Consider the following 96,239-nt stretch of genomic DNA (forward strand, 5'->3'; position numbering starts at 1 on the left):
CGCGCCAGCCACTCGCGCACCTCGGTCATATCGTTTTGCAGCGTGGCGCGGCTGACGAACCACTCATCGGCCAGATCCTCCAGCTTGAGCGACCAGGCGGCGGTCAGAAAGCGCGTCAGCATATAGCGCACCCGTTCGGCAGAGGTGCGCGGCACGCGCAGCGGCGAACGGCTTTGCCGCTCCAGACGCTGGAAGCGCTGCGCGTCGTCGATTTTTAGCTGATAGCCTGCGCCGCGGTTGAGCACGAACTGCGCGCCGTGCTCTGCCAGCAGCGCGTTCAACGCGCTGATATCGGCGCGCACGGTGCGCGTTGAAACGGCGAAGCGCCGCGCCAGCTCATCCTGAGGCAGCGTTTCGTTTTGCAGGGCGTCAAACAGTTGCGCAAGGCGTTGATTTGGAAATCTCACGGCGGTCTACCTGTTACGGCGCTGGCATGCATTCAGCGGCATCATGTCGAAAAATAGCAGCCTAAAGCGAACGGCCCGTGACGTCCAGGCAAGCGCCGACGCCCGGTGAAGCGCGCCGGCTTGCCTGCCGTTACGGCAGCAGTTTTTTGCAAATGGCCAGCAGCTGGCGCACATCTTCGACGCGCGTGTCGCCGCTGGCGGGATCGATAATAGAGCTGTAGACGTGCGGGATGATTTTACTGACGCCCGCCTCCAGCGCGATGCGCAGGATCGCTTCAACGTTATCGAGATCGATGCCGCCGGTCGGCTCCAGCCAGAAGTCATGCGCCGCGCACGCCTGAGCGACGGCGCGGTACTCGTCCACCGCCTTTAGCCCGCCCATCGGGAAATATTTCACCGAGCTGCCGCCCATGTCCTTGAGCAGCGCGATGGCGCACTCAATCGGCACCAGCGCGTCTCTGCCCTGCGAGCTGAGCGGGCCGGTGGAAATTTTTACCACGCCCGGTATGCCGGACGGCGAAATCAAACCGTTGACCACGGTTTGCGACTGGCCCAGCAGCGCGCGGCTGGTGGCGACGCCGGTAAAGACCTGGTTTACATGCTGCGGCTGCAGCACGGCGGAAATCTCGCTCACCATTTTTGACTGATTCGGGTCGCCCGCGCCGAGTCCCACCGAGAGCGCATTGTCGATCAGCGCGGCATAGTCGCGCATATCGGCGATAGCCGCTTCGTTGCTGCTGTAGTTCTTTGACAGCACGCCCACCAGCACGTGCCCTTCCGCCGCTTCCCAGATGGCGCGCGCGTTGGCTTTCGATCCGGCCAGCACGTTAAGGCACAGACGATCCTGATAGAAATTGGGGGTCAGCTTCATGCGGTTGTTCCTCTGTTCAACAGCGTCTGAATCGAGGTGAAGATAGTGTGCAGCTGCGCCGCGCTGACGCTGCGCACATCCGCCTCGATAATGCCTTCATTGGCTTTGTAGCCGCGAAAATAGATAGCGGTCTCGCCGTTCTTCAGCGCCTGCACGATATCGCCGGTACGCTGGCCGATGGCCGCCTCATCAAACTTGATTTCAGCACGGGCGATATCGCGCCCCGCCGCATCCCATACCACGCGGGCGCTTACCCCCTGCAGCTGGTTAAGGTTGTTGATAAAGGGGGTCATCTTCTCCACCATCTGTGCGCCGCTGGTTTTTTCCTGGTGCAGATAGTTTTCAATCGCCTGAGTCAGGCCGAGAATGCCCTCTTTGCCTACCTTCATCGCCCGGCCGATGCCGTTGCTCTGTCGCTTCACCCACTCCACGGGCTGCGCTCTGCCGATCACCAGCCCGCTGGTCGGCCCCTCAATCGCCTTCGCGCCGCTGTAGATCACCAGATCGGCGCCGTACTGGTAGTAGCACTGCAAATCCTCTTCGGCGGCCGCGTCGACGATCAGCGGCACGCCGTGTTTGCGCGCCACAACCGCCGCCTGCTCGACGCTGAGGTGGCTTTTCTGCACGCAGTGATGGGATTTCACGTAGAGGATAGCGGCGGTCTGCGGCGTAATCGCCGCCGCCAGCTGCTCGGGCGAACACTCGTTGCTGTAGCCCGCCTCCACCAGACGCCCGCCCCCCAGCGCCACCATGCTGCCCACCGGCGCGCCGTAGTTAACGTTGTGGCCTTTCGGCACCACGATGTGGTGCGGCACCTCAAGCGGCGCGGCGTGCAGATTATCCAGCAGCCAGTCATTCTCTTTAACGATCACCGCCGCCACGCACTGGGCGATGCCCGCCGAGGCGCAGGAGACCACCACCGCGTTTTCCACATTCAGCAGCTGCGCGATATACGCGCCGGTCTTGTTGACCAGATCTTTCATTTCAAAATAGTGGCTGAGGCCGCTCTGCACGGCGTCGACCACCTCTGCCGATGGCGTAGAGACGCCGAGGATCGTCATGCGGCCAGAGGCATTAATAACCGGCTTCAGGCCATATTTTTCATAGATCGAAGACATTGGCTTTCCCTTCTTCTGTCAGGAACCACTCGCCCGCCACCACGGCGGCCAGCGGCGTAAGATGTTTCTCTCCGACAACCTGCTCGCCTTCCGAATCAACGAACAGGCGCGGCGCGTCGGTTACGCTGAAAAGGGTGAGATCGGCGTCGAAACCGACCGCCAGACGCCCCTTGCCCGCCAGGCGCAGCCCGTCCGCCGCTTTCCAGGTGACGCAGTCGATCACCTGCTGCAGCGTCATGCCGACGCTGAAAAATTTCGACATGACGTGCGCCAGGCTATGCACCGGGCCATTGAGACGGTTGCGGCAGTAGATATCCGAGCTGATGGTGTCGGGCAGAATGCCCTGCGCGATGGCGACGCGCGCCACCTCGAAGCTGAAGCTGGCGCTGCCGTGGCCGACATCCATCTTTACGCCGCGCGCGATGGCGTTCTGTACCGAGGCTTTGAGTTGGCCCTGCGGCGTCAGCACGCGGTTGGGCTTGCCGTTAAAACAGTGGGTGATGATATCGCCCGCGCTGAGGCGATCGGCGATCTCCGCCAGATCCGGCGGGTTATTGCCGATATGCACCATCAGCGGCAGATCCCCCGCCTGTTTCTGGATCGCTTTGGCTTTGATCAGCGGCTGAATGCCGTTTTCACCGACCACGCTGCTGCTCATACGCGCCTTCAGGCCGACGATAAAGTCGGGCAGCCGCTCAACGGCCTGCTGCACCGCGTCGCCGTCGATCTGCTGCATATCCGCCAGCTCGTTCTGCGTCACAATGCCGGTGCGTGCGATGTTAATCAGCGCGTAAACCTGGGTGCTGGCAGCGCGGGTAATGGCATAAAAATCATCGATATGGTCAGCGCCGGTGCTGCCCGCGTCGATCACCGTAGTCACGCCGGAGGCGACGCCGATCGCGTCCGGCTCATCGTGGTAGATGGGCGATTTGGGGTAGCAGTGGACGTGAGAATCGATCCAGCCCGCGCTGACGTAGCAGCGTCCGGCCAGATCGCGTTCGCTTTTCGCTTCGCCCTGCAGGCTGTCGCCGATGGCGGCGATTTTGCCCTTCTGCAGCGCAATATCCACCTGCCGCTCATCCGTCAGCCGCGCGCGGCGAAGAATCAGATCGAACATAGCAACTCCTTAACGCGGCGGCCCGCTGGCGAGCCGCCGCCAGCTTCAGATAGCGACCGGAAAAATCGCGCCGAGGATCATGGCGCCGAGGATAGCGCCGCCGGTGATCGGCTTGTTCCAGAGATAGAACAGCAGCGCGCCGAGCAGCGATCCCAGGCCGATCGGGATCGAGGCCGCCATAGCGGAAAGAATGATCAGCGGCCCTAAAAAGCGGCCGGAGGCGTTGCCCGCGCCCATCATTACGTCCGCACCGTAGGTCGAGTCGCTCTGGTTAATGGTGAACTTACGCGCCAGGATGATGACGTAGCCAATCGCCAGGCCAATCACCAGACCGGTCACTAGCGAGGCGGCGAAGTTAGCCACCGGAAAGACGATGCCCGCGCCCAGCAGCAGCGCCGGCACGCCGAGGCCGACGCCGGTCTGGATGGCGCCGCCGATGTCGAGGATGCCCACCAGCGAGCCTTCGATAATGCGCGCAAAAAGAAAGCTCGCGCCGAAGGCCGCCACGGCGCCATAGACGCCGGTTTCCATGCCGGCGCGCAGCATCGATACAAACGCCACTTCGTTAAACGCCCCGATGCCGTAGAGGTAATACATATGCGTACCGGCGAATACGCCCGACGAGAGCAGGCCAACAAAGATCGGGAAAGACCAGTCGGCGTACCAGAAGCCTTTATTTTCAGTCATATCGTTACCCTTACTTGCCGCTCAGAGAGTTGTGGATCGCGTCGAGCCAGCCGGGAATGCCTAACTGGAAGGACTGCAGCAGTTTCATATCGAAGCCGCGGAAGAAGCCGCTCAGCACGAACAGCAGCACGATCGCCACCATCATCACTTTGGTCACCTTGTTCCAGCCGCTCTCCTCGACGCCTTTGCCGATCAGGATGCCGAGCACCAGGCCTGGCACGGCGTTGCCCATAATCAGCTGCGCCAGACCGCCGAAAATCGTTGCCCAGAAGCCCGATTTTTTCCCGGCGTCGATGGCCGCCAGCCAGAAAATCACCGGCATCACGGTGTTAACCAGCAGGTTGGCCGCCGGCACCAGCACTTTTACCGCCGTCACCTGCAGCGCGGCCGGTACCGCCGAGGCGGTGGAGTTGAGAAAGGCGACGACGATCATGCCGATAATGCCGCAGGCGATGGCCATCTTTTTCGGGTCGTGCAGGGTTTCGGCCAGATTACGGTTTTTCACCATTAGCGCGGCCGCGCCCCAGTTAGGAATGATGCGGTGGTCGACATCCTGAGTGAAGGAGCCTGCCGCGACGGATGATGCCCAGGCATTGAAGAAAAAGCCGAGACCAAAGGAGAAGTGCGAGGCGGGATCGCCCTCGCAGGAGTTAAGCTCGCCCAGCGTACGGAACGCGCCCATCCCCTGCGACGTCGGCGCGTGGAACATGCGCGCCGCACCGGCGCCAACGCCCACACCTACCAGCCCCCCAATGATCAACGACTTAAACAAAATGATTAAAAACATGTTTTTTTACCTTTGTTGTCGTCTGTTTTTACGGTGCCGCCGTGAAGGTCACCTTCCCGGTATCAATCACGGTGACGCTGACGGATATCTCCAGCTCGACGCTGTAGTTCCGCCGCTGGCGCGCCAGAAAGAAGAACAGGAACTTCTCCGTTTTGACGCTCTCCTGCGCGCGCAGCACCCGAACATCCAGGGGTTCGATGCGCAGCAGAATCTTTTGCGTCGCGCGCAGAACCTGGCTCTGCACGCGACTCAGGGCATCGGCAAACGCTTTCTCTTTACTGTCGCCTTTGCCCTGCACCGTCACCTGAGTAACGTATTGTTCTTTCATCATTCGCTGCCGTGCTTCTTGTTCCAGGCCTGCACCAGCCGCTCGCCCAGCTCCTCTTTGTCCATAAAGCCGAAGCCGAGCACGCTGGCGCCTTCGTTAATGGCGGTGACGCCTTCGTCAACGGAGCGCATGCCGTGGCGCGCCTTGTAGCCATATTTGTTCTGCGCGGTGATGGCACCAGCGCCGCCGCTGCCGCAAAAGGAGATGCCAAAGTCGGCGTTCTCCGCCTTCATGACGTCACCCAGCTTCATATCCGCCGCGACGCCCGGCACCACCACGGCGCGACCGCCCGCCTTTTCCACGCCCGCCGCCACTTTCTGTCCCTTACCTAAACGATCGCCAATCACTACGGTTACCATGATGATTTCCTCTTTATACAGTCAGTTAGATCGAGCCACTTCGATATGGACGGAGAGAAGCCAGGCCTCTTCGCGCGGCAGGTTGCCGAACAGATCGACCACCTGCTGCGCCAGCTGCATGGTCTCCGGCGAAATATCTTCAAACAGCTCCGCTTCCACCTCGGGAAGGGGTTCGCCGGTTAACGAGCGCAGCGCCATGGCGCGTACGTGCGACGCCAGCATCTGCTGCTGCACCGCGTTGGGTGCGATATCGTGTTGGGCGTAGATCGCCGCGATTTGCGCCATCACCTTGTCGGTCAGGGCCTGAATCTCTTCCGGCGTTGCCTGCCGAACCGAAGCTCCGTTACTGCTCACCTTGCTACTCCTGTTCACGAAAATTCGCGTTACGAATAAATTACGGCGTCGCGCGCCGGAAGTGCAGACGCACTTTTTCCGCATGGAAGTGGAAATCGCAGGGCAGGCTGTGCGCCAGATCGCAGGATGCACAGATTGTGTGACAGCGACCGCTTTATGCACGGACTTAAAAGCAAATTGCCGGTAGCAAAAGAGAAATGTGCGTACCGAGGCGCGCGGCGCGGCGGGAAAGCGGCTGGAGATAAGAAAAGCTGATGACGCGGCTGAGCCGGTCGCGCGGACCGGCTTGAGAATCAGCGGAATTTTTTATGATTGGCGTTGCGGATATCCGCCAGCTTTTTCGCTTCGGCTCTGGCGCCGTCCAGATTGTTGGCCTGCGCCAGCTTGTCGACCACGTCGATCTGCGCAATCAGCGAGTTCAGCCCGGCGTGGTAATCCTTGATCGGCGCGCTGTCGGCCGGCTGACCTTCAAGCTTCTCCGGCGTCGATTTTTTCGCGTCCTGCGCCGCCTGACGCATGTCGCCCAGCGCTTTATGCATCTCCTGCGCGTCATCGGTTTTCATCACGGTATTTAGCCCGTCTTTTAGCGTATCCATATCATTTTCTAAATCCGCCGCGTACAGGCTGGCGCTTCCAGACAACAAGGAGAGAGATAACATTGCAATCACACGCTTACGCATCGGTATATCCTTTTTATTGTGGGTAAAAAAAAAGCAGCCAGAGCGGCTGCTTTCAGGAAGCGGGTTTTATTATTGGCCGGCGATTTTCATCTCCGGCAGCAGCACCGAACCACATTGTATGTTGCTGCGGGTTTCAATGTCGTTACCGACCGTGACGATATTGCGCCACATATCCTTGAGATTTCCTGCAATAGTGATCTCGCTCACAGGATACTGAATTTCGCCGTTCTCCACCCAGTAGCCGGCCGCACCGCGCGAGTAGTCGCCGGTAATGGCGCTGACGCCTTGTCCCATCAGTTCGGTAACCACCAGGCCGCGTCCCATCTGCTTCAGCAGATCCTCAAAGCTGCTGCCCTGTCCGGCGATGCGCCAGTTATGGATGCCGCCGGCGTGGCCGGTGCTTTTCAGGCCCAGCTTGCGCGCCGAGTAGCTGGTCATCAGCCAGGTTTGCAGCGCACCATCCTTCACGATATCGCGCGCCTGGGTACGGACGCCTTCGCTGTCGAACGGCGTTGACGCCAGGCCCTTCAGCAGATGCGGCTGCTCCTGAATGGTGAGCCATTCCGGCAGGATCGGCTGGCCGAGCGCGTCAAGCAGGAAGGTCGATTTACGGTAGACGCTGCCGCCGCTGATGGCGCCGACCAGATGGCCAAACAGGCCGGTGGCAACTTCCGGCGCGAAAATCACCGGCGCTTTCATCGTAGAGAGCTTGCGCGGTGCCAGACGCGACAGCACGCGACGGGCGCACTCGCCGCCAACCCAGTCGGGGCTTTGCAGATCCTCAAAGGCGCGGCCGATGGTATAGGCGTAGTCGCGCTCCATATTGCCGTCCTGCTCGGCGATAACGGAGCTGGAGAGGGAATGACGGCTGGAGCAGTAGCTCTGCAGCATGCCGTGGCTGTTGCCGAAAACTTTAATGCCGACGTGGCTGTTGAAGCTGCCGCCTTCGGTATTGGTAATGCGCGGATCCGCTTTTAGCGCCGCCTGCTCCGCCTGCGCAGCGAGTTCAATGGCGCGATCGGCGTCGATCTCCCACGGATGGTAGAGATCGAGATCCGGGGCGTCGAACGCCAGCAGATCGGCATCCGCCGGGCCAGCATAAGGATCCGTCGAGGTGTAGCGCGCGATATCGATCGCCGCCTGCACGGTGCGCCCGATCGCTTCCGGGCTGAGGTCGGTAGAGGAGGCGCTGCCCTTGCGTTTCTGATGATAAACGGTGATGCCGAGCGCGCCGTCGCTGTTGAACTCGACGTTCTCCACTTCGCCGTAACGGGTGCTGACGCCGATTCCGGTGGTTTTGGTCACTGCCACTTCCGCGCCGTCGGTGCTGGCCTTCGCCAGATCGAGCGCCTGCGCCACTGCCTGTTCCAACACTTTTCGCTGTTCTGCAACCTGAGTAGATACGTTCATCGGCCTGCCGTCTAATCTTATGTATGAAAGTTTTGAGTCTATCAGAGTCAGAGAACAATTTCGCAGTCACCCGATAAACTGATAGGATTAGCCTCTTTTTTTAGGGGAGCCCAGAAAATGACCAAACAGCCCGATGAGTGGCTCGACGATGTGCCGGATAATCAGGAAGAAGAAGACGAAGAGATTATCTGGGTCAGTAAAAGCGAAATTAAACGCGACGCTGAAGAGCTGAAACGCCTGGGTGCCGAACTGGTCGATCTGGGCAAGAACGCCCTGGAGAAGATCCCGCTGGATGAGGAGCTGCTGGCCGCTATCGAGCTGGCGCAGCGCATCAAGAAAGAGGGCCGCCGCCGCCAGCTGCAGCTGATCGGTAAAATGCTGCGCTCGCGCGATGTCGATCCGATCCGTCAGGCGCTGGACAAGCTGAAAAACCGCCACAACCAGCAGGTTGCGCTGTTCCACAAGCTGGAAGCGCTGCGCGATCGCCTGGTCGAGCAGGGTGACGACGCGATGAACGACGTTATCGCGCTCTATCCGCACGCCGATCGCCAGCAGCTGCGCAGCATGATCCGCAACGCGCAGAAAGAGAAAGCGGGCAACAAGCCGCCTAAATCCTCACGTCAGATTTTCCAGTACCTGCGCGAGCTGGCGGAGAGCTAAGCCACGCCGGGGCGGGCATCCCTGCCCGCCCGCAGTGCCAGCGCCCCGCAAAGGGCGCTCAGCAGATTACGCCAGTCGATCCAGCAGCTTCTGATGAATGCCGCCAAATCCGCCGTTGCTCATAACGAGAATCGAGTCGCCCGGCTGCGCAGCTTTTGCCACCATCTCTACCAGCGTATCGATATCAGCGCTCCAGTGTGCCGGCGGCATGCAGGCTTCGGCCACGTCAGAGACCTGCCAGGGAATATGGTGCGGCTGGAACAGGAACACCTCGTCCGCGCGCGCCAGCGACGGCGCCAGGTCGTTTTTGCTTACGCCCATCTTCATGGTATTGGAGCGCGGCTCCAGCACCGCCAGAATACGCGCCCGACCGCCGACCTTGCTGCGCAGCGCGGACAGGGTTGCCAGAATCGCCGTGGGGTGATGGGCGAAATCGTCATAGACCTTGATGCCGTTTACGTCGCCGCGCAGTTCCAGACGGCGGCGCGCGTTGATAAAGCTGTCCAGCGCCTGCGCTGCGTCTTCGGGTTTGACGCCAACGTGCCGCGCGGCGGCGATCGCCATCAGGCCATTATGCATGTTGTGCTCGCCCACCAGCGACCAGTTCACTTCCCCTACTCTTTCGCCGTCGAGCAGCACTTCCCAGCGCGAGGCGTCCGGCACCAGCTTCTTCGCCTGCCAGCGGCCGTTTTCGCCGACGCTCTCCTGCTCGCTCCAGCAGCCCATCGTCATCACCTGGCGGATGTTGTGATCGTGCTCCGGCAGCAGGATTTTGCCCTGGCCCGGCACGATGCGTACCAGATGGTGGAACTGCTTCTGGATGGCGCGCAAATCATCGAAGATGTCCGCATGATCGAACTCAAGGTTATTGAGGATCAGCGTGCGCGGGCAGTAGTGAACGAATTTAGAACGCTTGTCGAAGAAGGCGCAGTCGTACTCATCCGCCTCGATAACGAAGAATGGGCTTTTTCCTAATTTTGCCGAGACGTCGAAGTTGCCGGGCACCCCGCCAATGATAAAGCCCGGCTCCAGTCCGCACGACTCCAGTATCCAGGCTACCATACCAGAAGTGGTTGTTTTACCGTGGGTTCCTGCAACCGCCACGACCCAGCGGTCGCGCAGCACAAAGTCATGCAGCCACTGCGGCCCGGAAAGGTAGGGAATATTGCGCTCCAGCACCGCTTCCACGCAGGGATTGCCGCGCGTCATGGCGTTGCCGATGATAACGAGATCCGGCGCGGGATCGAGCTGCGAGGCGTCGTAACCCTCTGTTAATTCAATGCCTTGCTGCTCAAGCAGCGTGCTCATCGGCGGGTAAACGTTGGCGTCCGAACCGGTCACCTGATGGCCAAGGGAACGTGCCAGCATCGCCAGACCGCCCATAAACGTGCCGCAAATCCCAAGGATATGAATACGCATAACGAGATCCATTACTCAAAAGTTCGGCGCACAGTGTAACCCCGCCAGCAGACTTAAGAAACGGATTAGGACTATGGTTTTTGAAGTTCATTCGGCTAAACTGCGTACGCAAACGTTGGCGGTTTGCCAGGCAGGCTGCCACTCCATCGAAGATTCAGGGAATGTGTTATGAAAACGTTAGGCGAATTTATCGTCGAGAAACAGCACGACTTTCCTCACGCAACAGGTGAACTGACGGCGCTAATTTCCGCTATTAAGCTGGGCGCGAAAATCATTCATCGCGACATCAACAAAGCCGGCCTGGTAGATATTCTCGGCGCAAGCGGCGTTGAAAACGTTCAGGGCGAACAGCAGATGAAGCTCGATCTCTTCGCCAATGAGAAGCTGAAAGCAGCGCTGAAAGCGCGCGGCATCGTGGCGGGGATCGCCTCGGAAGAAGAGGATGAGTTTGTAATCTTCGAAGGAGTAGAGCACGGCAAATACGTGGTGTTGATGGATCCGCTCGACGGCTCTTCCAATATCGACGTTAACGTCTCTGTCGGCACCATCTTCTCTATCTACCATCGCGTTAGCGCCCCTGGCACGCCGGTCACCGAAGCTGACTTTATGCAGCCGGGCCACAAGCAGGTCGCGGCGGGCTACGTGGTGTATGGCTCCTCAACCATGATGGTCTACACCACCGGCTGCGGCGTCCACGCCTTTACCTACGATCCGTCGCTCGGCGTCTTCTGCCTGAGCCACGAGCGTATGACCTATCCGCCGACGGGCTACACCTACTCGATCAACGAAGGCAACTATATTCGTTTCCCGCAGGGCGTGAAGAAATACCTGAAGTTCTGTCAGGAAGAGGATCAGGCCACGCATCGTCCTTACACCTCGCGCTATATCGGCTCGCTGGTGGCGGACTTCCACCGCAATCTGCTGAAGGGCGGCATCTACCTCTATCCGAGTACCGCCAGCCACCCCAACGGCAAGCTGCGCCTGCTCTATGAGTGCAACCCGATGGCGTTCCTCGCTGAACAGGCGGGCGGCAAGGCGAGCGACGGCGCGAAGCGTATTCTCGATATCCAGCCGGAAACCCTGCATCAGCGCTGCCCGTTCTTCTGCGGCAATAACGCAATGGTCGACGACGTCGAGCGCTTCCTGCGCGAATACCCGGACGCGGCGCAGTAAACGCGAACGCCGCTGAGTGACGTAGACAAGGGCGCGACTATCGCGCCCTTGTCTTTTACGCCGTTTCCAGCCGGAACAGCGACACCGTGGATTGCAGATGCTGCGACTGCGCCTCCAGCGACTGCGTCGCCGCCATGGCCTGCTCGACCAGCGCCGCGTTCTGCTGCGCCGCCTCGTCCATCTGCGTGACCGCCTGATTCACCTGCTCAATGCCGCGGCTCTGCTCGTCAGAGGCCATTGAAATCTCCTTCATCAGCGTCGTGACGCGCATCACCTCGCTGGAGATCTCATCCATGGTCTCGCCCGCCCGCGTCGCCATATCGCTGCCCTCTTTCACGCGCGTCTGCGACTCCGAGATCAGCCCGCGGATCTCTTTCGCCGCGTTGGCGCTGCGCTGCGCCAGCGTGCGCACCTCGTTCGCCACCACGGCAAAGCCGCGTCCCTGCTCGCCCGCACGCGCCGCCTCTACCGAGGCGTTGAGCGCAAGAATATTGGTCTGGAACGCGATGCTGTCGATCACGCCGAGAATATCGCCGATGCGGTTGGCGCTGGCGGTAATCTCCTGCATTTTCTCCATCACGTAGCTGACCACCTCTGCGCCACGATCGGCGGTGTCGGAGACGCTGCTCGCCAGCTTATTCACCTGCTGCGCGTTGGCGGCGTTGAGGCGCACCGTGGCGGTCAGCTGCTCCATGCTGGCAGCGGTCTGCTCCAGCGACGCCGCCGACTCTTCGGTGCGCTGGGAAAGATGCACATTGCCCGCCGCCAGCTCGCGGCTGCCGACGTCGATCTGCTGGCTGGCGTCGAGCACCTGACTCACCTGAGCGCGCAGCGCCTGCTGCATCTCCCCGAGCGCGCGGTTCAGACGACCCAGCTCGTTGTTGCCCGCAGGCGGCAGATGCTGCGACAGATCGCCCGATGCCACCTGCTCCAGGTGCGTAATGGCGCGGTTAAGCGGCAGCAGCAGCAGACGACGCATCAGCACCCAGGCCAGCACAAACAGCAGCAGCGTTAACATCACCGCCGCGCCAATCAGCGCCTTCATCAGCGTTTCGTTCCAGGCCGCCTCGGCCAGCTGCCGCTCGGTAACCTCACCGGCGAAGCTGCTGAATGCCGTCACCGCATTGCTGTAGTTAAGGGCCAGGGTTGCCAGATTGCCCTCCAGCACGCCGTAATACTCATCGGTGTACTGTTTTTCCAGCGCATCCATCATGGGCTTGATCCCCTGCGCCAGATAGGCGTTCCAGGTCGTCACAATGTCATCAGCCAGCTTTTTGCCGTGCGCCGTAACGGTGCCCGCAGCAATAAACGCCTTCATATTGCGCTGCGAATCCTGTACGTCCGCTTGCGCCTGTTTGGCTGCCGCTGCCCCCTCTTCCAGCAGACCAATCTCTATTTTGCGTACCGCCAGCGCCGCCGTTGCGCGTGCGCGCATCAGGTCGCCATTGCTTTGATAAAGGGCATTAAGTTCAATGCCCTGAATGCGGTTGATAACATCCAGCGAGCGATTACCTTTATTAATGGCAATGATGCCCATCACGCTGACCGTCAGCAGCAGCAGCGTCATAAAGGCGAGTAAAGCTAATAATCCCGTGCGTAGAGAAAGCTTATTCATGATGTTGTTTTCCATTTGCTTAAAGAAAGGCAGAAAATCCGGCAGCCCTAAAACGTACAAGTTATCGGCAGTTGCGCAGGGGAACTTTACCGACGTTGATGGTCATTTCCCTGATGATCACCCACGCTTAATCTTTCTTAATCAGGATTTACAGGATGAAAAAAGGTATTGTCGCCGCCGGTCTGCTGTTCAGCACCTCCGCGCTGGCGCAGCAGAACCCGATCGATCATGCGCTGGCACAGTGTCTCGACGGCGCCTCCACCACCGTCGCGATGGTGTCGTGCTACGGTCGCGCCAGCCAGGCCTGGGATAGTGAGATGAACAGGCAATATGGCCAGTTAATGACGACCCTTAGCGGCGAGCCTAAAAATAAGGTGCGCAGCGCGCAGCGTCAGTGGCTGGCCTATCGCGACAGCTGGCAGGCAGCGAGCGTGGCTTTTTTCAGCCGCACGCAGGGAACCCTGGCACAGATCTCAATTGCCGCGCAGGGCGTCGATCTGGTGCGTAATCAGGCGCGAATGTTGCAGTCGTTAAATAAAGGCAGTTGCGCCAGCGATACGGAATGTTGATAAATAGGGGCTTCCGCGCTGGCGCTCTCCAGCGTTTTCACTTTTTTTCAGGGAGGACCCATGGCTGCGTACGCCTCTACCCTTATTCTTATCGGCCTCGCGGTCCTCAGCTATTTTGTTCACAACAGCGCGGTGACCATTTCGATTCTGATTCTGCTGGCGATCAAGCTCACCCCGCTGGCGCAGTTCTTTCCCTACGTAGAGAAGCAGGGCATCCAGCTCGGCATTATTATCCTGACGGTGGCGGTGATGGCGCCGCTCGCCAGCGGTTCGCTTCCCGCCTCGGCGCTGCTGAAATCTTTCGCTAACTGGCAGTCAATCGTGGCGATTCTGGTGGGCGTTTTCGTCGCCTGGCTGGGCGGTCGCGGCGTTAACTTTATGAGCGCGCAGCCGTCGGTGATTGGCGGCTTACTTATCGGCACGGTGCTGGGCGTCGCCTTCTTTCGCGGCGTGCCGGTCGGACCATTGATTGCTGCGGGGATCGTCTCGCTGTTTGTCTCCGCGAAATAGGACGAGGAGCATTCCGAAAGGTCAAAATTGGGGGCATACTTTCCCAGGCAGTTGGCTATAATAGCCGACACTCAACATGTGACTATTGAAGGAATGCCCGATGAGTTTGAACCAGGTGCCTGCCGGTAAAGAACTGCCAGAAGATATCTACGTTGTCATTGAGATCCCGGCCAACGCCGATCCGATCAAATATGAAGTCGACAAAGAGTCCGGCACCCTGTTCGTAGACCGCTTCATGTCTACGGCGATGTTCTATCCGTGCAACTATGGTTATATCAACCACACCCTGTCACTGGACGGCGATCCGGTTGACGTGCTGGTTCCGACCCCGTATCCGCTGCAGCCGGGCTCCGTGATCCGCTGCCGCCCGGTTGGCGTGCTGAAAATGACCGACGAGTCTGGCGAAGATGCCAAACTGGTTGCCGTGCCGCACACCAAGCTGACCAAAGAGTACGATCACATCAAAGATGTGAACGACCTGCCGGAACTGCTGCGCGCGCAGATCACCCACTTCTTCGAGCAGTACAAAGCGCTGGAAAAAGGCAAATGGGTGAAGGTAGAAGGCTGGGACAACGCTGAAGCGGCGAAAGCTGAAATCATCTCCTCTTTCGAGCGCGCCCAGAAGAAATAATCTGACGCCGCCCGATAAAAAACACCGTCCTCTGGACGGTGTTTTTGTTTATGCGCCGGGTGGTGCGTCGGGCGAGACAGGCAAAAAAACACCGTCCACTGGACGGTGTTTTCATTTATGCGTCTGACGGAGGGTCGTCGCGCCGTAGCCAGTCGCCGCTGGCGATGCGCTCACGTCCCTTAACCGGGCGCTGATAGACGTAAAGCCATGCGCTGCCGTAAGGCGTTTGCATCAGCTGGCGTTTGTATTCGCCAGCCTTTGTGCGCAATGCATCCAGCTCGCCCAGCGTCGTGGCATCGATGCGGTAAACTTCACAATAGACGGTTCCTTCGCCCGGGATCACGCCCGGATAATGGCCGAGACTGTAGAGCTCGTAGCCCTCAATCTGCATATCCCCCAGCCATTGCGCATTCGTCATCCAGTGACTGTTTCCCTGTTTGCGCCGTAAACTGCCGTAGACAATTATTCGCATTGCTAAAACTCAAACTGATAGAGCAAATCAAGAGCCTGATCCACACCGGATACGGCTTCCAAATAGAGTTTGGGCATCAGGCGATAACGCAAGGTTAAGGTCGCCAGTGAATCAAAAATGCCAACGCCATATTTTACTTGTAGACCCGGCAGCACATAGCCGCTGACCTGCACCTGCTGGCTGTCGCCAACGCCGGTGGTGTCAAGGGCAAGATTGCTGACGCCGAACGTCTCGCCGATTTTACCCACAACCTGCCCACTTTGTGCAACCCCCAGACCAATTAAGGCTGAAGTTAATGCGTTGCCGTCGCCGTCCGAGTTTAGTCCCTGACCGCGCAGCAGATAGGAGAGCGCTTCCTGCTGCGACATCGCCGGATCGGAGAAGACCTCAACCTTCGGCTCATCCGCCAGTCCGGTAACGCGCAGGCCAGCCGTCACGTCATCTTCTGTCGCTTCGGGGTTACGAATCGCCTCCAGGTTAATATAGGGCTGGTCCGGCGGGCCGGCGAACTGCAATTCGCCCTTGCGCACGATCAGATCCTGACCGTAAGCGTGGAAGCGGCCGGAGGGGATATTGATCTGGCCGTTAAGGCCCAGCCCCGTTTTGTCCTGCACCACTTTCAGATCGCCGTTCAGCTTCGCCTTGAGACCAAAGGCCGAGAGGCGCACATCGTTGCCGACGTGGATCACCAGATTGCTGTTAATCGGGATAGCGGCGGTTTTCGGCTGAATCGGCTGCAGGTTTTTATCCAGCAGCACCTCGTCCGAGGAGACGCCGGTAGCGCTCTCCGGCACCTCCTGCACGGTGATGCGCGCCCAGGGAATATCCACGCTGCCATCCAGGTTGAAGGCCGCTGGCGTCGCCTCGAACACTAAATCGGGCGAGATGTCCATGCGCACCATCGGCGGCACGGTAACGCGCACGCGGCTGCCCTGCGCGGCAATGCGGGCGCGCCAGTTGTCGAGCTGGCTCCAGTCTGCGTTGCCGTTGAGGTTGATATTGCCTTGCGCGGTCTGTACCAGGCCGTTGAGCGTCGAGCTCATGCCGTTGAACACCATGTTCAGGTTCGCCGCGGTAAGGTCGACCGGCATAAAGTTGCCGTCGACGTCGACGCCCTGCAAACCAAGCTGGCCGAAGATCTGCGGCTGCTTCACGCTGCCGCCGAGGCGCAGCGCGCTGTTAAGGTTGCCCTTGATCTTCTCGCCCTGCATCAGCGCCGGATTGAGAATCGCCAGCGAGATATTGCGGATATTGACGTTGCCGCCCAGCGTGCGGCGGTTCTGCGGGTCGCCGATCTGCACGTTGCCGTCGAGCTGGCCATTGTTGGCGATGCGGATCAGCCAGTCGAGATCGGCGCGGCCGTTACGCAGCGCCGCGTTGAGGTTAAGCGCGCTGAAGTCGACAGGCAGCGTATTGCCCTGCACATCCTGCCGGACCTTGACGCCGTTGCCCTTCAGGGAGAGCGTGCCGGTCGGCAGCGCGCCGTCCGCCGTCCAGTTGACGCGCGCGTCGCCGCTAAAGACGCCCGCCAGCTGGGTTTCATCCGGCAGGAACGGCTTGATCATCGCCAGATCGAAACGGTTAAGCTGCACATGGGCGTGGCCGCTCGGGCCAGCCTCAATCGGCTCAGGCACGCAGAGCCGGGCGTTGGGGTTCTGCCAGCAGTGTGCGCCAATGGTGGCGGTCTGCTTCGCGTTGAGGTAGTCGATCGCCATCGCGCGCGTCAGCCGCCATTCACCCACCGGCGTATCGAAGCGCGTATTGTTGAGCGTGCCCTGCCAGCGCTGCTGCTGGCGATCGAAGCTGCCGTTGAGCGCCAGCTGACCGGAAACCGGATCGCCCTGCAGGTTCAGCTTCAGCTGATGCGCTTTTTCATTGCCGTCGGCGTTGAGCGTCAGCAGGCTGATGTTCAGCGCGTCCTGCTTCAGCTGCTCGACGCGCAGCTGCAGCTTGCCGGACACCTGATCGCTGGAGCGCACGTCGCCGTCCAGCGTCACGCGCCTGATCTGCAGCTGCTGCCAGCGCAGGCCGGTGGCGTTGAGATCCGCCAGCAGCTGCGGTGCCTGCAGCGTGCCGCGCGCCTTGATGGTGCCTTTAGCGACGCCGCCCAGCCCCGGCAGGGCGTTGTCGAGATGGGGGGCGTCGATGGTGGCGTCAAGATTGAGCGCGTCGCCCAGCGAGCCTTTTACATCCAGGTTGTTGCGGCCCAGCACAATTTTTACGCCGGGAATATCCCACTGGTTATAGCTGTTGCCCTTCAGCGACCCTTCGGCGCTGACCGCGTTCTGTTTGACGTTGCCCTTCAGCTGCAGCTGCGGCACGCTCATCTGCCAGCTGCCGCCGTAGAGGCTGCCGCGCGTGGCGATTTTACCGTCCAGCTTCGCCGGCCAGTCGGGATACTGGCGCGCCGTGTTGATGCCGTCCAGCGTCAGCTCGCTGCGCCAGCTGATCGCTTTGCTCCAGTCCACCAGCGCGGTGAGATCGATATTGCCCTGCAGCGCGCCGATGCGCAGCTTATCGAGGTTAAACTGCTCGACGTTGCCTTTGCCGTCCAGCGCCACGGTGGCGGGCGGCACGCTGTCGCCCTTCACCGCCGTGCGCAGCGACATCGCGTAGTCGGTGGCTTTGCCTTTGAGCTGGTAGTCAATATTGTCCGCCTGGTACTGCACCGCGCCGGTCAGCGGCCAGCGCAGCTGCGGGCTGGTCAGGCGCAGCGACAGCGGCAGCCCCGCAACCGCCAGCTGGGTGGCGGCGTCGAGCTGGGCGCGTACCGGGCCGGAGAGGTTCAGCCCCAGCTTCAGCTCGTCACGCATGGCGCCGCTCAGATCCAGCTTGATCTTCTCGCCCTTCAGCGGATCGACGTTTGCCGTGCCGTTAAGGGTAACATTGACCGGCCAGTTGTCCGCCAGCGTCGCTTCGCCGCTGCCGTTGAGCTGGCCGAGGTTTGAATCAACGTCCAGCGTCTGCAGCTGCAGCCGCCGGTCGGCGGTTTTTGCCTTCAGCAGCAGGCGGTTCACCGCAATATCGGTATCGCCGGTAAGGCGCAGCTGTTCGCCGAGGATCTCCTGCACCTCAATATCGAGCGGCAGGCGGAAGTCGGGCAGCTCAGGCAGCAGCGGTTTGGCGAACATCGCCTGCAGGGTTTCGCCCAGCGGCTTCTCATCCGGCTGCGGCTGCTGCACTTTCGGCTGCACCACCTCTTCGTTAGCGACCTGCGCCGCTTTCGGCAGCGCCACCAGCAGGCTCTGGATATGGGTTGGATTGAGCGCCAGCGCGCGATCCTGCCACTGCAGGCCGGTGGTGAAGTCGAGCAGGGAGATAGCGGTGTCGTCAATTTTTACGTTGATATTATGCAGGCCGAGATGGCGCAGCGTAATCGGATAAGGCGTGCTGAGATCGCCGCCGCCGCTCTCCTCTTCCGGCGGCGCCTCCTGCGCTGGCGCCATCTTTTTGCTATCGACTACCACGCTGACATCTTTCAGCGCGATATCGTTAACGCACACCGAGGAGTGCAGCAGGCAGTTGAGATCCACCGCCAGATGAAAGCTGCCGGCATCGACGTTGACGCCGGGCATCTCATAGCGCAGCCCGCTGATGGTCAGGTTACGCCAGCCGCCCTCCACCTGCTTGATCGATAAGCCCGGCACCCAGCGCGCCGCGCCGTTCAGCACCAGATGTAAACCCGGCGTGGTGCCGATTAAAAACGCCACGCCGCCCAGCAGCACGACCAGAAAAATAACAATGCCGATCAGGACCTTTTTCCACAGCTTCATAGTTCAGGCCCCAGTCCAATATAGAATTGCAAACCATGCTCCTCGCTGTCGCCGATTGGCCGGGCGATATCCAGTTTGATCGGCCCGACCGGCGACGCCCAGCGCACGCCGAAGCCCGCGCCGGTTTTGAAATTGCTCTGTTTGATGTCGTTGACCGCCTCGCCCGAGTCGATAAAGGCCGCGCCCCACCATTTCCCGGTAACGTTGTACTGATATTCCAGCGAGCCGGTGGCGAGTTTTGAGGCGCCGGTCAGCTTGCCGTCTTCGTCGCGCGGAGAAATATCCTTATATTTGTAGCCGCGAATGCTGCGATCGCCGCCGGCGAAGAAGCGCAGATCCGGCGGCACTTTTTCAAAATTGTTGGTTTCAATCCAGCCGAGGTTGCCGCGCGCAACAAAGCGGTGCTTATCCGCCAGCGTGCGGATCCAGACGTTCTGCGCCTGCAGAATCAGGAAGTCGACGTCCGAACCCCAGGTGGTGTCGGAGACGTCCACAGAGTAGCGCTGCGAATCGCCCCAGGTCGGCATCAGGCCGCCGCGCGAGCGGGTGCGGTTCAGGCTGACGCCGGGATAGAGCAGCATGGTGGTATTGGTCACGCTGCCCTGGGTAAAGTGATCGAGGCTCCACTTCAGGTTGACCGCTTTCTGCCAGCCAGTGCTGTTTTCCCAGTAGCGCGACAGGCCGAGCGTGGTGGTGTCGGCTTTGGTGTCGTTCAGATCGGTGCGCTTCAGGCCGCCGGAAAAGATGTAATACTGCTCCAGCGGGCTTTTCAGCAGCGGCACTTTGTAGCTCAGGTCGAGCTGCTGCTCCGGCGCGGAGAGATAGGCGCTGGCCGCCATGCTGTGGCCGCTGTCGTTAACCCAGGGCTTTTTCCACGTCGCCTTCAGGCGCGGCCCAACGTCGGTGGAGTAGCCGACCCCGGTTTCGATGGTGTTTTCGGTGCGCGGCGTGACGGCGGCGTTAAGCGGCAGCACTTTGGTTTTCCGCCCCTGCGCGAATTCCGGCGCGACCACCACGGAGTTAAACCAGCCGGTGGCCGAAAGACGCCGGTTCAGCTCGGCAAGCTCGCGCGAGCTGTAGTAGTCGCCTTTTTTAAAGGGAACGAGGTTTTCCAGATACTCTTCGCGGATCTGCGATCCAGAAAAGCTGACGTCGCCGAAGCGGTAGCGCTGGCCGCTGTCGTAGTCGATATCCCAGAAGGCCTCGCGCCGCTCGACGGAGACGCCGAGCTGGCTCTTTTTAAAGTCGCCGTCAAAATAGCCGTTGCGCAGCGCCAGGTTCGAGAAGCCGCTTTTAAATTTTTCATACTCGCCGTGATTGAGCTGCCGCCCTTTTTTCGGCGTGCCCTCTTTCACCCAGGCCTGATAGTCGGGATCGCGCAGCGCGTCACCTTCAAGCACGATGGTGCTGCCCGCGATTTTAACCGGCTCGCCGGGTTTAACGTGGGCGATAAGCACCGGCCGTCCGCCCTGGGGCGGCGCGGGACGCGCTTCAAAATCGATATCGGGCTCGTAGTAGCCGAGCGCTTTAAGGCCCTGCTCGATAGCCTCTGAAACGCGCGCGCGAAAGCGACCATCGTTCGACACCTCATCGGCGCTGATGGTCGAGAGGCGAGCACGCACGTTCTTGTTGAGATCCCCGGTTAAGCCTTGTACTTCAAGGCGCACTTTCGCTGCCTCAGCGACCGGCGCGGCGGCCAGCAGGCAGGTCATAAAACAGACATGAATTCGTGGCACGCGTACTCCTGTTAATCATGCCGACCCCAATTCCGCGGGGCGTGATATATCCCTGGATAAGAAAATCGCAGCGGTGCAGTCATCATCATAGCCGCATAAAGCGGCCTGCGGCGGCGAAAAAAACGGTAACTAAGCCAAATAGCGCCCTATTGTCAGCAAATGGCCAGGTTGATACAACCGCTGTGCAGCAAATGCGCACACCACTCGGATAAATCTGAAGCAACGGCGTTGCGGTGAACTCTGGCGGCGTTGAGGGCGCTGCTGCTATAATCAGCGGCGCAGGCCTCGCCTGCTCTATTTCTGCCCCGGCGCTGCTTCGCAGCGTCGATAAGGCGCAGACATTTTTGGCACGGACAGCCCAGACTACGAGGTGAGTACAATCGGTACGCCCTTTACGTGCGCTGCCCAGGCCAAAAATGACAAGTGGATAACCCTTTGGAAACCCTATGTTAGATAGCTTGCTTGTCATATTGTTGCTGATCGTGATCAGCGCCTTTTTCTCTCTCTCGGAAATCTCGCTGGCGGCCGCCCGCAAGATCAAACTCAAACTGCTGGCCGATGAAGGCAATATTAACGCGCAGCGCGTGCTGAAGATGCAGGAGACGCCCGGCACCTTCTTTACCGTGGTGCAGATCGGCCTGAACGCGGTCGCTATCCTCGGCGGTATCGTCGGCGACGCCGCCTTCTCCCCCGCCTTCAGCAGCCTTTTCAGCCGCTTTATGGAGCCGGCGCTTGCCGACCAGCTCAGCTTTATCTGCTCCTTTATCATCGTCACCAGCTTCTTTATTCTGTTCGCCGATCTGACGCCGAAGCGCGTCGGCATGATCGCGCCGGAAGTGGTGGCGCTGCGCATTATCAACCCCATGCGCTTCTGCCTGCTGGTGTTTAGCCCGCTGGTCTGGCTGTTCAACGGCCTGGCGAACGTCTTTTTCCGCGTCTTTAAGCTGCCGATGGTGCGTAAGGACGATATCACCTCCGACGATATCTACGCGGTGGTTGAGGCGGGCGCGCTGGCGGGCGTACTGCGTAAGCAGGAGCACGAGCTGATCGAAAACGTTTTTGAGCTGGAGTCGCGCACCGTGCCCTCGTCAATGACCTCCCGTGAAAACGTGGTCTGGTTCGATCTGCGCGAAGACGAAACCACGCTGAAAACCAAAATCGCCCAGCATCCGCACTCCAAGTTTCTGGTGTGCGACGGCGATATCGACCATATCGTCGGCTATGTCGATTCCAAAGAGCTGCTGCTGCGCGTGCTGGGCAATCAAAGCATGGCGCTCAACAGCGGCGTGCAGATCCGCTCGGCGCTGATCGTACCGGATACGCTGACGCTCTCTGAAGCGCTGGAAAGCTTTAAAACCGCAGGCGAAGACTTCGCGGTGATCATGAACGAATACGCGCTGGTGGTAGGCATTATCACCCTCAACGACGTTATGACCACGCTAATGGGCGACCTGGTGGGCCAGGGGCTGGAAGAGCAGATCGTGGCGCGCGACGAGAACTCCTGGCTGGTCGAGGGCGGCACACCGATCGACGATGTGATGCGCGTGCTGCATATCGACGAGTTCCCCCAGTCGGGCAACTACGAAACCATCGGCGGCTTTATGATGTATATGCTGCGCAAGATCCCCAAGCGTACCGATTTCGTTAAGTTCGCCGGATTTAAGTTCGAAGTGGTGGATATCGACAGTTATCGTATCGATCAGCTGCTGGTGACGCGGATTGACGATCGTCCGCCGGTGCTGAATGTGGCGAAGGCCACGGAAGCTGAAGAGTAGAAAATCAGAGGGCGCCATCGGCGCCCTTTTTGTCAGTTGAACTCCGCCTGAAGGCGCAGAACCTGACGGTTAATTTCGGACATCACGCTCAGATGCTGTATGTCCTTAACGCGCGGGATCAACACTTTTCCTTTGTCGAACTCGAACGCGCCAACGTCCTTGATATACATCCTTCCTTTGAACAGCGTTTTTACGTATTTCGCTATTTGCAGTGGATTATAGCGCTGGAAGATCTTCATGCTGCTTAACTCCTGTACATTTATAAATACGCTTCGCCGTTGCCAAGTTCGGTACGAGCCCATGAAGCGCAAAGTGCTGGTAAACTATAGAACACACCACCGTGGTAATGTTCCGAAAACTAAACTTTTTTACTGAATTGACACATCATTACAGAATAGTCTGTTATGTCGCTCTACCAACACAGTATAAATCCAAACTTGTTAAGAAATTGTGGCATGAATAGCAAACCTGACAGCTTAACAAGACAGGCGCATCATCCCTGCTTACTATTGCAGAAAAATGACCAACTGGTCCGATCACCAAGGAGACTGCCAATGCGACTCGCCTGTGCCCTGTTTGCGCTGATTCTTTTGCCCGGCGCGGTTTTTGCCCATAGCCTGAAACAAGACCAGCGCGTCCCCGCGGTTGGCGTTAACGACAAAGGTGAACTGCTCTATCAGCAGGATGATTTCCACTATCAGCGCTGGAACAGCGCGCAGCTCGCCGGCAAGGTGCGCGTGATCCAGCACATCGCCGGGCGCTCATCTGCCAAAGAGATGAATGCCGCCGTGATTGAGGCGATCAAAGCCGCCGCCTTCCCACAGGATCGCTATCAGACCACCACCATCGTTAACACCGACGACGCCATTCCCGGCACCGGGATGTTTGTGCGCAGCAGTATCGAGAGCAATAAAAAGCAGTATCCCTGGTCGCAGTTTATCGTCGACAGCAAAGGCAACGTAAAGCACGCCTGGCAGCTGGCGGACGCCGGGTCGGCGATTGTGGTGCTGGATAAGAGCGGCCGCGTGCGCTTCGTTAAAGATGGCGCGCTGACGCAGGAGGAAGTTATGCAGGTGATTAGCCTGGTGCGAACGCTGCTTAAATCCTGAGGGAAAGCGGGAGGCGACTGCCCCCCGCAGCGATCAGAACAGTGAGACGCGAAAGCCAGGATTGAGGAAAGACTCACGCGGCGCGTAGTCCAGGGTCTTGCCTTTCCAGTCGTGGACGTGTGCGCCGGCCGCCACGGCGACGGCGTGCCCTGCGCCGGTATCCCAGATGTTAGTCGGCCCAAAGCGCGGATAGAGCTGCGCTTTGCCCTCCGCCACCAGGCAGAACTTCAGCGAAGAGCCGATAGCCACGGTCTGATGTTCGCCCAGCTGCTTGAGGTACTCTTTCAGCTCCTCGTCGGCGTGCGAACGGCTTACCACCACCAGCGGCGGCCGCGCCTCCTGCACGTGGATTGCCCGCTTGTTGCCGCCCTCTTCTTTCCAGGCTTTGCCCTCCGCGGCGGAGTAAAGCACACCGAGCGCTGGCGCGTACACCACGCCCAGCACCGGCTTGCCCTGATCGATGAGCGCGATATTGACGGTAAACTCACCGTTGCGCTTGATAAACTCTTTGGTGCCGTCGAGCGGATCGACCAGCCAGTAGCGCTGCCACTGCTGGCGCTCGCTCCAGGAAGGCGGATCCTCTTCCGACAGTATCGGCACCTCCGGCGTCAGCTGCTTAAGCCCCTGCAGAATAATATCGTGCGCGGCAATATCCGCAGCGGTCACCGGGGAGTCGTCGGATTTGCGGGAAACGTCTACCGGCGTCTCCTTTTCATAAATCAGCATGATCGCGTTGCCCGCTTCGCGCGCCAGCTGGCAAATTTGCTCTAACATTTTTTACCTCCTTTTCGGTGGCAGCCGCACGACGTTATCGTGCGCTACATCGGTTAAATTTTAGCAGCTACTGCGCTTCCGCCCGGGCCTCCGGGCGTTAAACTCTCAATAGTTTAACAATATCAATACCATAGATTGCGAGCCGCCGCTATGCCGCGCTGTCTTCCCCCTTTTCATCGCGCAAAATGTTAAACCCATCACGTAATCCTCTGACACATCATCATTCTTTTACATTAATTTGAGAGGCTTAACTTTTTGCAGCAGGAACAGGCATGTTTAAACCCACTATGACCCTTCTGGCGCTGAGTCTCTCAACGGCTCTTCACGCCGCCACCGTCGATCTTCGTCTGCTGGAAACCACCGATCTGCACAGCAACATGATGGATTTCGACTACTACAAAGATACGCCGACCGAGAAGTTCGGGCTGGTGCGCACCGCGTCGCTGATCCATGCCGCGCGTCAGGAGGTAAAAAACAGCGTGCTGGTGGATAACGGCGATATTATCCAGGGCAGCCCGCTGGGCGACTATATGGCGGCGAAGGGGCTGCAGCAGGGAGAGATCCATCCGGTCTACAAAGCGATGAATACGCTGGACTACAGCGTTGGCAACCTCGGCAACCATGAATTCAACTACGGGCTGCCCTACCTGCGCAAAGCGCTGGCCGGCGCGCGTTTTCCCTACGTAAACGCCAATATTATCGATCTCCAGACCAACAGGCCGATGTTTACGCCCTGGCTGATCAAGCCGGTTGAGGTGACGGATCGCGACGGCAAAACGCAGCGGCTGAAGATCGGTTTTATCGGCTTCGCGCCGCCGCAAATTATGGTGTGGGATAAAGCCAACCTGCAGGGCAAAGTGCGCGTCGAAGATATTACCGAAACCGCACGACGCTATGTGCCGCAGATGCGCGCCCAGGGCGCAGATCTGGTGGTCGCCATCCCCCACTCCGGCCTCAGCAGCGAGCCCTATCATGCGATGGCGGAAAACTCGGTTTACTACCTGAGCCAGGTGGCGGGCATTGATGCCATTCTTTTTGGCCACGCGCACGCCGTCTTCCCCAGCAAGGAGTTCGCCGCAATCAAAGGGGCCGATATCGCCAAAGGAACGCTGAACGGCGTCGCGGCGGTGATGCCCGGCATGTGGGGCGATCATCTCGGCGTGGTCGATCTGGTGCTGACCAATGAAGCTGGCCGCTGGCAGGTCAGCGATCGCAAGGCAGAAGCGCGACCGATCTACGATGCAGCGCAGAAAAAGTCGCTGGCGGCGGAAGATCCGGCGCTGGTGAAGGTACTGGCGGAGGATCACCGCGCCACGCGCGAGTTTGTAGCGAAGCCGATCGGCAGGTCGGCGGACGTAATGTACAGCTATCTTTCGCTGGTGCAGGACGATCCAACGGTGCAGATCGTCAATAATGCCCAGCGCGCCTACGTAGAGCATTTTATTCAGGGCGATCCCGATCTGGGCCATTTGCCGGTGCTCTCCGCCGCCGCGCCCTTTAAAGCGGGCGGGCGTAAAAACGATCCTGCCAGCTATACCGAGGTAGAGAAAGGCGACCTCACCTTCCGCAACGCCGCCGATCTCTATCTCTACCCCAATACGCTGGTGGTAATGAAGGTTAGCGGCGCCCAGGTGAAAGAGTGGCTGGAGTGCTCCGCGGGCCAGTTTAATCAGATCGATCCGCAGCGCCGCGACGTCCAGTCACTGATCAACTGGGATTTCCGCACCTACAATTTCGACGTGATCGACGGCGTTAACTATCAGATCGACGTTACCCAGCCGGCCCGCTACGACGGCGAATGCCAGCTGCTCCACCCAGAGGCGTCGCGCATTAAAAACCTCACCTGGCAGGGCAAGCCGGTCGATCCGCATGCCACTTTTCTGGTGGCCACCAATAACTACCGCGCCTACGGCGGTAAGTTCGCCGGCACCGGCGACAGTTTTATCGCCTTCGCCTCGCCCGATGAGAACCGCGCGGTGGTCGCGGCCTATATCAGCGCCGAGACGAAAAAACGGGGCGAAGTGCATCCGCAGGCGGACAACAACTGGCAGCTGGCGCCGATAGAGAGCAGCGTGCCGCTCGATATTCGCTTTGAGACCGCGCCGGGCGAGAAGGCGACCGCCTTTATTCGCAGCCATGCGCGCTATCCGATGCAGCCGCAGGGCAGCGATGAGATCGGCTTTGCGCTGTGGAAAGTCGATTTACAGCAGAAGTAGAGGCGTAAAAAAGCCAGCCCGAGGGCTGGCTTTCAGGTGCTGAAAGGGGGCGTGGATTTAGAGGATTTCCAGCAGCTCAACTTCGAAAATCAGGGTGCTGAACGGCGGAATCGATGCGCCTGCGCCGCGCTCGCCGTAGGCGAGGTTGTGCGGAATGGCCAGTTCCCACTTCGAACCGACCGGCATCAGGGTCAGCGCTTCGATCCAGCCCGCGATGACGCCGGTTACCGGGAATTCTGCCGGTTCGCCGCGCGCAACCGAGCTGTCAAACACCGTGCCGTCGATCAGCTTGCCGGTATAGTGCACACGCACGCGATCCTGACGTGACGGGATCGGACCGTCGCCCTGCTTGATAACGCTGAACTGCAGGCCCGACTCGGTGCTGTTGACGCCTTCGCGCTGTGCGTTCTCCGCCAGGAACGTCTGGCCTTCGGCTGCCATCGCCTCTACGCGCTGGCGGCGCACGCCTTCAGCGCGCTCATGCACTTCACGCAGCGCGCGGTGCACGACGTCAACCGGCACGGCCGGCGAATTCCCTTCCAGCGCGTCGCGCAGGCCCGCGAGCAGCGCTTCCGGCTGAAGTCCCTGCAGACCGGACTCGAGCAGCTGCTGGCCAACCTGTAAACCAATTCCGTAACTTGCTTGTGATTCGACGCTGTCGAATGAAGGGGTCGTCATCTTGATACCTGTCTCTTTCGCTAATTTGAACCGGCAGCATAGCAGCGCGGGCCGCTGGCGTAAAATCCCACGCCGCGCAGGTGACTTTTGGTGGTGAAACAGAAACAATACGCAGGTCATATTTCTTAAGGCTGACAGGCACGTCGCGCCCGTATTGCCCATACTATAACTCTGGACGAGGACAACCTCGCCAGCGTACTGAAAGAAGAGAAGATACATGGGTCAAATCGCCCCACAACGCCGCAGGACGCGCGCGCCACGCACTTTGCGCACATTGCGCCAACGTTTCGCCTGGCGGCCTGTTAAACCGTCGCGCGCCGCTGGCGATGAGGAGGATTCACGAATGGCTTCAGAGGCGCCTTCCCGCTTGCCCGCCTGGCTCAGCACAGTCTGGCACTATACGGATAATATTGGCTGGATGTCCCCGTTGCCGCCCGCACACCGGCGCGGCATTGTTATCGCCCTGCTGGTGATGCTGCTGGCCTTTTTGTGGCCGTCCAGCACGCCGCAGTATCCTGTCGAGCGTCCGCAAACGGCGAGCGGCGAAAAAGAGGTGCCGATGCAGGCGGAGATCTACGACCAGAAAGCGCCGCAGCAAAATGCCCAGCCGCCGAAAGCGGACTCTCAGGGCGAATGGCGCAGCTACACCATCGCCTCAGGTCAGACGCTGGCGCAGCTGTTTCGCGATAATAATCTGCCGGTGGGCGACGTGTTCGCCATGGCGCGCGTAGAGGGCAGCGATCAGCCGCTGAGCGCGTTGCAGAGCGGGCAGCAGGTGAAGATTCGACAGAATGCGCAGGGCGTGGTGACGGGACTGACCGTGGACGGCGCCAGCGGGCCGGTGCTTTTTACGCGTCAGCCAGACGGCAGCTTTATCCGCGCGCAGTAGCCCTGCGGCAGCGCTGTTCAGGCGCTAAATACGCACAGGGACAAAAACAAAAAAGCCGGCACAGGGCCGGCTTTTTCGCATTACCGAGTAAAATTACTCAGCAACTACATTCACAACCAGTTTAGCGAAAACTTCGCTGTGAACCTGGAAGTCAACTTCATGCTCACCGGTGGTGCGCAGAACGCCGTTCGGCAGGCGAACTTCGCTCTTCGCCACTTCAACGCCAGCTGCAGTTACAGCGTCAGCGATGTCGCGGGTACCGATAGAACCGAACAGTTTACCTTCGTCGCCTGATTTAGAGGCGATGGTCACTGAACCCAGTGCATTGATTTTCTCAGCGCGTGCGTTGGCAGCAGCCAGAACGTCAGCCAGTTTGGCTTCCAGTTCAGCGCGGCGAGCTTCGAAATATTCAACGTTTTTCTTGGTAGCAGGAACAGCTTTGCCCTGCGGTACCAGGAAGTTGCGCGCGTAGCCCGCTTTAACGTTAACCTGGTCACCCAGGCTGCCCAGGTTTGCTACTTTATCAAGCAGAATAACTTGCATTACCTTATCCTCTTAAAGTCGTTAATGGACAGTTGCCGATTACTGATGACGATCAGTGTACGGCAGCAGAGACAGGTAACGCGCGCGCTTGATAGCACGAGCCAGCTGACGCTGGTATTTTGCGCGAGTACCGGTGATACGGCTCGGTACGATCTTACCGCTTTCAGTGATGTAGTTTTTCAGCGTAGCGATATCTTTGTAGTCGATCTCTTGAACGCCTTCCGCGGTGAAACGGCAGAACTTGCGACGACGGAAATAACGTGCCATTTGGCTAGTCTCCAGAATCTATCAATTCAATCTGCTCGGCATGCAGCACCATTTTACTCTGTCCATTTCGCGCCTGATGGCAGCTAATGAAGCCTTCGAGAATGAGCGGCGTGCCGACCGTTATATGTTGAGTAATCTCCTGATGAAGCGTGCCGCTGATAATAACGGGCATTCTGCACCAGGCTTGCCGGTGGAAACCGGCTTCTTCCTGCACTGAGCGGTGCTCAAGCACAAACTGACAGTGAGGAATTCCTGACGGGCTCACTTTTCGAACCGGCGTCTTGCACACGGTGCCAGACAGGCGCAGTCGATTGGCCGTCACGAATGATTACTCTTCAGAATCCCCAGCATCTGACTCGTCAGAGGTTTCGTTAGCGAAATCTTCGCGGCGCTCACGACGCTCGTCTTTCGCTTTAACCATCGGAGATGCTTCGGTTACCGCGTGCTTAACGCGCATAACCATGCTGCGGATAACGGCGTCGTTGAAGCGGAAGTTCGTTTCCAGCTCGTCGATCACTTCCTGCGGCGCTTCTACGTTCATCAGAACATAGTGAGCTTTGTGCAGTTTGTTGATCGGGTAAGCCAGCTGACGGCGGCCCCAGTCTTCCAGACGGTGGATCGTGCCTTCTGCACCAGTGATAGCACCAGTGTAACGCTCGATCATACCTGGAACCTGTTCGCTCTGGTCAGGATGGACCATAAATACGATTTCGTAATGACGCATCGAAATTGCTCCTTACGGATTATTCAGCCTCCTGTCAGGGTCAGCTGCGGCCCACGGAAGCAAGGAACGTTATAGGTCGTGAAACATTCGCTGAATGTAACGCGCCCCTGAATGCAGCTGAAAAATTGACGCGTAATCATACTGACGCAGGGCACTAAACTCAAGCGCACATTTCATTAAATCGCAATTAAACAGGCTTTGCGTGCTAAGGCATAAGATTCAGCGGGTTGCGCAGGCCTTTATCAATTTTCCTGATAAAGGCGTTCAACGCCGCCGTCTGGCATTGGCGGCGGCGCGCGCTAAAATTAACCATGACGCCGCTTTTTTCATCAGCTGCGTCGCAGAGTGTGTTCCCATCAGTGAGGAGTCGAGCATGAAAACGTTCGTCATCGCCACTTTACTGGGTCTCTTCCTGTCTCCACCCGCCCTTGCCAGCCAGACTGACTGTGCGCAGCAGATGAGAAGTAACAGCAGCAAAGCGGCCGCAGGCTATGTCTACGTCAACCGACTGGACGCGCCGGGCAATACGCACGCCAGCGCGACCGCCAGCGCGGCGGAGCGATTATCGAATCAGTTGTGATCTCTGCAGGGCAACGGGCTGACGCATCGCCGCCAGCCCGGCTGCGTCATAGATTCTGCTTAAAGAAATCGACCAGCGCGCGCAGCGCGAAAGGGGTGATTTTGTGGCCGATGCCCGGTTCTGAAAAAAAGGTCATCTTATCGGCCTGGCCGCTCTCCCGCAGCGCCGCTACCAGCCGCGCGGTTTCCGCGAAAGGCACCACTTCGTCCGCTTCGCCGTGCCACAGCAGCAGCGGCCGGTTCGCCAGCGTCTCCAGCTTTTCACTGGGATCGTAAGCCGCCAGCGGCGCCATAAGCCGATCGAACTGCGCCCACTCTTCAGGCGAGCTGAGACTTACCGGCGGAAAGAGCGAGCGGCTGAGCCGCATAAAATAGCCCGATCCCATCAGGCAGGCGACGCTGCGGATCTGCGGATAGCGTGCCATCGCCCCCAGCGCGGTCATACCGCCCAGCGATGCGCCCGCCACGGCGAAGCGCTCACCGTCAACCAGCCCGGCGGCGCGCAGCGCGTTCTCCAGCTGTGGCAGCTCGTCGATATTGCGCTGCAGAATCTGCCAGAAACGGGAAAGCCGCACCGCATCGTTGCCGTTGTCGCGCGCGCCGTGCAGATCGGCGTCAGGCATTACGGCGCGAAATCCCGCCTGCGCCAGCGCCACGGCCAGATAAGCGTACACCTCTTTAGAAGAGGTAAAACCGTGGTAGAGCAGCACCGTCGGCAGCGCTGCCTCGCGCTGGCCCGCAGGCGCAGCGTGCAGCACCTGAATGCCCGCCAGCCGTTCCGTATTCAGTTCAATCATCTTCGCTCCGCTCTGGATATCGATTCCGCTGAGTTTACGTCTCCCACGCCTGATCTGCGAACCACTTCACACATCTTCCGTTTTATTTAAGGCGTAAACCTTTTGCCGCCGATGCCGTTAATCGAATCTCCATTAAACCGATCTAAAGGTAATTTATGAAGCGTCTCTCTCTCAGCCGCATGAGTCTTGGAGTCAAGCTGTCTGTACTGACGTCTCTCAGCGTCGCGCTGCTGCTGTTTGTTCTGACACTGACCCAAAGCCACACTGCGGCCCGTCAGCTGGAAAGCCTCGCTACGGATGATATGCACAATCAGGTGCAGGGCATCAGCGAAATGGCCGCCATGTTCAACGCCACCCTCACTGAAGAGGTCAATAACTACACCCAGCTGTTCGCCAGCTTTTTGCCGCAGCGCTTTAGCCGCGACGAGAGTTCGCGCATTCAGGTCGGGGAGTTTTCCACGCCAACCCTGCGCGCCGGGCTGAAAACCCTGAACCTCGATCAGATCGCGGTGGACGACTTTTTAGCGCGCACCACCGCTGTCTCGACCATCTTTGTGCGCGACGGGGACGACTACTACCGCATCTCAACCTCGCTGAAAAAAGAGGACGGCAGCCGCGCCATCGGGACTCGCCTTGACCGCAGCAGCGCAGCGTGGAAAAGCGTGAGCCGCGGCGAAATCTATCGCGGGCTGGCAACGCTGTTCGGCCACCGCTATATCACCCAGTATCAGCCGGTCAAAGATGAAAGCGGCGCGGTGATCGGCATCCTGTTTGTTGGCGTGCAGATCGATAAGCAGTATGCGCTAATGCGCGAGAAGGTGCTGGCGCGCAGGCTGGGGGACAGCGGCCATTTCTACGTGCTGAACGGCGCGCCGGGCGCCGCGCAGGGACAATATCTGTTTGCCGCGCAGCATGAAGGCAAACTGCCGGGCTGGGACGCCAGCGTGCAGCAGGCGCTGCTGAGCCAGCCGCAGGGCGTGCAGGAAGCAGAGCTTGACGGCGAAAGTAAGATGCTGGCGTGGCAGCAGCTGCCGGGCTGGAACTGGATTGTGGTGGGCGAAGTGAGCCGCGACACGCTGCTGGCGCCGATTAATCACAGCCGTAATCTGTTTATGCTGATCGGCCTGGCGCTGGTGCTGATTTTTGCGCTGGGCTTTGTGTTTTACAGCCGCCGCGCCATCACCCGTCCGCTGCAGCAGGTGATCCATCTGGCTGAAGAGTATGCGGCGGGCAACCTGCGCGTGCATCTGGATACGCGCCGCCATGACGAAGTCGGCCAGCTGATTGCCGCTATTAACGGCATCGGCGACGGGCTGGAGAAGATTGTTGGTCAGGTGCGCGTCGCCGCGCAGGAGATCAGCGACGGCACTGACACCATCGCCGCCAGCAGCCTGAATATCAGCGAGCAGATTGGCCGCCAGGCGAGCAGCGTCGAGGAGACGTCAGCGAGCATGGAGCAGTTCGGCGCCACGGTCGAGCATACCGCCGACAACCTGCGCCAGGCGATGACGCTGGTGGCGGAAGCGAGCGGCCTGGTCACGCACGGCAGCCAGACGGTGAGCCGTTCGGTCAATACCATGTCGGCGATTCAGGTCTCATCCCAGAGCATTGCCGATATCACCCACGTAATCGAATCGATCGCTTTCCAGACCAATATTCTGGCGCTTAACGCGGCGGTAGAAGCGGCGCGCGCCGGTGAGCACGGCCGCGGCTTCGCGGTGGTTGCGGCGGAAGTGCGCGCGCTGGCGCAGCGCAGCGCGCAGGCGGCAAAAGAGATCGACGGCCTGATCGCCACCTCGATCCGCAACGTCTCGGAAGGCCACCAGCTGTCGCAGCAGACGCATGACGCCATGAGCCATATCGTGTCGCATATTGAGCAGGTGCAGGCGCTGATGAGCGAAATCAACGTTGCGGCGCAGCAGCAGGCGGCGGGGATCGGTCAGGTAAATCAGGCGATGAACCAGATTAGCCAGGCGACCCATGAGAACAGCGAGCTGATGGCGCAGGCGGATGCGTCGGCGCAGAATCTGAGCCACAAAGGCCATCATCTGACGCAGCTGGTCAGCGTATTTCATCTGAAATCCTGACCCGCTTTTGGGCGGGTGGCTTACACTTAATCCACCTTCCCTCTGGAGTAAACCTTATGCGTTACGCTTACTTACTGACAATGGCACTGCTGGTGAGCGGCTGTTCGGCGCTGAAAACCACGCCGCAGCCGCCGCCTGCGCCTACCCATCAGGCGCAGGAGATCACGCGCGCGCAGAGCGCTGGTTTGCCGAGGCTCGGCAGCGTCAGCACGCAGGTTCGCGGCTCGCCGGATGACGCCCAGCGCGCACTGGCAGCGGAGGCCAATCAGCGCGGCGCGGTTTACTATCAGGTCATCATGGTGGATGAAACGGTGACGCCGGGCTACTGGTACGCGACGGCGATCCTTTACGGCGCGTCACCCGCCGCTGGCGCGCAGCAGTAAGCGCTCCGCCACCTGGCTTTCGATCGGACGGACGCCGCGCGCGTCGAGCCACTGCCGGCACCAGGCGTCCGCCAGCGGCGGCTCGGCATACTTCAGCAGCTGCGCGCCGGTCGCCAGTAAAAACAGGCGCTGGGCCATTTCCCGCGCCTGACTCTCCTGCAGTCGGTTCAGGCGCAGCTTTAGCTGCCGCCAGCCGGCGTCAAACAGGCGATTCACGCCCCTGACCGCCTCAAACTCCTGATTCAGCATCTCAGCTACGCCGGGCTGTTTGCGCAGCACGCGCAGCACGTCGAGAGCCATGACATTGCCCGATCCTTCCCAGATGCTGTTAACCGGCATATCGCGATAGAGACGCGGCAGCTCGCTCTCTTCGCAGTAGCCAATGCCCCCCAGCACCTCCATCGCCTCGGCGACAAACGGCATGCCCGCCTTGCAGACGGCGTACTTCGCCGCCGGGGTGAACAGCCGCGCAAATGCGCCCTCCAGCGGCTGCGCCGGCTGCGACCAGGCGCGCGCCAGCCGCATCAGCAGCGCCGTTTGCCCCTCAAGCTGCAGCGCCTGCGTCGCCAGAACCTGACGCATCAGCGGCTGATCCACCAGATCTTTGCCCATCACCTGACGCTGGTGCGCATGGTAGAGCGCGACGGAGAAGGCGCGCCGCATCTGGCCGTGACTGCCGAGCGCGCAGTCGAAGCGGGTCATGCCGCCCATTTTAAGGATCAGCCGCACGCCGTCGCCCTCCTCCCCCACCAGCCAGCCGGTAGCGTCCTGAAACTCCGCTTCGCTGCTGGCGTTGGCGCGGTTGCCCAGCTTCTCTTTGAGTCGCTCAAGGCGAATGGCGTTGCGCGTGCCGTCCGGCAGCAGGCGCGGCAGGAAAAAGCAGCTTAAGCCGCCGCCGCTTTGGGCGAGGATCAGATGCGCATCGCTCTGCGGCACGGAGAAGAACCACTTATGGCCGGTGATGCGCCAGAGCGAGCCGGGCGCGCGGTCCGCCAGCGGCTCCGCGCGCGTGGTGTTGGTGGTGACGTCGCTGCCACCCTGCTTTTCCGTCATGCCCATGCCGATCAGCAGGCCGCGCTTCTGCTCGCCAGGCAGCGCGTGGGTATCGTAGCGATCGCTGAGCAGCGGGTCGCGCCAGCCGCTGAAGGCGTCCGGCAGCCAGCGCTGCAGCAGCGGGATGGCGGCGTGCGTCATGGTCGCCGGGCAGAGCGTGCCGGCCTCGACCTGAGCGTGGAGAATAAAGCGCGCGGCGCGCGCCACCATGGCGCGATCCAGCACGTCGGGCTGCCAGCTAAGATTATGCAGGCGGCTGGCGCAGACGCCCTGCATCAGCAGGTGCCACGCGGGATGAAAACGCACCTCGTCGATGCGTACGCCGCGCGCGTCGTAGCGCAGCAGCTCCGGCGGCGCGGCGTTGGCCAGCCGTCCCAGCTCCAGCGACTCGGCACCGCCGAGCTGGGCGCCCACCGACGCCAGCCACTCGCGATCCCATTCGGCGCCTTCCCGCACCAGCGCTTCGCGCAGCGGCGTGTCGGAGAGAAAGAGATTGCTGTTGCTCAGGGGCTGCGGCTGATTGAAAACGGTGTGGGTTGTCCAGGTCATAACCACTCCTCGCGATGCGTCTCCCGTTAAGTATGGGAGAGCAACGCGCAGTTATGCCTGGCACTGAGAGGTTTTGCGGCGGCGATCACGCCCCGCGCTGGCGTACCGCTTCAAACAGGCAGACGCCGGTGGCAACAGAGACGTTAAGCGATGAAACGCTGCCCGCCATCGGGATGCTGATCAGCTCGTCGCAGTGCTCGCGCGTCAGGCGGCGCATGCCTTCACCTTCCGCGCCCATCACCAGCGCCATCGGCCCGGTCATGTTGCTCTGGTAGAGGGTATGATCCGCTTCGCCAGCGGTGCCGACCACCCAGATGTTGTACTCCTGCAGCAGACGCAGCGTGCGCGCCAGGTTGGTGACGCGGATCAGCGGCACGTTTTCCGCCGCGCCGCTGGCGACTTTTTTCGCCGTAGCGTTAAGGGAGGCGGAGCGGTCTTTCGGCACGATCACCGCGTGTACGCCTGCGGCGTCGGCGCTGCGCAGGCAGGCGCCAAGGTTATGCGGATCGGTGACGCCGTCCAGCACCAGCAGCAGCGGCTTCTCCAGGCTGGCCAGCAAATCCGGCAGATCGCCTTCCTGGTACTGGCGTCCGGGCCGGATGCGCGCCACGATACCCTGATGCACGCCGCCCTCAACCTGGCCGTCCAGCCACTGGCGGTTCGCCAGCTGGATAACGATACCCTGAGCTTCCAGCGCCGCCACCAACGGCTGCAGGCGACGATCGTCGCGGCCCTTGAGGATAAAGACTTCCTGAAAGCGCTGGGGATCGCGCTCCAGCAGCGCCTGCACGGCATGGATACCAAAAATTATTTCGCTCATCGATCTGCTCAGTTAGGAATTGAATGGACTTCAGCGGACGCTTTTTGCGTGGCAAAAAGCGTCCGTTAACGCATCAGGCGGAATCAGGCCTGCTTTTTCGCGGCGCGCTTCGCCCTGGTGGCGGCGGCGATTTTACGGGTTTTTTCCGACGGGGTTTTGCTTTTTTTCTCTTTCTTCGCTTTGCCAGAGGCGGGCTTCGCGTCGCGGAACGCTTCGTTCGGCTCAAAGTTGCCTTTTTTTCCCATCTGACGGCGACGCTTCGGCGGCGCTTTGCCTTCACGCTTCGCTTTGTCGCGCGCGGTTTTGCCTTCGCCGCGCGGCTGGCGCTGACTGGAAATCAGCGCGAAGTCGATCTTGCGCTCATCCAGATGCACCGCCTCGACCCGCACTTCGACCGCATCGCCCAGACGATAGGTGCGTCCGCCCGACTCGCCGATCAGGCGCTGTCCCACCGCATCGAAACGGTAGTAGTCGTTGTCCAGCGTGGAGACGTGTACCAGGCCGTCAATAAAGAGGTCGTCCAGGCGCACAAAGAAGCCGAAGCCGGTTACGCTGGAGATCACGCCGCTAAAAGTATTGCCGACCTGATCCTGCATAAAGTCGCACTTCAGCCAGTCGGCGACGTCGCGCGTCGCCTCGTCGGCGCGGCGCTCCGTCATTGAGCAGTGCTGGCCGAGCTGCAGCATCTGCTGCATCTCGTAGTGATAGCCGCCGGTCGGCGTGGTGTTGCCTTTCACCTCACCTTCCGCCTGCGCCAGCAGATATTTAATGGCGCGGTGCAGCAGCAGATCGGGATAGCGGCGGATCGGCGAGGTAAAGTGCGCGTAAGACTGCAGCGCCAGGCCAAAGTGTCCGCGGTTTTCCGGATCGTAGACCGCCTGCTTCATGGAGCGCAGCAGCATGGTTTGCAGCATTTCCGCGTCTGGACGATCGGCGATCTGCGTCAGCAGCTCGGCGTAGTCGATCGGTTCCGGCTTAGTGCCACCCGGCAGCGAGAGGCCCAGCTCGTTAAGCACGGTACGGAAGCTGGTGATGCTGTCGTCGCTGGGGCGATCGTGATCGCGGAACAGCGCCGGCTCCTGATGCTTCTCGACGAAGCGCGCCGACGCGATGTTGGCGAGGATCATGCACTCTTCGATCAGCTTGTGCGCGTCGTTGCGCACGGTGCGCTCTACCCGCTCAATACGGCGTTCCGCGTTGAAGATAAACTTCGCTTCTTCGGTCTCAAACGAGATGCCGCCGCGCGCTTCGCGCGCCTGTTCCAGCACCTTGTACATGTTGTGCAGCTCTTCCAGCGGCTTCAGCAGCGGCGCGTACTGTTCGCGCAGCTCCGGGTTGCCCTGCAGGATATTCCACACTTTGTTGTAGGTCAGGCGCGCATGGGAGTTCATCACCGCTTCATAGTGTTTGAAGCCGGTCAGCTTGCCGGTGGCAGAGATGGTCATCTCGCACACCATGCAGAGACGATCGACCTGCGGGTTCAGCGAGCAGAGCCCGTTGGAGAGCACTTCCGGCAGCATCGGTACGACCTGCGACGGGAAATAGACCGAGGTGCCGCGCTGCAGCGCTTCGTCGTCCAACGGCGTGCCGGGACGCACGTAGTAGCTGACGTCGGCGATGGCGACCCACAGGCGCCAGCCGCCGCCGCGTTTTTTCTCGCAGTAAACCGCATCGTCGAAGTCGCGCGCATCTTCGCCGTCGATAGTGACCAGCGGCAGCTTACGCAGATCGATGCGCCCTTTTTTCGCCGCTTCAGGCACCTCTTCGCTGAGCTTGCTTACCTGCTTTTCAACTTCAGGCGGCCAGCTGTGCGGGATTTCGTGGGTGCGCAGGGCCATATCGACCGCCAGGCCGGTGCCCATGTTGTCGCCGAGGATCTCTGCGACTTTACCAATGGCTTTGGTGCGGCGCGTCGGGCGCTGCATCAGCTCTACCACCACCACCGAGCCCATTCGCGCCTGCTGGGTCTCTTCCGGCGGGATCAGAATGTCGAAGCTCAGACGGCTGTCGTCGGGCACCACGAAACCGGCGCCCGCATCGGTAAAGTAACGGCCGACGATTTGGTTGTTGCGCGGCTCCAGCACGCGCACCACGCGCGCTTCACGGCGGCCTTTACGATCGGCCCCCAGCGGCTGCGCCAGGATAACGTCGCCGTGCATGCACATTTTCATCTGCTCGGCGGAGAGATAGAGGTCATCTTTCTGGCCTTCTACGCGCAGGAAGCCGTAGCCGTCGCGGTGGCCGATAACCTTGCCGCGCAGCAGATCGAGACGTTCCGGCAGCGCATAGCACTGGCGGCGGGTAAAGACCAGCTGACCGTCGCGCTCCATGGCGCGCAGACGACGACGCAGCGCTTCAAGGTGCTCTTCGTCGGTGAGATTCAGTTCCTGCGCCAGCTCGTCGCGGCTGGCTGGTTTTTCGCGTTTTTCGAGGTGAGCCAGAATAAATTCACGGCTCGGAATAGGGTTTTCATATTTTTCAGCTTCTCTTTGCTGAAAAGGATCGTTTGACATAGCGGTTCCTCCGATGTCATTTCAGATTCATTGCCACCGGCGGTTCGGACAATAAAATTTGGTATAAGGGTTCGTTTCCTGCGACTAAGTCTGCCAGCGTATAGCTGTCCAGTTCCCGCAGGAACAGCTGTACCGCATCGTTTAGCGCTTTTTTTAAGCGGCAGGCTGGCTTGATAGCGCAGGTGGCGCAGTCTACGAGCTGTAGCGGCTCCATTTTGCGTACCACATCGCCGATAACAATATTACGCGGATCCATACCAAGACGGATGCCGCCATTTTTGCCGCGCGTTGCGGCGATAAAGCCTGCCCGGCTGAGTTGATTGATAATCTTAACCATATGGTTGCGCGACACGCCGTAGGTCTCGGTGACTTCAGTAATATTCGTCATTCTGCCTTCCGGCAAACTGGCCATATAAATCAAGGCCCGCAGACCATAATCGGTAAAACTTGTCAGCTGCACAATTACCTCGGTAGATTACCCATGGCGTATTTATTTCGTTCGCGTTGCGGTTGATTTTAATAGTAAACCGGCTTGCGGTTACTGTAGATGATAAACCAGAGTCGAATCCAGAGTGTGTTTTTTTCAACCGAACGGCGATGCAGCAAAGCGAAGGGGATAATGAGCGGCTTGCTAAGCGGGGAAACAGAGGCCGGAGCAGCGCCGGCCTCTTGCAGGATTAAGCGTCGAACGGATCGCGCAGAATCATGGTTTCGCTACGGTCCGGGCCGGTAGAAATAATATCAACCGGTACGCCCGTTACTTCTTCCACGCGCTTGATATAGTCGCGCGCGGCCTGCGGCAGACCTTCCAGCGTTTTCACGCCAAAGGTGGTTTCGCTCCAGCCCGGCAGGGTTTCATAGATCGGCTCAATGCCTTCCCAGTTCTCTGCCGCCAGCGGCGTGGTGGTCACTTCGCGACCGTCCGGCAGGCGATAGCCCACGCAGATTTTCACCTCTTTCAGGCCGTCCAGCACGTCCAGCTTGGTCATGCAGAAACCTGACAGCGAGTTGATCTGTACCGCGCGGCGTACGGCGACCGCATCCAGCCAGCCGGTGCGACGACGACGACCCGTGGTCGCGCCAAACTCGTGGCCTTTCGCGCACAGGAACTCGCCGATGTCGTCGAACAGTTCGGTCGGGAACGGACCGGCGCCAACGCGGGTCGAGTAGGCCTTCACGATACCCAGCACGTAGTCAACGCAGCGCGGGCCAATGCCTGAGCCAGTTGCCACGCCGCCAGCGGTGGTGTTAGAGGAGGTCACATAGGGATAGGTGCCGTGGTCAATATCTAGCAGCGTGCCCTGCGCGCCTTCGAACATGATCAGATCGCCGCGCTTCTGCGCCGTGTCCAGCAGATCGGAGACGTCAACCACCATGCTGGTCAGCACGTCGGCTACTGCCAGTACGTCGCTCAGCACTTTGTCGTAGTCGACCGCGTCTTCTTTGTAGTAGTTCACCAGCTGGAAGTTGTAGTAATCAACAATCTCTTTCAGCTTAACGGCGAAGGTCTCTTTGTTGAAGAGGTCGCCGACGCGCAGACCGCGGCGCGCCACTTTATCTTCATAGGCCGGGCCGATGCCGCGACCGGTGGTGCCGATGGCTTTGGCGCCGCGCGCTTTTTCGCGCGCCAGATCCATCGCAACATGGTATTGCAGGATCAGCGGGCAGGCTTCAGAAATCAGCAGACGTTCGCGTACCGGTACGCCTCGCTCTTCCAGACCTTTCATCTCTTTCATCAGAGCTTCAGGCGACAGCACCACGCCGTTACCGATAATGCTGGTGACGTTTTCGCGCAGGATGCCAGATGGAATTAAATGGAGGACGGTTTTTTCACCGTTGATGACAAGCGTATGGCCGGCATTGTGGCCACCCTGGTAGCGCACCACGTAATTAGCGCGTTCAGTCAGCAGGTCTACAATTTTACCTTTGCCTTCGTCACCCCATTGGGTGCCCAGTACGACGACGTTCTTACCCATTTTCAAAATCACCGATTGCTTAAAAATGGATTCTACCATCTGATCTTGCGGCTTTCAGCACTTTTAGCATACGTTTGCGCGCATTTTTTGCCTGGGTTTTGCGCACTACAACATCCTGGGGAAACGATGCGCGGAAGGCACAATTTAGCCCTGTTGCACGCGCAATCAGGCGCCGCCGTGTGCGCCGACCATGTAGTAAATCACCACGCCCGCCACCACCAGGCCGCCGCCGAAACGGTGCAGCAGACGATCTGGCAGCTGCGCCATGCTCAGGATCATACGGCGCCAGATGCGCGGCAGAAACATCGGCCCCAGGCCTTCGAGCACCAGTACCAGCGCCAGCGCCATCCATATGGTTGTATTCATTTACCATTCCCAAAAAAAAGGCCGACATCATTGTCGGCCCGTAGGTTATAGCAGTTCTTATCGCGTCGCGTTAGAGGGCGCTTTCATATATCGGAAGAAATCGCTGTCCGGGCTAAGCACCATCACATCCTGGCTGTCGCTGAAGCTATTTTCATAGGCGCGCAGGCTGCGAATAAAGGCGTAGAAGTCCGGATCCTGGCTGAAGGCGTCAGCAAAAAGCTTCGCTGCTTCTGCATCGCCGTCGCCGCGCGTAATCAGCGCGGTACGCTGCGCTTCCGCCAGGGTGCGCGTGACCTGATAGTCCGCCTGCGCACGCAGTTTTTCCGCCTCTTCCTGACCCTGAGAACGCTGGCTGCGCGCAACCGCTTCACGCTCGGCGCGCATGCGGTTGTAAATCGCGTCAGAGACCTCGGTCGGCAGATTGATCTGCTTGATGCGCACGTCCACCACCTGAATGCCCAGCGCCGCCATACTGTTCGGGTTAATCGCTGGCTCTTTGCTGTTGGTTTCGCGCTCGACGCGCGCCGCCGCGCTGGCGATGGCGTCATCCGCCGCCGGCGTCTGCACGTCGTCATCGCTGCCGGCGCTGCCGGCGTTCAGCGCGTCGCGCACGTCAGTGGTCAGACGGCCGCGAGAGTCCGTCACGATGTCTTTCACGTCAAGACGGCCCATCTCGGAACGCAGACGGTCGCTGAACTTACGTTTCAGCAGCACTTCCGCCTGCGAAACGTCGCCGCCGCCCGTCGCCAGGTAGTAGCGGCTGAAATCGCTGATACGCCATTTGATATAAGAGTCGACGATCAGGTCTTTCTTCTCTTTGGTGACGAAGCGATCCGCCTGGTTGTCCATGGTCTGAATACGCGCGTCCAGCGTTTTCACCGTCTCAATAAAGGGGACTTTCATATGCAGACCCGGCGCGAACACCTGGGGTTTGTTCTCGTCGTCGCGCAGTACTTTACCGAAGCGCAGCACGATGCCGCGCTCCCCTTCCTGCACCACGAACAGTGAAGCGTAGAGCGCCACCAGTACAACAATAATGACTACAATTATGGGCTTACGCATCGATTACTCTCTCCCTTCGCGCTGGGTATCGTTGCGCAGAGCATTGGCCCGACGCTGATCCATGATGCTGTCTGGATTGTAGGCTGACGTGTCGCTGCGGCTGGCGGTGCTGCCGGGCGAAGCGGGCAGCGTGCTCAGACTCGCGCCTTTCTGCCCGCTCTGCGCCGCGCCAGTTGCGCCGCGCATCAGCTGGTCGAGCGGCAGCACCATCAGGTTATTGCCGCGGTCGTTAACCAGCACTTTGCGGGTATGGCTCAGCACACGTTCCATGGTTTCGATATAGAGACGCTCTTTGGTGATATCCGGTGCCGCTTTGTACTCAGGCAGCAGCTTGGCGAAGCGTGCCACTTCACCCTGCGCTTCCAGCACGGTGCGTTCTTTATAAGCGCGCGCCTCTTCGAGGATGCGCTGCGCCTGACCATTGGCACGCGGCTGTACTTCGTTGGCGTAGGCTTCCGCCTCGCGCACGTACTGCTCGCGGTTTTCACGCGCGGCGATAGCGTCGTCAAACGCCGCCTTCACCTCTTCCGGCGGACGCGCCGCCTGGAAGTTAACGTCAAGCAGCGTGATGCCCATGTTGTAAGGGCGAATGGTTTCGTCGATTTCGCGCTGCGTATCGCTACGCACCACGGTACGGCCTTCAGTCAGGATGCGATCCATCGTGGAGCGCCCGATCACGCCGCGCAGCGCGCTGTCGGTCGCCTGGCGCAGGCTGTCGTCCGCGCTGGTGACGGCGAACAGGTAGCGTTCAGGATCGGTCACGCGGTACTGCACGTTCATCTCAACGCGCACCACGTTCTCATCCGAGGTCAGCATCACGCCTGAAGCGGCAAGCTCGCGCACCGCTTCAACGTTTACCGCGCGCACCTGATCGATAAAGGTAGGTTTCCAGTTCAGGCCTGGCTCAACCAGATGACTGAACTTGCCGAAGCGCGTAACGACGCCGCGCTCCGCTTCTTTAATGGTGTAGAATCCACTGGCGGCCCAGATTACGACCGCCGCAACAGCGACGATCCCGACCAGTTTGCCACCGCTGCCGCCGCTGCGCTGGCCATTTTCACTCTGTTTGCCACCGCCCAGTCCGCCGAGCTTTTTGCTCAACTTACGGAAGATATCATCCAGATCCGGCGGTCCCTGTTCGCGACCGCCTTTGTTTCCCCCAGAGTTGCCGCCTTTATTATTGCTGCTTCCCCACGGGTCGCGGTCCTGTCCGTTATTACCGGGCTGATTCCACGCCATGTTCTACTCCATTTATTGTAAGTGCGCTGTTTACCCTGCAGCTTTCCGGCTGTAGCTGTGTTGGCCGCCTTCGCTCAACCCGGTCACTTACCGATGTAAGCTCCCGGGCATTCACTCAGTTGCCGCCTTGCTACAACCGGAAATCTTTGGGTAAACCCTGCTTTTCGCGGCTGTAGCTGCGTTGGCCGCCTTCGTTCGCCTTAATCCCAGAAAAACGGCGGCCGCCTGCTACACCATACACGCTATTGCGTAAGGACGTTTGGGCAACGTGTCAAACTATGTAATCGAGCAGCGCCGGTTCCTGTTTGCACAGGCGTCGCCAGTCAACCATCGGCAGACGCACGCGTAGCCCGATGCCGCCGTCTTCTTCATTCCATTCATCTTCAATGGCCTGCAGCTGATAGAAGCGGCTGCGCAGGCGGCCCGCTTCCGGCGGCAGGCGCAGTTCGAACTGCGCGATTTCGCCGGCCAGACGCTCAGAGAGCGCCTGCCATAGCAGCGGCAGACCTTCGCCGCTCTGGGCTGAAAGCCAGACGCGAACGGGCAGATTTTCTTCGTTGCGATCGATGCGCGGCACGAAGCCGTCCAGCATATCGATTTTATTCATAACCAGCAGCGTAGGGATCTCGTCTGCTTCGATCTCCTCCAGTACCGCATCAACCGCTTCGATATTCTCACTGACGCGCACGTCGGCGGCGTCGATAACGTGCAGCAGCAGCGTCGCCTGACGCGTTTCCTGCAGCGTCGCTTTAAACGCGGCCACCAGATCGTGAGGCAGATGGCGAATAAAGCCAACGGTATCCGCCAGCACCACCTCGCCGACGTCCGCGACGTTCAGACGGCGCAGCGTGGGATCGAGCGTTGCAAACAGCTGGTCCGCCGCATAGACGTTAGCGGAGGTGACGGCGTTAAAGAGGGTAGATTTACCGGCGTTGGTATAGCCAACCAGCGACACGGTCGGCACGTCCGCTTTGGCGCGCGCCTGACGTCCCTGATCGCGCTGTTTTTCTACGCGTTCAAGGCGGGATAAAATTTGGCTGATTCGGTTACGCAGCAAACGACGGTCGGTTTCCAGCTGGGTTTCACCCGGGCCGCGTAAGCCGATACCGCCTTTCTGACGCTCAAGGTGCGTCCAGCCGCGTACCAGTCGGGTAGCAAGATGGCGCAGCTGGGCCAGTTCAACCTGCAGCTTACCTTCATGGGTTCGGGCGCGTTGGGCAAAGATATCCAGGATCAGACCGGTACGGTCAATGACCCGGCATTCGCACAGGCGCTCCAGATTACGTTCCTGCGCAGGGGTTAAGGCATGATCGAATAATACGACCGATGCTCCACTTGATTTTACCGCATCGGCAATTTCAGCTGCCTTTCCTTCACCGACAAAATATTTGGGATGTGGCGCTTTACGACTGCCAGTAATGACCTGCAGCGCGTCGACGCCCGCAGAAGAGACCAGGGTTTCGAATTCCTGGAGATCTTCCATCTCTTTGTCTTGGGAGAACCAGATGTGTACCAGTACGGCCTGCTCACCGGCTTCATAACGGTCAAACAAGCTATAACCTCGCTTAGAAAATAGAAGACCAGGAGGGAAAACAGTCTGTGTTCTCCCGCCCTGGCTTGTACGGGGAGCGCGTTATTCCGCGTTATCGCCGTCTTGTTGTGGCTGCGATGGCGCAGAAGCGTTGCTCCCGCCGTGGTGGTAGTTATTGCTGCCGCCACCCGTGTTGTTGCTGTGATGTGAAACCGGGCGCGATGGAACCACGGTAGAAATGGCATGCTTGTAAACCATCTGGCTTACCGTGTTCTTCAACAAAATCACGAATTGATCGAAAGACTCAATTTGTCCCTGCAGCTTGATACCGTTGACCAAATAAATCGAAACCGGAACACGTTCACGACGCAGTGCGTTCAAAAACGGGTCTTGTAAAGATTGCCCCTTAGCCATTCTATCTTTTCCTTATATGCTTGTTGTTTATTACTTGTAGAACCGAAGTTCTGAAAATACTGCGTAAAAATTTGCGCACGATAACCAGCCAATTGTACACAATCACCCATGCTTCGCACTAAGAACCTGAAGCACCTCGTCACGCGCCGATTCTGGGCTGTCGCTGTCAAGCCAGCGTACATTTTCCCAGCCGCGTAACCAGGTCATCTGGCGTTTAGCAAGCTGCCGGGTTGCGCAAATTCCCCGATAAACCATCTCGTCGTAATCGATCTCGCCAGCCAGGTACGACCACATCTGACGATAACCGACACAGCGAATGGAAGGCATATCCGTATGCAAATCACCTCGTGCAAACAGGGCGCGGGCCTCCGCTTCAAATCCTGACGCCAGCATCTGCTGAAAGCGCAGTTCGATGCGCTGATGCAGCAGTTCACGGGTCGCGGGGGCGATGGCGAACTGATACACATCGTAGGGTAACGCTTCGCCGGATGTTTTAGTCAGTTCCGTTAAAGTTTTACCCGAAATAAAAAAAACTTCCAGTGCTCGCGAAAGTCTCTGCGGATCATTCGGATGAATACGACTTCCGGCCACCGGGTCGATGTCGCACAGCTGACGATGCAGCGCCTCCCACCCTTTTTCACGCGCCATTTGTTCAATGCGTTGACGCACCTCGGGATCGGCCGAGGGGAGCGGCGACAATCCTTCCAGTAACGCTTTGAAATAGAGCATGGTTCCACCGACCAGCAGCGGAATCCGGCCGTTCTGAACGATCTCCGCCATGGCCGCCAGCGCGTCGCGGCGGAAGTCGGCGGCGGAATAGGCCTCCGACGGATCGCGGATATCCAGCAGCCGATGCGGCGCCTGCGCCAGCTCCTCCGCCGAGGGCTTGGCCGTGCCGATATCCATCCCGCGATAGATTAAGGCAGAGTCGACGCTGATAAGTTCCACCGGCAGCTGCTTTCTTAGCGCTATTGCCAGCGCGGTTTTGCCCGAGGCGGTCGGCCCCATCAAAAAAATAGCCTTTGGTCGGCCAGCCGGGTTTTGTTCACTCATGCGTTAATGCGGCAAGCGCGCTCTCAATATCAAGGGCCTGAAGCAGGCCAGAAGGCGGCGATTTCAGCAGCTGCGGGCAGAGTCGTTCCAGCTCCGCCAGCAGCGTAATCGCCTGCGAGTGATTCCAGTGGAGCGCGTCGGTATCGCAACGTCGCGCCAGCCATTGAGCCAGCTGTGGGGCGTCGCTCTCCGGCTGCTGGGCGAGATAGCCTAACAGCTCTGGAATCAAGATTTGTAAATTTTGCGTGCGCAAGGGTAAAGGCACCGCGCGCAGCGTAACGTGGTCCCCTTCCGGCTGCAGATCGATGCCCATTGCATTCAGCAGGCTCTGCCGCTCTGCGGCGATCTGGCGCTCCGGCCGGGCAACTTTCATGCGCACCGGGATAAGCAGCGGCTGCGACTTCAGCCCCGTTTCCCCTGGCTGCAGCTGCGCATGGCGCACCCAGCGCGCCGCCACAGGCAGCGACAGCAGCAGCAGCCTCTGCTCCTGCTCCAGCAGCGCATAGCGCTCCCGCACCACCGTTAACACGCGGCCAAAGCTTTGCGCATGGGAGGAGAGCGGCGCCTCGGTCGGCTGCGCGCGCGGCGCAGCCGGTGGCGCGACCGGTTCAGCCGGCGCGCGCGAACCAGCCGCCGGAGTTTTCAGCAGCTGCTGATAGACCGCGCCTTCGCGCTTGCTGTAAAGGTTCTCTTTGTTCTGCCAGCCCGGCTGCGCGGCCGTTGCCGGACTCGCGCCCCCGCCTTCGCTGCGGCGCGGCGCGGCGGGCTGGGAAAAGTGGTTGCCCCCCGCCGCCTGGCGATTCTCCGGCTGCCAGCGCGGCGCCGGCTCTTCCGCCGCGATCGACGGCAGGGGCGGCGCGCTGCTCTCCTGCAGCACGCTCATCACACCCTGAAAGATAAAGTCGTGCACCAGCCGTGACTGATGGAAACGCACCTCATGCTTGGCGGGATGCACGTTGACGTCTACCTGATGCGGATCGATCTCCAGGTAGAGCACATAGGCGGGCTGCTGGTCGGCCTGCAGCTGGGCCTGAAACGCCTGGCGTATCGCATGGTTGATCAGTTTGTCGCGCATCATGCGGCCGTTGACGTAGCAATACTGAATATCGGTCAGCTGGCGCGATCCGGCCGGATCGGCGACCCAGCCGCGCAGCAGCAGATCGTCATGTCGCCAGTCGATGCGCAGCGCATGCTGCATAAAGGTCGTGCCGCAAATCGCGCCCAGCCGCCGTTCGCGCTGCGCCTCATCATTGACCGCGCGATACTGGCGCATCAGCTTGCCGTTGTGGCTGAGCGAGATAGAGACGTCAAAACGCGCCAGCGCAATGCGGCGGATCACCTCGTCGATATGGCCAAACTCGGTTTTCTCGGTGCGCATAAATTTGCGGCGCGCGGGCGTGTTATAGAAGAGGTCAAGCACCTCCAGCGTGGTGCCACACGGATGCGCCGCCGGCTTCACCGTGACCGCCATATCGCGGCCTTCGGCATACGCCTGCCAGGCTTCGCTCTGCGTCTGGGTGCGCGAGGTTAAGGTCAGGCGCGACACCGAGCTGATACTGGCCAGCGCTTCACCGCGAAAGCCCAGGCTCATAATCGCTTCCAGATCGTCGAGCGAGGCAATTTTACTGGTGGCGTGGCGCGCCAGCGCCATTGCCAGCTCCTCTTTGCTGATGCCGCAGCCGTTATCGCGGATGCGGATCAGCTTCGCGCCGCCGTTTTCAATATCGATGTCGATGCGCGTCGCACCGGCGTCGAGGCTGTTTTCCACCAGCTCTTTTACCACCGAAGCTGGACGCTCGACGACTTCGCCCGCCGCAATCTGGTTAGCCAGCTGCGGCGGTAAAATTTGAATGGGCATGGTGATTATCCTTGTAGAGCCTGGCCCGGCGCCTGGCCGGGCTGACCGTCAGGAGGCGGGGATTTTCAGGGTTTGCCCCAACATCACATTTGAGGACTTCATATTGTTCGCCTGGATGATCGCCTGCGGGCTGACGCCGTAATGGGCGGCGATAGCCGTCAGCGAGTCGCCCCGCACCACTTTATGCCGCGTCGGGCCGCGCGCGGCCACCGTATTGCTGGCCGGCACCTTCAGGCGCTGTCCGACCCAGACCACATCGCGCTTCAGCCGGTTCATCTCGCGCAGCGTTGCCATGCTGACGCCATATTTCGCGGCGATGCCGGAGAGCGTTTCACCGCGGGTTACCGTATGACGCTGCACTGCGCCGGTATACTGCGTGGTGCCGGTCGCCGGATTACTGGCGACGCTCACCGTCGGCGATGAGCCGATCGGCCGGTTTTCCTCCTTTGGGAGCGATTGTAGCGGGTGCGCCAGGAAATAATTGCGCAGGCCTTTGTAGATAGCCATCGCAATTTTATCCTGGTAAGCGCTACTGCCGAGCAGTCGCTCCTCCGAGGCATTACTGATGAAGCCGGTCTCCACCAACAGCGAGGGAATATCCGGCGAACGCAGCACGCCGAGGCTGGCGTGCTCCGGCAAACGCTTATGCAGCGGCGAAACGCCGCGCAGCTGCTGCAGCACTTTCAACGCCACGTCGTAGCCGACGCGCTGCGAGTGGCCGAACTGCAGATCCAGCACCGCCTGGCTCAGGTAGGGATCGGCCTGGCTGTTCGCCAGCAGATCCCCTGCGCCGCCCAGCAGTTCAGACTGTTTCTCGCGCTGCTCCAGCCAGTTCGCCATTTCGCTGTTGGCGCGGCGGTTCGACAGCACCCATACCGAGGCGCCGGTGGCGCTGTGGCTCGGTGCCGAGTCGGCATGAATGGAAACCAGCAGGTTGGCGTTCTCTTTACGCGCCACTTCGGAACGGCCCATCACCGAGATAAAGTAGTCGCCGTCGCGCGTCAGCACGCCTTTAAACATCGGATCGTTGTTCAGCAGCACCTTCAGCTTGCGCGCGATGGCGATGGTGACGTTCTTTTCATGCAATCCACGCTGGCCGGTAGCGCCGGGATCCTGGCCGCCGTGTCCGGCGTCGATCGCCACAATCACCGTGTCATTGCTGGTGGGCACCGCATTGCCTGGGCGCGTTGTGGTGTTGGTATTGCTGACCGCCGTCACCTGATTCGCGTTGAACGGATTCACGGCGCTGCGGCTCGGGGCTGTCCGTGCCGGCGTCGATGTGGACGCCGTTGAAACCGGCGCGGCGCGGCTCACCGGCTGTTTGCCCTGAATAGTGAACACGACGTTGTAGCTGCTGCCGTTGCGCTGCGTCACCGCGCGGGTTTTGCCCGCCTGCGTCAGCTCGAACACCAGCCGAATGCTCTGCTTATCCTTTGGCGTGCTGGTGCGAATGCGCCTGACGATATTTTCACCGCTGAAGTTGAGCGGCAGCCCCTGAATCACGCCGCTCTGACGAATATCGAGCACCACGCGCTCCGGGTTGTGCAGCGGAAAGAAGCCGTACACCGGCTGCCCGGCGAAGCTCAACGTCACCGTCGCCCTGCTGTCGCCGTTTTCGACTTTGATATCGGAGAGGCTGGCCGCCAGCGCGGGCGCCGTCACCAGGCAGAGTACCAGCAGCAGCGCGCTTTTTATCCGTGCGATCATTCCTGCGCCACCTGCTCTGTCAGCGTGTCGCCCAGCGCGGAGTGCGCCTCAAGGCGCGCCTCGCGTGCGGCCCCGACGTAGCTCAGCGTCAGCGCCAGATCGGGCGGCGGCAACACGCCCGCGCCCTGCTGCGGCCACTCCACCAGACAGATAGCTTCGCCGGTGAAATAGTCGCGGATCCCCATAAACTCCAGCTCTTCCGGATCGGCCAGGCGATAAAGATCGAAGTGATAGAGCGCGCGCGCGCCGAGCTGATAAGGCTCCACCAGCGTATAGGTCGGGCTTTTAACGTTGCCCTGATGGCCAAGCGCCTGTAAAAATCCACGGCTGAAGGTCGTCTTACCCGCGCCCAGATCGCCATAGAGATAGATTACCGCCGCGCCGGTACAGGCGCGGGCCAGCTTAGCGCCCAGATCGAGGGTCGCCGCCTCATCGGGCAAGGAAATAACACAGGTCTTCATGCTTTATTATTGGGTCATCTCTGGATTAACAAACTGCCAAAGCAGCTCGAATAAATCTGTTGCCAACATGCCGCGCGTACCGCGCCGCGCCGCTACTGCGTCCGCTGCCGCCCCGTGCGCCACGCAGCCTGCGCAGGCCGCGTCGAACAGCGCCAGCTGCTGCCCCATCATTGAGGCGATAATACCACTTAATACGTCACCCATACCGCCAGAGGCCATGCCAGCGTTGCCGACGTCGGCGAACGCCATTTCGTCCTGCTCGCTGGCGATAAGGGTACCGGCACCTTTCAACACTACCACCCCGCCGTAGCGCGCCGCGAGTTGCTGCGCGGCGAGCAGGCGATCGCTCTCGACTTCGCTGGTCTTAATCCCCAGCAGCCGCGCCGCTTCGCCCGGGTGCGGCGTAATGATGCGATTCTGACGTTTCTCTGCATTGATTGCCAGCAGGTTAAGCGCATCAGCGTCCCAAAGCATCGGCTTTTCACTGGTAGTAACCGCTTTCAGCGCATTCTGTCCCCATTCGCGCTGGCCCAGACCCGGACCAATGGCGATAACGTCCGCCCACGCCAGCCCGCTTTGCAGACTCGCCTCCGTCAGCTCGTCCACCATGATTTCCGGGCGCGCCGTCAGTACTGGCGCAATATTATCGCGATGCGTCAGGACGCGCACCAGCCCCGACCCGGCACGCAGTGCCGCTTCCGCCGTCATGCGAATTGCGCCTGCGGTGCCGGTGTCGCCGCCGACCACCAGCAGGCGACCGTGATTACCTTTGTGCGAGGTCGGCCTGCGCGGCTTCAGCCAGTGTGAAAGGAAGCTGGCGTCGAAGCGCGCCATCGGGGCGTTTTCACCGGCGAGAAAGGGGCTCAGGCCAAGGTCGGCGTAGCGCAGCTCGCCGATAAGATCGCGCGCTTTGCCGGTGATCTGGCCGGGCTTCAGCGCGATAAAGCTTAGCGTCTGCGTCGCGGCGATCGCCTCACCCGGCGCGCAGCCGGTCGCCGCCGACAGCCCTGACGGCATATCGAGCGCCAGCACCGGCGCGGCATGCGCGTTCGCCTGTTTGATCAGCCTGAGACAGGGCCCGGCGGGGGCGCGATTGATGCCGGTGCCCAGCAGAGCGTCGATGATAAGATCGACCTGCTCCGGCCAGGCGGCGTCAGCGGCATGGATCTCGCCGCCCGCTTCCAGCCAGGCCTCGCGCGCGCGCTGCGCCTCCTCAGGCAGAGGTTTATCGCTGTCGCACGCCAGCAGCGTGACCCTGTAGCCCGCCGCCTGCGCCAGCCGCGCCGTGACATAGCCATCGCCGCCGTTATTGCCCTGCCCGCAGAGGATCAGCCAGCTGCGCGCCTGCGGCCACTGCGCACGCGCCAGCTCGAACGCCGCCTGCCCGGCGCGCTGCATCAGCTCGTAAAGCGTAATGCCCAGCGCGTCGGCACCGTCGCGCTCCAGCTGGCGCAGAGCCTGCGCAGGCCAGACGGAATATGGTAAACTGCGGCTGTTCGCCTTCGATTCCTGGTTACTCATGTCATACCCTCTCGATCTTCATCAGCTTGCTCAACAGATTAAACAGTGGGGCAAGGATCTCGGCTTTCAGCAGGTCGGCATCACCGACACCGATCTCAGCGCGGAAGAGCCGCGTCTGCAGGCGTGGCTGGACAAGCAGTATCACGGCGAAATGGAGTGGATGGCGCGCCACGGCATGATGCGTGCGCGTCCGCATGAACTGCTGCCCGGCACGCTGCGCGTAATCAGCGTACGCATGAACTATCTTCCGGCCAAAGCCGCCTTCGCCAGCACGCTGAAAAACCCGCAACTTGGCTATGTCAGCCGCTACGCTCTGGGGCGTGATTACCACAAAGTATTGCGCAATCGCCTGAAAAAGCTCGGAGAAATGATCCAGGAAAAGTGCGGCGAGCTTAATTTTCGCCCGTTTGTCGACTCCGCGCCGCTGCTGGAGCGACCGCTGGCGGCTAAGGCGGGCCTTGGCTGGACCGGCAAACATTCGCTGATCCTTAACCGCGAGGCGGGCTCGTGGTTTTTCCTCGGCGAGCTGCTGATCGATCTGCCGCTGCCGATTGACGCCCCGCAGGAGGAGCAGTGCGGCCGCTGCGTCGCCTGTATGACCATATGCCCGACCAACGCCATCGTGGAACCCTACGTGGTGGATGCGCGCCGCTGCATCTCCTACCTCACTATCGAGCTTGAGGGTGCCATTCCGGAAGCGCTGCGCCCGCTGATGGGCAACCGCATTTACGGCTGCGACGACTGCCAGCTGATCTGCCCGTGGAATCGCTACGGCCAGCTCAGCGACGAAACGGACTTCTCGCCGCGCGCCGCGCTGCATGCGCCGGAGCTAATGACGCTGTTCCAGTGGGACGAGAAAACCTTTTTACGCGTGACGGAAGGCTCAGCGATACGCCGCATCGGCCATCTGCGCTGGCTGCGTAATATTGCCGTGGCGCTGGGCAACGCCCCCTGGCGCGCCGAAATTGCGGACGTGCTGCAGCAGCGGCTGGGCGAAAATCCGCTGCTTGATGAACATATCGAGTGGGCCCTGCTTCAGCAGCAGGAAAAACGGCAGGCGCTGGTGATTGACGTGCAGCCCGCGCAGCAAAAACGGCTGGTGCGCGCGATTGAGAAGGGTTTGCCGCGTGACGCATGATAAGTAATCAGCGATGTTGGTCAGCGACTTTTCCACAAGCTGTGCATAAAAATAAAAAGGCGTTGTCATTCAACTGACACAAAGCGCGTCAGAGAAGATTTTAACAAAATGAAATACCTTCATTTATCGATAATTCAATGAGTTAAATAGAAAATGTGTACAAATACGAATGTGGATAGCGTGCGAGGAGAGAGACAAAGCTGTGGATAACTCTGTTCAAAATAGTTTTACAGATCGCCTTAAGCAGCGGTAAAACACGGCTGACGCGCTGTGGATAACCTGATAAGCGCAGCGTCACGCGGCGATCGTCAACGGCTTAACTAAGCGTCTGATATTTAGTGATGTAAAATTTGGAGCGGGAAACGAGACTCGAACTCGCGACCCCGACCTTGGCAAGGTCGTGCTCTACCAACTGAGCTATTCCCGCACAGGAAAGGTACTGCTAAACAAATTTTGGAGCGGGAAACGAGACTCGAACTCGCGACCCCGACCTTGGCAAGGTCGTGCTCTACCAACTGAGCTATTCCCGCTTAGGAAAGGTACTGCTAATCAAATTTTGGAGCGGGAAACGAGACTCGAACTCGCGACCCCGACCTTGGCAAGGTCGTGCTCTACCAACTGAGCTATTCCCGCGCCTTGTACCGTTGCATAAATTCTTCATCGGTACGGGGTGCGCATTATACGAGAAATTACTGCTGCTGCAAGAGTCTAAAAGCAAAATTTTGCGCTTTCGATTCGTTTGCCGACTAAAGCAGCAACCTGCTGTTTTCCTGCGCACCTTTCAGGACTAGAGCTGCAAAAAGTGCTCGCGATAGTATGCCAGCTCGGCGACCGATTCGCGAATATCATCCAGCGCCTGATGCGTGCCCGCTTTTTTAAAGCCTGGCAGAATCTCCGGCTTCCAGCGACGCGCCAGCTCTTTTAAGGTGCTTACGTCGAGATAGCGATAGTGGAAGTAGGCTTCCAGTTCCGGCATGTATTTGAAAAGAAAGCGGCGATCCTGACCAATGCTGTTGCCGCAAATCGGCGAGCTGTTGGCGGGCACCCACTGTTTTAAAAATTCAATCGTCGCCAGTTCAGCGCGGCGATCGTCAAACTCGCTGGCTTTCACGCGCTCTACCAGCCCGCTTGCGGTATGGGTGCGTACGTTCCACTCATCCATCAGCGCCAGCTGGGCGTCGGACTGATGCACCGCCATTACCGGCCCTTCCGCCAGAATATTGAGGTTCGCGTCGGTCACCAGCGTAGCAATCTCGATAATGCGGTCGCGCTCCGGATCCAGACCGGTCATCTCAAGGTCGATCCAAATCAGATTATTTTCATTTCCTGTTGCCATGCTGTTTCCCGCCGTAGCCGTTATCGTCATCAATAGTGAATAAGGTGTATCATAGACGTTTTGCCCAGCCGGGCGAAGTCTGACGAAAGTCTGAGAGGATGCGTGAGCAAAAATAAACTGTCGAAAGGTCAACAACGTCGCGTCAGCGCTAACCATCAGCGTCGTCTGAACCAGCGCGATGCGCCGGAAGCGGACGATAATCTGTTTGGTGAAGCGGCGGAAGGCGTGGTGATCAGCCGTTTCGGCATGCACGCAGATGTCGAAGACCGCGCGGGCGAGGTGCATCGCTGCAACCTGCGCCGCACTATTCGTTCGCTGGTGACCGGCGATCGCGTCGTCTGGCGTCCGGCGCTGGGCGGCGGCAAAGGCATCGTCGAAGCGGTGCATGAGCGCAGCAGCGTGCTGACCCGCCCCGACTACTACGACGGGCTGAAGCCTATCGCCGCCAATATCGACCAGATCATTATCGTTTCGGCGATTTTGCCCGAGCTGTCGCTGAATATTATCGACCGCTATCTGGTGGCGAGCGAAACGCTGGGTATCGAACCGCTGCTGGTGCTGAACAAGACCGACCTGCTGGATGACAAGGCGCGCGCCTTCGTCGATGAGCAGATGGATATCTACCGCCGCATTGGCTATCGCGTGCTGATGGTTTCCAGCCATGCAAAAGCAGGCCTGGCGGATCTCGAAGCGGCCCTGACCGATCGCATCAGCATCTTCGCCGGACAGTCCGGCGTCGGTAAGTCGAGCCTGCTGAACGCCCTGCTCGGCCTTGACGCGGCGCTGGAAACCGCCATCGTCACCAACGACGTCTCTGACGTCTCCGGGCTGGGTCAGCACACCACCACCGCGTCGCGCCTGTACCACTTTCCCCACGGCGGCGACGTGATCGATTCGCCGGGCGTGCGCGAGTTCGGTTTATGGCATCTTGAGCCGGAACAAATTACCCGCGGATTTGTCGAATTCCGTGAATTTCTCGGCGGTTGTAAGTTCCGCGACTGTAAGCACGGCAGCGATCCCGGCTGCGCTATCCGCGCCGCCGTCGAGGCGGGTCAGATAGACATTTCGCGCTTTGACAACTATCACCGTATTCTGGAGAGCATGGCGCAGGTAAAAACGCGCAAGAATTTCTCTTCCAGCGAGTGACGCTCGCTGCTTACCGCGGCATTGACCCTGCATCGCCTCTGTTACGGAAGGGATCATGGGGAAATTCGCCATCTGACCGGGGCGCTGATATGATTCGCCCCCTTTTGATTGACGCGAAACAAAGCCAGGAGGCTAAGGTGTTTGATCGTGTAAAACTCGGCCTGAATCATGTACTGCCGAAAAAATGGTTAACGGAACTTGCGGGTTGGGGTGCCAGCCGTCGTGGTGGCTGGCTGACCAAACTGGTGATTGATATCTTCGTCTGGTTCTACAAGGTGGATATGTCGGAAGCGCGTAAGTCCGATACCGCCAGCTATCGCACCTTTAACGACTTTTTTGTCCGTCCGCTGAAAGATGACGCGCGTCCGGTCGATCCCGACGCGAACCTGATCGTGCTGCCTGCCGACGGCGCCATCAGCCAGCTGGGCCGCATCGAAGGCGACCAGATTTTCCAGGCGAAAGGCCATCACTATACGCTGGACGCGCTGCTGGCCGGTCAGGAAGAGATGGCGGCGCAGTTCCGCGACGGCCATTTCGTCACCACTTACCTTGCGCCGCGCGACTACCATCGCGTGCATATGCCGTGCAACGGCATCCTGCGCGAGATGATCTACGTGCCGGGCGATCTCTACTCGGTGAACCCGCTGACGGCGCGCAATATACCCAATCTGTTCGCGCGCAACGAACGCGTTATCTGCTATTTCGATACCGATATCGGCCCGATGGTGCAGATCCTTGTGGGTGCCACTATTGTCGGCAGCATCGAAACCAGCTGGGCGGGCACCATTACCCCGCCGCGCGAAGGGGTGATCAAACGCTGGCACTATCCTGCTGCGGATAGCGAAGGCGCCGTTGTGCTGCTGAAAGGCCAGGAGATGGGCCGCTTTAAGCTGGGCTCCACCGTGATTAATCTGTTTGCGCCGGGACGCGTTAAGCTGGCGGAGAGCCTGGAAGCTGAAAGCAAGACTCGCCTCGGCCAGCCGCTGGCTCTTGTGCTGCCGCAGACCGACCCCGTCGACGTTATCGCCGACTAACCGCTGAGAGTGTTTTTGCTGTGCGATCGTTTCTCATCCTGCTGCTGAGCCTCTGGCTCAGCACCTCAGCGCTGGCGGCCACCGTGCCGGACGCCAGCCAACTTAAACAGGCGCTGGACGAGGCGAAAGCGGCAAAAAGCTCTCCCGCGCAGGCGGAGCAGGTGCAGTCCCTGGAGGCTGCCCTCAACTACCTTTCCGAACGCGATGCGTCGCTGGAGCGCGCAAAGCAGTATCAGCAGGTCATCGACGACTTCCCTCGCCTGGCGCGCGAACTGCGCCAGCAAATTACCTCGCTAGACGACGGCAGCAAAAGCGTGCGCGGCACCATGAGCAGCGCCCAGCTCGATCAGGAGATCCTGCAGGTCAGCAGCCAGCTGCTGGAAGAGGGGCGACAGGCGCAGCAGGAGCAGGATCGCGCCCGCGAGATCAGCGATTCGCTGTCGCAGCTTCCTCAGCAGCAAACCGACGCGCGTCGCGCGATGACCGAGAGCGACCGCCGCCTGCAGAGCGGCTCTGCCGCCGCCTCGCCGCAGTCTCAGGCGCAGCTGTGGGCGCGCCAGGCGGAAAACGCGGTCAATAAAGCGCGCGTGGATGAGCTGGAACTGGCGCAGCTCTCTGCCAATAATCGTCAGGAGCTGGCGCGTATGCGCGCCGACCTGCATCAGCGCAAAGCGGCGCAGCTCGACAACTATCTGCAGGCGCTGCGCAACCAGCTGAACGAACAGCGTCAGCGCGAAGCGGAACTGGCGCTGGCGCGCACCGAACAGCTGGCGGAAAACAGCGGCGACCTGCCGCCCGTGATCAGCGATCAGTTTCGCGTTAACCGCGACCTCTCCGGCGCGCTGAACCAGCAGGCGCAGCGCATGGATCTGGTGGCGTCCCAGCAGCGGCTGGCGACCAACCAGATTATCCAGGTGCGTCAGGCGCTGGGCACGCTGCGCGAACAGTCGCAGTGGCTCGGCGCTTCCAATCTGTTAGGCGAGGCGCTGCGCGCGCAGGTGGCGCGGCTGCCTGATATGCCTAAGTCGCAGCAGATTGACAACGAAATGGCGCAGCTGCGCGTGCAGCGCCTGCGCTACGAAGATTTGCTGCAGCAGCAGGAGACGCTGCGCAAAGCGCATCAGGCTGACGGGCAGCCTTTCAGCGCCGAACAGCGCCGCATTCTGGATGCGCAGTTGAAAACCCAGCGCGAGCTGCTTAATTCGCTGATCTCCGGCTGCGATACGCTGATTCTGGAGATTACCAAGCTCAAGGTCGCCAATACTCAGCTGCAGGATGCGCTGACCGACGTCAAAGATGCCACCCATCGCTACCTGTTCTGGACCGCAGACATCAGCCCCATCGGCCTGAACTATCCGGTAGAAGTGGCGCGGGATCTGTCGCGCCTGCTGTCGCTCGACACGCTGGGCCAGCTGGGCAAAGCGCTGGCGATGATGGTCACCAGCCGTGAGACAGTGCTACCCCTGATCGGCGCGGTGCTGCTGGTGGGCTTCAGCCTCAGAACGCGTCGCCATTTCAACGCCTTCCTGGCGCGCTCGGCGAGCAAAGTGGGCAAAGTGACTCAGGATCGCTTCCGTCTGACGGTGCGCACCGTGTTCTGGTCGATCCTGGTTGCGCTGCCGCTGCCGGTGCTCTGGGCCGCGCTCGGCTACGGACTGCAGCACGCCTGGCCCTACCCTATCGCGGTGGCGTTCGGCGACGGCATTACGGCGACGCTACCGCTGCTGTGGGCCTTTATGATCAGCGCCGCGTTCGCCCGTCCTAACGGTTTGTTTGTGGTGCATTTTCGCTGGCCGCAGACCCGCGTCGCGCGCGCGACCCGCTATTACTCGCTGACCATCGGCCTGATCGTGCCGCTGATTATGCTGCTGATCGCCTTCGCCAATATGGAAGATCGCCAGTTTTCCGCCTCGCTTGGCCGGCTCTGCTTTATCCTGATCTGCGGCGCCCTGTCGATCGTGACCGTTAGCCTTAAGCGCGCCGGCATTCCGCTCTATCTGGATAAAGAGGGCAACGGCGATAACCTGGTGAACCGCGTGCTGTGGAACCTGATGATCGCCATTCCGCTCGCTGCCGCCCTCGCCTCGATGATTGGCTATCTGGTGACCGCACAGGCCTTGCTGGCGCGGCTGGAAACCTCTGTCGCCATCTGGTTCCTGCTGCTGGTGATTTACCACATTATCCGCCGCTGGATGCTGATCCAGCGACGTCGCATCGCCTTTGACCGCGCGCGCCAGCGCCGTGCCGATATGCTGGCCAACCGCGCGCGTCACGAAGAGGAGAAAGAGTCGGCGGCGCAAAACGGCGAGGTCGACGTGGATGAGCCGATTATCGACCTCGACGCCATCAGCGCGCAGTCGCTGCGGCTGGTGCGCTCTATCCTTACCCTGATCGCGCTGGTGTCGGTGATCGTGCTCTGGTCAGAGATCCATTCCGCCTTCGGCTTTCTTGAGAATATTCGACTGTGGGACGTCAGCACCACGGTGCAGGGCGTGGAGAGCATCCAGCCGATTACGCTGGGCTCGGTGCTGATTGCGATTCTGGTGCTGATTATTACCACCCAGCTGGTGCGCAATATGCCCGCCCTGCTTGAGCTGGCGCTGCTGCAGCACCTCAATCTGACGCCCGGCACCGGCTACGCGATTACCACCCTGACCAAGTATGTGCTGATGCTGGTTGGCGGGCTGATTGGCTTCTCAATGATCGGTATCGAGTGGTCGAAGCTGCAGTGGCTGGTCGCCGCGCTCGGTGTGGGACTTGGTTTTGGTTTGCAGGAGATTTTCGCCAACTTTATTTCCGGCCTGATTATTCTGTTCGAGAAGCCGATTCGTATTGGCGACACCGTGACGATCCGCGATCTGACCGGCAGCATTACGCGCATCAATACGCGCGCCACCACGATTATCGACTGGGACCGCAAAGAGATTATCGTGCCGAACAAGGCCTTTATTACCGAACAGTTCGTCAACTGGTCGCTTTCCGACTCGGTGACGCGCGTGGTGCTGACCATTCCAGCGCCCGCGCATGTGGACAGCGAAGAGGTCACGACGGTGCTGCGGCAGGCGTGCGAGCGCTGCAGCTACGTGCTCGACGTGCCGGCGCCGGATGTCTTCCTGGTCGATCTGCAGCAGGGCATTCAGCTGTTTGAGCTGCGCATTCACGCAGCGGAGATGGGCCACCGCATGCCGCTGCGCCACGAGCTGCATCAGCTGATCCTGAAAGGCTTTGCCGAGCACGGCATCGAAATGCCCTTCCCGCCTTTCCAGGTGCGTATGGAAACGCTGGGCAAGAAGACGCCAGCCAGCAACGGCACGCCGGCGGCGCGCACCTTTAAGTCTGGTGGTCTTTAAGGCGGCGAGCGGTGCGGCCTTGCAAAGGGCCGCAGTGAAAGGATGTGGGAAGGGTTGCGGCACGCTACCTGAGCGCCAGAGAGGGGGCGCCGATCGCCGCCCCGCCGCTTTTCTGACTTGCGACAGAGGCCCGTTAAGCCGGGCCTCGTCAGCAGTGGAAATCGCCTGGGTGCAGGCGCGCTTACTGCTTCACAAACTCCTCACCCTGCGCGATATCTTTCTTCAGCGTCTCCAGCATGCCGCTTAATGCCTGCTGTTCAAAATCGCTCAGCGTGCCGATAGCGCGTCGCTCCGCGATCCCCTGTTTGCCCAGCAGCAGCGGCTGCGAGAAGAAGCGGGCGTACTCGCCGTCGCCCTCAACGTAAGCGCACTCCACCACGTTCGCCTCGCCCTGAAGCGCGCGCACCAGCGACAAGCCGAAGCGCGCCGCCGCCTGGCCCATAGACAGCGTGGCAGATCCGCCGCCCGCTTTGGCTTCGACCACTTCGGTACCCGCATTCTGGATGCGTTTTGTCAGGCTGGCGACCTCGTCATCACTGAAGCTCACCCCTTGCACCTGCGACAGCAGAGGCAAAATAGTCACGCCGGAGTGACCGCCAATCACCGGCACTTCAACCTCGTTCGGCTGCTTGCCTTTTAGCTCGGCAACAAAGGTATTGGCACGGATAATATCCAGCGTGGTAACGCCGAACAGTCGATTTTTGTCATAGACGCCGTGCTTTTTCAGCACGTCAGCAGCGATCGCCACCGTGGTATTGACCGGGTTAGTAATAATACCAGTCAGCGCTTTTGGCGCGGTTTGCGCCACCTGCTCAATCAGGTTGCGTACGATACCTGCGTTAACGTTAAACAGATCGGCGCGATCCATACCCGGCTTGCGCGCCACGCCCGCCGAAATCAGGATCACATCGGCGCCGTGCAGCGCCGGCGTCGCATCTTCGCCGCTAAAGCCCTGGACTTTGACCGCGGTGGGAATATGACTGAGATCCACCGCGACGCCGGGCGTCACCGGCGCGATATCATAGAGCGTGAGTTCAGAACCCGCAGGAAGCTGGGTTTTTAACAGAAGGGCGAGCGCCTGACCAATTCCGCCAGCAGCGCCAAGAACGGCAACTTTCATTCTGTACTCCTTATTAAGGTGGGGCAGAGTAGAGCCGAATTTCCATCTGTGTCCAGACCTGAATCAACTTCTCAGACGATGACAAACCCACTGTTCATTATGCGTGCAGCAGCACTTAATCTTTTGGGTTGCTAATTTGTCAGCACAACACGCCTGAATGACCGACAACAATGCCGATAGCAGATAGAGCATGGCCGTGATAGCTATCCATATAACACCTCAATTGTATAACAATTCTGCAACCTTCGCTTTTCACATCCTCGCGCCGTTTTGGTCTGCGCAAAAAATTTTGTTATGATTGCCGCCCGCAACCCGCGGCGCCTGCCTTTTTTATCGACTAATTGCATAAAAATTCATTCATATGCATAATAATGTATCTGCCGTCGGCGGGCGTTCGGCATTTTTCTTTACTGGTAGCTTATGCGAAACCCATCTAAACAAGACGAACTGATTAAAGCGTTTAAAGCCTTGTTAAAACAAGAGAAATTCAGCTCTCAAGGCGAGATAGTACAGGCGCTGCAGGAGGAAGGCTTCGACAATATCAATCAGTCGAAGGTGTCTCGTATGCTGACTAAATTTGGCGCAGTACGCACGCGTAACGCCAAAATGGAGATGGTTTACTGTCTGCCGGCGGAACTGGGCGTGCCGACCACCACCAGCCCGTTAAAAAATCTGGTCCTGGATATCGACTATAACGATGCGCTGATAGTGATCCGCACCAGTCCTGGCGCGGCACAGCTGATTGCCCGCCTGCTTGACTCGCTGGGCAAGGCAGAAGGGATTCTCGGCACTATTGCCGGTGACGATACGATCTTCATTACTCCCGCGCGCGCGTTTACCGTCAGGAAACTGCACAGCGCGCTGCTGACGGTGTTTGAACAAGAGCTTTAACCCGCTCTCTTCTACCGGCAGCCGCGCTGCCGGTGGTCCCGTTTGCCCTGCCCGCGTCTTATCCTCTGCTGATTTAGCCTGTTAGCTTATTCTTTTCCCGACGGGTTTTACGGCATCTCTTTGGTCATACCTGTTTGCCTGCTTAACCTTTTGCGCTATTTTACGCTGCTTTACACAAGGCTATTAGCGACAACACCCAGATCCAAATCAATAACCAGCCATTTTCACCATATCCTTTCGCACAAAAAGATAAAGTGACTCACCCTGCTGTTTTTTAAGGCATTTACCAGCCACTGCCTGCTTTTTGACCGTTTTTTATAACTATAAAGAATAAAAATGCGTCATAAGGATAAAGTATCACAAGAAAACATTATTAGGCAGGTATTAATTTCAACCGTTATTAGTTCTATACTTCTTTTCGTGATGCAAATCACACCAAACAAAAAGACAAAAACAGACGACGAGGAAATAATCATGAACGTTAAAGCTACTATCGCAACCCTGAGCATTCTATCCGCCCTGTCATTCGGCTCTTTTGCAGCAGAATCTATCAACGCGCAGCAGGCGAAAAATCTGCAGCCTATCGGCTCAGTAAGCGTAAGCGGCGTAGCAGGTTCGCCGATGCAGATTAAAGAAGAGCTGAATGCAAAAGCTGAGCAGCAAGGCGCCAGCGCCTATCGCGTCATCGAGGCTTATAACAACGGCAACTATCACGCTACCGCTGAGCTGTATAAATAAGACGCCATTGCAAGGGCGACCTTATTGAAGCGCGCATTGCGCATCGGGTGGCCTTATCGATGAATTCAGGAGAGTAGACCATGAAAACCAAATCACTTATCGCTTTAGCCACGCTGACTGCCGCCCTGTCATTCGGCGCCAGCGCTGCCACTCTGGTATCAAATCAGCAGGCCGAAACCCTGCAGCCGCTGAACCAGACCATCAGCATCAGCGGTCATGACGGCGACCAGACCAATATTCGTCAGGCGCTATCCCAGAAGGCAGACGCGCAGGGCGCAAGCCACTATCGCATCATCGAGAACAACCAGGACGACACCTATCACGTCACGGCTGAGCTCTATAAATAATTAACCGGCAGGGCGTCCGCGTGACGCCTGCGATATCGACGACCCGCATCATGATGTCAACCGCAGGTTGTTGATTGTAATGAGGAGACGAACAATGAAAATCAAAACAACCATCGCAACCATTAGCCTGCTTTCCGTAATCGCATTCGGCGCTCAGGCAGCGCAGCTGATTACCGGCGATCAGGCGCAGAATATGCAGCCTGCGGGGACAGTGACGATCAGTGGTACAGCGGGCGCGCCGATGGATTATCGCGCGCAGCTTTCTCAGAAAGCCGATGAGCAGGGTGCCAGCGCTTATAAAGTGATTGAAGCGCGCACCGGCGACAACTACCACATCACTGCTGAACTCTATAAGTAATTCCTCGTCAACTGCTGACGAACCCCTTGGCCCCGCTTGTCGGGGCCCTTTTTGCTGGGTTACTTAATATTAAAGCGGAGCTGGCCCTCCAGCTCCTCTTCTGCCTCGTCAAATAACAGGATCAGCGCGCCATAGCGCCGTTTCTGCCCCTTTCCCAGATTAATAAATTCAATTTCCAGCGGCATCGGCAGCTCTTTGCCGGTGAGTACATCCCATAACGCATCCAGGTCGCCAATACGGTAGAGGTTCAGGGCGAAGCGCTCGCTGAACTGACGGAAGAAATGCGACTGGTCGACGATCTCATTAAAGTCGAAACGCTCGGTTTTCATAATGAAGGCTCCTGTCCTTCCTCACCGGGCGGCGCGAGGCCGCCCGCGCGTTAGCTTTCGCTCAGGCCGCCGATATGCAGCGCCTTAACCTCCAGATACTCTTCCAGGCCGAGCACGGAACCTTCGCGCCCCAGCCCCGACTCTTTTACGCCGCCGAACGGCGCCAGCTCGGTCGATACCGCGCACTCGTTAATGCCGATCATGCCGCTTTCCAGCGCGGCCGAGACGCGGAAGACGCGCTGCAGGTTCTGGGTGTAGAAGTAGGCCGCCAGGCCGAATTCCGTGTCGTTGGCGCGACGGATAACCTCTTCCTCTTCGCTGAAGCGAAAGCAGGCCGCCACCGGACCAAAGGTCTCTTCCCGCGCCAGCTTCATCTCTTCGTGCGCATCAGCAATCACCGTCGGCTGCCAGAAGTTGCCGCCCAGCGTATGGCGCTCGCCGCCGGTAACAATGCGCCCGCCTTTGGCCTTAGCGTCTTTGACGTGCTCTTCTACTTTATCCACGGCGGCGGCGTTGATCAGCGGTCCCACCACTACTCCCTCCTCTACGCCGTTGCCGACCTTGAGCTTTTTCACCTCCTCAGCCAGCTGGTTCACAAAACGCTCGTAAACGGCGTCGTGGATATAGAAGCGGTTAACGCTGACACAGACCTGGCCGGCATTGCGGAATTTATTAGCGATGGCGCCTTTTACCGCCGCGTCGATATCGGCATCTTCAAAGACGATATAGGGCGCATTGCCGCCCAGCTCCATCGACACCTTTTTCATGGTTTCGGCGGCGTTGCGCACCAGCGTCTTGCCGACCTGGGTCGATCCGGTAAAGGAAATTTTGCGCACCGCCTTGCTGGCCATGATGGCGTCGCTGATGGCGTGGGTATCGCCAGCCACCGCGTTAAGCACGCCGTCCGGCACGCCCGCTTTTTTTGCCAGCGCCAGCAGCGCGAACGCGCTCAGCGGCGTGTTATTGGCCGGTTTGATAATGCCGGTGCAGCCCGCCGCCAGCGCAGGGCCAAGCTTGCGCGTCAGCATCGCCATAGGGAAATTCCACGGCGTTATGGCGGCAACCACGCCAACTGGCTCGCGCGTGGCGAGAATACGCGAGCCGGGTTTGGCAGGCGGAATGATTTCGCCGTTTGCGCGCTTCGCCTGCTCGGCAAACCACTGAATAAAGCTGGCAGCGTATTCCACCTCGCCTTCCGCCTCTTTCAGCGGCTTGCCCTGTTCGGCGGTCATCAGCTGCGCCAGCCAGGCTTTGTTCTCGATCATCAGCTGATACCAGCGATAGAGGATTTCGGAGCGCGCTTTGGCGGTCTGCGCGCGCCAGGCGGGGAAAGCGCGCTCGGCGGCGGCGATCGCCCGTTCGGTTTCAGCCTTGCCCGCCTTCGCTACGGCGGCCAGCACTTCGCCGGTCGCAGGATTCAACACATCAAAGGTGGCGGCGGCGCGGTGCCACTCGCCGCCGGCCAGATAGCCGGTCTGAAAAAGTTCGCTGTCGTGCAGAGGGGTCGTCATAGGTTCGCTCCTGTCAGTTTCTCTTCCTGTGAGAAAAGTATAGATGGCAAAAGCGGGCGTTTTGGGGAAGGCGTGGCACAGAGGCGGCCGCTGCGCCGGGCAGCGGCCAGATTCAGATTTGAAGAAGGGTGTGCTGGTATTTACCCAGCATATCGGCAAGGCGCTTCACCGGCTCGGTCACGCTAAGCGGCGCGTCGTACTGCACCAGCTTCTGCTGATAGACCTCAAACTCCGCCAGCAGCTGTTCAAAGTAGTGGCGCCGTTTCTCATCGCTGCGCGCCGAGATAACCCGATCCGCCGTCGAGCGCAGCTGCCGATGGAACGCGGACAGGTCGGCGTTAACCGGCACGTCCGCATTGCGCAGCCGCTGATGGCCGATAATCAGCGTCAGGGCGATACGATATTTATCGATATCGCCGGGGAACAGGTTCAGCAGCATAAACAGCTGTTGATAGAGCGCGGGCAGATGGTTTTCGCGGCGGCGCGCCTGGTTGGTGGTCATCGCCGACACCGCGGCATACATAAAGCGGTTCAGCAATTTACGTCCGGTGCGCGCTTTCGATTTATCGCGGATAAGCAGGATTACCATCAGCGCCAGGAAAGCGCCGATCATCTGCCCCAGCACGTTGTCGAGAAAAACGTTCAGGTGGAAGGTCATGGGATTATCCAGAACCAGAACGTTGATCGTGCCGGCTAACGCGCCAAGCGTGCCTAGCTGACGACGCTGGATCAGAATACCGCTGATGAAGCCGAGCAGGCCGATGGCGATGCAGAGCAGTAGCGCGCTCTGCTGAGTGCTGGGCAGCAGGTACATAAAGTAGAACGAGCTGAGCGGCACCGCAAAAATCATACCGTAGAAAAAATCCTTCGCCATCATCAGCGGATTCGGCACGCGCATCGCCAGCGCGGTGATCACCGCCAGCATCACCATACAGCCGCTGCCCGATGTCCAGCCGGTATAGAGCCAGAACAGCGAGCCGAGCGCGGTGGCAACAAAGGTGCGGATGCCGTTAATCATCGCGTGATGGGTTTCAGCGGAGCGCGCCTGGATTACGATTTCGCGCTGGAGAATGCCCTCTTCCAGCGTCGTGATGCGGCTGTTGCTTTTGATGCCTTTCAGCAGCAGCAAATACTCTGTGGCGGCACCAACCCAGCTCGCCAGCGTCACGGGCGCTTTGCCCTCTTTGCTGGCGCCAATCACCCGGCGCATCACCTTCATACGCCGATGCACGTCGGCAACGCTCTCTACTTTCTTCTCAAGCAGCAGACGATACTGCGAGGGAATATAGTCGGGGCGCGCATTCTGGATAAGGAAGGTTTCCGCTGCCTGGGTAATCATGGTCAGCGACAGCGTGTTAAGCATTTGCAGCCGACGGTTGGCGTTTTGCCAGCGCGACGACTCCATCATCAGCTGACCGCGCATGGTGCCGAGCGCCGAGGTGCGGCGCACCAGCGTGCTCCACGCCTTGTCGACCTCCTCTTTATCCTCATGCGCCACGCAGATCTGCAGCAGGCGATAATGCGCCACCAGCAGCGAATCAACCTCGCTGTCGATCACCTTTTTAATCGAGCGCGGCGAGAAGATCATATCCGCCAGAATGGCGCAGAGGATGCCCAGCACAATTTCGCTACAGCGCTCAACCGCAAACTGCGGCACCAGCGTCAGGCCATTGTTGGCATCGGCAGTCACCACGATGATCAGTGCGGTATAGCCCGCCAGCCCCAGCGCATAGGAGTTCTCAACTTTGATCAGCGAGGAGAGCCAGACGCAGACCCCTGCCCAGATGCAGCACAGCAGCAGCATAACCACTGGCGCGCGCACCGTGGCGATCATAATGGTCAGCGCAGCGATACAGCCGATAAAGGTGCCGATAATACGCAGCACGCCGCGATAGCGCAGCGCGCCGGAGTAAGGATCGCCGCCGGCGACGAAAGCGGTGCCGCCGGCAACGATGCCGGCGGTCATCACCGCCCAGCGAGGCGTTTCAAGGTTGAGATGAAAGCCGATCATCAGCGCGGCCACCAGCGCGAAGGCCAGCTTGATCGGGAAACGCAGGAACTCGATCATATCGTCCCCGCTTAACCAAACTCACGCAGGCGATTGAAGAGACGCGACATCGGCGACACCTGCGTTTCGGCGCGATCGCTCTGTCCGGTGATCACAACGGTCGCGGTGGTGCCCGCCGGGAAGCGGTTGCCAGGCTGCCGATCGAGACGGATGCGCACCGGCACGCGCTGCGCCAGGCGTACCCACTCGAGGTTAGAGTCCACGGTCGCCATGCCTTTGCTGTCGACCGAGCTGCTGCTGTTGGTTACGCCCGCTGCGACGCTGTCGACGGTGCCGCGCAGCACCACATTGCTGCCGAGCGGCGTGACTTCCGCGCGATAGCCCGGCTCGACGCCGTGCAGCTTGGTCTCTTCCAGATAGGCCAGCACGTAGAAGGAGTGCTGCTGCACCAGCGCCACCGCGACGGAACCGCGGGTGATAAATTCGCCTTCGTAGACGTTAAGGTTAGTGACCCAGCCGTCAGACGGCGCGGTGATAGCGGTACGATCGAGATCGATTTTCGCCAGGTCACGCGTGGCGATCGATTTCGCCAGCTGATGTTCCGTGGTTTGCAGATCGTTGTTCGCCTGGTCGATCGCTTCGCGCGACATCGCCGAGGTGCCCAGCTTGTTGCGCCGCGCCGCTTCGCGACGTTTTTCACTGACCAGCGCCTGGTAGTACTCGACGTCAGCCTGCGCCTGATCCAGCGCTTTCTGATAGCGCGGACGATCGACGACAAACAGCGTATCGCCCTTTTTCACCAGCTGGTTGTCATGCACAGGCACGTCGGTGATCAGGCCCGTAACGTCCGGCGAGATAGCCACGACATCCGCCGCGAACTTAGCGTCGCGGGTCCACGGCGACTCGGTGTAAAACACCCAGGCGCGATAGATGATAACGACAGCGATGATAACCAGCAGGATAGTAATCGCGTAACGCGCGATTTTTCTTATTAGCGATTTCACTTAAACCTCAGACGAATAGACGGGATACCAGGTAAAACACACAGCAGTAAAGCGCCGTGTTGAAAAGCGCCGGATGCCAGACGAGATCGTAGATACCGCTTGGCGTCAGCAGTCGCTTCACTAACCAGAACAGCATTAGCGAGACGATTAATTCAATGAAGATGGGCGGGAAAGAGAGCCCAAACACGACAAAAACCGGAAGCACACTCATCAGGGATCCTTAGTACGACCTTGCCGGGATGATCCTTAGCCTGCCGGCTGCAAGCCGCAACGGCTGAGTGGCGGATGACAGCATCCGAACCACGGCTGAGTAAATAATAGCGTATCATCGGGCAGAAACAGACGTTTTACAGCAGGCCGGCTTAACCCTTCCCGGGCAAAAGCGAATCACCGGGAAATACCCGGGCGCGCATATAGTAACGCGCCTGACTATACGTTTTCTACAGAATGTGAGCTAAATCACTTTTTAATCAGAGTAAACAATGGAACGACTGAAAGGCATGTCCATTTTCGCCAAAGTGGTTGAATTGGGTTCATTTACCGCCGCCGCGCGCCAGCTTCACCTCAGCGTTTCGTCTATTAGTCAAATTGTGGCGAAACTGGAAGATGAGCTACAGGTTAAGCTGCTTAACCGCAGCACGCGCAGCATCGGCCTGACCGAGGCGGGTAAAATCTACTATCAGGGCTGTCGCCGCATGCTGGCTGAGGCGACGCAGGTGCATGAGCAGCTCTACGCCTTTAATAATACGCCCATCGGCACGCTGCGCATCGGCAGCTCCTCGACCATGGCGCAAAACGTCCTCGCCGAGATGACCAGCAATATGCTGCGCGAGTATCCCGGCCTGAGCGTGAATCTGGTGGCGGGCATTCCGGCACCGGACCTGATCGCCGACGGGCTCGATCTGGTTATTCGCGTCGGCGCGCTGAAGGACTCCAGCCTGTTTTCGCGCCGTCTCGGCGCGATGCCGATGGTGGTGTGCGCGGCGAAAAGCTATCTACAGCAGCACGGCGCGCCGGAAAAGCCAGCCGACGTCGATAACTTCGCCTGGCTCGAGTACAGCGTTCGCCCCGATAACAATTTCGAGCTGATCGCCCCTGAAGGGCTGGTTTCGCGCCTGTCGCCGCAGGGCCGCTTTGTCACCAACGACTCGCTGACGCTGATCCGCTGGTTAAAGGCGGGGAACGGCATCGCCTATGTGCCGATGATGTGGGTGATTGAAGAGATTAACGCAGGGGAGATCGATATCCTTTTTCCGCAGTATCAGTCCGATCCGCGTCCGGTTTATGCGCTCTATACCGAAAAGGATAAGCTGCCGCTGAAGGTGCAGGTGTGCATCGACTATCTGACGGAATATTTCCAGCAGGTGGCGGAGCAGTATCAGCAGCATCGCGCCAGCTAGGGGGCTGTGCCGCAGCAGGCAGAGAGCGAGCGAGGCGCACAGCCCGGCATCCCTGCCAAAGGCTTCTGCGCGGCGCGCGCTCTGCCGCCCGCGTTCAGCGATCGCTGGCGATCAGGCGGTGCCGCCGACGGTGAGTTTATCCAGCTTCAGCGTCGGCTGACCGACGCCGACCGGCACGCTCTGTCCCTCTTTGCCGCATACGCCGACGCCTTTATCCAGCGCCAGATCGTTGCCCACCATCGAGATTTGCTGCATCGCCTCAATGCCAGAGCCGATCAGCGTGGCGCCTTTCACCGGCTTCGTCACCTTGCCGTTCTCAATCAGATAGGCTTCCGAGGTAGAGAAGACAAATTTGCCGGAGGTGATATCGACCTGCCCGCCGCCGAAGTTAGGCGCGTAGATGCCGTACTCGACGCTTTCGATAATCTCCTGCGGCGTCGATTTACCTGCCAGCATATAGGTGTTGGTCATACGCGGCATCGGCAGATGCGCATAGGACTCGCGGCGGCCGTTGCCGGTCGGCGCGACGCCCATCAGACGCGCGTTGAGCTTGTCCTGCATATAGCCTTTCAGCACGCCGTTTTCGATCAGCACGTTGTACTGGCCCGGTACGCCTTCATCATCCACCGCCAGCGATCCGCGCAGCCCTTCGAGGGTGCCGTCATCCACCACGGTGCAGAGTTCAGACGCCACCAGCTGGCCCATTTTACCGCTGAATACCGAGGTTTCGCGGCGGTTGAAGTCGCCTTCCAGCCCGTGACCGACCGCTTCATGCAGCAGCACGCCCGGCCAGCCTGCACCCAGCACGACCGGCAGGGTGCCTGCCGGCGCGGCGACGGCGGAGAGATTGACCAGCGCCATACGCACTGCCTCTTTCGCCCAGGCGTCGGCGCGCACGTCGCCGTTTTCATCGGCGAGGAAGAATTCGTAACCGACACGCGCACCGCCGCCGCTGGAGCCGCGCTCGCGTTTGCCCTGATCCTCAACCAGCACGCTGACGGAGAGACGCACCAGCGGACGCACGTCCGTTGCCAGCGTGCCGTCGGTCGCCGCCACCAGCACCTGCTCGTAGACGCCGCTCAGGCTGGCATTAACCTCCTGCACGCGGGCGTCTGCGGCGCGCGCCACTTTGTCTACGCGCTGCAGCAGGGCGATTTTATCTTCGCGCGTCAGGCTGTCGAGCGGGTTAAGCGGCTGGTACAGCGCGCGGTGCATAACGTTAGAGAGCGTATGCGCCTTGCCGTTACCCTGCTCGCGTACGATGCTGCGCGCCGCTTCTGCTGACTGGCGCAGCGCGTTCAGGGTAATCTGGTCCGCATAGGCGAAGCCGGTTTTTTCACCGCTGACGGCGCGCACGCCGACGCCCTGGTCGATATGCCAGGAGCCATCTTTGATAATCTTGTCTTCCAGCACCCAGGATTCATGGAAGCTGGACTGAAAGTAGAGATCGGCATAATCCAGACGACGTTCTGAAAGCTGCCCTAACAGGGAAAACAGGTCCTGCTGATTAATATTGTTAGCAGTTAGCAACTGCTCACTTACCAGATTCAGAGTCATCGTATCTCGCTCGTTTTATGCTCGGATAATGAGGGTGTGACACGCATTCTGCGTCAGGGCCCATTGGCCCTGCGCTAATAACGTCGATTTTACTAGCCTGCGGCAATTCCCCGACGGCGTCAAATTCACTTCTTCTCTTCTTCGCGCGGTTTGCGCAGCACTTCGTTGATTTGCGGCTTATCCAGCGGGCCGTCGATGTGATAACGCAGCAGCGAGATTTTATTCCACAGCGGCCCCAGCACTTTGCTCGCCGCGAAGACCGCCGCACCCACCACCGGGTTGATCACAAAAGCGGTCGCTACGCCGACGGAGGCGGAGATCTCTGGCGCAACCACGGCTTCCATATCGATATTGCGCTTCACTAAATCCACCTTGCCCTGCATGGCGATATCCGCCTCCAGGCCATCTACCAGCAGGTTATCGGTGCGCATCACGCCATTTTCAATCCATGCGGTGCCATTGATTGAGTCGAAGTAGAAGCCGTCATTGTTAAAGGTATCGCTAAAATCGAAACGCAGCTTGCGCAGCAGGGCGTCGAAGCTCATTAGGCGCAGCAGCTGGCCCGCGGCGCCGGTATTGACGTCGGCGATCTGCCCTTTGCCAAAATGGGTTTTCAGCGTGCCGCTCAGCGTCTCTTCCGACGGCTGCCACGGCGCCGAACGCCAGTGCAGATCGTAATCAACCCTGAACGATGCGTCGCGCAGCGGGGTGTTAACGCCAAACCAGTTGGTGGCGTTGTTGATATTGCTGCCGCTCAGCGTCCCCTTCAGGGAGGTGCGCGGCGCGTCGGGGCTGTTGACCCATTCGCCGGAGACCTTAAGACGCGAGCTGCCGGTATCCACCAGACCATTAGTGAGTGCTAACGTATCACCTTTCGGCGCCACCTGCGCCTGTATACGGCCGAATTTCTGGCCGCGCAGCCAGCACTCGGCGCAGCTCAGCTGCAGCGCCGGCCAGCGGCTAAAGTCTATTTTACTCGCCTGCTGCTGCTGCTGGCGCGCCGCGCCGCTGTCGCCGCCGCTTTGCCATTCGGGATTGTAATAAAGATAGTCGAGCGCCACGCGCCATGGGGCACTCTGCGCCATCGCCAGCGTGCCGCGAATTTCGCGCCCTTTAATAGTGACGCTGCTGCTCCCGTTGTCGCCTTGCGCAAGCGTCGCGTCAATATCATGCCACTGCTGCCCCGCCAGCGTGACCGCCGGGCTGCGCAAGGTCACGTCGCCCGGCAGGGCCACGCCGCCCATCTCGTTCGCGCCGCCGCCCTGAGAGGCGCCGCCCGCCATCATCAGCCCGGCCCAGGCTTCTCCGTCCAGCGCAGGCAAATTCAATACCATACCCGCGCGATCCGGCAAGGCGGGCTTGCTGTGGGCATCGTTCAGCCAGATGCCGCGATCGACGCGCAGCTGCGGCTCAAGTAGCCAGCGGCTGTTGAAGCGATGGCGATTCGCCACGCTGCCGCTGAGTTCGAACTGTTGCAAATCGCCGCTGGCGTTGACCGCGATGGGCATCGCTTCGCCGCTTGCCTTATTGAGCGGTGAAGGTAAGCGACTGCTTACTTCTTTCGCATCGCCTTTCAGCTCAATGTCATAGTGCGCCCCGCCCTGATGCGGCAGCTGGATATTTACGTTGCCCTGCCACGGCAGATGACCGCTGAGCTGGCTGGCGATCTGTGCAGGCACCTGCGAGAGCTTCGCCGGTTGCCAGTCGCCGTCGAGCCTGATGTTGACGCCGAAGTCCTGTGGATTCTCTTTGGTGCTAAAGCTGACGTTCACCGGCTGGCCGAACCAGCTGGCGCGCAGCGTATCGCTGTCCAGATTGCCGTTGTTGAAGCGGAAGCGGCCGCTGAGGTTTTCCAGCGTGGTGTCGAGCGGCTTGATATGCAAAGCGTTATTGTTGAGATCCACGTTGCCGCTGGCGTGAACCAGCTCGCCGTCGAGGGGAATATCAAGCTTCAGGTGCCCCTGAGTTTTTCCCTTTATCTCCAGCTGCTCCAGCGCCGCGCCCAGCGACTTCTTCAGCGGCGTATCCTGGAAGTAGTGGGCGATCTGGTCGCCGTTGCCGCTGATATCGCCGTCGATCAGCAGCTTCTCTTTCAGATAGTCCGGGATGGCTGCGCTAAAGTCGCTGACCTCTACCTCGCCCAGCCTGAAGCGCGGCGCCCGCATCCAGAGTCCGTCGTTGATAAAGTCGAGATCGATATCGAACTTCGTCACGTCAGGCCAGTTGGGCTGAAACGCGTAGGTCGCCTGATGCAGCGGCACCCATACCTGGAACATGCCGTCGTTATGACGGAACGGGAAGAGTTTTGGATTGCCGGCGAACAGCAGCGTGGCGTTATCGACCTGGCCACCTTTGATGGCGCCGCTCAGATAGCGCGTTAGCGCCTTGCCCATTAGCGGCTGCGGGAAGTAGCGCCAGGCGTCGCCCGCGTCGGTTACGCGAATGCCGGCGAGAATGTCGAGGCGCGGCTCGCGTCCAGAATTCTGCTGATAGCGGAAATCGCCGCGCGCCCAGAGCGAGCGTGCCTGCACATCGAGATCGCGACCGTCGAGCGTTAATCCGTTTGCGTCGCGCAGCCAGCTCAGCGATCCGTGCAACTGGTGGATCTCCAGCGGCGCGTTGAACATGGCGCTATAGGGCACGTCAGTGCGGCCCATCTTGACGTTGACCTGGCCGTTGCTCAGGCTGCCGCGCGCCTCGCCGCTAAGGTTGCTGACGCCCGGCAGCAGCTGCCAGGGCTGCCAGCGGAAGTCGCGCCATTTGACCTGCATCCGCGTCTGATCCGGCTGCTCCAGCGGAATATCCAGCGCCAGCCCCTCTATGGTGCCCTGCGGCTGGAGCGCGCGCCAGTTTTCAAACAGCGACGGTGACAGCGGCGCGAAGAGCGGCACCAGCGGCGCAATGCGGTTCAATACCAGCTGCGTCGCCCTGACCCGCACTTCGCCCTGATGTTCGGGGCCGAGCAGCTGCTTATCCTGCGGACGCCACAGCAGCGCGAAGTGCCCGGCAGGCCAGGCCTCGCCGTCGGTGCTGAGACGCGTCTGCGGCACGCTGACCATCCAGCCGTTTTGATAACGCGAGAGATGCGCGGTCAGGCCGTCTACCTGCAGGTGATGCGCGCCCTCCTCGCTCTGCCAGTTCGCGCCGCCCTTGTGCAGCAGCAGATCGCCCGCGTAGAGTTCCCCTTCGCGCAGGCTGACCCAGGCCGCCAGGCTAAAACGCGCGCTGTCGAGCCGCGTATTGTCGCGCATCCAGCGCCCCAGCCACGGCCGCACGTCGACGTCGTCCGCCTGCATCCAGATGCGGCCGTCGTTGAGTAAGCCTTCGCTATCGTTCAGGTCGAGCCGCACCTGCACCACGCCGTGCTGGCCGGTAAAGCTGGAGAGGCTTACCTCGCCCTCTGCGCGGTGGCGGTTCTTTTCGTTTAGCCAGGTGAGTTTCGGGATCGCCAGCTCCGCGCGCTGGCCGGAAGGGGTGCGGAAAAAGATGGAGCTGTCGCGCAGGTCGAAGTGGTCGAACTGACGCAGGAAGAGTTCGTTGATGCGGCCAGGCCTGAAGCTGTTTTTCTCTTTATCGCTGGAGAAGAGCGGACGGTTGCTGTCGAGGCGCAGCTGCCAGAAGGTGAGATCGCGGAACTGCCAGCGCCAGTGAAGCAGCGACTGCCAGACATCCAGCGCCAGCGTGACGCGCGCGATATCGAGCCTGCCGTTCTCCTGCATATCAACGCGCAGATCGCGGATCTGCAGCGTCGGGCCGAAGGTTTCCCAGCGGCCGCTCAGGGCGTCGGCGGTAATCTTTATGCCGCTGGCGCGCGACAGCGTTGACAGAATGTCGCTGCGGTAGCTGTCGAGATGCGGCATCGCCAGACGCAGCCCGCTGACCAGCAGCGCCACGATCACAATCACGGTCGCAACCAGCAGTAACACAATCCTCGGCAGCTGCCTCACACACCTCTCCTTGTCTTCCGCATTTGACGGATGGTTATCTCTCATACTCAACCGTCGCCAGACAATCATCGGTATGAATGCGCATTTTAACCTAAGCAAGGCCGCTTTTTTAGTCCGCCGACGAGCGAGTCGCCGGAAGCGAGGGCTTACATCATGACGACGTCGAACTGCTCCTGGGTATAGAGCGGCTCAATATGCACCTTGACCTGTTTGCCGACGAAAATCTCTACCTCTGCCAGCGCGTGTGACTCATCGCTTTTCAGCGCTTCGCCCACTGCCGGCGAGACATAGACCAGAAAACGATCGGAGTCGTACGCGTGGTGGACGCGCACGATTTCACGCATGATCTCGTAGCAGACCGTTTCCACGGTCTTCAGCGTGCCGCGCCCTTTGCAGACCGGGCAATCCTCGCACAGCACGTGCTCAATGCTTTCGCGCGTGCGCTTGCGCGTCATTTCAACCAGCCCCAGCGCCGAGAAGCCGTGAATGCCGGTTTTCACCCGATCCTTGCTCAGCGCCGCCTCCAGCGAATGCAGCACGCGGCGGCGATGCTCTTCATTGTTCATATCGATAAAGTCGATAATGATGATGCCGCCGAGATTGCGCAGCCGCAGCTGGCGCGCAATCGCCTGCGTCGCCTCAACGTTAGTGTTAAAGATGGTTTCGTCGAGATTGCGATGGCCAACAAAGGCGCCGGTATTGATGTCGATGGTGGTCATCGCCTCGGTCTGATCGATGATCAGATAGCCGCCTGACTTAAGCTCGACCTTGCGATCCAGCGAGCGCTGAATTTCGTTCTCGACGTCGAAAAGATCGAAAATCGGCTGTTTACCGGCGTAAAGCTCCAGCTTGTCGGCCATTTCTGGAATGTATTCACGCGTAAATTCCACCAGCAGCTCGCAGGTGAGACGGGAGTCGACCCGGATGCGATCGAGCGCCGCGCCGGCGAAATCACGCAGAATGCGCTGCGCCAGCGCCAGCTCGCCATAGAGCAGGCAGCGGGTCTGGTTGCGTTTTTTCCGCTCGGTGACTTTAGTCCAGAGGCGCTTCAGGAAGGCGGCGTCCTGCGCCAGCTCCTCTTCGCCGATGCCTTCCGCCGCGGTGCGAATAATAAAGCCGCCGAGATCGTCGCAGTAATCCGCTACCACCGCCTTCAGCCGTTCACGTTCACGTTCGCTTTCGATACGCTGAGAGACGCCAACGTGCGAGGCGCCCGGCATAAAGACCAGGTAGCGCGACGGCAGCGTGATGTCGGTGGTAAGGCGCGCGCCTTTGGTGCCGAGGGGATCTTTCACCACCTGCACCATCAGATCCTGCCCCTGCCGCACCAGCTCGGCGATATCGCGCACGATAAAGTTTTTCTTCTCATCGCCGGCGACGCACTCGGTGTGCGGCATGATATCGGAGGCGTGCAAAAAGGCGGCTTTATCCAGGCCGATGTCGACAAAGGCCGCCTGCATGCCCGGCAGTACGCGACTGACGCGTCCTTTATAGATATTGCCGACAATGCCACGCCGCGCTTCGCGCTCGATATGTATTTCCTGCAGAATGCCGCCGTCGATATAGGCAACGCGCGTCTCGGAAGGCGTGACGTTGACCAGTAATTCAGCCGTCATGTTATCCCCTTACGGCACGCAGTGACTGAAAATGGCTGAATAACTCGCCTGTCTCAACCAACGGCAATCCGACAACCGCGTGATAGCTTCCATTAATTTTGCGGACAAAGTTTCCACCTGTGCCCTGAATTCCGTATGCGCCAGCTTTGTCCATCGGCTCGCCGGTCGCAATATAGTCGGCGATTTCCGCCGCGCTGAGCAGGCGAAACGTCACGTCTGTCGTCACTAAACAGTCGAGGGCGCGCGTGCGATCGGCCAGCGCAACGGCGGTCATCACCTGATGCGTCTGCCCGGAGAGCCGTGCCAGCATGCTGGCGGCGTCGGCGGCGTCGCGCGGTTTTTCCAGCACGTCGCCGTTGAGCACCACAATCGTATCCGCGCCCAGCACCGGCAGGTCCTGCTCCGCCACGGCGACGCCGGCGCGCGCTTTATCATTCGCCAGGCGGCGCACATAGCTTTCCGCCGCTTCATCAGGGCGGCGTCGCTCTTCAACATCGGTATGGAGACGTTCAAACGACAGGCCAAGCTGCGTCAACAGCTCACGTCGACGCGGAGAGCCGGAAGCCAGATAGAGGGATAGCATAAAATTCCTTACTGAACAGCGAACTGACGACGAATCTTTCTCATTAATAAGAATAGCCAGGGCCAGAGAATTCCGTCGATAACGCTGCTCCAGAAAATTTCTGGCCGGAATGATACGTTGATCACTAAAAACTCCGCCCAGAAAACAATCACATCCACAGCCAGCGATAGCACCATAACCATTAACGCCTGCTGCCACAACGCTAAGTTGCGGAAAAGCTGGAATTTAAAGGCGACCAGGTAGGCGATGATGCTGAGCGCCAGCGCGCGCACGCCGAGGGTGGATCCGGCGATCAGATCCATTACGCCGCCCAGCACGAAGCCGGTGCCGACGTTGACGCGGTGCGGCAGCGCCAGCACCCAGTAAACCAGGATAAGCAGGATCCACGAAGGCCGGAACATATAGAGCTGTTCCGGCCAGGGCATGATCTGCAGTACGAGGGCGACAAGAAAGGAGAGCCAGATAACCCAACGACCCTGGCTGCGGTAACGACTCAAGGCTGGCCTCCGCGCGCGCTAGCCGGCGCGCTTTGCGTCCCGCCGCTGCTGCTGGCGGGTGCTGGCGGCCCCATCTGCGCGGACGGCGCTGGCGGCCCCATCTCACCCGCTGGCGGCAGCACCTGAGGCATCATCTGCATCAGGCGTTCGTTGGCGACGCGGTGTACTTCATCCGGCGCCATCGGCATATCGCCGTTCTTATCCGCGCCCCACAGCAGCAGCAGATAGCGCAGGCGCTGCAGACCGGCGGTCGGACGCGCCTGGATCACGGTATAGGCACGCTGCGTATCGACCTTGACGGAGGAGACCACCGCGACCGGATAGCCTTCCGGGAATCGTCCGCCTAGGCCAGACGTCACCAGCATATCGCCGACGCGAATATCGGTGTTGCCCGGCAGATGCTCCAGCTGCAGATCTTCAGTGCAGCCGTTGCCTGCTGCGATCACGCGGATGTCGTTGCGCAGCACCTGAATCGGCAGCGCGTGCGACGCGTCGCAAATCAGCAGAACGCGGCTGGTCACCTGGCCGACGGCGATAACCTGTCCGACAACGCCTTTGTCGCTGATGACCGGCTGGCCTTCGTAGACGCCGTTGACGCTGCCTTTGTCGATCACCACCTGATCGGTGTAGGGATCGGTGCCGGTCGAGATCACCTGAGTCACCATTTTGTGCTCATCCTGACGCAGCGGCGAACCCAGCAGTTCGCGCAGGCGTGCGTTCTCCTGCTTATATTGCCCCAGCATCAGCAGGTCGCTGTTTTTCAGGAAAAGCTCGCGGCGCAGGGCTTTATTTTCCAGCTCAAGCTGCTGGCGCGACGCCAGCGAACCGGAAATGCCGTCAAGAATCTGACGCGGGCCGTTGGCCAGGAAATAAAACGGACTGACCGATGTGTCCAGATAGTTGCGGATTTGGGTAAACGAACCCAGGCGGCTGTCAGCGACGATAATCGCGATGGCTACTATCACCGCCAAAAACAGGCGCAACTGCAGGGAAGGCCCCCTGCTAAAAATCGGCTTCATATATTCTGCGTGTTCCTCGACAACAGGTAAGGAAGTACGGCCATCGCCGTACTTCCCTGGGCTGGACGTCTGACGCCGACGCGCGCGGCGTCAGCTTACACGCGACTCCCTGCGCATTTCGATTCAGGTCTCAGCCGATTGAGGCGATTATTCTTCGCTGAACAAATCGCCGCCATGCATGTCGATCATTTCCAGCGCTTTACCGCCACCGCGCGCCACGCAGGTCAGCGGATCTTCTGCGACGACCACCGGAATGCCGGTCTCTTCCATCAGCAGACGATCCAGGTTGCGCAGCAGCGCGCCGCCGCCGGTCAGCACCATGCCGCGTTCGGAGATGTCCGACGCCAGTTCCGGCGGACACTGCTCCAGTGCGACCATTACCGCGCTCACGATGCCGGTCAACGGCTCCTGCAGCGCTTCAAGAATTTCATTAGAGTTCAGCGTAAAGCCGCGCGGCACCCCTTCCGCGAGATTACGGCCGCGCACTTCGATTTCGCGCACTTCGTCGCCCGGATAGGCGGAGCCGATCTCATGCTTGATACGCTCTGCCGTCGCTTCGCCGATCAGCGAGCCGTAGTTGCGGCGCACATAGTTGATAATCGCTTCGTCGAAGCGATCGCCGCCGATACGGACCGACGAGGAGTAAACCACGCCGTTCAGGGAGATAACCGCCACCTCGGTGGTGCCGCCGCCGATATCGACCACCATAGAGCCGGTCGCTTCTGAAACCGGCAGGCCTGCGCCGATCGCGGCCGCCATCGGCTCTTCGATCAGGAAGACTTCACGCGCGCCCGCACCCTGCGCGGATTCACGGATAGCGCGACGCTCGACCTGGGTCGCGCCAACCGGCACGCACACCAGCACGCGCGGGCTAGGACGCATAAAGCTGTTGCTATGCACCTGTTTGATAAAGTGCTGCAGCATTTTTTCAGTAACGAAAAAGTCCGCGATCACGCCATCTTTCATCGGGCGAATCGCTGCAATATTACCTGGCGTACGGCCGAGCATCTGTTTTGCATCATGGCCAACGGCCGCCACGCTCTTTGGGGAACCGGCACGGTCCTGGCGAATGGCAACCACGGAAGGCTCGTTCAGCACGATGCCTTGTCCTTTTACATAAATCAGGGTATTCGCGGTACCCAGGTCAATGGACAAGTCATTGGAAAACATGCCACGAAATTTTTTAAACATATCTAAAGGATAATCCTGCAAGCTGGGGGCGGAAAATAAAATCCGCTTACTTTACCAACCACGCGAAGCCGCCACAAGGCGCAAAAACGTTCTGCTTCGGTGAAAAAATAGACCAATTTGGCTTTATACGATGGTCAACGAGAACTGACGGGTGCAAAACAGCGGTATTCACCCGTTTTACTGGCTCCAGGCGCCCGTTACGGCGCGCTCGTTCGACATAAAATCTAACATTTCCGCCACAGGATATTGGCTATGCCGCCGCCTCTTCCTGCCGCCCGGATTGGGCTTTGAGCGGCTGCCCCCGGAAATGGCTAAATATGATAGCGTTGTGAATACTTTTTCACATTACTGTTTACCGGCAGCGACGGCGCAAAGAGATCGCCCTGCCCGCCCGACACGCCCAGACCGATCAACGTCTGCCATTCCGCATGCGTGCGTATCCCCGTCGCAAACACCTGCGTCTGGGCGGATTTGCACACCTCCAGCAGGCTCTGCACAAACAGCTGATTTTCGGTACGCCGGTCGATATTGCGCACCAGGCCGGGATCGAGCTTGATTAAATCGATGGGGAATTGCCGGATATAGGCGCTACTCACCACGGTTAACCCTGCCTGATCGACGGCGATACGGCAGCCAAACGCCTGCAGCGCGCGGAACACCGGCGCTAAGCGGTTGATGTGTTGACAAACATCTGCCTCAGCAAGTTCAAATAAAAATCGTTTTCTTTGCGACTTAGTGCACTGCAGCAGCATATTCTGCAGCCAGTTGACGAAGGGGCGCTGCAGCAGCGAGTCGATATTGATCGGCAGCGCCAGGGTTTCATCGGGCCAGACGTCAGAAAGGGCGGCAATACGCGTGATCAGCTGGCGATCCCAGCTGTCCGCCATGCCGAACTGCAGCACCAGCGGCATAAACTCCGCTGCCAGCACCTCTTTATCGCCGTCAAAGATACGCATCAGCAGCTCGCGGTGATGCACGCTGCCGTCCAGCAGCACCGCCGGTTTCTGGTAGAGGCGCGGCCCGCCGCGGCTCAGGGTGTTTTCCAGCAGCGTACGCCAGCGCACGCTGCCGCGTCCGGCATCGAGCGGATTGCCTTCGCCGTTAGACCAGTTGTTGCCGCCCAGCAGCGTCGCCCGCCGCGTCGCCATCTCAACGTTGTCCATAACCTGCGCCACGCTCTGCCCGCTATGCCAGGCGCTGATGCCGATATGAATCAGATCGTCGCGGTTCACCATGCGCATCGGCGGCAGCGAGTCGACCGCGTTAATCAGCTGATCCGCGATGCTGTTAGCCTCTTTCAGGCTGCGGTGCGGCAGCAGCACCGCAAAGTCGCTGCGAAAGTAGCGGGCCAGCAGCGCGCCGGGATAGCGCAGCACAAAGGTAGAGAGCATATTGACCAGATCGTAGAGATACTCATCCACCAGCGCTGGCCCCAGCGTCTCATTGAGCATATCGAGATCGGGCAGGCGCACCATCATCACCACGCCGTGCGTGCCGACATCCTCCTGATCTTCCAGCAGCGTCGCCAGCTGATTGTCAAAGAAGAGCCGGTTGTTGAGTCCGGTGCGGCTGTCCTGCGCGGCGAAGGCGCGAATTAGCGTATCGATGCGCAGGCGCTGCTCGCCCGCCTCCTGGAGATCGCTCAGCAGCACGTCGATTGCGCGGCTGGCGCGCGGCGGCCACTCATCGATATCACCTTTGCGCAGCGGGCTGCGTTCCCCCGCGAGGATCGCCTCGGCGCGCTTTTCCAGCCGCTCCATGCCGCGCCACTGGCGGTGAAGCCAGCAGTGCATCATAAAAAGCAGCAGGCTCATCACCAGCACCACAAAGAGGATCGCCGCCAGGGTATAGACGCCGGTAAAAGACTGGAACCAGGTTTTAGCGGGATCGAGCACGACGACGCGCATCGTCAGGCCTGGCTGATGGAGCAGCGGCACGTCGAACTGAATAAAGCGGTTGGTTTCATCTTCCAGCATCGGGTTTTCATGGCGGCTGAGACGAAACCGGATCCTGTCGCCGTTGCGCAGCTCGATCCGCTCGGTATTCATTACCATCATGGTGTGCGGCAGCCAGTTGCGCAGATCTTCTGCCGGCTGCTTCAGCAGCGCCTGATCCACTTCGGTCGCCAGCGTCTGCACGCGTCCTTCTACACGCTGATGGGTTAGCCAGTAAACGCTAAAAGCGCAGCCCACCAGCATCAAAAACATTGCCAGTAAGCTTAAAAATGTAATAAACGCAGATAGTTTCGTGGTTAATCGCATCCCTGTGCCCGTTCGCTGCGGTAATGACCCGTTTACGCCGCCCAGCACCGCGCCTGACGCAAGCGCGAGCAAAATAACATAATTTCCGCTATGCAGCAGTGCTGCTGCATACGATGAGCAAGTATATCCGTACCAGACAACGGTTAACCCTGGTCGTTCAGCTTTTCAGCGCATTCTCATCGGCGCCTCATGCCAGGAAATTTCATATTTTAGCGGCGAAAGTCGCGACGATCGGCAATAGTCATCATGCTGGAAGGCATATTCGAGCCGGGAGGTGAGCGATGAAACCCACAAAATATCTGACTGAAGCGGACGTTACGCCGGAAAGCGTCTTTAATATGCGGCGCCGCCAGGTGCTGAAAACCCTTGGTCTGAGCGCTGCGGCGCTCGGCATGCCCGGCGTCGCGCAGGCGGACGTGCTGAGCTGGTTTAAAGGCAACGATCGTCCCGCCGCGCCGGCTGGCCGTGCGCTGACCTTCAGCAAGCCGGAAAAGTATCAGGCCAACCTGACGCTGACGCCGGAAGATAAGGTCTCAGGCTATAACAACTTCTATGAGTTTGGCCTTGATAAGGCCGATCCGGCCGCCAATGCCGGCACCCTGAAAACCGATCCCTGGCAGCTGACCATCGACGGCGAAGTGGCGAAGCCGATTACGCTGGATATGGACGATATTTTTAAAAAGTTCGCGATGGAGCAGCGTATCTACCGCATGCGCTGCGTCGAGGCCTGGTCGATGGTGGTGCCCTGGGTGGGGTTTGAACTCAATAAGCTGCTGAAGCTGGCGGAGCCCAACAGCAATGCGCGCTTTGTTGCCTTTCAGACGCTCTACGCCCCCGACCAGATGCCGGGGCAGAAGGATCGCTTTATCGGCGGCGGGCTGAACTATCCCTACGTAGAAGGGCTGCGTCTGGATGAGGCGATGCATCCACTGACCCTGCTCAGCACCGGCGTTTATGGCAAAGCGCTGCCGCCGCAGAACGGCGCGCCAGTTCGCCTGACCGTGCCGTGGAAATATGGTTTTAAGGGCATCAAGTCGATCGTCAAAATCACCCTGACGCGCGATCAGCCCCCGACGACCTGGAACCAGATCGCGGCCAATGAATATGGCTTCTATGCCAACGTGAACCCCCATGTCGACCATCCGCGCTGGTCGCAGGCGACCGAGCGCTTTATCGGCCCCGGCGGCACGCTCAGCGTGAAGCGTCAGCCAACGCTGCTGTTCAACGGCTACGCCGACGAGGTGGCCTCGCTCTATCGTGGGCTCGATTTGCGGGAGAACTACTGAGTGCGCCTGACGCTGAAACAGATCGTCTGGCTGAAGGCGGTCCTGCATCTGGCGGCTTTTTTGCCGCTGGTCTATCTCTTTATGGCGGCGAGCCAGGGCTGGCTGAGCGCCGATCCGGCGAAGGATATTCAGCACTTTACCGGCAGGATGGCGCTGAAGCTGCTGCTGGGCACGCTGCTGGTTTCGCCGCTGACGCGCTACGCGAAGCAGCCGCTGCTAATCCGTACCCGTCGCCTGCTTGGCGTCTGGACCTTTGTCTGGGCCTCTCTTCATCTGCTGAGCTACTACCTGCTGGAGCTGGGCGTCAACAACCTGGGGCTGCTGGGCCGCGAGCTGGTATCGCGTCCTTACCTTACGCTGGGCATCGTAACCTGGCTGATTTTGCTGGCGCTCGCGGCAACGTCGTTTCAGCGCGCCCAGCGCAAGCTCGGCCGCCGCTGGCAAACGCTGCATAACTTTATCTATCTGGCGGCGATCCTCGCCCCCGTTCACTATCTCTGGTCGGTGAAGGTGCTGTCGCCCCAGCCGCTGCTTTACGCACTGGGTGCGCTGGTGTTGTTAGCGTGGCGTTACAAAAAGTTTCGTCAGTGGCTGCCGCGCTAAGTTGTCTTCTCCCCTTTATTTCTGATAAAAGGTGGGGCCTCCGGGCTACTCGGGATCAACTTCGCAGATAAGACCAGTATTTTGCTGCGAATTGCCCCGAAACGGATATAATGCCCGGCTTTGTTGCGCGCGGCGTCGCCTTTTTTGGCGCGGCGGGTGACAAACGGAAGATAGCAAGGTATTTTACGCGATGCCTCAATGATTGCGGGAGATGGCAGCACGATGGCGCATAAATTTCACATTCTGCTTTTGAACGGTCCCAACCTTAATTTGCTGGGCACGCGTGAGCCGGAAAAGTATGGTCGCACCACGCTGCAGCAAATCGTCAGCGATTTAGCTGCGCAGGCGGACCAGCTTGACGTGGAACTGAGCCATTTGCAGTCCAATGCGGAATATCAGCTGATCGATCGCATTCATGAGGCCAGAGGCAATGTGGATTACATCATTATTAATCCCGCTGCATTTACGCACACCAGCGTAGCATTGCGCGATGCCCTTCTGGCGGTAAGCATTCCCTTTATCGAGGTGCACCTCTCTAATGTGCACGCGCGTGAACCTTTCCGCCATCACTCCTATCTTTCTGACGTATCCGCCGGCGTGATTTGCGGTTTAGGCGCCGACGGTTACTCATGGGCTTTACAAACGGCAGTAAAACGCCTGTCTCACTCCAATTAAACAGAGTACGGAACCACACTCATGGATATTCGTAAAATTAAAAAACTGATCGAACTGGTTGAAGAATCCGGCATCGCTGAGCTGGAAATTTCTGAGGGCGAAGAGTCCGTTCGTATCAGCCGTGCACCTGCCAATGTGGGTTATCCCGTTATGCAGCAGGCTTACGCCGCGCCGGCTCCGCAGCCTGCGTTAGCCAACGCCGTCGCGCCGATCGCAGCGCCGGTCGTAGAGTCCGCTAAGCCTGCTGAAATCAGCGGCCATATCGTGCGTTCGCCGATGGTCGGCACCTTCTACCGCACGCCGAGCCCGGATGCGAAAGCCTTTATTGAAATCGGACAGAAAGTTAACGCTGGCGACACGCTCTGCATCGTTGAAGCGATGAAGATGATGAACCAGATCGAAGCCGATAAATCTGGCGTCGTAAAAGCCATTCTGGTCGAAAGCGGCCAGCCGGTTGAATTTGACGAGCCGCTGGTCGTCATCGAATAACGAGGCGAACCATGCTGGATAAAATTGTCATTGCTAATCGCGGTGAAATCGCGCTGCGTATTCTCCGCGCCTGTAAAGAGCTGGGCATCAAGACCGTGGCGGTGCACTCCACCGCTGACCGCGATCTGAAACATGTGCTGCTGGCGGACGAAACCGTCTGCATCGGCCCGGCTCAGTCGGTTAAAAGCTATCTCAACATCCCGGCGCTGATCTCCGCCGCCGAAATCACCGGCGCGGTCGCTATTCACCCCGGCTACGGCTTTCTCTCTGAGAATGCGGATTTCGCCGAGCAGGTTGAGCGTTCCGGCTTTATCTTTATCGGCCCGAAAGCTGACACTATCCGCCTGATGGGTGACAAAGTGTCCGCGATTACCGCGATGAAGAAAGCGGGCGTGCCGACCGTACCGGGTTCCGACGGCTCGCTGGGCGACGACATGGAGAAAAACCGCGCTATCGCCAAGCGTATCGGTTATCCGGTCATCATCAAGGCGTCTGGCGGCGGCGGCGGTCGCGGCATGCGCGTCGTGCGCAGCGATAAGGATCTTGAGCAGTCCATCAACATGACGAAAGCGGAAGCCAAAGCGGCTTTCAACAACGACATGGTTTACATGGAGAAGTATCTCGAGAACCCGCGCCATATCGAGATTCAGGTGCTGGCCGACGGCCAGGGCAACGCCATCTATCTGGCCGAGCGCGACTGCTCTATGCAGCGTCGTCACCAGAAAGTAGTTGAAGAAGCCCCCGCGCCGGGCATTACGCCGGAACTGCGTCGCTACATCGGCGAACGCTGCTCAAACGCCTGTATCGAAATCGGCTACCGTGGCGCAGGCACCTTCGAGTTCCTGTATGAAAACGGTGAGTTCTACTTTATCGAGATGAACACCCGTATTCAGGTTGAGCATCCGGTTACCGAGATGATCACCGGCGTGGATCTGATCAAAGAGCAGCTGCGTATCGCTGCTGGTCAGCCGCTCTCTATCAAGCAGGAAGATGTGATTATTCGCGGCCATGCGGTCGAGTGCCGTATTAACGCGGAAGATCCCAACACCTTCCTGCCGAGCCCGGGCAAAATCACCCGCTTCCACGCGCCAGGCGGCTTTGGCGTGCGCTGGGAATCGCACATCTACGCCGGCTACAGCGTGCCGCCGTACTATGATTCCATGATCGGCAAGCTAATCTGCTATGGCGAAACCCGTGACGTGGCGATTGCCCGCATGAAAAACGCGCTGGCTGAGCTTATCATCGACGGCATCAAGACCAACATTGAGCTGCAGATGCGCATCATGTCCGACGAATACTTCCAGCAGGGTGGCACCAACATCCACTATCTGGAAAAGAAACTCGGACTGTACGATAAGTAAGCGCAACAGCGAGGGCGATGCCAGGGGTCATCCAGACTGCTGACGGCGCCCACGTTGGCACCTTGTCAACAAGACCAGGCCGGTGATACCGGCCTTTTTCATTTTTGTCGCCGTAGAGGTTGCATAATGGACTGGCGTTTTCTGCAAGCGAATAAAGAGGCGCGCTGGGCGCTCTACCTGACGCTGGCCTATCTGGCCGTCTGGGGCCTCTCCGCCTGGCTGGGCGGCGATGAAACGGGCGTGACGGGATTGCCGCGCTGGTTTGAACTCTCCTGCGTGTTTGCTCCACTGCTGTTTATCGTGCTGTGCTGGCTGATGGTGCGTCTGGTATTCCGCGATATGCCGCTAGAGGATAACGATGGAAAGTGAAATCATTCTTCCGCTGCTGGCCTACCTGGCGCTGATCGCCGGGCTGTCGGTGTTTGCCATGCGCAAGCAGCGCCAGGGCAGTTTTCTCACCGAGTATTTTCTTGGCAGCCGCTCCATGGGCGGTTTCGTGCTGGCGATGACCATCACCACCACCTATATCAGCGCCAGCTCTTTTATAGGCGGCCCCGGCGCTGCCTATAAATATGGGCTAGGCTGGGTGCTGCTGGCGATGATCCAGGTGCCGGCGGTCTGGCTGTCCCTCGGCGTGCTGGGCAAAAAATTCGCTATTCTGGCGCGCCGCTATAACGCGGTGACGCTGAACGATATGCTCTATGCGCGCTACCGCAGCACGCTGCTGATCTGGCTGGCGAGCATCAGTCTGCTGGTGGCCTTTATTGGCGCCATGACGGTGCAGTTTATCGGTGGCGCGCGCCTGCTTGAGACCGCTGCGGGCATTCCTTACGATACCGGCCTGCTGATTTTCGGCGGCACCATCGCGCTCTATACCGCCTTCGGCGGCTTTCGCGCCAGCGTGCTGAACGATGCCATGCAGGGGCTGGTGATGCTGATCGGCACCTTTCTGCTGCTGTTCGCCGTCATCCATCAGGCGGGCGGGCTCGGCACGGCGGTCACTAAACTGCGCGCTATCGATCCGCAGCTGGTGTCGCCAGAAGGGGTCGGCAACGTGATCAACCCGACCTTCCTGAGCTCCTTTGCGGTGCTGGTCTGCTTCGGCGTTATCGGTCTGCCCCACACCGCCGTGCGCTGCATCTCTTATAAAGACAGCAAAGCGCTGCATCGCGGCATTATTCTCGGCACCATCGTGGTGGTGGTGCTGATGCTCGGCATGCATCTGGCCGGCGCGCTCGGCCGGGCGATTCTGCCGGATCTGGCTATTCCCGATCGCGTCATTCCGACCCTGATGATTACCGTGCTGCCGCCGATGGCTGCGGGGGTGTTCCTCGCCGCGCCGATGGCGGCGATCATGTCGACCATTAACGCGCAGCTGCTGCAATCCTCCGCTACCCTGATCAAAGATCTCTATCTGCGTATTGCGCCGCAGCAAAGCGAAAATGAATCGCGCCTGCGCCTGCTCTCCGGCACCATCACCTTCGTGCTGGGCCTGCTGCTGCTGCTGGCGGCGTGGAATCCGCCAGATATGATCATCTGGCTAAACCTGCTGGCCTTCGGCGGTCTGGAAGCCGTTTTCCTCTGGCCGCTGGTGCTGGGCCTTTACTGGTCGCGCGCCAACGCCGCCGGCGCCCTCTCCGGCATGCTGGCGGGCGCAGGGAGCTACACGCTGCTTGCCAGCCTGAATATTGAATGGGGTGGCTTTCACCCTATCGTTCCGTCATTGACCATAAGCCTGCTGGCTTTTCTGGTCGGTAATCTGTTTGGCCGCGCGCCTGATGCTGCGCTGGAATAAAGAGAAACGCTATGCCATGGATTCAAATCAAAATTAACAGCACCGGCGAGCACGCCGAACCTCTCAGCGATGCGCTGATGGAGAGCGGCGCGGTCTCCGTGACCTTTCAGGATACGCACGATAATCCGGTTTATGAGCCGCTGCCGGGCGAGACGCGCCTGTGGGGTGATACCGACGTGATCGGCCTGTTCGACGCGGAAACGGACATGAACGACGTGGTCGCCGAGCTGAGTCAGCATCCGCTGCTGGGATCGGGCTTTCGCCATAAGATCGAGCAGATCGAAGATAAAGACTGGGAGCGTGAATGGATGGATAACTTTCATCCGATGCGCTTTGGCGAGCGCCTCTGGATCTGTCCAAGCTGGCGCGACGTGCCGGATCCAGACGCCGTCAACGTGATGCTCGATCCAGGACTGGCGTTCGGCACCGGCACCCATCCCACCACTTCCCTCTGCCTTAGCTGGCTGGACGGCCTGGATCTGGCGGGCAAAACGGTGATCGATTTCGGCTGCGGATCCGGCATTCTGGCAATTGCCGCCCTGAAGCTGGGCGCGGCACAGGCGATCGGCATTGATATCGATCCGCAGGCGATCCAGGCCAGCCGCGACAACGCCGAGCGCAACGGCGTCGCCGATCGCCTGTCGCTCTATCTGCCGCATCAGCAGCCGGAGAATTTGCAGGCTGACGTGGTGGTCGCCAATATCCTTGCCGGTCCGCTGCGCGAGCTGGCGCCGCTGATTAGCGTGCTGCCGAAAGCGGGCGGCCATCTGGGCCTTTCCGGCGTGCTGGCCAGCCAGGCGGAGGGCGTTTGCGAGGCCTATGCTGACCGCTTTGCGCTCGATCCGGTGGCGGAAAAAGAGGAATGGTGCCGCATTACCGGCGTGCGCCGCTAAGCCGTTCGCCAGCCGCTGTCACTGGCTGGCTTTCGCCCTGAGCAAAAAACGCACGCGGCCGGACGCATTAATTACGCTCCGGCCGCAACGAAACTGCGCAAAAAAGCGTCTGCCAGGCGTCATATCTCTGGCTAATTGCCTGATGTAGCGCTTTTTATGTTGTGATTTACGTCGTGTTTTGAGAAAAATTTTTGTTCACAATTCCAGCATAATTTTTTAAGCGATTGAATATAAACAATAATTAAAAAATTGACTGCGCTTTAACCGTCTTTATCCCGCTGTTTACGGCGAATTGTTCAAAGTTTGGCCTTTCATCTTCGGTAAAAAATGCGTAATATACGCCGCCTTGCGAACAGTTACGGTCACTTCTTCTTCATGCGCATTGGACACCACCAGCTACGTAATCGGCTCATTGCTGCGCCGATGGCCGGGATTACCGACAGGCCGTTTCGCACGCTCTGTTTTGAGAACGGCGCCGGTATGGCGGTCTCTGAGATGCTGTCATCTAACCCTGAAGTCTGGGCCAGTGACAAATCCCGTTTGCGTATGGTGCACAGTGACGAGCCCGGCGTTCGCGCCGTGCAAATAGCAGGTTGCGATCCTGATGAGATGGCGGCGGCCGCGCGTATTAACGTGGCGTCTGGCGCGCAGATCATCGATATCAACATGGGTTGCCCGGCCAAAAAAGTGAATCGAAAGATGGCAGGCTCAGCGCTGCTGCAGTATCCCGAGCTGGTGAAATCTATCCTCACCGCCGTGGTTAACGCAGTAGATGTGCCCGTTACGCTGAAGATTCGCACCGGCTGGGATACGGAAAACCGTAACTGTGTAGAGATTGCCCAATTGGCTGAACGCTGTGGCATTCAGGCCCTGACGATACATGGACGCACTCGTGCCTGCCTGTTCAACGGGGAAGCTGAATACGACAGCATTCGGACAGTTAAGCAGAGTGTCACCATTCCCGTTATCGCGAATGGCGACATAACTGACCCGCATAAAGCCAGAGCCGTGCTTGACTATACGGGGGCCGATGCCCTGATGATAGGCCGCGCGGCTCAGGGAAGACCGTGGATCTTCCGGGAAATCCAGCATTATCTGGACACTGGGGAGCTGCTTGCGCCGCTGCCGCTGGCAGAGGTGAAGCGTATGCTCATTGCGCATATACGTGAGCTGCACGACTTTTATGGTCCAGGCAAGGGATACCGTATATCGCGAAAGCACGTCTCCTGGTATTTGCAGGAGCATGCCCCTAATGACCAGTTTCGGCGCACATTCAACGCCATAGAGGATGCCAGCGAACAGCTGGAGGCGTTGGAGGCATACTTCGAAAATCTTGCGTAAACGAAATAAAGAGCTGAAAGAACTATGTTCGAACAACGCGTAAATTCTGACGTACTGACCGTTTCTACCGTTAACTCACAGGATCAGGTGACGCAAAAGCCTCTGCGTGATTCGGTTAAACAGGCACTGAAGAACTATTTTGCTCAACTGAACGGTCAGGATGTTAACGACCTCTATGAGCTGGTACTGGCTGAAGTCGAGCAGCCACTGTTGGACATGGTGATGCAGTATACCCGTGGCAACCAGACCCGTGCTGCGCTGATGATGGGTATCAACCGTGGTACTCTGCGTAAGAAACTGAAAAAATACGGCATGAACTGATTTTTAGTTGATGCGGTAAATGACGCCAGCCTGAGTGCTGGCGTTTTTATTTGCGCAGCATTTCGCCATTAAGCTGAAAGCGATGAAACAACTCATTCGCAAATGGTAACCTTAGTTGCAATCGCGTAAGTGAAGATTGCCTGGGTGCTGATTTTGTTTTATCCCTTCGCCTCACCTCCCCTTTTCTTCACTCGCCTCGCTGCAACCCCAGCGCTGACGCCCGGTCAGTGATCATTGTTGGCGAAAAGCGTAACTCATCTTCTGCATACATCCTTTCCTGAGCTTTGGCTCACATTGCTTCCATATAGTGAAACTATTTGCACTAATTGTGATCGCGGCGACTCGCTTTGCTTCCTTTTGGTGCGCGATAGTAACGCTGCTTTACTGCTCCTTCAGATTAATAAGAGATCTTTCCAGCCCACACACGATTCTGCAAACCTGGCACTGGCTTTGCAGAGCTATGCGTGGCTGACCGCCACAGACAGGTAATAGCGCGCTGCAGGGTGCGCATCAAACATAACAAAATAATTACGCCACACAGGATGCTTTATGAAAAAGATGATGCTCTCTACGCTGGTCGCCGCCGCTGCGCTCCTCGCGGTTACGCAGCAGGCGCACGCCGGCACCACGCTGGATGCGATTAAGAAGAAAGGTTTTGTGCAGTGCGGTATCAGCGATGGTCTGCCGGGCTTCTCCTATGCTGACGCCAGCGGCAAATTCTCCGGCATCGACGTTGACGTCTGCCGCGCAACGGCGGCCGCTGTTTTCGGCGACGCCAGCAAAGTGAAATATACGCCGCTGACCGCGAAAGAGCGTTTCACCGCGCTGCAGTCAGGCGAAGTCGATATCCTGTCGCGCAACACAACCTGGACCTCTTCGCGCGACGGCGGCATGGGCTTCCTGTTCGCTGGCGTGAACTACTATGACGGCATCGGCTTTTTGACTCACCAGAAAGCAGGCCTGAAAAGCGCGAAAGAGCTGGACGGCGCTACCGTCTGTATTCAGGCGGGCACCGATACCGAGCTTAACGTAGCGGACTTTTTCAAAGCCAACAAAATGCAGTACACCCCGGTGACGTTCGATCGCTCTGACGAATCCGCTAAGGCGCTCGACAGCGGCCGCTGCGATACGCTGGCGTCCGATCAGTCTCAGCTTTACGCACTGCGTATCAAACTCGGCAAGCCGGACGAGTTTATCGTGCTGCCGGAAGTAATTTCGAAAGAGCCGCTGGGCCCGGTCGTACGTCGCGGCGACGATGACTGGTTCACCATCGTGAAATGGTCGCTCTTCGCCATGCTGAACGCGGAAGAGATGGGCATCAACTCGAAAAACGTCGATCAGATGACCGCCAAACCGACTACGCCGGATATGGCGCACCTGCTGGGTGCAGAAGGCGACTTTGGCAAAGACCTGAAGCTCGATAACAAGTGGGCTTATAACATCATCAAACAGGTCGGCAACTACCAGGAAGTGTTTGACCGCAACGTAGGCAAAGATAGCGCGCTGAAAATTGCGCGCGGTCAGAACGCGCTGTGGAATCAGGGCGGCATCCAGTACGCCCCGCCGGTCCGCTAATTACCTGTGTTAATGGGACGCCGCGTCGTGCGGCGTCCTGACTGCGCTTTGTCTCCGAGGTTTCAACATGTCACAACGCCCAAGCGTGAAAAGGGACATTTCATTCGGTAATCCCGCGGTTCGCGCCTGGCTTTACCAGATTGTCGCCATCGTCACGGTCGTTATCGTGGTGGGTTATCTGATCCACAATACGATTATCAACCTTGCCAGCCGCGGCATCACGTCCGGATTCGGATTTCTTGAGCGCAGCGCCGGTTTCGGCATCGTCCAGCATCTGATCGAATACACCGAAGGCGATACCTACGCGCGCGTATTTCTGGTGGGTCTGACCAATACGCTGCTGGTCTCGGCGCTCTGCATCGTTTTTGCGTCGCTGCTGGGATTTTTTATCGGCCTGGCGCGCCTGTCGGATAACTGGCTGCTGCGCAAGCTCTCAACTATCTATATCGAGACGTTCCGCAATATTCCGCCGCTGCTGCAGATCTTCTTCTGGTACTTCGCGGTGTTGCGTAATCTTCCCGGCCCGCGCCAGGCGTTAAGCGCGTTTGATGTCGCTTTCGTCAGCAACCGCGGCCTCTATGTGCCCTGGCCGCAATATGCGCCGGGTTCCGCCCCCTTTATTGTGGCGCTGGCGCTGGCCGCCGCGGGCAGCTATGCGCTGTTCCGCTATCATCGCAAATATCAGCTTAAGACCGGCCAGCTGCGCCGTACCTGGCCCGCCGCGCTGGCCATGTTCGTGCTGTTTCCCGTCGTGGCCCATCTGGGCTTCGGTGCCGCCACGCACTGGGATGTGCCAACGCTGCGCGGCTTTAACTTCCGCGGCGGCTTCGTCATGATCCCGGAGCTGGCGGCTCTGACCCTGGCGCTCTCGGTCTACACCTCGTCATTTATCGCCGAGGTGATCCGCGCCGGCATTCAGTCCGTGCCGCACGGCCAGCATGAAGCCGCTCGCTCGCTGGGGTTGCCCAATCCGGTGATGCTGCGTCAGGTCATTATTCCGCAGGCGATGCGCGTAATTATTCCGCCGCTTACCAGCCAGTATCTCAACATCGTGAAAAACTCCTCGCTGGCCGCCGCTATCGGCTACCCCGATATGGTGTCGCTGTTTGCCGGTACGGTGCTCAACCAGACCGGCCAGGCGATCGAAACCATCGCGATCACCATGGGCGTCTATCTGGTGATAAGCCTGGTGATTTCACTGTTGATGAATATCTATAACCGCAAAATCGCGCTGGTTGAGCGCTAAGAGAACGGGATGACGATGTCTGTTACCACACACGAAAACTCGCCGGCCGCCGTTACGCCGCTGAGCCGCGCCTGGGGCTGGGCGCGAAAAAATCTCTTCTCCAGCTGGTTCAACTCGCTGCTGACGCTGTTTTGCCTCTGGCTGATGTGGCAGGTGATCCCGCCCGCGCTGGAGTGGCTGGTGTTCCAGGCAAACTGGATTGGCGAGACGCGCGCCGACTGCACCAAAGAGGGTGCATGCTGGGTCTTTATTCATGCGCGCTTCGGCCAGTTTATGTATGGACTCTATCCGCACGAGCTGCGCTGGCGTATTAACCTGGCGCTGGTGCTGGGCGTCGCCTCGATTATCCCGATGTTTGTGAAATCGCTGCCGCATCGCGGCCGCTATATCGCCTGCTGGGCAGTGATCTATCCCCTCACCGTCTGGCTGCTGATGTATGGCGGCCTGTTTGGCCTGGAGCATGTCGAAACGCGCCAGTGGGGTGGCCTGACGCTGACGCTGATTATCGCCGCGGTCGGCATCGCCGGTGCGCTGCCGCTGGGTATTCTACTGGCGCTGGGACGCCGCTCGCGTATGCCGGTGGTGCGTACGCTGTCGATCATTTTTATTGAGTTCTGGCGCGGCGTGCCGCTGATTACCGTGCTGTTTATGTCGTCGGTGATGCTGCCGCTGTTTATGTCAGAAGGCACCAGCATCGATAAGCTGGTGCGCGCGCTGGTTGGGGTGATTTTGTTCCAGTCCGCCTATGTGGCCGAAGTGGTGCGCGGCGGTTTGCAGGCGTTGCCAAAAGGTCAGTATGAAGCGGCAGAATCGCTGGCGCTCGGCTACTGGAAAACGCAGCTGCTGGTGATTTTACCCCAGGCGCTGAAGCTAACCATCCCCGGCCTGGTAAACACCATTATCGCGCTGTTCAAAGATACCAGCCTGGTGATCATTATCGGGCTTTTCGACCTGTTCAGCAGCGTGCAGCAGGCGACTGTCGATCCCGCCTGGCTGGGGATGTCGACCGAAGGCTATGTCTTTGCCGCGCTGGTCTACTGGATTTTCTGTTTTAGCATGTCGCGCTATAGCCAGCATCTGGAGAAGCGCTTTCACACCGGGCGTAAATCGCACTGAGGTTTTCCATGACACAAAATTTGCACCACGATTCAGCGTTGATGATTTCGCTCGAGAACGTGAATAAATGGTACGGACAGTTTCATGTCCTGAAGAACATTAACCTGCAGGTGAAGCCGCGCGAACGCATCGTGCTGTGCGGCCCTTCTGGTTCTGGTAAGTCCACAACGATTCGCTGCATCAACCATCTGGAAGAGCATCAGCAAGGACGCATCGTGGTCGACGGCATCCATCTTAATGATGATGTGCGTAACATCGAGCGCGTGCGCACCGAAGTAGGTATGGTGTTTCAGCACTTCAATCTTTTTCCACATCTGACGGTGCTGCAGAACTGCACGCTGGCCCCTGTCTGGGTGCGCAAGACGGCGAAAAAAGAGGCAGAGGAGCTGGCGATGCACTATCTCGAACGCGTGCGCATCGCAGAGCATGCGCATAAGTTTCCGGGCCAGCTCTCCGGCGGACAGCAGCAGCGCGTGGCGATTGCGCGTTCGCTCTGTATGAAACCGAAAATTATGCTGTTCGACGAGCCGACCTCAGCGCTGGATCCAGAGATGGTTAAAGAGGTGCTGGATACTATGATTGGGCTGGCGGAAGATGGAATGACGATGCTGTGCGTGACCCATGAGATGGGCTTTGCACGTACCGTGGCCGATCGCGTGATCTTCATGGATCGCGGCGAGATCGTGGAGATGGCGCCACCGGAAACCTTCTTCTCGAACCCGACATCTGAACGTACGCGCGCGTTTTTGTCGCAGGTTATCCATTAACGCTGAACAGAGCACAACGCCCCGGACAGGTTCCGGGGTTTTTTATCGGCGGAAAAGGTAAAGCGCAGAAAAGAAAAAAGCCCTTTGCTTATGCAAAGGGCTTTTTCTTGTTTGATGCCTGGCAGTTCCCTACTCTCGCATGGGGAGACCCCACACTACCATCGGCGCTACGGCGTTTCACTTCTGAGTTCGGCATGGGGTCAGGTGGGACCGCCGCGCTAAAGCCGCCAGGCAAATTCTTTATACGCCGAACTATTGTGTAACTGGTGCTGATACCCAGAGTCGAACTGGGGACCTCACCCTTACCAAGGGTGCGCTCTACCAACTGAGCCATATCAGCACACTGTATTTGGATGCCTGGCAGTTCCCTACTCTCGCATGGGGAGACCCCACACTACCATCGGCGCTACGGCGTTTCACTTCTGAGTTCGGCATGGGGTCAGGTGGGACCGCCGCGCTAAGGCCGCCAGGCAAATTCTTGTGCAAGAAACGAATCTTTTACGCTGCTGCTGCGTTGGCTGCGCTCGTAAACTCAGTCACATACCCCTGTATGCTCCTTCCTTTACCGCGCTTGCCGCCTTGCTTCAGCGCAAAATCTTTCGTTCCCGCTAATTCTTTATCCGGTACAAGCTGAAAATCTCGCGTCTCGCAAAACGCCTCTGGCGTTGTAAGGTTAAGCCTCACGGGTCATTAGTACCGGTTAGCTCAACGCATCGCTGCGCTTACACACCCGGCCTATCAACGTCGTCGTCTTCAACGTCCCTTCAGGA

The 96,239-nt window shown here is 59.3% G+C and carries 89 protein-coding genes, 4 tRNA genes and 3 rRNA genes (1 of these 96 cut by a window edge); 35 read left to right on the forward strand and 61 right to left on the reverse strand.

Annotated features, from left to right (window positions below):
• The 11 genes from MHZ97_RS13155 to pmbA all read right to left on the reverse strand — a co-directional run.
• Positions 1-407 carry the 5' portion of a transcription antiterminator gene (locus MHZ97_RS13155; RefSeq protein WP_103794522.1) on the reverse strand. It extends 1,504 nt beyond the left edge of the window, so 407 of the gene's 1,911 nt are visible here — the first part of the coding sequence; it begins with the start codon at positions 405-407; its stop codon lies beyond the left edge, outside the window.
• 130 nt (positions 408-537) lie between these two features.
• The gene (locus MHZ97_RS13160; protein WP_239314810.1) at positions 538-1,278 is read right to left on the reverse strand and encodes a KDGP aldolase family protein; all 741 of its coding nucleotides are present in this window, start codon (positions 1,276-1,278) and stop codon (positions 538-540) included.
• Entirely contained in the window at positions 1,275-2,396 is a 1,122-nt protein-coding gene (locus tag MHZ97_RS13165; protein WP_239314809.1) for a DgaE family pyridoxal phosphate-dependent ammonia lyase, read from the reverse strand. Before MHZ97_RS13165 ends, MHZ97_RS13160 begins: the two co-directional genes overlap by 4 nt.
• The gene (locus tag MHZ97_RS13170; protein ID WP_239314808.1) at positions 2,380-3,513 is read right to left on the reverse strand and encodes an amidohydrolase/deacetylase family metallohydrolase; all 1,134 of its coding nucleotides are present in this window, start codon (positions 3,511-3,513) and stop codon (positions 2,380-2,382) included. Before MHZ97_RS13170 ends, MHZ97_RS13165 begins: the two co-directional genes overlap by 17 nt.
• Before the next feature lie 45 nt (positions 3,514-3,558).
• Positions 3,559-4,200 (reverse strand): DUF4310 family protein, encoded by a 642-nt coding sequence (locus tag MHZ97_RS13175; protein ID WP_103794518.1) that lies wholly within the window; start codon positions 4,198-4,200, stop codon positions 3,559-3,561.
• A 10-nt stretch (positions 4,201-4,210) separates the two neighbouring features.
• On the reverse strand, positions 4,211-4,987 hold the full coding sequence (locus MHZ97_RS13180; RefSeq protein ID WP_033754938.1) for a DUF4311 domain-containing protein: 777 nt from the start codon (positions 4,985-4,987) through the stop codon (positions 4,211-4,213).
• A gap of 28 nt (positions 4,988-5,015) precedes the next feature.
• Positions 5,016-5,315 (reverse strand): DUF4312 family protein, encoded by a 300-nt coding sequence (locus MHZ97_RS13185; protein ID WP_103794856.1) that lies wholly within the window; start codon positions 5,313-5,315, stop codon positions 5,016-5,018.
• Positions 5,315-5,674, reverse strand: coding sequence for an SFCGS family glycine-rich protein (locus MHZ97_RS13190; RefSeq protein WP_103794517.1), 360 nt, complete (start codon positions 5,672-5,674; stop codon positions 5,315-5,317). The genes MHZ97_RS13185 and MHZ97_RS13190 overlap by 1 nt, the downstream gene beginning before the upstream one ends.
• A gap of 21 nt (positions 5,675-5,695) precedes the next feature.
• Positions 5,696-6,028, reverse strand: coding sequence for a glycine dehydrogenase (locus MHZ97_RS13195; RefSeq protein WP_224481604.1), 333 nt, complete (start codon positions 6,026-6,028; stop codon positions 5,696-5,698).
• A gap of 293 nt (positions 6,029-6,321) precedes the next feature.
• Entirely contained in the window at positions 6,322-6,708 is a 387-nt protein-coding gene (cybC, locus tag MHZ97_RS13200) for a cytochrome b562 (RefSeq protein ID WP_103794515.1), read from the reverse strand.
• Positions 6,709-6,777: 69 nt separating this feature from the next.
• A complete protein-coding gene (gene pmbA / locus MHZ97_RS13205) occupies positions 6,778-8,118 on the reverse strand; it encodes a metalloprotease PmbA (RefSeq protein WP_239314807.1) in 1,341 nt (446 codons plus the stop codon).
• A 117-nt stretch (positions 8,119-8,235) separates the two neighbouring features.
• Here pmbA and yjgA point away from each other — a divergent pair, with 117 nt between their 5' ends.
• A complete protein-coding gene (yjgA, locus tag MHZ97_RS13210; protein WP_239314806.1) occupies positions 8,236-8,778 on the forward strand; it encodes a ribosome biogenesis factor YjgA in 543 nt (180 codons plus the stop codon).
• A gap of 66 nt (positions 8,779-8,844) precedes the next feature.
• Here yjgA and mpl read toward each other — a convergent pair whose 3' ends face one another.
• Entirely contained in the window at positions 8,845-10,197 is a 1,353-nt protein-coding gene (mpl, locus tag MHZ97_RS13215) for a UDP-N-acetylmuramate:L-alanyl-gamma-D-glutamyl-meso-diaminopimelate ligase (protein ID WP_103794855.1), read from the reverse strand.
• Positions 10,198-10,365: 168 nt separating this feature from the next.
• On the opposite strand from mpl, the gene fbp reads away from it, so the two are divergent.
• Positions 10,366-11,370: a class 1 fructose-bisphosphatase gene (gene fbp / locus MHZ97_RS13220; RefSeq protein ID WP_103794512.1), complete on the forward strand. Its 1,005-nt coding sequence runs from the start codon at positions 10,366-10,368 to the stop codon at positions 11,368-11,370.
• Between the two features lie 55 nt (positions 11,371-11,425).
• On the opposite strand, the gene MHZ97_RS13225 is transcribed toward fbp, so the two are convergent.
• The gene (locus MHZ97_RS13225; RefSeq protein WP_239314805.1) at positions 11,426-12,985 is read right to left on the reverse strand and encodes a methyl-accepting chemotaxis protein; all 1,560 of its coding nucleotides are present in this window, start codon (positions 12,983-12,985) and stop codon (positions 11,426-11,428) included.
• Between the two features lie 155 nt (positions 12,986-13,140).
• Here MHZ97_RS13225 and MHZ97_RS13230 point away from each other — a divergent pair, with 155 nt between their 5' ends.
• From MHZ97_RS13230 to ppa, 3 genes are all read left to right on the forward strand, one after another.
• Entirely contained in the window at positions 13,141-13,554 is a 414-nt protein-coding gene (locus tag MHZ97_RS13230; protein ID WP_239314804.1) for a lysozyme inhibitor LprI family protein, read from the forward strand.
• 60 nt (positions 13,555-13,614) lie between these two features.
• Positions 13,615-14,064, forward strand: coding sequence for a DUF441 domain-containing protein (locus MHZ97_RS13235; RefSeq protein WP_103794510.1), 450 nt, complete (start codon positions 13,615-13,617; stop codon positions 14,062-14,064).
• Between the two features lie 100 nt (positions 14,065-14,164).
• Positions 14,165-14,695, forward strand: coding sequence for an inorganic diphosphatase (ppa, locus tag MHZ97_RS13240; RefSeq protein ID WP_103794509.1), 531 nt, complete (start codon positions 14,165-14,167; stop codon positions 14,693-14,695).
• A 115-nt stretch (positions 14,696-14,810) separates the two neighbouring features.
• Here the strand turns inward: ppa and MHZ97_RS13245 are convergent, their stop codons facing one another.
• The 3 genes from MHZ97_RS13245 to MHZ97_RS13255 are packed head-to-tail and all read right to left on the reverse strand — an operon-like array spanning position 14,811 to position 20,652.
• Positions 14,811-15,167: a gamma-glutamylcyclotransferase gene (locus tag MHZ97_RS13245; RefSeq protein ID WP_033754905.1), complete on the reverse strand. Its 357-nt coding sequence runs from the start codon at positions 15,165-15,167 to the stop codon at positions 14,811-14,813.
• A gap of 2 nt (positions 15,168-15,169) precedes the next feature.
• Complete coding sequence (locus MHZ97_RS13250; RefSeq protein ID WP_239314803.1) at positions 15,170-18,940, reverse strand: translocation/assembly module TamB domain-containing protein; 3,771 nt, start codon at positions 18,938-18,940, stop codon at positions 15,170-15,172.
• The gene (locus tag MHZ97_RS13255; protein ID WP_199187299.1) at positions 18,937-20,652 is read right to left on the reverse strand and encodes an autotransporter assembly complex family protein; all 1,716 of its coding nucleotides are present in this window, start codon (positions 20,650-20,652) and stop codon (positions 18,937-18,939) included. Before MHZ97_RS13255 ends, MHZ97_RS13250 begins: the two co-directional genes overlap by 4 nt.
• Positions 20,653-21,122: 470 nt before the next feature.
• Here MHZ97_RS13255 and MHZ97_RS13260 point away from each other — a divergent pair, with 470 nt between their 5' ends.
• A complete protein-coding gene (locus tag MHZ97_RS13260; RefSeq protein ID WP_103794506.1) occupies positions 21,123-22,451 on the forward strand; it encodes a hemolysin family protein in 1,329 nt (442 codons plus the stop codon).
• A gap of 32 nt (positions 22,452-22,483) precedes the next feature.
• Here the strand turns inward: MHZ97_RS13260 and MHZ97_RS13265 are convergent, their stop codons facing one another.
• The gene (locus MHZ97_RS13265) at positions 22,484-22,690 is read right to left on the reverse strand and encodes a DUF1107 domain-containing protein (RefSeq protein WP_033754894.1); all 207 of its coding nucleotides are present in this window, start codon (positions 22,688-22,690) and stop codon (positions 22,484-22,486) included.
• A 315-nt stretch (positions 22,691-23,005) separates the two neighbouring features.
• On the opposite strand from MHZ97_RS13265, the gene MHZ97_RS13270 reads away from it, so the two are divergent.
• Positions 23,006-23,560: a YtfJ family protein gene (locus MHZ97_RS13270; RefSeq protein WP_239314802.1), complete on the forward strand. Its 555-nt coding sequence runs from the start codon at positions 23,006-23,008 to the stop codon at positions 23,558-23,560.
• A gap of 33 nt (positions 23,561-23,593) precedes the next feature.
• Here MHZ97_RS13270 and cysQ read toward each other — a convergent pair whose 3' ends face one another.
• A complete protein-coding gene (cysQ, locus tag MHZ97_RS13275; RefSeq protein WP_239314801.1) occupies positions 23,594-24,334 on the reverse strand; it encodes a 3'(2'),5'-bisphosphate nucleotidase CysQ in 741 nt (246 codons plus the stop codon).
• 272 nt (positions 24,335-24,606) lie between these two features.
• Here cysQ and MHZ97_RS13280 point away from each other — a divergent pair, with 272 nt between their 5' ends.
• On the forward strand, positions 24,607-26,550 hold the full coding sequence (locus MHZ97_RS13280) for a bifunctional 2',3'-cyclic-nucleotide 2'-phosphodiesterase/3'-nucleotidase (RefSeq protein ID WP_239314800.1): 1,944 nt from the start codon (positions 24,607-24,609) through the stop codon (positions 26,548-26,550).
• 57 nt (positions 26,551-26,607) lie between these two features.
• On the opposite strand, the gene fklB is transcribed toward MHZ97_RS13280, so the two are convergent.
• Entirely contained in the window at positions 26,608-27,228 is a 621-nt protein-coding gene (gene fklB, locus MHZ97_RS13285; RefSeq protein ID WP_239314799.1) for an FKBP-type peptidyl-prolyl cis-trans isomerase, read from the reverse strand.
• A gap of 343 nt (positions 27,229-27,571) precedes the next feature.
• On the opposite strand from fklB, the gene MHZ97_RS13290 reads away from it, so the two are divergent.
• Positions 27,572-28,117 carry an OapA family protein gene (locus MHZ97_RS13290; protein WP_103794501.1) on the forward strand — a complete coding sequence of 182 codons (546 nt, stop codon included), beginning with the start codon at positions 27,572-27,574 and terminating at the stop codon, positions 28,115-28,117.
• A 93-nt stretch (positions 28,118-28,210) separates the two neighbouring features.
• Here MHZ97_RS13290 and rplI read toward each other — a convergent pair whose 3' ends face one another.
• From rplI to rpsF, 4 genes are read right to left on the reverse strand one after another with little or no spacing between them, the layout of a single operon-like run.
• The gene (gene rplI, locus MHZ97_RS13295; protein WP_033754882.1) at positions 28,211-28,660 is read right to left on the reverse strand and encodes a 50S ribosomal protein L9; all 450 of its coding nucleotides are present in this window, start codon (positions 28,658-28,660) and stop codon (positions 28,211-28,213) included.
• 39 nt (positions 28,661-28,699) lie between these two features.
• Positions 28,700-28,927: a 30S ribosomal protein S18 gene (gene rpsR / locus MHZ97_RS13300; protein ID WP_000135199.1), complete on the reverse strand. Its 228-nt coding sequence runs from the start codon at positions 28,925-28,927 to the stop codon at positions 28,700-28,702.
• 4 nt (positions 28,928-28,931) lie between these two features.
• Positions 28,932-29,249 (reverse strand): primosomal replication protein N, encoded by a 318-nt coding sequence (gene priB, locus MHZ97_RS13305; RefSeq protein ID WP_033754872.1) that lies wholly within the window; start codon positions 29,247-29,249, stop codon positions 28,932-28,934.
• A gap of 6 nt (positions 29,250-29,255) precedes the next feature.
• Positions 29,256-29,651, reverse strand: coding sequence for a 30S ribosomal protein S6 (gene rpsF / locus MHZ97_RS13310; protein ID WP_033792326.1), 396 nt, complete (start codon positions 29,649-29,651; stop codon positions 29,256-29,258).
• Between the two features lie 373 nt (positions 29,652-30,024).
• Here rpsF and MHZ97_RS13315 point away from each other — a divergent pair, with 373 nt between their 5' ends.
• Complete coding sequence (locus MHZ97_RS13315; protein WP_103794853.1) at positions 30,025-30,231, forward strand: hypothetical protein; 207 nt, start codon at positions 30,025-30,027, stop codon at positions 30,229-30,231.
• Positions 30,232-30,277: 46 nt separating this feature from the next.
• Here the strand turns inward: MHZ97_RS13315 and yjfP are convergent, their stop codons facing one another.
• Positions 30,278-31,027, reverse strand: coding sequence for an esterase (gene yjfP, locus MHZ97_RS13320; protein WP_239314798.1), 750 nt, complete (start codon positions 31,025-31,027; stop codon positions 30,278-30,280).
• Positions 31,028-31,182: 155 nt separating this feature from the next.
• Here yjfP and MHZ97_RS13325 point away from each other — a divergent pair, with 155 nt between their 5' ends.
• Both MHZ97_RS13325 and bsmA read left to right on the forward strand, forming a co-directional pair.
• Entirely contained in the window at positions 31,183-33,114 is a 1,932-nt protein-coding gene (locus tag MHZ97_RS13325) for a methyl-accepting chemotaxis protein (RefSeq protein ID WP_239314797.1), read from the forward strand.
• A 56-nt stretch (positions 33,115-33,170) separates the two neighbouring features.
• Complete coding sequence (gene bsmA / locus MHZ97_RS13330; RefSeq protein WP_103794498.1) at positions 33,171-33,497, forward strand: biofilm peroxide resistance protein BsmA; 327 nt, start codon at positions 33,171-33,173, stop codon at positions 33,495-33,497.
• On the opposite strand, the gene MHZ97_RS13335 is transcribed toward bsmA, so the two are convergent.
• The 15 genes from MHZ97_RS13335 to nnr form a co-directional block, all read right to left on the reverse strand.
• The gene (locus MHZ97_RS13335) at positions 33,471-35,099 is read right to left on the reverse strand and encodes an isovaleryl-CoA dehydrogenase (protein WP_239314796.1); all 1,629 of its coding nucleotides are present in this window, start codon (positions 35,097-35,099) and stop codon (positions 33,471-33,473) included. The two genes, bsmA and MHZ97_RS13335, sit on opposite strands and share 27 nt — an antisense overlap.
• Positions 35,100-35,184: 85 nt before the next feature.
• On the reverse strand, positions 35,185-35,919 hold the full coding sequence (gene rlmB / locus MHZ97_RS13340) for a 23S rRNA (guanosine(2251)-2'-O)-methyltransferase RlmB (protein ID WP_103794496.1): 735 nt from the start codon (positions 35,917-35,919) through the stop codon (positions 35,185-35,187).
• An 83-nt stretch (positions 35,920-36,002) separates the two neighbouring features.
• Positions 36,003-38,432, reverse strand: coding sequence for a ribonuclease R (gene rnr, locus MHZ97_RS13345; protein ID WP_103794495.1), 2,430 nt, complete (start codon positions 38,430-38,432; stop codon positions 36,003-36,005).
• Positions 38,433-38,448: 16 nt separating this feature from the next.
• Positions 38,449-38,892, reverse strand: coding sequence for a nitric oxide-sensing transcriptional repressor NsrR (gene nsrR / locus MHZ97_RS13350; RefSeq protein WP_103794494.1), 444 nt, complete (start codon positions 38,890-38,892; stop codon positions 38,449-38,451).
• A gap of 217 nt (positions 38,893-39,109) precedes the next feature.
• Entirely contained in the window at positions 39,110-40,408 is a 1,299-nt protein-coding gene (locus MHZ97_RS13355; protein WP_239314795.1) for an adenylosuccinate synthase, read from the reverse strand.
• A 165-nt stretch (positions 40,409-40,573) separates the two neighbouring features.
• Complete coding sequence (locus MHZ97_RS13360) at positions 40,574-40,774, reverse strand: DUF2065 family protein (protein WP_103794493.1); 201 nt, start codon at positions 40,772-40,774, stop codon at positions 40,574-40,576.
• Positions 40,775-40,831: 57 nt separating this feature from the next.
• Entirely contained in the window at positions 40,832-41,836 is a 1,005-nt protein-coding gene (hflC, locus tag MHZ97_RS13365) for a protease modulator HflC (protein ID WP_239314794.1), read from the reverse strand.
• 3 nt (positions 41,837-41,839) lie between these two features.
• Positions 41,840-43,075 (reverse strand): FtsH protease activity modulator HflK, encoded by a 1,236-nt coding sequence (gene hflK, locus MHZ97_RS13370; protein WP_103794491.1) that lies wholly within the window; start codon positions 43,073-43,075, stop codon positions 41,840-41,842.
• 271 nt (positions 43,076-43,346) lie between these two features.
• The gene (hflX, locus tag MHZ97_RS13375) at positions 43,347-44,627 is read right to left on the reverse strand and encodes a ribosome rescue GTPase HflX (RefSeq protein ID WP_103794490.1); all 1,281 of its coding nucleotides are present in this window, start codon (positions 44,625-44,627) and stop codon (positions 43,347-43,349) included.
• An 81-nt stretch (positions 44,628-44,708) separates the two neighbouring features.
• Entirely contained in the window at positions 44,709-45,020 is a 312-nt protein-coding gene (hfq, locus tag MHZ97_RS13380) for an RNA chaperone Hfq (RefSeq protein ID WP_033754840.1), read from the reverse strand.
• 102 nt (positions 45,021-45,122) lie between these two features.
• The gene (gene miaA, locus MHZ97_RS13385) at positions 45,123-46,073 is read right to left on the reverse strand and encodes a tRNA (adenosine(37)-N6)-dimethylallyltransferase MiaA (protein WP_239314793.1); all 951 of its coding nucleotides are present in this window, start codon (positions 46,071-46,073) and stop codon (positions 45,123-45,125) included.
• Entirely contained in the window at positions 46,066-47,931 is a 1,866-nt protein-coding gene (mutL, locus tag MHZ97_RS13390; RefSeq protein WP_239314792.1) for a DNA mismatch repair endonuclease MutL, read from the reverse strand. Before mutL ends, miaA begins: the two co-directional genes overlap by 8 nt.
• Positions 47,932-47,979: 48 nt before the next feature.
• On the reverse strand, positions 47,980-49,638 hold the full coding sequence (gene amiB, locus MHZ97_RS13395) for an N-acetylmuramoyl-L-alanine amidase AmiB (RefSeq protein WP_239314791.1): 1,659 nt from the start codon (positions 49,636-49,638) through the stop codon (positions 47,980-47,982).
• Positions 49,635-50,099 (reverse strand): tRNA (adenosine(37)-N6)-threonylcarbamoyltransferase complex ATPase subunit type 1 TsaE, encoded by a 465-nt coding sequence (tsaE, locus tag MHZ97_RS13400; protein WP_239314790.1) that lies wholly within the window; start codon positions 50,097-50,099, stop codon positions 49,635-49,637. Before tsaE ends, amiB begins: the two co-directional genes overlap by 4 nt.
• Before the next feature lie 6 nt (positions 50,100-50,105).
• Positions 50,106-51,620 carry a bifunctional ADP-dependent NAD(P)H-hydrate dehydratase/NAD(P)H-hydrate epimerase gene (gene nnr / locus MHZ97_RS13405; RefSeq protein ID WP_239314789.1) on the reverse strand — a complete coding sequence of 505 codons (1,515 nt, stop codon included), beginning with the start codon at positions 51,618-51,620 and terminating at the stop codon, positions 50,106-50,108.
• Here nnr and queG point away from each other — a divergent pair.
• The gene (gene queG / locus MHZ97_RS13410; protein WP_103794484.1) at positions 51,619-52,758 is read left to right on the forward strand and encodes a tRNA epoxyqueuosine(34) reductase QueG; all 1,140 of its coding nucleotides are present in this window, start codon (positions 51,619-51,621) and stop codon (positions 52,756-52,758) included. The two genes, nnr and queG, sit on opposite strands and share 2 nt — an antisense overlap.
• A 351-nt stretch (positions 52,759-53,109) precedes the next feature.
• Here queG and MHZ97_RS13415 read toward each other — a convergent pair.
• The 4 genes from MHZ97_RS13415 to orn form a co-directional block, all read right to left on the reverse strand.
• Positions 53,110-53,185, reverse strand: a tRNA-Gly gene (locus MHZ97_RS13415).
• A 27-nt stretch (positions 53,186-53,212) separates the two neighbouring features.
• Positions 53,213-53,288: transfer RNA gene (locus MHZ97_RS13420), tRNA-Gly, on the reverse strand.
• A gap of 27 nt (positions 53,289-53,315) precedes the next feature.
• Positions 53,316-53,391 (reverse strand) — tRNA-Gly (locus MHZ97_RS13425).
• Positions 53,392-53,545: 154 nt separating this feature from the next.
• Complete coding sequence (gene orn / locus MHZ97_RS13430; RefSeq protein ID WP_033754827.1) at positions 53,546-54,094, reverse strand: oligoribonuclease; 549 nt, start codon at positions 54,092-54,094, stop codon at positions 53,546-53,548.
• Positions 54,095-54,196: 102 nt separating this feature from the next.
• Between orn and rsgA the strand changes: the two genes are divergently transcribed.
• The 3 genes from rsgA (at position 54,197) to mscM (ending at position 59,624) form a co-directional block, all read left to right on the forward strand.
• Positions 54,197-55,240 carry a small ribosomal subunit biogenesis GTPase RsgA gene (rsgA, locus tag MHZ97_RS13435; RefSeq protein ID WP_103794483.1) on the forward strand — a complete coding sequence of 348 codons (1,044 nt, stop codon included), beginning with the start codon at positions 54,197-54,199 and terminating at the stop codon, positions 55,238-55,240.
• 137 nt (positions 55,241-55,377) lie between these two features.
• Positions 55,378-56,274: an archaetidylserine decarboxylase gene (gene asd, locus MHZ97_RS13440; RefSeq protein WP_103794482.1), complete on the forward strand. Its 897-nt coding sequence runs from the start codon at positions 55,378-55,380 to the stop codon at positions 56,272-56,274.
• A gap of 20 nt (positions 56,275-56,294) precedes the next feature.
• The gene (gene mscM / locus MHZ97_RS13445) at positions 56,295-59,624 is read left to right on the forward strand and encodes a miniconductance mechanosensitive channel MscM (RefSeq protein ID WP_239314788.1); all 3,330 of its coding nucleotides are present in this window, start codon (positions 56,295-56,297) and stop codon (positions 59,622-59,624) included.
• A 181-nt stretch (positions 59,625-59,805) separates the two neighbouring features.
• Here mscM and mdh read toward each other — a convergent pair whose 3' ends face one another.
• On the reverse strand, positions 59,806-60,744 hold the full coding sequence (mdh, locus tag MHZ97_RS13450) for a malate dehydrogenase (protein ID WP_103794480.1): 939 nt from the start codon (positions 60,742-60,744) through the stop codon (positions 59,806-59,808).
• Between the two features lie 420 nt (positions 60,745-61,164).
• On the opposite strand from mdh, the gene argR reads away from it, so the two are divergent.
• The 4 genes from argR to yhcN (MHZ97_RS13470) all read left to right on the forward strand — a co-directional run bounded on the left by argR (position 61,165) and on the right by yhcN (MHZ97_RS13470) (position 63,078).
• On the forward strand, positions 61,165-61,635 hold the full coding sequence (argR, locus tag MHZ97_RS13455) for a transcriptional regulator ArgR (RefSeq protein WP_103794479.1): 471 nt from the start codon (positions 61,165-61,167) through the stop codon (positions 61,633-61,635).
• A 474-nt stretch (positions 61,636-62,109) separates the two neighbouring features.
• Positions 62,110-62,373, forward strand: a complete 264-nt coding sequence (gene yhcN / locus MHZ97_RS13460; RefSeq protein WP_103794478.1) for a peroxide/acid stress response protein YhcN — start codon at positions 62,110-62,112, stop codon at positions 62,371-62,373.
• A gap of 80 nt (positions 62,374-62,453) precedes the next feature.
• Positions 62,454-62,720: a YdgH/BhsA/McbA-like domain containing protein gene (locus tag MHZ97_RS13465; RefSeq protein WP_103794477.1), complete on the forward strand. Its 267-nt coding sequence runs from the start codon at positions 62,454-62,456 to the stop codon at positions 62,718-62,720.
• A gap of 94 nt (positions 62,721-62,814) precedes the next feature.
• A complete protein-coding gene (yhcN, locus tag MHZ97_RS13470) occupies positions 62,815-63,078 on the forward strand; it encodes a peroxide/acid stress response protein YhcN (protein ID WP_239314787.1) in 264 nt (87 codons plus the stop codon).
• 59 nt (positions 63,079-63,137) lie between these two features.
• On the opposite strand, the gene MHZ97_RS13475 is transcribed toward yhcN (MHZ97_RS13470), so the two are convergent.
• The 5 genes from MHZ97_RS13475 to aaeX form a co-directional block, all read right to left on the reverse strand.
• A complete protein-coding gene (locus MHZ97_RS13475) occupies positions 63,138-63,407 on the reverse strand; it encodes a barstar family protein (RefSeq protein WP_103794475.1) in 270 nt (89 codons plus the stop codon).
• A 50-nt stretch (positions 63,408-63,457) separates the two neighbouring features.
• Entirely contained in the window at positions 63,458-64,918 is a 1,461-nt protein-coding gene (locus MHZ97_RS13480; RefSeq protein ID WP_239314786.1) for an NAD-dependent succinate-semialdehyde dehydrogenase, read from the reverse strand.
• Between the two features lie 112 nt (positions 64,919-65,030).
• Positions 65,031-66,986 carry a p-hydroxybenzoic acid efflux pump subunit AaeB gene (gene aaeB, locus MHZ97_RS13485; RefSeq protein WP_239314785.1) on the reverse strand — a complete coding sequence of 652 codons (1,956 nt, stop codon included), beginning with the start codon at positions 66,984-66,986 and terminating at the stop codon, positions 65,031-65,033.
• A gap of 11 nt (positions 66,987-66,997) precedes the next feature.
• Positions 66,998-67,930: a p-hydroxybenzoic acid efflux pump subunit AaeA gene (gene aaeA / locus MHZ97_RS13490; protein ID WP_103794472.1), complete on the reverse strand. Its 933-nt coding sequence runs from the start codon at positions 67,928-67,930 to the stop codon at positions 66,998-67,000.
• Between the two features lie 7 nt (positions 67,931-67,937).
• A complete protein-coding gene (aaeX, locus tag MHZ97_RS13495) occupies positions 67,938-68,141 on the reverse strand; it encodes a p-hydroxybenzoic acid efflux pump operon protein AaeX (protein ID WP_033754795.1) in 204 nt (67 codons plus the stop codon).
• A gap of 271 nt (positions 68,142-68,412) precedes the next feature.
• Here aaeX and aaeR point away from each other — a divergent pair, with 271 nt between their 5' ends.
• The gene (gene aaeR / locus MHZ97_RS13500; RefSeq protein ID WP_103794471.1) at positions 68,413-69,330 is read left to right on the forward strand and encodes an HTH-type transcriptional activator AaeR; all 918 of its coding nucleotides are present in this window, start codon (positions 68,413-68,415) and stop codon (positions 69,328-69,330) included.
• Positions 69,331-69,441: 111 nt separating this feature from the next.
• On the opposite strand, the gene tldD is transcribed toward aaeR, so the two are convergent.
• From tldD to csrD, 8 genes are all read right to left on the reverse strand, one after another.
• The gene (gene tldD, locus MHZ97_RS13505; RefSeq protein WP_103794470.1) at positions 69,442-70,887 is read right to left on the reverse strand and encodes a metalloprotease TldD; all 1,446 of its coding nucleotides are present in this window, start codon (positions 70,885-70,887) and stop codon (positions 69,442-69,444) included.
• 125 nt (positions 70,888-71,012) lie between these two features.
• The gene (gene yhdP, locus MHZ97_RS13510; protein WP_239314784.1) at positions 71,013-74,834 is read right to left on the reverse strand and encodes an AsmA2 domain-containing protein YhdP; all 3,822 of its coding nucleotides are present in this window, start codon (positions 74,832-74,834) and stop codon (positions 71,013-71,015) included.
• A gap of 146 nt (positions 74,835-74,980) precedes the next feature.
• Positions 74,981-76,450, reverse strand: a complete 1,470-nt coding sequence (rng, locus tag MHZ97_RS13515; protein WP_103794468.1) for a ribonuclease G — start codon at positions 76,448-76,450, stop codon at positions 74,981-74,983.
• Between the two features lies 1 nt (position 76,451).
• Positions 76,452-77,033, reverse strand: coding sequence for a nucleoside triphosphate pyrophosphatase (locus tag MHZ97_RS13520; protein ID WP_103794467.1), 582 nt, complete (start codon positions 77,031-77,033; stop codon positions 76,452-76,454).
• 8 nt (positions 77,034-77,041) lie between these two features.
• Complete coding sequence (gene mreD, locus MHZ97_RS13525) at positions 77,042-77,530, reverse strand: rod shape-determining protein MreD (RefSeq protein ID WP_033754780.1); 489 nt, start codon at positions 77,528-77,530, stop codon at positions 77,042-77,044.
• Positions 77,527-78,549, reverse strand: a complete 1,023-nt coding sequence (gene mreC / locus MHZ97_RS13530; RefSeq protein ID WP_103794466.1) for a rod shape-determining protein MreC — start codon at positions 78,547-78,549, stop codon at positions 77,527-77,529. The genes mreD and mreC overlap by 4 nt, the downstream gene beginning before the upstream one ends.
• 147 nt (positions 78,550-78,696) lie before the next feature.
• Complete coding sequence (gene mreB / locus MHZ97_RS13535; RefSeq protein WP_003855260.1) at positions 78,697-79,740, reverse strand: rod shape-determining protein MreB; 1,044 nt, start codon at positions 79,738-79,740, stop codon at positions 78,697-78,699.
• Positions 79,741-80,051: 311 nt separating this feature from the next.
• Positions 80,052-82,001: an RNase E specificity factor CsrD gene (csrD, locus tag MHZ97_RS13540; RefSeq protein ID WP_239314783.1), complete on the reverse strand. Its 1,950-nt coding sequence runs from the start codon at positions 81,999-82,001 to the stop codon at positions 80,052-80,054.
• Between the two features lie 281 nt (positions 82,002-82,282).
• Between csrD and msrP the strand changes: the two genes are divergently transcribed.
• The 14 genes from msrP (at position 82,283) to MHZ97_RS13610 (ending at position 95,469) form a co-directional block, all read left to right on the forward strand.
• Positions 82,283-83,287 carry a protein-methionine-sulfoxide reductase catalytic subunit MsrP gene (gene msrP / locus MHZ97_RS13545; RefSeq protein WP_103794464.1) on the forward strand — a complete coding sequence of 335 codons (1,005 nt, stop codon included), beginning with the start codon at positions 82,283-82,285 and terminating at the stop codon, positions 83,285-83,287.
• The gene (gene msrQ / locus MHZ97_RS13550; protein ID WP_239314782.1) at positions 83,288-83,890 is read left to right on the forward strand and encodes a protein-methionine-sulfoxide reductase heme-binding subunit MsrQ; all 603 of its coding nucleotides are present in this window, start codon (positions 83,288-83,290) and stop codon (positions 83,888-83,890) included.
• Positions 83,891-84,112: 222 nt separating this feature from the next.
• Positions 84,113-84,565 carry a type II 3-dehydroquinate dehydratase gene (gene aroQ, locus MHZ97_RS13555; protein ID WP_103794852.1) on the forward strand — a complete coding sequence of 151 codons (453 nt, stop codon included), beginning with the start codon at positions 84,113-84,115 and terminating at the stop codon, positions 84,563-84,565.
• 21 nt (positions 84,566-84,586) lie between these two features.
• Entirely contained in the window at positions 84,587-85,054 is a 468-nt protein-coding gene (gene accB, locus MHZ97_RS13560; protein ID WP_239314781.1) for an acetyl-CoA carboxylase biotin carboxyl carrier protein, read from the forward strand.
• Between the two features lie 11 nt (positions 85,055-85,065).
• Positions 85,066-86,415 carry an acetyl-CoA carboxylase biotin carboxylase subunit gene (accC, locus tag MHZ97_RS13565; RefSeq protein ID WP_103794462.1) on the forward strand — a complete coding sequence of 450 codons (1,350 nt, stop codon included), beginning with the start codon at positions 85,066-85,068 and terminating at the stop codon, positions 86,413-86,415.
• A gap of 126 nt (positions 86,416-86,541) precedes the next feature.
• Complete coding sequence (locus MHZ97_RS13570; protein ID WP_103794461.1) at positions 86,542-86,784, forward strand: YhdT family protein; 243 nt, start codon at positions 86,542-86,544, stop codon at positions 86,782-86,784.
• Positions 86,774-88,210 (forward strand): sodium/pantothenate symporter, encoded by a 1,437-nt coding sequence (gene panF / locus MHZ97_RS13575; RefSeq protein ID WP_103794460.1) that lies wholly within the window; start codon positions 86,774-86,776, stop codon positions 88,208-88,210. The genes MHZ97_RS13570 and panF overlap by 11 nt, the downstream gene beginning before the upstream one ends.
• A gap of 11 nt (positions 88,211-88,221) precedes the next feature.
• Positions 88,222-89,103: a 50S ribosomal protein L11 methyltransferase gene (gene prmA / locus MHZ97_RS13580; RefSeq protein ID WP_239314780.1), complete on the forward strand. Its 882-nt coding sequence runs from the start codon at positions 88,222-88,224 to the stop codon at positions 89,101-89,103.
• Between the two features lie 375 nt (positions 89,104-89,478).
• Positions 89,479-90,444 (forward strand): tRNA dihydrouridine synthase DusB, encoded by a 966-nt coding sequence (gene dusB / locus MHZ97_RS13585; protein ID WP_103794851.1) that lies wholly within the window; start codon positions 89,479-89,481, stop codon positions 90,442-90,444.
• Positions 90,445-90,468: 24 nt separating this feature from the next.
• Complete coding sequence (gene fis / locus MHZ97_RS13590) at positions 90,469-90,765, forward strand: DNA-binding transcriptional regulator Fis (protein WP_000462905.1); 297 nt, start codon at positions 90,469-90,471, stop codon at positions 90,763-90,765.
• A gap of 549 nt (positions 90,766-91,314) precedes the next feature.
• Complete coding sequence (locus MHZ97_RS13595; RefSeq protein ID WP_103794458.1) at positions 91,315-92,340, forward strand: amino acid ABC transporter substrate-binding protein; 1,026 nt, start codon at positions 91,315-91,317, stop codon at positions 92,338-92,340.
• 67 nt (positions 92,341-92,407) lie between these two features.
• Entirely contained in the window at positions 92,408-93,586 is a 1,179-nt protein-coding gene (locus tag MHZ97_RS13600; protein WP_239314779.1) for an amino acid ABC transporter permease, read from the forward strand.
• Between the two features lie 15 nt (positions 93,587-93,601).
• A complete protein-coding gene (locus MHZ97_RS13605) occupies positions 93,602-94,702 on the forward strand; it encodes an amino acid ABC transporter permease (RefSeq protein WP_239314778.1) in 1,101 nt (366 codons plus the stop codon).
• Between the two features lie 8 nt (positions 94,703-94,710).
• Positions 94,711-95,469: an amino acid ABC transporter ATP-binding protein gene (locus MHZ97_RS13610; RefSeq protein ID WP_103794456.1), complete on the forward strand. Its 759-nt coding sequence runs from the start codon at positions 94,711-94,713 to the stop codon at positions 95,467-95,469.
• Positions 95,470-95,585: 116 nt separating this feature from the next.
• Here MHZ97_RS13610 and rrf (MHZ97_RS13615) read toward each other — a convergent pair.
• From rrf (MHZ97_RS13615) to MHZ97_RS13630, 4 genes are all read right to left on the reverse strand, one after another.
• Positions 95,586-95,701: ribosomal RNA gene (gene rrf, locus MHZ97_RS13615) — 5S ribosomal RNA — on the reverse strand.
• 32 nt (positions 95,702-95,733) lie between these two features.
• A tRNA-Thr gene (locus MHZ97_RS13620) sits at positions 95,734-95,809 on the reverse strand.
• Positions 95,810-95,824: 15 nt separating this feature from the next.
• Positions 95,825-95,940, reverse strand: a 5S ribosomal RNA gene (gene rrf, locus MHZ97_RS13625).
• A gap of 198 nt (positions 95,941-96,138) precedes the next feature.
• Positions 96,139-96,239, reverse strand: a 23S ribosomal RNA gene (locus tag MHZ97_RS13630); the annotation flags it as partial.

It is taken from the genome of Pantoea sp. ACRSC, from assembly GCF_022346785.1.
GTDB lineage: Bacteria > Pseudomonadota > Gammaproteobacteria > Enterobacterales > Enterobacteriaceae > Pantoea > Pantoea alvi.

Excerpts from the sequence above, each read along its gene's own strand:
- bsmA (WP_103794498.1), top strand. The coding sequence starts at position 33,171 with ATGCGTTACGCTTACTTACTGACAATGGCACTGCTGGTGAGCGGCTGT.
- MHZ97_RS13190 (WP_103794517.1), bottom strand. The coding sequence starts at position 5,674 with ATGGTAACCGTAGTGATTGGCGATCGTTTAGGTAAGGGACAGAAAGTG.
- MHZ97_RS13185 (WP_103794856.1), bottom strand. The coding sequence starts at position 5,315 with ATGAAAGAACAATACGTTACTCAGGTGACGGTGCAGGGCAAAGGCGAC.
- csrD (WP_239314783.1), bottom strand. The coding sequence starts at position 82,001 with ATGCGATTAACCACGAAACTATCTGCGTTTATTACATTTTTAAGCTTA.
- orn (WP_033754827.1), bottom strand. The coding sequence starts at position 54,094 with ATGGCAACAGGAAATGAAAATAATCTGATTTGGATCGACCTTGAGATG.
- MHZ97_RS13480 (WP_239314786.1), bottom strand. The coding sequence starts at position 64,918 with ATGACGACCCCTCTGCACGACAGCGAACTTTTTCAGACCGGCTATCTG.
- MHZ97_RS13325 (WP_239314797.1), top strand. The coding sequence starts at position 31,183 with ATGAAGCGTCTCTCTCTCAGCCGCATGAGTCTTGGAGTCAAGCTGTCT.
- mutL (WP_239314792.1), bottom strand. The coding sequence starts at position 47,931 with ATGCCCATTCAAATTTTACCGCCGCAGCTGGCTAACCAGATTGCGGCG.
- MHZ97_RS13315 (WP_103794853.1), top strand. The coding sequence starts at position 30,025 with ATGAAAACGTTCGTCATCGCCACTTTACTGGGTCTCTTCCTGTCTCCA.
- yjgA (WP_239314806.1), top strand. The coding sequence starts at position 8,236 with ATGACCAAACAGCCCGATGAGTGGCTCGACGATGTGCCGGATAATCAG.
- MHZ97_RS13170 (WP_239314808.1), bottom strand. The coding sequence starts at position 3,513 with ATGTTCGATCTGATTCTTCGCCGCGCGCGGCTGACGGATGAGCGGCAG.
- fbp (WP_103794512.1), top strand. The coding sequence starts at position 10,366 with ATGAAAACGTTAGGCGAATTTATCGTCGAGAAACAGCACGACTTTCCT.
- mdh (WP_103794480.1), bottom strand. The coding sequence starts at position 60,744 with ATGAAAGTTGCCGTTCTTGGCGCTGCTGGCGGAATTGGTCAGGCGCTC.
- aaeR (WP_103794471.1), top strand. The coding sequence starts at position 68,413 with ATGGAACGACTGAAAGGCATGTCCATTTTCGCCAAAGTGGTTGAATTG.
- MHZ97_RS13160 (WP_239314810.1), bottom strand. The coding sequence starts at position 1,278 with ATGAAGCTGACCCCCAATTTCTATCAGGATCGTCTGTGCCTTAACGTG.
- miaA (WP_239314793.1), bottom strand. The coding sequence starts at position 46,073 with ATGAGTGAACAAAACCCGGCTGGCCGACCAAAGGCTATTTTTTTGATG.
- fklB (WP_239314799.1), bottom strand. The coding sequence starts at position 27,228 with ATGACGACCCCTTCATTCGACAGCGTCGAATCACAAGCAAGTTACGGA.
- fis (WP_000462905.1), top strand. The coding sequence starts at position 90,469 with ATGTTCGAACAACGCGTAAATTCTGACGTACTGACCGTTTCTACCGTT.
- nnr (WP_239314789.1), bottom strand. The coding sequence starts at position 51,620 with ATGAGTAACCAGGAATCGAAGGCGAACAGCCGCAGTTTACCATATTCC.
- MHZ97_RS13265 (WP_033754894.1), bottom strand. The coding sequence starts at position 22,690 with ATGAAGATCTTCCAGCGCTATAATCCACTGCAAATAGCGAAATACGTA.
- mpl (WP_103794855.1), bottom strand. The coding sequence starts at position 10,197 with ATGCGTATTCATATCCTTGGGATTTGCGGCACGTTTATGGGCGGTCTG.
- accB (WP_239314781.1), top strand. The coding sequence starts at position 84,587 with ATGGATATTCGTAAAATTAAAAAACTGATCGAACTGGTTGAAGAATCC.
- hfq (WP_033754840.1), bottom strand. The coding sequence starts at position 45,020 with ATGGCTAAGGGGCAATCTTTACAAGACCCGTTTTTGAACGCACTGCGT.
- tsaE (WP_239314790.1), bottom strand. The coding sequence starts at position 50,099 with ATGAAGACCTGTGTTATTTCCTTGCCCGATGAGGCGGCGACCCTCGAT.
- MHZ97_RS13225 (WP_239314805.1), bottom strand. The coding sequence starts at position 12,985 with ATGAATAAGCTTTCTCTACGCACGGGATTATTAGCTTTACTCGCCTTT.
- prmA (WP_239314780.1), top strand. The coding sequence starts at position 88,222 with ATGCCATGGATTCAAATCAAAATTAACAGCACCGGCGAGCACGCCGAA.
- cysQ (WP_239314801.1), bottom strand. The coding sequence starts at position 24,334 with ATGTTAGAGCAAATTTGCCAGCTGGCGCGCGAAGCGGGCAACGCGATC.
- MHZ97_RS13465 (WP_103794477.1), top strand. The coding sequence starts at position 62,454 with ATGAAAACCAAATCACTTATCGCTTTAGCCACGCTGACTGCCGCCCTG.
- MHZ97_RS13610 (WP_103794456.1), top strand. The coding sequence starts at position 94,711 with ATGACACAAAATTTGCACCACGATTCAGCGTTGATGATTTCGCTCGAG.
- MHZ97_RS13180 (WP_033754938.1), bottom strand. The coding sequence starts at position 4,987 with ATGTTTTTAATCATTTTGTTTAAGTCGTTGATCATTGGGGGGCTGGTA.
- MHZ97_RS13605 (WP_239314778.1), top strand. The coding sequence starts at position 93,602 with ATGTCTGTTACCACACACGAAAACTCGCCGGCCGCCGTTACGCCGCTG.
- MHZ97_RS13595 (WP_103794458.1), top strand. The coding sequence starts at position 91,315 with ATGAAAAAGATGATGCTCTCTACGCTGGTCGCCGCCGCTGCGCTCCTC.
- aaeB (WP_239314785.1), bottom strand. The coding sequence starts at position 66,986 with ATGATCGAGTTCCTGCGTTTCCCGATCAAGCTGGCCTTCGCGCTGGTG.
- pmbA (WP_239314807.1), bottom strand. The coding sequence starts at position 8,118 with ATGAACGTATCTACTCAGGTTGCAGAACAGCGAAAAGTGTTGGAACAG.
- MHZ97_RS13600 (WP_239314779.1), top strand. The coding sequence starts at position 92,408 with ATGTCACAACGCCCAAGCGTGAAAAGGGACATTTCATTCGGTAATCCC.
- cybC (WP_103794515.1), bottom strand. The coding sequence starts at position 6,708 with ATGCGTAAGCGTGTGATTGCAATGTTATCTCTCTCCTTGTTGTCTGGA.
- rlmB (WP_103794496.1), bottom strand. The coding sequence starts at position 35,919 with ATGAGCGAAATAATTTTTGGTATCCATGCCGTGCAGGCGCTGCTGGAG.
- mreC (WP_103794466.1), bottom strand. The coding sequence starts at position 78,549 with ATGAAGCCGATTTTTAGCAGGGGGCCTTCCCTGCAGTTGCGCCTGTTT.
- MHZ97_RS13270 (WP_239314802.1), top strand. The coding sequence starts at position 23,006 with ATGCGACTCGCCTGTGCCCTGTTTGCGCTGATTCTTTTGCCCGGCGCG.
- msrP (WP_103794464.1), top strand. The coding sequence starts at position 82,283 with ATGAAACCCACAAAATATCTGACTGAAGCGGACGTTACGCCGGAAAGC.
- MHZ97_RS13245 (WP_033754905.1), bottom strand. The coding sequence starts at position 15,167 with ATGCGAATAATTGTCTACGGCAGTTTACGGCGCAAACAGGGAAACAGT.
- MHZ97_RS13290 (WP_103794501.1), top strand. The coding sequence starts at position 27,572 with ATGGCTTCAGAGGCGCCTTCCCGCTTGCCCGCCTGGCTCAGCACAGTC.
- MHZ97_RS13230 (WP_239314804.1), top strand. The coding sequence starts at position 13,141 with ATGAAAAAAGGTATTGTCGCCGCCGGTCTGCTGTTCAGCACCTCCGCG.
- ppa (WP_103794509.1), top strand. The coding sequence starts at position 14,165 with ATGAGTTTGAACCAGGTGCCTGCCGGTAAAGAACTGCCAGAAGATATC.
- MHZ97_RS13570 (WP_103794461.1), top strand. The coding sequence starts at position 86,542 with ATGGACTGGCGTTTTCTGCAAGCGAATAAAGAGGCGCGCTGGGCGCTC.
- MHZ97_RS13250 (WP_239314803.1), bottom strand. The coding sequence starts at position 18,940 with ATGAAGCTGTGGAAAAAGGTCCTGATCGGCATTGTTATTTTTCTGGTC.
- MHZ97_RS13165 (WP_239314809.1), bottom strand. The coding sequence starts at position 2,396 with ATGTCTTCGATCTATGAAAAATATGGCCTGAAGCCGGTTATTAATGCC.
- queG (WP_103794484.1), top strand. The coding sequence starts at position 51,619 with ATGTCATACCCTCTCGATCTTCATCAGCTTGCTCAACAGATTAAACAG.
- MHZ97_RS13260 (WP_103794506.1), top strand. The coding sequence starts at position 21,123 with ATGTTAGATAGCTTGCTTGTCATATTGTTGCTGATCGTGATCAGCGCC.
- MHZ97_RS13280 (WP_239314800.1), top strand. The coding sequence starts at position 24,607 with ATGTTTAAACCCACTATGACCCTTCTGGCGCTGAGTCTCTCAACGGCT.
- dusB (WP_103794851.1), top strand. The coding sequence starts at position 89,479 with ATGCGCATTGGACACCACCAGCTACGTAATCGGCTCATTGCTGCGCCG.
- MHZ97_RS13475 (WP_103794475.1), bottom strand. The coding sequence starts at position 63,407 with ATGAAAACCGAGCGTTTCGACTTTAATGAGATCGTCGACCAGTCGCAT.
- MHZ97_RS13355 (WP_239314795.1), bottom strand. The coding sequence starts at position 40,408 with ATGGGTAAGAACGTCGTCGTACTGGGCACCCAATGGGGTGACGAAGGC.
- MHZ97_RS13520 (WP_103794467.1), bottom strand. The coding sequence starts at position 77,033 with ATGCTATCCCTCTATCTGGCTTCCGGCTCTCCGCGTCGACGTGAGCTG.
- rnr (WP_103794495.1), bottom strand. The coding sequence starts at position 38,432 with ATGTCAAACGATCCTTTTCAGCAAAGAGAAGCTGAAAAATATGAAAAC.
- rng (WP_103794468.1), bottom strand. The coding sequence starts at position 76,450 with ATGACGGCTGAATTACTGGTCAACGTCACGCCTTCCGAGACGCGCGTT.
- MHZ97_RS13255 (WP_199187299.1), bottom strand. The coding sequence starts at position 20,652 with ATGACCTGCCTGCTGGCCGCCGCGCCGGTCGCTGAGGCAGCGAAAGTG.
- aaeX (WP_033754795.1), bottom strand. The coding sequence starts at position 68,141 with ATGAGTGTGCTTCCGGTTTTTGTCGTGTTTGGGCTCTCTTTCCCGCCC.
- MHZ97_RS13360 (WP_103794493.1), bottom strand. The coding sequence starts at position 40,774 with ATGAATACAACCATATGGATGGCGCTGGCGCTGGTACTGGTGCTCGAA.
- hflC (WP_239314794.1), bottom strand. The coding sequence starts at position 41,836 with ATGCGTAAGCCCATAATTGTAGTCATTATTGTTGTACTGGTGGCGCTC.
- panF (WP_103794460.1), top strand. The coding sequence starts at position 86,774 with ATGGAAAGTGAAATCATTCTTCCGCTGCTGGCCTACCTGGCGCTGATC.
- aroQ (WP_103794852.1), top strand. The coding sequence starts at position 84,113 with ATGGCGCATAAATTTCACATTCTGCTTTTGAACGGTCCCAACCTTAAT.
- yhcN (WP_239314787.1), top strand. The coding sequence starts at position 62,815 with ATGAAAATCAAAACAACCATCGCAACCATTAGCCTGCTTTCCGTAATC.
- rplI (WP_033754882.1), bottom strand. The coding sequence starts at position 28,660 with ATGCAAGTTATTCTGCTTGATAAAGTAGCAAACCTGGGCAGCCTGGGT.
- MHZ97_RS13235 (WP_103794510.1), top strand. The coding sequence starts at position 13,615 with ATGGCTGCGTACGCCTCTACCCTTATTCTTATCGGCCTCGCGGTCCTC.
- amiB (WP_239314791.1), bottom strand. The coding sequence starts at position 49,638 with ATGATCGCACGGATAAAAAGCGCGCTGCTGCTGGTACTCTGCCTGGTG.
- mreB (WP_003855260.1), bottom strand. The coding sequence starts at position 79,740 with ATGTTTAAAAAATTTCGTGGCATGTTTTCCAATGACTTGTCCATTGAC.
- rpsR (WP_000135199.1), bottom strand. The coding sequence starts at position 28,927 with ATGGCACGTTATTTCCGTCGTCGCAAGTTCTGCCGTTTCACCGCGGAA.
- tldD (WP_103794470.1), bottom strand. The coding sequence starts at position 70,887 with ATGACTCTGAATCTGGTAAGTGAGCAGTTGCTAACTGCTAACAATATT.
- MHZ97_RS13335 (WP_239314796.1), bottom strand. The coding sequence starts at position 35,099 with ATGACCTGGACAACCCACACCGTTTTCAATCAGCCGCAGCCCCTGAGC.
- hflK (WP_103794491.1), bottom strand. The coding sequence starts at position 43,075 with ATGGCGTGGAATCAGCCCGGTAATAACGGACAGGACCGCGACCCGTGG.
- rpsF (WP_033792326.1), bottom strand. The coding sequence starts at position 29,651 with ATGCGTCATTACGAAATCGTATTTATGGTCCATCCTGACCAGAGCGAA.
- argR (WP_103794479.1), top strand. The coding sequence starts at position 61,165 with ATGCGAAACCCATCTAAACAAGACGAACTGATTAAAGCGTTTAAAGCC.
- accC (WP_103794462.1), top strand. The coding sequence starts at position 85,066 with ATGCTGGATAAAATTGTCATTGCTAATCGCGGTGAAATCGCGCTGCGT.
- MHZ97_RS13175 (WP_103794518.1), bottom strand. The coding sequence starts at position 4,200 with ATGACTGAAAATAAAGGCTTCTGGTACGCCGACTGGTCTTTCCCGATC.
- yjfP (WP_239314798.1), bottom strand. The coding sequence starts at position 31,027 with ATGATTGAACTGAATACGGAACGGCTGGCGGGCATTCAGGTGCTGCAC.
- yhcN (WP_103794478.1), top strand. The coding sequence starts at position 62,110 with ATGAACGTTAAAGCTACTATCGCAACCCTGAGCATTCTATCCGCCCTG.